Source organism: Microbispora sp. CA-102843 (assembly GCF_050936215.1).
Taxonomy (GTDB): Bacteria; Actinomycetota; Actinomycetes; order Streptosporangiales; family Streptosporangiaceae; genus Microbispora.
On record NZ_JBNJNF010000001.1, the window covers coordinates 3,663,096 to 3,777,638 of the forward strand.

Consider the following 114,543-nt stretch of genomic DNA (forward strand, 5'->3'; position numbering starts at 1 on the left):
TCGCCCAGCGTGAGGCCCTGCAGGAGCTCTGTCACGATCCAGAGCCGGCCCTTGTCCTCCAGCAGGTCGTGCACGGTGACGACGGCCGGGTGGCTGAGCCGGGCCGCGGAACGGGCCTCCCGCAGCGCCTGCCGGCGGGCGGCCGGCAGGTCGGCCACGTCCACCCGGTACGGCGGCTGCACTTCCTTGATCGCGACGTCGCGCTTGAGGCGGAGATCGTGGGCCTGCCACATGATCCCGCCGCCGTCGCGTCGGAAGGGCGTCAGCAGCTTGTACCGATCCGCCAGCAGTTGCCGTGCGTGCGATGCCATCGACCACCCGTGCGCTAGGTCGTGCCGTGATCCATCAATTGTCGTCCCGGACGCGGTCGCTCTGCGCCGAAAGGCGGCCACGGGGAGTGTGAGGTCGATAACGATCCGGTCTAATGAAGGCGGTTTCCGCGGGCCGGCGTGCCCGCAGCCGGGCCGGATGCCGCGCGTTTGCCTCCCCGGCGCTCACCGGGTTGTCTGGCCACAGGGGCCGGGCCGAAGATCGCACGCTCTTTCGCGCGCATTGTCGGTCGGTTCGGGGAAGATATGGGGAGAGGCGTCCCCCCGAGCAGCGGAGGTGTCAGGGATGGCGACCAAGGAGAGCGGCGGCCAGAAGCAGACCGGGCGCCAGGAGCACGAAGTCGAAGAGACCGAGGCGCAGGCGTCCCCGGACGTCCAGGAGCGTCACGAGAAGCTCACCGACGACGTGGACGCGATCCTGGACGAGATCGACGAGGTCCTCGAGGAGAACGCGGAGGAGTTCGTCCGTTCCTACGTGCAGAAGGGCGGGCAGTAGCCCAGGCGGGAGGCGTCCGGGCCGGTGGTGGCCGCGCCGGGGGGGACCACCCTCCGGCAGGGCCGCCACCGGACCCGGAGACTTCCGTCGAACGACCCGTCTTCGCCGTCGCGCCCCGCACCGGAGGCCGATGGGGGAGTGGGGAAGCCGCCGCGCCGCGATGACCGGCGCATAAAGCCGCCCTCGGCGGCGATGCGGTAAGCGACGATGCGGTAGGCGACGCCGGCAGACCATCCCGGTTCCACCGGCCCCGTGAACGCCGGGCGTCAGGCTCTGCCGAGATGTCCGCCGAGATGAACGGTCGCGATCTCGAAGGGCTTCAGCGGGACGCGCACCGTCCGCCACGGCGCCGCGGGCCCCTGCCCGTCCGCACCATCGTCTGAGAACACGTCTGGGAACACCTCGTCGCGGGACACCTCCAGAGGGCTCAGGGGAGAGCCCAGCACGCCGGCCGTCCAGGCCGCGGTGAAATCTCCCCGGACGACCGCCTCGGTGGCCGTGGGATGCTCGGCCACCAGGCGGACCTCCAGCCGTCCGTCCCGCTCGCGTAGCGCGGCCATCACGACGCCGTCCCCGCTGATCGCGAGGTGACCGCCCCCGCCCGGGCCGTAGGCCCCGGCGGCGCCGGTGCCCGGTAGGGCCAGCAGGTCGTGGCGGAACTCCTCGGCGAGCCTCGGCAGCCCGGCGTCGTGCCACTCGCCCGCGTACGGCAGGACGGCGAAGCGCACGGTCAGCGGCCCCTGGCACTGGGCGGCGGGGGTGGGCACCTCGGGCCCGGCGGGCTCGTCGCGGTAGGGGTTGCGGTTCCTGGACAGGTAGCCGACGGACCGCACGAGCGTCAGCGCCATCTCGGTCCCGTCCCCGCCGGCCTCGTCCCTGACGATCTCGTACTCGGTGACGTGGTCGAGCAGCACGGCCAGGCCGCCGGCGGCGGCGAAGGACTCGGCGGGGAAGGTCGGGATCGGCCGCTCGCCGCCTCCGCCCTCGGCCGTCAGGCCGCGCCGCACCACGGCGAACTGTCCTTCGGCGTGCGACCCGGCCGCCGCGCGGGGCAGCGGCGCGTGCCAGCGGACGCGGTGGTCGCGGCAGCGCACGTCCATGGTGATCTCGCACCGCGCGAACGGCTCGCCCGCCCTGAGCTCCACCCGGGTAGTGACGGCCGTCGGCACGGTCTCGTCGTCGCCGGCGCCGGCCGGCCAGTCGTACACCCGAGTGATCTCGTACGCGCCGGTCAGCGGGCCCGAGTAGATCTCGTCGACGACGACGCGGGAGGGCCGGTCGAGGAGGCGGTCGTCCGGCGGGGGCGCGTGGTTGTAGGTGTCCCCGGCGTCCCCGCCGTGGACGATCCGCCCGACGCCGTGGACCTCGGCTCCGTCCGCGCCGCGCAGCGAGAGCGTCCCGTCCTCCGCCACGCGCACCCGCAGCAGCCCGTTGTCCAGCACCGGCTCGAACCCGTAGGCGTCGGTCCTCAAAGCACCGGCGACGGATGCGGGCCGGCCGGGTCCGGGCGGCCGGGCGGTGAGGACGGCCCGGCCGAGCGGCGGGACGGTGACCAGCGCGGCCACGGTGACCACGGGCTCGGCCACCGTGCGGACGATCCACGGCCCGGGGCCGGCCTCCAGGACGGCCCGGCGCAGGTCCTCGTAGGCGTACGCGCCGGAGGCATGCCTGCTCACGGTGACGGTGAACACGCCGTCACCGGCGTGCCAGGAGACGATCTCGTGGCCGTACAGCTCCCGCTCGTGGACGCGCCCGAGGAGCCGGGAGAGGTCGTCCATGACGGTCTCGTCGAGCAGCGTGGGAGCGTGTTCGAGCCGCTGCACCGGGACAGACCGGCCCGAGGCGTCCGCCAGGGACGCGCGGTCCTCCGGCAGGTCGGCGAGCACCAGGCCGGTCCGCTCGAACGGGGACGGGTTGACGACCACGAGCGCGCCCTTCGGCGCGGCCTCGGAGAGGGACGCCGCGACCAGGTCCACGACCGCCTGGGCCGTCTGCCCGGCCTCGGCGATCCTCGCGGCCACCTGCTGGGCGGTCTCGTCGGAGCCGCACCCGGTGACCGAGTCGTGCCCGCTGCAGGCGATCACCGACCGCCAGGCAAAGTCGAGCAGGCGCTCGCAGGCAGACCGGTCGAGCAGGCGCTCGCAGGCAGATCGGTCGAGCAGGCGCTCGCAGGCGGACCGGTCGGCGAGCCACAGCGCGGACAGCGGTTCCGCGTAGCGGGTCAGGACGCGCTCGGCCCGCGCCATGGCCTGCTTCATCGGCACCCGGGCCGAGATCACGCCGGGCAGGATGTTGGCCCGCGCGTGCGAGCGCAGCTCGCCCACCACCCGAGGCAGCCCGTCGCCAGGCCCTGTGCCGCCAGGCCGCGTGTCGCCAGGCCCTGTGTCGCCGGGTCGGGGGAGGCCGGTCAGGGCCTCGGCGAGGGTGGCGACGCGGAGCCCCGACGCGGTGATCTCGCGGGCCGGCGCCGAGTGGTCCGCGCCGTACATCGCCAGCAGTGTCCCGCCCGTCGCCCAGCCCTCCGCCGTGGAGACGAAGGCCGTCACGCGGTCGGGCATCCCCTCGGCCGGGCCGGTGAACAGGCCGAACGCGTTGCCATAGCCGCCGGGCAGGTATCCGGTCCTGATCGTGGTGCCGTCGGCGCCGGTCCAGTCGAAGGCGTCGCGGTCCACGTGGGCGGGCACGCCGCGCCACAGGCACGCCAGGCGCAGCCCCGCCAGCGCCAGCATCTGCGGCATCTGCGCGCAGTGGCCGAACTGGTCGGGCAGGTAGCCGACGGGCATGGCGCCGCCGAGCGCGGCGGCGCCCCGCATGCCGTACTCCAGGTTGCGCAGCAGGGTCTCGCCCGAGCACAGGAACTCGTCGGCGAGGATCAGCCAGGGTCCGACGGCCAGCCGTCCCTCGGCGACGAAGCGGGCGACGTCGCCGCGCCGCGCGGGCCGGAGCTCCAGGTAGTCCTCGATCGCCGCGAGCTGGCCGTCCATCGTGAAGCGGTAGGCGGGGTCGGCGGCCATGGCGTCCAGGACCTCGTCGAGCACCCGCACCAGCCCGACCCGGAACCGCTGGAAGGGCAGATACCACTCCCGGTCCCAGTGCGTGTGCGGGACCACCACGATCCTGTCGCTATCTGCTGAGGCTCTCCTCGGTGTGACCGCTGGCTCCACTCCCGCCCTCCTCGGCGTAGCTGCTGACGTCGGCCCCGGCGGTCGCCTCCCGCGGGGCGCCGGTGACCTCCTGGGCGCACTCCCCGCCGATGGGGATGCCCGCCCACCGCGCGTACCGGTGCACGATCCGCTGCGCCGTGACGATATCTTCCAGGGCCCCGTCGAGTCCGGTGAGCGGCGGTTCTTCCTGGGTGACGAAGCGGTGGAAGGCGCGGAGCTGACGTTCGAACGCCTCGGCGACGTCCTCGTTGACGACCGTCCGCTCGGTGGTGCCGACCCGGCAGGTGACCGTCAGCCGGGTGGGCGCGTTCAGCAGATAGGGGGACGGGAAGCGCAGCTCCAGCGAGCCGTGCTCGTGGTGCAGGGTCATGACCTCGTGGTAGGCCGGGTAGCTCGGCAGGTAGTGCCAGCGGATGCCGTACCTGCCGGAGCACTCGCCTCCGAGCGTCCCGCTCACCTCCAGGGACGGCGGGAACGCCTCCACCGGCCACACGGCCACCTGGTCCACTGTGTCGGGAGACCCGGTGAACAGCCGCATCAGCGACAGCTCGTGGCACAGGCTGCTCAGCAGCACCTCCGCGTACAGGCGCCGCAGCCGTTCCGACGACGTGCCGAGGGCGGCCGTGAGCGCCCGCTCGTCGGCCTCCGCGTAGGGGGCCACCCGCTCGGGCGGGGGATGTCCGGGCCGCGCCCGGGCGAACAGCAGCTGCGACTCCTCCGACGGGTGCAGCACGGTGGCGTCCAGGTGGCGGACGACGCCAGGACCGCCGGCCTCGTGCAGCGCCTCCAGCAGCCGCTGGGCGGCCGGGTCGTACTGCTTCATGTAGCCGGCCATCAGCCGCTCGCCGGAAAAGCCGCTCAGCTCGGCCCGGCTGTAGGCGAGGGGCTTCTCGCACAGCACCCACAGGCCGCGTTCGAGGGCGGCCCGCACCAGAGGCCCGTGGGACCCCGGCGTGAGCACGATAAGGGCGTCGAACCCGCCCCTGTCCAGCATCGTCAGCGGGTCGTCGTACGCCGGGACGCCCGCCTCCCGGCCGACCGTCTCCGCGTGCCCGCGGTCGAGGTCGCACACGGCGGCGACCCGGAACAGATCGCGCCGCCGCGCCAGCAGGGGCAGGTAGACGACCTGCGCGACCACGCCCAGCCCGGCGATCCCCACCTTCACCGTCTCCACGTTCTCACCCTCCTCCGCTCGGCGACCGGCGTCCGTGCCCCCTGACCTCCCCACCGGCGGCGGCCCACAACCCCGTCAGCCGCTCAGGGTCAGCCGCTCAGGGTCAGCCGCTCAGGGTCAGCCGCTCAGGGTCAGCCGCACAGGGTCAGCTACACACTGCTACCACCTCGTTGGCGGGCGTCTCCAGCCGGTGCACCCCGGGCCGGGCGGGCAGGAGGGCGAGGTCTCCCCGGACCACCCGCCGGGTCTGCGGCCCCCACAGCACCAGCCCGTCGGCATCCACGGCGAGGAACTCGTCCTCCAGCCGCAGCAGCAGCGGGGCGCCGGGGGAGGCCGACACCGCCGTCCGCCCCTCCGCCACGGCCCGTACGATCGCCCCGGCCGCCTCGGGCCCGCGGCCGTCGCCCTCGACGAGCACCCACGTCGTCGGCGCGCCGGGCAGGTGACCCTCCTCGGGCCGGTGGTAGTCGCCGCCGCCCACCACCACGAGGCCGGCCGCCGGGTCGCCGATCCACGCGTGCGCCCAGGCCAGCGGCGCGCCCCAGCTGCGGTCCCACCAGCTCCAGTGCCACAGCTCGACGACCCGCGGCCGGTCGGTCATCGAGTGCCGCCAGGCGCAGTCGGCCGCCACCGGGTGGTTGACCGACAGCACCCCGCCCCGGTCGCGTACGGCCTTCGCCCACTCGTCGGGGGGCCGCCGGAAGTCGATCCAGCCGACGTCCCCGAGCGCGCCGGCGTGCCCGAGGTCGGTGGTCACCTCCTGGCCTGGCACGAGCACGACACCGGCCAGCGCAGAGGCCGCCGCCAGCTCCAAGTGATGGCTGACGGTGTTGTGGTCGGTCACCGCGAGGAAGTCCAGCCCGGCCGCGGCCGCCACGCAGGCCAGTTCGTAGACGCTCAGCGTCCCGTCCGAGTGGTCGGTGTGCGCGTGCAGGTCCCCGGCGAGCCAGCGGTATCCGGGCGGCGACGGCAGGCGGCGCCGTACGGCGGCGGGCTCACGCGGGACGGGCCCCGGCACGCGGGAGAAACGGGTGCGGCGCCGGCGCGGCCGGGCGGGCGGCCGCACGTGCCTGATCACCCGGATCTCGTACGGCAGGCCGCCGAGGGGCACCCGGTGCAGCCCGACCAGCACCCGCCACACCCCCGGCTCGATCTCACCGGGAAGGTAGCCCGGGGTGGCCCAGGAAGGGGCGATGGTGTACTCGGAGCGCGCGCCGCCCGACCAGCCGCGAAACCCGGACGGCCCGGCGCAGCCGAGGTCGAGCACGCCGGCCGACCGGTCGTAGGACAGGCGCACCGTGAGGGCGGCCGTGCCGGGCCGCACCTCCACCGGCACCTCCGCCACCGGCCCGGCCAGGCGGTCGTCCAGCGTCCACGTCCCGCTGATCGCGGCCCTGGTCGTCACGCGCCACCCACCAGGGTGTCGTCGCGGTACAGCAGCGCCCTGCCGGGGCGGGGCACCGCCCAGGCGGCCGCGCCCGGCGGGGGCTCCGCGCCCTCGGGGACTACCACCTGCAGCAGGTGGTCCGCGCACTCCAGCGTGACGAGATGGGCCGTGCCGAGGTTCTCCACCACCGCCACCTTCCCGAGGAACGCCCCCTTCTCCCCAGGCGCCCGGGTGGTCAGGTCGGCGTACTCGGGCCGCAGGCCGTACAGGACCTCCCCCTCGGGGACGCCGTCCGGCAGGGGGAGCTCGGCCCCGGCGACCCGGAGCACGCCCTCCTTCGCGACGCCCGGCAGCAGGTTCATCGGCGTGGACCCGATGAAGGAGGCCACGAACGTGGTGGCCGGGCGCCGGAACACCTCGGACGGCGTGCCGAGCTGTGTGATCCGCCCGGCCGACATGACCGCGATGCGGTCGGCCAGCGCGAGCGCCTCGCTCTGGTCGTGCGTGACGAAGACCGTGGTCACCCCCAGCTCGCGCTGCAGGCGCTTGAGGAACGTGCGGGCCTCCAGGCGCAGCCGCGCGTCCAGGTTCGACAGCGGCTCGTCGAACAGGAACGCCTTCGGATGGCAGGCGACCGCCCGGGCGAGCGCCACGCGCTGCTGCTGCCCGCCGGACAGCTGCCCGGGCCTGCGGTCCAGCAGCTCCGACAGGCTGAGCCGGGACGCGGTCTCGGCGGCCTTCGCCTCGCGCTCGGCCCGCGGCACCTTCCTGATCCGCAGCGGATAGGCGATGTTGGCGGTCACGTCCATGTGCGGGAACAACGCGTAGTCCTGGAAGACCATCGCGACGTCCCGCCGTCCCGGAGGCGTCCCGGTCACGTCCGCGCCGCCGATCTCGATCCGCCCCGAGGTGGGCGTCTCCAGGCCGGCGATCGTCCGCAGCAGCGTCGTCTTGCCGCAGCCCGACGGGCCGAGCAGTGCGAAGAACTCGCCGTCGCCGATCTCCAGGTCGAGCGAGTCGACCGCCCGCACCCCGCCGGGGAACTCCTTGGTCAGGCCGCGCAACGCGATCACCGCTTGATCCCCCCGTGGAAGCGGAAGCCGTATCTCCGGCTGACGAACACGTACATCACCACCACCGGCAGCGAGTAGAGCAGCGAGAACGCCGAGATCACGTCGAGGCGCGGCGCGCCGCCCTCGGTGTAGAGCGTGTAGAGGATGACCGCGCCCGGGGCCTTGTCCGGGTCGCGCAGCAGGATGAACGGCTGCAGGAAGCTGCCCCACACGTTCGCCACCGCCCACACCGCGATCGTCGCCAGGCCGGGCCGCACCAGCGGGATCACGACGTGCCGCAGCACCTGCCCCGATGACGCGCCGAACACCCGCGCCGACTCCTCATAGGACGTCGGCGTGGCGTCCATGAAGTCCTTCAGTATGAAGATCGCGGCGGGCAGCAGGCCGCCCGACAGCGTGAGCACGACGCCGAGGTGGGTGTCGATCAGGTTCAGCCGGGTCGCCAGCTCGAACAGCGGCACCATCGCCGCCGTCCCCGTCACCACCGACGACAGGAGCAGCAGCACGTACAGCAGCGCGTCCCGGCCGGGCACCCGCGCCCGCGACAGCGCGTACGCCGCCAGCGCGGCCAGCGTCACGACCAGGGCCGCGCTGCCGCCCGCCTGGAGCAGCGAGTTGCGCAGCGAGCCCAGCGCGTACGGGTTGTCCAGCAGCGCCCGGAAGTTCGCCAGCGTGAACTCCGGCACCGAGGTCGTGATCGACGGGTGGGCGTCGAACGGCGCCGAGGCGAGCCACAGCAGCGGCAGCGCGAAGAACCCCAGCACCAGGGCCAGGAACGTGGCCCGCCCGACGGTCCCCAGCACGTGGCGCACCTGCGCGGTCACGGCGTCCTCACCCCGCCCCCGGAGACGCCCCCGGAGACCTTGCCCCGGGACCGCAGGAGGCGCAGGTAGGCGAACGCCAGGACCAGGTTCACCACGAGCACGAGGAAGGAGACCGCCGCGCCGAAACCGAGCCTGCCGCCGCTCATCGCCACGTTGTAGATGTAGACGGGCAGGATCTCCGACCGCCCCTCCGGGCCTCCGGCGGTGAGCTGGAAGGCCGTGAAGTCGTTGAACGTCCACAGCGTGATCAGCAGCAGGTTCGTCAGCACGTGCCCCTTGATGTGCGGGAAGACCACGTCCCTGAGCTGCTGGACCGTCGACGCCCCGGCGAGCCGTGCGGTCTCCAGCTGCGATGGCGGCACGTTCTCCAGCGCGGCGCCGTACAGCATCATCGAGAACGCCGTGCCGCGCCAGACGTTGAACACGATGATCGACGCCATGGGGTGGTCGAGCAGCCAGGCGAAGCCGGGCGTGTGCAGGATCGCGTTCAGCGTCCCGCCGTCGCGGTCGAGCAGCGCGATCCACAGGAACGCGACGACCGACGACGGCAGGATCCACGCGAGCAGCACCAGTCCCTCGGTGACGCTCTTCAGCGGCCCCCGCCGGTCGCGCAGCGCCCACGCGATCGCGAACCCGAGCACCGCCTGCCCGAGCACGGCCGAGCCGAGCACGAACTGCACGGTGAGCCACAGCGAGGTGCGGAACCGCTCGTCGCCCAGCGCCTCGGCGTAGTTGGCCGCCCCGACCACCCGGGGATCGGCCGCCGCCAGCCCCGTGAGCCGGTAGTCCGTCAGGCCCAGATAGATGGTCCACAGCGCCGGGAAGACCAGGAACACCCCGATCAGCACCAGCGCGGGCAGCACGAATCCCGCAGCAGGACGGCGGCCCAGCGCGCCGGGCTCAGCTCGCGACATGGGTGGGGCCGCCGACGAGGGACTCGACCTTGCGCTGGTAGGCGGCGGCCGCCTCGTCCACGCCCGTGCCCGACACGACCGCGGCCGTGGCCTCCTGCAGGGCGACCGACACCTGCGGGTAGACGGCCAGCGGCGGCCGGTACGCCGTGAGGGGCAGGACCTCGTCGGAGACGAACTTCAGCATCGGGTCGGCCCCCAGCACCTTGTCGTTCACGTCCTTGCGCGCCGTGATCCTGGCGGCCCCGGCGAGCTGCGACGTGGTGGCCTCGGCCGAGTGCATGAACGACAGCAGCTCCCAGGCCAGCTTCGGGTTCTTGGAGTTGGGGTTGAGCACCCGTACGGCGCCGCCGGACATGCTGACGAAGTCCTGGCCCCGGATGCCCGCGCCGGGACGCTGGGCGGGGATCAGGGCGTAGCCGGCGACGGAGTCGCGGTCCTTCATCGGGGCGACCCCGGCCTTCGGCTCGATCACCGACCGCCAGAAGTAGTCGCCCTCGGCCAGGATGCCGATCTTCCCCTCGGCGAACTGGGCGAACGACTTGTCCCGGCCCCGCGCCTCCTGCTGGAGCCTGGGGTCGCCGAGGCCGCCGGTGTAGACCTGCCGGTAGAAGTCCAGCACGTCCCTGAGCGCCCGGGAGGCGCCGGTCCACTTGCCGTCGGCGTAGATCTGCGCCCCCGCGCCCGCCAGCAGCGGCAGCGCGCCCTGCATGGTCGTCGCCTCGCCCATGGCGGTGCCGGCGTCGATCTGGATCGGGACCGGGACCCCGGCCCGTTTGAGCGCCGCGCCGGCGTCGAGGATCTCCTGCCAGCTCCGCGGCTGCCAGCGGTCCGGCAGGGCGGCCTTGCGGAACAGGTCCCTGTTGTAGAACAGCACCCGCCCGTCGGTGCCCTGGGGCAGGCCGTACCTCTTGCCCTCGAACGTGCCGAGGCCCTGCACGGCCTGCGGGATCTGGCTCCAGCCCTCCCAGGAGTCCGCCTCGGGACCGGCGACCTCGGCGAGCGGCTTGATGTACCCGGCCTGGGCGAACTCGCCTACCCAGATGCCGTCGAGGTCGATGACGTCGGCGCCCGCCCGCGACTTGAGGTCGAGGGCGACCTTCGTCTTGTACTGCTCGTCGTCCACGCCGCTCGGCTGGAACACCACGTGGACGTCGCGGCCCTTGGCCTTCTGGTCGGCCTCGAACCGGGGGATGACCCATTTGGCCGTCCAGTCGGCGGTCTCGGCGTTCTTGCCGCCGGAGATCGCGTTGGCCGTGATGGTCAGGGTGACGCCCTCGTCGCCGGAGCCGCCGGTGCCGCAGGCGCCCAGAGTCAACAGGGCCACCGCCGCCACCGCGAGCGCAGGTCTCATGATCGACCTCCCCGTAAGTCCTGACGTACGGACAAATCGACCCTCGCACGTGATTACCAACACGTAAAGAAACGGTTTGGTGAACGAGTAAGGGACGCGTGCCCGGCCTCTTGCGGGATGTCTGGTTCGCGCTGAGCTGATCGGGAAGAGTGCAACCAGCGCTGAGACCTGAGTATGGTCGGGCGTAACAACGCATGCTTGGAGGGAGTCGCGTGGCATCTCAGCCAGCCTGGATGAACAGCCTCTTCACATATACGGGATCGTCGTCGTTCTCGGAGTTCCTAGGCGTGCACGCGCCGAACCTGCTGCCCGCCCGCAACGAGTCGCTGGCGGCGCCGGTGGGCGACGAGATCCCGCACGCGACCACCATCGTCGCGGCGACCTGCGCCGGCGGCGTGGTGATGGCGGGCGACAGGCGTGCGACCTCCGGGAACATCATCTCGCAGCGGGACATCGAGAAGGTGTTCCGCACCGACGACTACTCCTGCATGGGCATCGCGGGCACCGCGAGCACCGGCCTGGAGCTGGCCCGGCTCTACCGGGTGGAGCTGGAGCACTACGAGAAGACCGAAGGCCGCTCCCTGTCGACCGAGGGCAAGGCGCACCGCCTGGCCACCATGATCCGCGGGAACCTGCCCATGGCCATGCAGGGCCTCGTGGTCGTGCCGCTCTTCGCGGCCTACGACCCGTCCCACGACGCCGGGCGGATCTTCAGCTACGACGTGGGCGGCGGGCCGTACGAGCAGAAGGAGTTCCACTCGATCGGCTCGGGCTCGATCTTCGCCCGGGGCTCGCTCAAGAAGCTGTACCGGGAGAACGCCAGCCCGCAGGACACGGTTCTGGCCTGCCTGCACGCCCTGTACGACGCCGCCGACGACGACTCGGCGACCGGTGGCCCCGACGTGATGCGGAAGATCTGGCCGGTCGTGGCCGTCATCACCGCCGACGGCTTCCGCCGCCTCCCGGACGACGAGATCGCCGAGTTCGTGGAGTCCATGCTGGAGAGGCGGATGACCGCCCCCGAAGGCCCGACCGCGCCGCTGCGCTAACCCAAGAGAGGATCACCCCCGGTGTCCATCCCCTTCGGAGGATATGCCTCGCCCGAGCAGATCATGCGGGACAGGGCGGAGTATGCCCGCAAGGGCATCGCTCGCGGTCGCAGCGTGGTCGTGATGCAGTACGCCGACGGCATCCTGTTCGTGGCGCCCAACCCGTCCAAGGCGCTGCACAAGATCAGCGAGATCTATGACCGCATCGGTTTCGCCGCGGTGGGGCGCTACAACGAGTTCGAGTCGCTCCGTCTGGCGGGCATCCGCTACGCGGACATCAACGGCTACACCTTCAACCGCAGCGACGTGACCGGCCGCGGCCTGGCGAACCTGTACGCCCAGCAGCTCGGCATGATCTTCACCGAATCGATCAAGTCGTTCGAGGTGGAGATCGTCGTCGCGGAGGTCGGCGACGCCCCCGAGGACGACCAGATCTATCGGATCACCTTCGACGGCTCCGTCTTCGACGAGCAGGGCGTGGCCGTGATCGGCGGCCAGGCCGAGGCGGTCGGAGGACGCCTGAAGGAGCGCTACAGCGAGGGACTGCCGCTGCCGCAGGCCCTCGACGCCGCGCTCGCGGCCCTGACCGAGCCGGGCGGCGAGCGCCCCCCGGTCACCCAGATCGAGGTCGCCGTCCTCGACCGGGGCAGGGAGCACCGCAAGTTCCTGCGCCTGACCGGGCCCCGTCTGGAGAAGCTCCTGGAGGCCGCCAAGGAGGGCCAGAAGGGCGCGCGGCGGCCGGCCGCGGAGGAGGCAGAGGCCCCCGCCGAGCAGGACCAGGCCGGGCAGGCCCAGGCAGAGCAGGCTCCCGACACCGCCCCGCCGATCGCCCCCGAGGGCGACATCGACACGGGCTCCGGCGAGTAGCTCCTCCTCCTGTCCGTACGGCCGCGGCGTCGCGCCCCTCAGCGGGGGCGCGGCGCCGCCGTGTCACGGTGCCGGCTCGGCGTTTCGGCTCAGCAAACCCTCGATTTCGCTACTCTCATCCGGTTATGACGACTTTTGATCTCTTTCGACGAGCGGGCGTTCCGGCCGCCGCCGTCGCTCTCCTGTCGCTGACCGCATGCTCCGGATCCTCCGGCACCTCGGCCTCGCCCACAGTGACCGCCACCGTGACGGTGACGGCCCCGGCGTCGCCCGCGGAGCCGTCCGCCGACCCGGCGGCCTCCGAAACCCCGGCGGCGGACACGCCCACCGACTCGGGCACCACCGCGCCCACGCGGAAGCCGGGCAAGGTCGGTCCGCCGATCACGGACAAGGCACCGGCCCCCTTCGGCGGGACCCTCCAGTCGGACCCCGGGCACGACTTCACCAAGGGGCTCAGCCCCAGCAGGGACGGTGTCGTACGCGGCCAGCTGGTCGCCATGCACGACGAGAACGTGGCGGAGTACCGGCCCGTCAAGTTCGTCAAGGAGTACGGCGGCAGCACCAGCGGCCGCTTCGAGGGGCCGCCGGAGGGAGACGTGACGGCCTTCGCCGCCCCGATCGCGGGCAACGTCGTGTTCCTCAGCGCGGTCGGCTGCGACGGCAAGGACCAGACCATCGACAGCCACTACCTCGGCACCCAGCGCTGCTCGCGGGACAAGCTGGTCCTGCGGGCCGACGCGGGCGACCTGCGGGCGCTCATCACCGTTCAAGGCGGGCAGATCGTCAAGGTGACGGAGATTTACGCCGCCTGACCGCTCCTTCTCGGCATTCCATCGTCTGATCACTGTTCGGCCGCCGGTTTATGGGAATAGTGTGAGGTGATGGATCGACGCATATTCGGGCTGGAGAACGAGTACGGCGTCACCTGCACGTTCCGCGGGCAGCGGAGGCTGTCACCGGACGAGGTGGCGCGGTACCTGTTCCGGCGAGTGGTGTCCTGGGGCCGATCGAGCAACGTCTTCCTGCGCAACGGCGCACGTCTCTACCTGGACGTGGGCAGCCATCCCGAGTACGCCACCCCTGAGTGCGACAACGTCGTGGAGCTTGTCACCCACGACAAGGCGGGGGAGCGGATCCTGGAGGGCCTCCTCGTGGACGCCGAGAAGCGGCTCCGCGAGGAGGGCATCGCGGGAGACATCTACCTGTTCAAGAACAACACCGACTCGGCCGGCAACTCCTACGGCTGCCACGAGAACTACCTCGTGGGCCGGCACGGGGAGTTCGGGCGGCTGGCCGATGTCCTGATCCCTTACCTGGTGACGCGCCAGATCATCTGCGGCGCGGGCAAGGTGTTGCAGACCCCGCGCGGAGCCGTCTACTGCGTCTCCCAGCGGGCCGAGCACATCTGGGAGGGCGTCTCCTCGGCGACCACGCGGTCCCGGCCGATCATCAACACCCGTGACGAGCCGCACGCGGACGCCGAGCGGTTCCGCCGGCTGCACGTCATCGTGGGCGACTCGAACATGAGCGAGACCACCATGCTGCTCAAGGTCGGCGCCACCGACCTGGTGCTGCGCATGATCGAGGCCGGTGTGGTGATGCGCGACCTGTCCCTGGAGAACCCGATCAGGGCGATCCGGGAGGTGTCCCACGACATGACGGGCCGGCGCAGGGTGCGCCTTGCCAACGGCCGTGAGGCCTCGTCGCTGGAGATCCAGCAGGAGTACCTGACCAAGGCGCAGGACTTCGTCGAACGGCGCGGCGGGGACGCCATCGCCAAGCGGGTGCTGGAGCTGTGGGAGCGCACGCTCAGGGCGGTCGAGACAGGCGACCTCGACCTCGTCTCGCGGGAGATCGACTGGGTCACCAAGTACCAGATGATTGAACGTTACAGACAGAAGTACGACCTGCCGCTGTCGTCGCCGCGCGTCGCGCAGCTCGACCTGGCCTACCACGACGTCCACCGCAAGCGCGGGCTGTTCTACCTCCTGCAGAAGCGGGGGGCCGTCGAGAGGGTGGCCGACGACGTCCGCATCTTCGAGGCCAAGTCGGTTCCGCCGCAGACCACACGGGCCAAGCTGCGCGGGGAGTTCATCCGCAAGGCCCAGGAGAAGCGGCGCGACTTCACCGTCGACTGGGTCCACCTGAAGCTCAACGACCAGGCCCAGCGGACGGTGCTGTGCAAGGACCCGTTCCGCAGCGTCGACGAGAGGGTCGACAAGCTCATCGCCGGCATGTGATCTCTTACGCCTCTCTGACGGCGGGTTCGGGTAGCCTGGCCCGGACCCGCTGTCTGTTTGAGGATTCCTATATGCGCCGTCGTACGGCACTCGTCGCCGCCCTACCCCTTGTGCTCGCCGCCGCCTGCGGAACCGCGCAGAAGAGCGCGTCCAGCGCGAGCCCCACCTCCAGTGGCCAGGCCGCCGCCTCGGCCATCAAGGTGACGGGAGAGGCCGGCAAGAAGCCCACCCTGACCTTCCCGGCGGGCAAGCCCTCGCTCACCTCCGCCTCCATCAAGGTCATCGAGGGCCAGGGCACTCCGGCCAAGGACGGCGACGTCCTCACCGCCAACGTCACCGTCTACAACTGGGACGGCAAGGAGAACAAGGCGGCCGGCTCCGACTACGACCAGGGCAAGTCGGAGTTCGTCTCGGTCAGCCCGCAGCTGCCCAAGGCGCTGCACGAGGCGCTGATCGGCGCCAAGCCGGGCGGCCGGGTGATGGCCGTGGTCGCCAAGGACAACCTGTCCGCGGAGCAGGTCGACCAGGCCAAGCAGCAGGGCCAGGACTTCAACGCCGCGTCCCAGGTGCTGGTCATCGACGTGGTGTCGGCCGCGCTGAAGTCCGTCCAGGGCTCCGCCGTCGACCCCGGCGTCGCCGGCGTGAAGGTCGACAACCCCAGCGGCGACAAGGCCCCGACGCTGACCACCAAGACCAGCGAGAAGGCGCCCAAGAAGCTGGTCGTCAAGACCGTGATCAAGGGCGGCGGCCCGGAGGTGAAGACCGGTCAGACGGTCCTCGCCCACTACGTCGGCAAGATCTGGGGCACCGACAAGCAGTTCGACTCCAGCTGGGAGCGCGGCCAGCCCGCGACGTTCGCCCTCGACCAGGTCGTCAAGGGCTGGGCGCAGGGCCTGACCGGGGTCCCGGTCGGCAGCCGCGTCCTGCTGACGATCCCGCCGGACCTCGGCTACGGCAAGGAGGGCAACGCGCAGGGCGGCATCAAGGGGACCGACACGCTCGTCTTCGTCGTGGACGTCCTCGGCGCGGCCTGAACCGCGTCGCCCGAACAGAACGCGTACGACACGGGCCCCTCCCGCCGTCCGGCGGGAGGGGCCCGTGTCGTACGGGCGTCAGCTGAGGATCTGGTAGCTGTCGCCGTAGACCTTCCAGCGCAGCGGCGGGTCGAGGTCGAGGTTGCCGTTCTTGAGGAACACCCGCTGGGCGGTGTCGACCCGGCTGGTGTCGCTGTGCGCCTCCTCGGTCTTCATCGCCGCCTTGCGGGCGTCGAGGAACGCGTTGAGGTAGGCGACCTCGTCGCCGCCCTGCGCAGGGGTCTTCGCCTTCTTCATGGCCGTCTTGCGGATGCCGCCGAAGCTGACCGGGTCGCTGCCGGGGCCGTGCATGACGATGGCGTCGTAGTAGACGAACTGCCCGAGGGCGCGCAGCCCGTCGGCCTTGGCCTGGGTCACGGCGGGGTTGAAGTAGACCCGGTCGCGCTCGTCGTTCTGCGCCTGCTGGAACACGGGATCGGCGGCTGCGGCCCGCCAGTCCTTGGGGAAGCCGGGGTCGAGCCCCTGGTGCGAGTCGGTGCCGTTCACCTTCCGCAGCGCGGGCAGATACTTGGCCAGCACGTTGCCGGGCTTGCGCTTGGTGTAGAGCTCGACCAGGTCGAGCATGTCGCCGGTGCCCGAGCAGAAGCCGATGATCCCGGCGGTGTAGCCGCGCCCGTCGTCGATGTCCTCGATGTACTTGTACTGGGCCTTCCAGTCGAGCGAGGAGTTCTCCGCGCTGGAGACGAGCTCCATCGCGATCTCCTTCTTCTTCGGGTCGGTGAGGTCGACCGGCGCCTTGACCGTGACCTTCAGGGCCTCCCTGGCGGAGGCGGCCGGAGAGGCCGGGCCGCCGGTGGTCGCTCCCGCCGCGTACGCGGGGAGTACGGCCGCGGCGGCGGCCACGAGCAGCAGAGCCGCGCGCCGGGGAGTGCGCCTGATCAGCGGGTCTTTCACGTGCGTCGCTCCGTTCTCCGCCCGCGGCCATGCGCAGTGGCGGGAAGGGGGCGCGGGGCGGGGGGTGAGCCCTCCGTGAGGGGGTTAGTTAAGAAGGTTTCCTAATGAAAGCAGCACTCCGGCGCGGTGTCAACGGCGTCCTTGACCGAGCGCGCCGACCGGTGTCCGGCCGCCCCGGCCGGCCCGGGCGCACCGCCTAGACTCCGGCTGTGACGAGGGACGACCTGGAGTCGATGAGCGTGCTCGGCGATCCCGTACGGCGGGCGCTGTACCGGTTCGTGGCCGAGCAGGGGCGGGACGTGGGCCGCAACGAGGCGGCCGAGGCGACCGGCGTCCAGCGCACGCTGGCGGCCCACCACCTGGACAAACTCGTGGAAGCGGGCCTGCTGGAGGCGGGATTCCGCCGGCTCAGCGGCAGGGCGGGCCCCGGCGGCGGCCGCCCGGCCAAGGTCTACCGGCGGGTGCGCGAGGAGCGGACCGTGAGCCTGCCGCCCCGCGACTACCGCACGCTCGCGCTCGTGCTGGCGGAGACCGTCGACCTGCTGGGCGGCGAGGAGAAGGCCGAGGAGGCCGCCCGGCGGGCGGGGGAGCGGCTCACCGCCTCCGATGCCGGCTCCGGCGATCTCATGGAGGTGCTGCGTGCGCGTGGCTACGAGCCGTACGAGGAGGACGGGCGGGTGCGGCTGCGCAACTGCCCCTTCCATGTGCTGGCCGACAGTCACCCGCTGCTCGTGTGCTCGATGAACCTCGCGCTGTGCGAGGGGTTGCTGGCCGGTATGGGCGAGACCGGGGTCGCCGCGACGCTCGACCCGAGACCGGAGGAGTGCTGTGTGACATTCACGGCTTCTAAAAACAACGTAGATTGACATAGAATCGGAGCATGCATCTCGCTCAGCTCAACGTCGCCCATCTCAGGGAACCCCTCGACTCGCCCGCGCTGACCGACTTCCTCGCCGCCCTCGCGCCGATCTACCAGGTGTCGGACGCCGCGCCCGGCTTCGTCTGGCGCATGAAGGAGGGCGATGAGCCGACGGACCTGATCCAGCACGACTACGGACAGATGCTGGTCGTGAACCTCTCGGTCTGGGAGTCCCGCGAGACGTTGTGGAACTTCGTCTACCGCAGCGCCCACCTGGAGGTGATGCGGCGCCGCCGGGAGTGGTTCCACCGGATCGCCGAGGCGTACACGGTGATGTGGTGGGTGCCCGAGGGCCACCTGCCGCCGCTCGACGAGGCCATGGCGCGCCTGGACCTGCTCCGGGCGCAGGGGCCGGGCCCGGAGGCGTTCACGTTCAAGGATTTCTACGACAGCAGTGACGCCGCGTGCCGCCCGGCGGCGGCGGAGGTCACGAAGTAGGCCAGGTCCTCCTCCAAGCCGCGGCCCATGGTCGACAGCCGCACGGGTGACGCCTTGAGCGCCTCGTGGAGGCCGTCCACCGGCACGGTCACGATCTCGTGGCGCGTGGCCAGGGCCGCGGCCTGCTCGCGCACCGTCGCCCCGAACGCGCCGGGCAGGTCCGGCACGACGACCTGGGCCGGGGCCAGCGCGACCCGGCCGTACGCCGTGAGCGAGTGATGCGACACCCCGACGTGCCGCTCGCGGCGGTCGCCCTCGCTGACCCGCAGCGCGGCCACGGGCCGCCCGGCCAGCACGGCGGCGGCGTTCACCGCCTCGCCCGCGGCGACGCCGGAGAATCCCCAGCGGGTGCCGGTGCCGAGGTTGCCCGGCCCCTGCGCGACCACGGCGACGTCCGCGCCGAGCACGTGGCGGGCGGCCAGCAGGCCGGTGTGGAGCGTGACCGCCTCGACGTCCCCGCCGAAGGACTGGCCGGTCGTCACCACCCCGCACAGCCAGTCGCGCTCCCGCAGGGTCGCGCACGACATCGAGAACCAGGCCGGCAGCGCCCCGCCGTCCTGCATCACGTACGCCACCCTGATCCCCGGGGAGTCCGCGTACAGTCCGCACAGGATCGCGGGCAGGGCGGAGTGCAGGTCGGCGACCACCACGGGCATCCCGTCGACCGAGTCGGCCTCCCGCAGCGCCTCGTGGTGCGGGGCCCCCTGCTCGTCCGCGCCGAGCACGGTGGCCTGCAACGGGGTGTAGCGTGCTTTCACCAGGTGACCGGGGCCGGAAGGATCTTGCGGCAAACGGTCCGGGACGGCCACCACCATGGCGTACCCTCCCGTACCGAGACCCATGGCGAGGGCGGTCGTGTTGAGCAGCACGGTGTCGCCCACTTCAGGGCGTCCCACCAGCGGGGGATAGGCGAGTGCCCGGCACTCGCCCTCGGCGACGGCGACGTCGAGTTCCACCGCCCCCGGCCACTCGCGCCGGACCCGCACCACCTCGCCCTTGCGCCATCTGATCACGCCGAAAAGGGTAGCGTTCTCCACGGGAAGGGAGGCCCGGATGTCGCGGCGGAAGACCGAGCGGCTGCTCAACCTGGTTATCTGCCTGCTCGCGACGCGGCGGCCGTTGAGCGCGGAGCAGATCCGGCAGGCCGTCCCCGGGTACGACCCGGACAACGACGAGGCCTTCCAGCGCATGTTCGAGCGCGACAAGAACGAGCTGCGCGAGATCGGCATCCCCATCGAGGTCCACAAGGACCCCTGGGAGGACGACCCCGGCTACCGGATCGTGCGTGAGGCGTACGAGCTGCCCGAGATCACCCTGGAGCCCGACGAGGCCGCCGTCATCGGCCTGGCCGCACAGGTGTGGCAGCGGGCGAGCCTCGCCGAGGCGGCCGGCGGGGCGCTGCTCAAGCTGACCGCCGGCGGCGTGCACGCCGACCTCGCGGAGAGCCCGCTGGAGCTGCGGGTGGACACCCGCGACCCCGCGTTCCCCGCGCTGTGGGAGGCCGTTCGGGACCGGCGCGTGGTCGCCTTCGACTACCGGTCGGCCGGCAGCGAGTCGGTGCTGCGGCGGACGGTCGAGCCGTGGGGGGTCGTCAGCAGGCGCGGCCGGTGGTACCTGGTGGGGCACGACCGCGACCGCGGCGCCGCCCGGGTCTTCCGGCTGAGCCGGATCACCGGGGCCGTGTCCACGCTCGGGCGGCCGGGGGTGTTCACCGTGCCGGAGGGGCTGGACCTGCGGGCCATGGTGGGCTACCAGGAACTGCCGAACGAGCGGGTCGCCCTGGTGCGCGTGCGCAAGGGCACCTGCCTCGGCCTGCGGCACGCCGCCCAGGCCGTGCGTACCGGTCCGGGGGAGTGGGACGAGGCCGAGGTGACCTTCGCCGACCCGGAACGGCTGGCCGGCTGGCTGGCCAGCCTCGGCCCGGACGCCGTCGTGCTTGACCCGCCGGACGCGCGAGAGGCCGTGATCCGCCGTCTGAAGGGGGCGTTGCAGTGAGCTCGGACCGGCTGCCGCGGCTGCTCGCGCTCGTGCCGTACCTCATGTCGCACCCGGGCGCGCAGGTGCCCGAGGTGGCGCGGCTGTTCGGCCTGTCGGAGAAGCAGCTGATCGACGACCTCCAGCTCGTCTGGATGTGCGGCCTGCCCGGGCACACGCCCGGCGACCTGATCGACGTCTCGTGGGACGGCGGCGAGATCCTCATCGACAACGCCGAGGCGATCGCCCGGCCGCTCAAACTCGGCGTGGACGAGGCGAGCGCGCTGCTCGTCGCGCTGCGCATGCTCGACGAGCTGCCCGAGTTCCAGGGCCGCGACGTGCTCGGCCGGGTCATCGCCAAGCTGGAGCAGGCGGCGGGCGAGGGCGCGGCCACGGTGAGCAGCCAGGTCCAGGTGGAGATCGGCGCGGCCCCGGACGCCCACGCCGTCATCACCGACGCCGCCCGCAGGGGCCGCAGGCTCTCGCTGCGCTACTACGTGCCGGGGCGCGACGAGGTCACGCCCAGGGAGGTCGACCCGCTGCGGGTCGTGCTGGTGGACGGACGGCACTACCTGGAGGGCTGGTGCTACCGCGCCGAGGCGATGCGGATGTTCCGCGTCGACCGGATCCTGGACGTCGAGATCCTCGACGTGCCCGTGGACCCGCCGGCCGAGGCCGAGCCGATGGACGTCACCCGGGGCGTGTTCCGGCCGTCGGACAGCGACGAGCTGGTGGAGCTGGAGCTGACCCCGGCGGGCCGCTGGGTGGCCGAGTACTACCCCTGCGAGGAGGTCGCCGAGCTCGGTGAGGGCCGTCTGCGCGTCTCCCTGCGGGCCCGCGACCAGTCCTGGCTGGTACGGCTCGCGCTCCGGCTGGGCGACAGCGGCCGGGTGCTGTCCCCGGCGTCCCTCGCCGAGCGGGTGACGGCCACCGCCAAGCAGGCGCTGGCCAACTACGAGACCGTGTGACCCGTGTCCGAACGTCTGACCTGGGGGAAGTGACATGACTTTGCTCTTCGCCCTGTCCGCGGTGGCCGTGGCCGGGCTCGCCGTCCTCGCGTGGCCGGCCGCCCGGGTGCTCGCCGCGGCGCGGGACCTGCATGCCGAGGTCAAGCGGGCCAAGGGGCGTTTCGAAGTGCCCGAATAGGGGATTTTGACCACGATTGATGTGATTTTGAAGCCCGAGGACAGGTGAACTTTGGCGTGTGGTGCGCGTACGATCGGGGGGTAGTACCCACGGCCCTCGCGGTAAGGACATGACATGCCCAACCTCGGACCCATGGAATGGATTCTGATCCTCCTGGTTCTGATCCTTCTCTTCGGCGCCAAGAAGCTCCCGGACACCGCGAAGGCCTTGGGGCAGTCGCTGCGCATGTTCAAGAAGGAAACCAGCAAGATGAGCGACGAGGACGAGGCGCGGCAGACGGTGAAGGCGCAGGCCGAGCCCGTCGCTCCGCCGGCGGCGCAGATCCCGCCGGCCACCCCGTCGGTCGAGGAGCGGCTGCGTGCGCTGGAGGAGGAGAACCGGAGGCTGCGTGAGAGCCAGCAGCCGGTGAGCTCGCAGAACGAGCAGCGCTCCAACTAGGTGCCGCACCCCCCACTGATCTCAGGACGAGCTAGATGGCCTTGCTGAAACGGTCGACTCCCGCCACGTCGGGCGACGGGCGGATGACGCTCATGGAGCACATCCGCGAACTGCGCAACCGGCTGATCAAGGCCATCCTGGCGGTGGTCGCCGGGACCGCCGTCGGGTTCATCTACTTCGAGCCCATCTGGAACTTCCTGAAGCAGCCGTACTGCCGGCTGCCGCAGGCCCACCAGCTCAACAAGGACCAGTGCCTGCTGGTGGTGAACGGGGTCTTCGACTCGTTCTTCGTGAACCTCAAGGTCGCGGTGATGTTCGGCCTGGTGGTCTCGGCCGTGTTCTGGATCTACCAGGTCTGGGCGTTCGTGACCCCGGGCCTCTACCAGAACGAGCGCCGCTACACCATGGCGTTCCTCGGGCTCTCGGTCCCGCTGTTCACGGCCGGAGCGGCCCTGGCCTACGTCACGATGGACAAGGGCCTGGCGCTGCTGCTCGGGTTCGCCCCCGAGGGCACGCTGACGCTGGTGAGCATCAACGATTACCTCAGCTTCGCGCTGGCGATGCTGATCATCTTCGGCGTCTCCTTCCTGATGCCGTTGCTGCTGGTATTCATGAACGTCATCGGGGTGCTCCGGTTCAAGACGGTCGCCAAGCACACCCGCATGGTCGTGTTCCTGATGTTCGTCTTCGCGGCCGTCGCGACGCCGAGCCAGGACCCCATCACCATGCTGGCCCTGGCGCTCCCGATGGTCGGCCTGTTCTTCGTCGCGGAGGCGTTCATGTACTTCCACGACAAGAAGCGCGACGCCGCCGAGGCGGAGCACGCGCGGGCCATCGAGGAGGATCTCGACGGGCCGTCCGCCGAGGGCACGGCGGACTCGGTCGACGTGAGGGATTGATAGAACATCCCTCTGGTGTCGCCTGGTGGGCGGCGGTAGGTTCCGCGTATGGCCGATGAGATCGTCGTCCTGGTGAACCCCGCCGCCCGCGGCGGCCGTACGCTGCGCCTGCTCGACCCGGTGCTGCGGCGGCTGCGTGCGAGCGGCCGCCCGGTCTCGGTGATCGTCGGGACCTCGGCGGCGGACGCCCTCGCCCGGGCCGGCGAGGCCGTCGCCGCCGGGCCGGCCGCGCTCGTCGCCTTCGGCGGCGACGGCCTGGTCCACCTGGCCGTGCAGGCCGTGGCCGGGACGGCCGTGCCGCTCGGGATCGTGCCCGCCGGGACCGGCAACGACATCGCCGACGCCCTCGGCATCCCGCGCAAGGATCCGCTCGCCGCCGCGGATATCGTGACCGCGGGCGACTGCCGAATGATCGACGCGGCCAGGCTGGGCACGGGCGGGGACAGACCGGATGAATGGTTCGCCGGCGTCGTCGCCTGCGGGTTCGACTCCCGCGTCAACGAGCGGGCCAACGCCATGACCAGGCCGCCCGGAATGGCGAAGTACCTGGTCGCGCTCGTGCGCGAGTTGCGGTCGTTCACGCCGATCCCGTTCCGGATCACCCTCGACGGGGAGGCCGTCGAGCGTGAGGCGATGCTGGTGGCGGTGGCCAACACCCGGTCGTACGGCGCCGGGATGCGGGTGTGCCCGGACGCCCGGCCCGACGACGGCCTGCTCGACGTGCTCGTGCTCGGGGCGGTGCCCAAGGGCGAGTTCCTGCGGACATTCCCCCGCGTCTACCGGGGCAGCCACACCGGGCACCCCGCCGTGACCCTGCGGCGGGCCCGGCGGGTGGAGATCGAGGCCCTGGACGGGGACGTCGTCGCGTACGCCGACGGCGAGCGGGCCGGCCCGGCGCCCTTGACCTGCGCCGTCGAGCCGGGAGCGCTGCGGGTCCTGGCCCCCTGATCGACGACGCTGATCTACGGCGTAAAGGCGGCCGGGTAAAAGGATCACCGATGACGGACGCCCGGAATCCCGTTATCGGTAGGGTTGACGGTATGAGTACGCCAGCGGAACGCTATGCCGCCTTCCGTGAAGGGCAGTCCGGAGCCGGACCCGCTCTCGCCTCGTTCCGCGAACTTTACGACTTCGAGCTCGACGAGTTCCAGATCGACGCCTGTCAGGCGCTGGAGGCCGGGGACGGCGTGCTGGTGGCCGCGCCGACCGGGTCGGGCAAGACGGTGGTGGGGGAGTTCGCCGTCCACCTGGCGCTGGAGCAGGGCCGCAAGTGCTTCTACACGACGCCGATCAAGGCGTTGTCCAACCAGAAGTACAACGACCTGGTCAGGCGGTACGGCGCGCGCAAGGTCGGCCTGCTCACCGGCGACAACAGCGTCAACGGCGAGGCCCCGATCGTGGTCATGACCACCGAGGTCCTGCGCAACATGCTGTACGCGGGCTCGAACACGCTGACCGGCCTCGCGTACGTGGTGATGGACGAGGTCCACTACCTGGCCGACCGGTTCCGTGGCGCGGTCTGGGAAGAGGTCATCATCCACCTGCCGGAGTCGGTGCGGGTGGCGGCCCTGTCGGCCACGGTCAGCAACGCCGAGGAGTTCGGCGAGTGGCTGGGCGAGGTGCGCGGCGACACCACGGTCATCGTCGACGAGCACCGGCCGGTCCCGCTGTGGCAGCACATGCTGGTCGGCAACAGGATGTACGACCTGTTCGTCGACGAGGGCGACGGCACCCTGCGGGTCAACCCGTCCCTCATGCGGATCGCCCGCGACGAGATGCGGTTTGCCCAGGCCAGGGGCAGGCGGGGCTACTCGCGGCCGGGCCGGGGCACGACCCCGAGCCGGTCGGATGTGATCGAGAAGCTCGACACCGAGGGCCTGCTGCCGGCGATCACCTTCATCTTCTCCAGGAACGGCTGCGACGCCGCCGTCATGCAGTGCCTCTACTCGGGGCTGCGCCTCACCACGGAGGCCGAGAGCCACGAGATCCGCCAGATCGTGGACGAGCGCACCGCGCACCTGCCCGACGAGGACCTCGCGGTGCTCGGCTACCTCGAATGGCGCGACTGCCTGGAGCGCGGCCTGGCCGCCCACCACGCGGGCATGCTCCCGGCGTTCAAGGAGGTCGTGGAGGAGCTGTTCACCAAGGGACTGGTGAAGGCGGTCTTCGCGACCGAGACGCTGGCGCTCGGCATCAACATGCCGGCCAGGTCCGTGGTGATCGAGAAGCTCGACAAGTGGAACGGCGAGACCCACGCCGACCTGACCCCGGGGGAGTACACCCAGCTCACCGGGCGGGCCGGGCGGCGCGGCATCGACATCGAGGGCCACGCGGTGGTGGTCTGGCAGCCGGGGATGGACCCCCTCTCGGTCGCCGGGCTCGCCAGCACCCGCACCTATCCGCTGCGCTCCAGCTTCCAGCCGTCGTACAACATGGCGGTCAACCTCGTCGGGCAGGTCGGCCGGGAGCGGGCGCGGACCCTGCTGGAGGACTCCTTCGCCCAGTTCCAGGCCGACCGCGCCGTGGTCGGGCTGGCCCGCCAGCTCCGCAAGGCGGAGCAGGCCCTCGAGGGCTACGCCGAGGCCATGACCTGCCACCTCGGCGACTTCGAGGAGTACGCCGCGATGCGCAGGCGGCTGTCGGACCGCGAGGCCGAGCTGTCGCGCCAGCGAGGGGCGGCCCGCCGCGCCCAGGCCGTGCAGTCCCTGGAGGTGCTCAAGCCCGGCGACGTCATCCGGGTGCCGGGCGGGCGCCGGGCGGGCATCGCGGTCGTGCTCGACCCGGGCACCAACGGCCGCGGGCACGAGGGCCCCTCGCCGCTCGTGCTGACGATCGGCAAGCAGGTCAAGCGCCTGTCGGCGGCCGACTTCCCGGTGCCGGTCGAGCCGGTAGAAAAGATCAGGATCCCGAAGGGCTTCAATCCGCGCTCGCCGAAGGAACGGGCCAACCTCGTCTCGACCGTGCACGCGAAGCTGGGCGACCGCGACCTCGGCAAGCCGCCGCGGGCACGCGACCACGCCGCGGAGGACGAGGAGGTCACGCGCCTGCGGCGGGAGCTGCGCCAGCACCCCTGCCACGGCTGCGACGAGCGTGAGGACCACGCCCGCTGGGCCGAGCGCTACTACAAGCTGCTCAAGGAGACCGAGGGGCTGCGCCGCCGGGTCGAGGGGCGCTCCCACGTCATCGCCCGGACCTTCGACCGGGTATGCGGAGTGCTGGACCAGCTCGGCTACCTGGAGGGGGAGACCGTCACGGAACAGGGCCGCAGGCTCGCCTCGCTCTACACGGAGCTGGACCTGCTCACGGCCGAGTGTCTGCGCGCGGGCGTGTGGAACCGCCTCGACCCCGCCGAGCTTGCCGCGTGCGTGTCGTCGCTGGTGTACGAATCGCGGCAGGCCGACGACGTCCGCAGCCCCAAGATCCCGGCCGGGGCCACGCGCGAGGCGCTCGGGGAGATGGTGCGCCTGTGGGGCGAGCTGGAGGGCATCGAGGAGGACCACGGCCTGTCGTTCGTCCGCGAGCCCGACGTGGGCTTCGCCTGGGCGGCCTTCCGCTGGGCCAAGGGCCACAGCCTCGACGCCGTGCTGACCGACTGCGACCTCGCGGCGGGCGACTTCGTCCGCTGGGTGAAGCAGCTGCTCGACCTGCTCGGCCAGCTCAGGGACGCCGCGCCCAAGGGGAGCAAGGTCGCGGAGAACGCCGCCAAGGCCATCGACGCCATGCGCCGCGGGGTCGTCGCCTACTCGTCGGTGAGCTGAGCCCCGCTCAGGCGGCGGTGAAGCGGACCTCGCGGGTCGCGGGGTCGGCGCGCGTGAGCCGTACGGGGACGCGCTCGCCGAGCGGCAGGCGGTCGCCGTCGCAGCGGGCGATGACGGCGGGCTCGGTGACCTGCACCTGCCCGCCCGGTTTTCCGTCGGTGACGTCGATGACGACCGCCTCGAAGACCTCGCCGATCCTGAACCGCAGCACGGCAGCCTCGACCAGGTCCACGCAGGCCCGCTCCACCGCGCCGGCCCGCCTGCCGCCCGCGGCCATCTGCTCCGGCAGGCCGGGCAGCGCCCGGGCGACCTCCTCGGGGACCGGGCGGCCCGCGGCCACGGCCAGGCAGACCTCGGTGCCGAACCGGTCGACCAGCCGCCGCAGCGGCGCGGTGACGTGCGCGTACGGCGCTCCCACGGCGGCGTGCAGCGTCTGGGCCGGCACCCTGTTGTCAGCAGTGCCGTCGAACGCGACGTAGGCCGCGCCGCGCAGCAGCACCGTCGACTCGTGCAGGAAGGCGGCATGGCCGGGGATCCTCGGGTCGAGCCCGTGCACGACCTCGGCGTACGACGCGCCGCCGGGCCAGGGCACCCCGAGCGCGGCGGCGACCCTGCGGACCTTGCCGACGTCCTGCGGGCCCGCCTGGGGGAGGACCCGGAGCACGCCGATGCCCGCGTCCAGCATCATCCGGGCCGCCGCCATGCCGGTGAGCAGCGAGATCTGGGCGTTCCACGCCTCGCAGGGGTGGTTCGTGCGGAACTCGACCCGGTAGCCGCCGTTCCCGTCGGGGACCACCTGCTGCTCAGGGGTCGGCAGCGACAGCCCACCCCTGGCCCGCTCCCGTTCCAGGCGCAGCGGCCCCACCTCGGCCAGCAGCGCGATCGTCCCCTCCGCCCGGCCGGTGTCCACGGCGGCCTGGACCGTCTCGTAGTCGAGCCGTTCCCGGCTGCGCACCAGCGCGCGGCGCAGGTCAACCGCCTCGATCTCCCCGTCGGAGCCGAGGTCGAGCCGCCACAGGGCCGCGGGGCGTACCTGCCCGGGCAGCAGGCTGGCCGCGCCCTCCGACAGGACCGGCGGATGCAGCGGCACGCGCCCGTCGGCCATGTAGACGGTCTCGGCGCGGACTCTCGCCTCGGCGTCGATCGCTCCGCCGGGCCGGACGAACGCCGCGACGTCGGCGATCGCGTACCAGACGCGGTAGCCCGTTCCACGCCGCTCGATGCACAACGCCTGGTCGAGATCCATCGAGCCGGGCGGGTCGATGGTCACCAGCGGCAGGCCGGTCCGGTCCTCCCGGGGCGCGTCGACGGGTGCGGCCGGTGCGGCGGCGGCCCGCTCGGCCTCCTCCTGCACGGGGGCGGGGAAGTCGTCCGGCAGGTCGAAGTCGCTGCGGATTCGGGCGAATCCCGTTTGCAACTCCGAGGCTTCCAACTCCGGTGCTTCGAACCCCGGGGCCGTCAACCCCGGGCGGAGGCCGTCCGCGGTGTCCCGGAGGCGGATCGTCGTGTACGGCACGCGATCAACCTACCCGAGTGCGGACATACCAGGTCGTAAACGGCCCCAGCGGACTCAGGTCAGCGCGGAGAGCAGGCGGTTGAGCGGGCTGTCGAGGCCGTACTTCTCCGACAGCGCGACCAGCCGCTCGGGGTCGCGCGGTGCGGCGGGCAGGGTGATGTCGACGTCCGGGACCGGGACGTCGTGGGCCACCCGGACCACGGTGGGGGCGACCTCCAGGTAGTCGCGGGCGGCGGCGAGCTTGGTCCTGGCGCCCGCGGGGAAGCCGTCGGCGCCGCCGTCGTCCAGCGCGGCGAGCAGCGCGGACAGCGACCCGAAGCGTGTGATGAGGGCCGCCGCCGTCTTCTCGCCGATGCCGGCGACGCCGGGCAGGCCGTCGCTCGGGTCGCCGCGCAGCGTCGCGAAGTCGGCGTACGCCCGGCCCGGGATGCCGTACTTCTCCCGGACGAACGCCTCATCGATGACCTGGAGGTTGCGGATTCCCCTTACTGTGTAAAGGGCACGGCAGGGCTTCTCGTCGTCGACGAGCTGGAACAGGTCGCGGTCGCCCGTGACGATGTCCACGGCCGCGGTCGCGGCGGTCGCGTAGGTGCCGATCACGTCGTCGGCCTCGTAGCCGGCGACGCCGACGCGGGCGATGCCGAGTGCGTCCAGGACCTCCTCGATGACCGGGACCTGCGGGGCCAGCGTGTCCGGCACCTCCTCCTCGTCGCCGCTCGCCACCCGGTGTGCCTTGTACGACGGGATCGCGGCCACCCGGAACGCCGGCCGCCAGTCGGCGTCCATGCAGGCCACGATCTGGGCGGGGGAGTGCTGCCGGACCAGGGTGGCGATCATGTCGAGGAGCCCGCGCACCGCGTTGACCGGCATGCCGTCCGGCGAGGTCACCGACTCCGGGATTCCGTAGAAGGCGCGGAAGTACAGCGACGGGGTGTCGAGAAGCATCAGCACCCTGCCATTGTCACGCCTGTCAGGGGTGCCGCGGACCCTCTTCGGTCACCGCCACGGCCAGCAGGCAGGTGTCGTCCTCGGGGTTGGGGCCGCCGATCGCCTCGAGCAGGCGGTCGAGGCCCGCGTCGAGGTCCGGCCCGGCCGCGCCGAGGCCGGTCGCCACGGCCGCCTCCACGATGAGGGACACCCCCAAGCCGATGTCGCGCGAGCGGCGCTCGACCAGGCCGTCGGTGAACATCAGCAGGAGGTCGCCGGGCTCGAGGCGGACGTCGGCCACCCCGTACGGCAGGCTCGACGTCGCCCCGAGCACGACCCCCCGGGGCGCCCCGAGCTGGCGCGCGCCCCCGCGACGCACCAGGATCGGGGCGGGGTGACCCGCCTGTGCCCACGTGAAAAGGCGGGTCGCCGGGTCGAAGTGGCCGCACACGGCGGTCGCGGTGGTGTCGTCCAACCGGGTCAGGACGAGGGTGTTCAGCCACGTCAGCAGCATGCCGGGGCAGGCCCCCGTCATGCTCAGGCCGAGCAGCGCGTGACGCAGCTGCGCCATCTCGGCGATCGCGGGCAGGCCGTGTCCCGACACGTCGCCCACCGCGAGGAACATGCGTCCGTCGGGCAGCGGCGCGGCGTCGTACCAGTCGCCGCCGAGGCTCGATGCCCGGCCCGCCGGGACATACCGGACCGCGATCCGGGCGTAGGGCAGGTCGATCGACGCGCCGGGCTCGGGCAGGATCGCCTCCCGCAGCGCCAGCGTGACGCGGCGCTCCTCGGAGGCCCGCTCGCGAACCTCCGCCGACTGCCGTCTGGACTCGGTCACGATCCGCTCCGCCCACCGCCGTCCGCCGATGTCCTGAACCGTGAGGGTGCCGACGGGGGCGGCGCCGGGCATCATGTCCGGGTCGCGGTCGTCCGCGGGGGGAAGGGCGGGCATCGCGCCGCCCACTACGCCGACCATTTGTCTCGCTCTCGATGCCGCTCTTGCACTGCCGTACGGACGTTCTGTGATCGCCCTGACGCGGAGCGTAGCAGTCCTGCATTCCACAGGGGTTGGTTTTCTTCTATGGCGTGGAATAAGCCAGAGCCCCGCGAAGCTCGCCCGCGTGGCGCCTGTGGTATGCGCACCTGAGTGGGTCGCCGGGGCCGATGCTCGTTAGATTAGGTCGCGTGACAACGATGTCCCTGGAGCCCTCCGACCTGTATCCGACGACCCGTCCGGCCGCCGTACGCGAGGCCGCCGGCCGCGCCGGTCTCGACGCGCTGCTGCTGACGCCCGGCCCGGACCTGCGCTACGTGACCGGCTACGACGCCCTGCCGCTGGAACGGCTGACGTGCCTCGTCGTGCCGGCGTCCGGCGAGCCGTTCCTGATGGTGCCGCGCCTGGAGCTGCCGGCCGCCGAGCACTCGCCCGCCTCCCGGCTCGGCATCGAGTTCGTCGCGTGGGACGAGACCGACGACCCGTTCGCCGAGGTGGCCCGCCGTCTGGGCCCGGTCGCCCGGGTCGGGCTCGCCGACCGCATGTGGGCGTTGCAGTCGCTGCGGTTCCGCGCGGCCATGCCCGGGGCCGAGCAGGTGCTGGCCGGGAGCGTCCTGCGCGAGCTGCGCATGCGCAAGTCGCCCGCGGAGAAGGCGGCGCTCGCGGAGGCGGGGGCGGCCATCGACGCCGTGCACAACCTGGTGCCCCAGTTGCTCAAGGCCGGTCGCACCGAGCGCGAGGTCGGCAAGGACATCGCGGAGGCGATCATCGACGCGGGGCACGCCCGGGTCGACTTCGTGATCGTGGGCTCGGGGCCGAACGGCGCCAGCCCGCACGCCGAGCTGAGCGACCGCGTCATCCGGTCAGGCGAGCCCGTCGTCGTGGACATCGGCGGCGTCATGCAGAGCGGCTACTGCTCCGACTCCACGCGGACCTACTGCGTGGGCGAGCCCCCGGCCGACTTCGCGGCGTACTACGAGGTGCTCAAGCGCGCCCAGGAGGCCGCCTGCGCCCACGTCAGGCCCGGCGTGAGCTGCGAGTCGGTGGACGCCGCCGCCCGCGAGGTGATCGCGGAGGCGGGGTACGGCGAGTACTTCGTCCACCGCACCGGGCACGGCATCGGCCTGGAGACGCACGAGGAGCCGTACATCGTCGCGGGCAACACCGAGGAGATGCGGTCAGGGTTCGCGTTCTCCGTCGAGCCGGGCATTTACCTGCCCGGACGGCACGGCGCCCGGATCGAGGACATCGTCGTCTGCGGTGAGACCGCCGGCGAGCGGATGAACAACACGACCAGGGATCTGGTCGTCGTGGGCTGATCCCCGCAGCCGCGCTCTCCGCCGCTCTGGCAGAGTGATGATCACGACTGCCGGATCGGAGGACGGATGACGCACGAGGGCATGGACGATCCCCGCGCCCAGGCCGAGGGCGAGGTCAGCATGGCGCGGCTGGCGCTGGAGGACGGGGAGACCGGGCAGGCCGCCGCGCACGTCGCGGCGGCGCTGGCCCACGATCCCGCCCTGCCCGAGGCACACGAGATGCTGGCGCGGCTGCTGGCCGGGCCGGGCGGCGGGCCGGACCTGTTCCCCGTGGAGGAGCCGGTCTTCCTCGGCACGGCGCTGGCCCGCGCGCACGCGCTGGCCGCCCGCGGCGAGCACGTGCCCGCGCTGCGCCTGCTGATCTCGGTGCAGCGGCACGAGCCGGGGGGACACTGGGCGCACGTGCCGTGGGTGCTCGACCCCGAGCTGCCCGGGCGGATTCCGCCGGACGAACTGTCCTCGCTCGTCTCACTGCTGGTCTCCGGGCTGCCCGGCACCGTGCAGGAGGACGGCCGCGAGGCGCTGCTGCCGTACGTCGCGCTGGTGCGGGGCGCGCTGCGTGCCCACCCGGACGACGCGTCGCTGCTCTGGCTGGCCTCGCTGCTCGTACGCCGAGTGGGGGAGGCCGAGGAGGCGGTGGAGCTGGCCGTCCGCTCCTACGCGCTGGCGCCGTCCTTCCAGGCCGCCCTCGCCGAGGGGTACGCGTGCCGCGACCTGAAGCGGTGGCCCGAGGCCGAGCGGGCGATGGTGCGGGCGCTCGAGCACGACCCCGCCAACCTCGCGTTGTACACCGACATCGGCGAGATGCTGCACAGCAGCGGTCGCCCGGAGGAGGGCCTCGAGTGGGTGGAGCGCGCGCTGCGGCGCGAGCCCCGGCACCCGAACGCCTATCCGACGGCCTGCGGGATGCGCTTCGAACGGGACGGGGACGTCCGGCACCTGGTGGAGCTCGCCGACCACCTGCGCGACGACCCCGGCAACGAGCACGGCGACGCGGTCCTCGGCGAGCAGTGCGCGCTGCGCCTCTGGCTGGGACGCGTCCCGGGCCCGACGGAGTCGGTGATCGACGTGCTCTACCAGATGGTGGAGCAGGAGGAGGTCCCGGCGAGCGGCGAGCTCACGGTCTCCGCCCCCGAGCCGCCCAGCGCGCTGCTCGCCTTCTCCCTTGTCGTGCCCGGCTTCGAGGTGACCGTCGCCGACGCGCCCGCCCCCGACGCGCGGCTGACCGTGCCGGAGGTGTACGCCCACGGCCCGGTGCGGAGCGTGACCCGCCGGGTGTGGCGTTACGAGGGCATGACGGCCGTGCCCGCCGTGCCGCCGCCGTCCCGGGAGGCGCTGGAGGCCGTCGCCGCCGTCGCGGAGCTGCGCTGGCCGCACCTGCCGGCCGCCTACGACCACGCCGTACGCCTGTCGGGCCTGTCCCTCGGCGACCTGCTCGGCGTGCTCGTCCACCCGCCGCTGTCGCCGTACGACGAGCCCGCGGCCGTGCCGCTGTGGATCAGGCAGGTCCAGGCGTGGGCCTGCCTCGGCATCGCCCACCACCAGGCCGGCCGGCCGTGGGCGGAGTCCGAGCGCAGGAGCGTGCTGGCCGACCTGGCGTACGGGCCGGAGGACTGGGTGACAGAGGCGGCGCTGCTGGCAATGATCGCCACGGCCTGGGTGGACCCGGACGCCCGCGGCGACGTGGCCGAACTGGTGGCCTGGCGCTACCTGGCCGCCGTGGAGGCGTCGGGGACGCGGCCCGTGACGATCCTCGGCTCGCTCGCCGCCCTCGTGCTGGCGACCCCCGGCATGCACCCCGACGTACGGGCGCTGGCCTCGGAGGCGTGATCGCGGAATTGTCGCCCGGGTCTGGTAGGACGGTCCCGCCGGTTCCCCCAGCCAAGGACATTTCATGATCCCCTACGACACCTACTTCGGCTACAAGCACCGCTACAACAAGACCTACGCCGGGCTGCCGGTGGTCGAGGTCGCTCCGAACCAGGCCGAGGACATTCCCGACCCGGGCGCGGTGGCGGTGCGGATCAGCTCCGGGTGGGGGGAGGACTACCCCATCGCGGAGGCGTTCGGCGCGTTGCTGACACAGGTGGACACGGCGGCCGTGCCGGCGATCGTGATCGGCGGGTGGAACGACTGCTACGGCAAGTCGTCGGAGCAGATCGTCGGCCTGCTCGCGGAGAACGCCGCGCGGTTTCCCGGGCTCCGTTCGCTTTTCGTCGGCGCGATCAGCTCGGACGAGGCGGAGATCTCCTGGATCCAGCAGTCCGACGTCACGCCGCTGCTGGAGGCGTTCCCATGGCTGGAGCGGCTGGAGGTGCGCGGCGGCTCGGGGCTGAGACTCCGGCCCGTCACGCACGGGTCGCTGCGGATGCTGCGGTTCGAGACCGGCGGGCTGCCCGCCGAGGTGGTGCGGGCGATCGGCGCCTGCGACCTGCCCGCGTTGGAGCACCTGGACCTGTGGCTCGGCGAGGAGAATTACGGCGGGAACGCCACCGTCGCCGATCTGGCGCCGATCCTGTCCGGGGAGCGGATGCCGGCGCTGCGTCACCTCGGGCTTCAGGACAGCGAGATCCAGGACGAGATCGCGGCGGCAGTGGCCTCCGCGCCGGTCGTCGCCCGGCTGGAGTCCCTCGCCCTGTCGATGGGCATGCTCACCGACACCGGTGCCGAGGCCCTGCTCGGCGGGCAGCCGCTGACCCACCTGAACAGGCTCGACCTGCACCACCACTTCCTCACCGACGCGATGGTCGCTCGGGTGACCGAGGCGCTGCCGGGCGTCGAGGTCGACCTGTCGGAACAGGAGGAGGCCGAGGAGGACGAGGGTGAGATCTGGCGCTACGTGGCGGTGAGCGAGTGACGGCCGTGCCCGACCCCGGCGAGACCTTCGTCCACGAGGACCTCTACCTGTACGGCCTGGAGTGGGAGACCGGGCAGTTCTTCGCCGGCAGGCCGGTGGCGGAGCCGGGAGAGACGGTCGCCGATCCCTCGGCGGTCGCGTGGGCACTCACCAACGGGCTGTCCGGCAATGGGGGAGAGCCGGGACTCGAGCAGGAACTTCGGCGCCTGCTCGACTCGGTGGGCGGGGACGCGATCGAGTCGATCGTACTGGTTCATGAAGGGCGCGACGTGGCCGCGTTCCTGGCCGCCAACGCGGCCCGGCTGCCCCGTCTCCGGTCGGTCTTCCTGGGGTTCGTCAGCGCGGAGCTGTCCGAGATCTCCTGGATCGAGCAGGGGGATGTCACCCCGCTGATCGAGGCGTTCCCGCACCTGGAGCGGCTCGACGTCCGCGGTTCGGACGGCCTGGCCCTGCGGCCCGTACGGCACGAGCGGCTGCGGGCGCTGCGGTTCGAATGCGGCGGGCTGCCCGCCGAGGTGGTGCGGGCGGTCGGGGCCAGTGACCTTCCGGCGCTGGAGCACCTGGAGCTGTGGCTCGGGGTCGAGAACTACGGAGGGGACTACACCGTCGCCGATCTGGCACCGATCCTGTCGGGGGAGCGGCTGCCCGCGCTGCGGCGGCTCGGCCTCTGCGACAGCCCGGTGCAGGACGAGATCGCGGCGGCCGTGGCCGCCGCCCCCGTGGTGGCCCGGCTGGAGGAGCTCAGCCTGTCGATGGGCGAGCTCACCGACGCCGGTGCGGAGGCGCTGCTCGCCGGGCAGCCGCTGACCCACCTGAGCCGGCTCGACCTGCACCACCACTACCTCAGCGGGCCGATGGCGGCCCGGATCGCCGCGTCCCTGCCCGATGTCGACGTGGACCTGTCCGAGCCGCAGCCGGACTACGAGCGCTACGTGGCGGTGAGCGAGTGACGCCGCACCTGGCGGTGGTCGGGGTGCCGGGCGACCGGCGGGTGACGATGTTCCGCGACGCCGTCGTCGCCCGGGGGCTGCCCGAGCCGCGGGTGGTTCCCTGGGGCGACGTGCTGACCGGACGCGAGATCGGCCTGCCGCCGGGGACGCTCGTGCGGATCGACTCGCCGGGCGAGGACGCGGGGGCCGACGCGCTGCTGCGCGGACCGGGGGATCCCACCAGGGTCGGCGGGGGCGCGGCCTGGTACGCCGCCTTCACGGCGGGGCTGCGGAGGATCGCCGCGCTTCCCGGCGTCCGCCTGCTGGGGGACGTCGAGGAGATCGCGGTGATGTTCGACAAACGCCGCTGCCACGCCCGGCTGTCCGCGGCCGGGGTGCCGGTGCCGCCCGCCTTCGAGGCCGGCTCGTACGGCGAACTGCGCGAGCAAATGGCCGAGCGGGGTTGGGCCCGGGTGTTCGTCAAGCCCGCCCACGGCTCGTCGGCCTCCGGGGTGGTCGCCTTCCAGGCCCACGGGGGCCGGGTCAAGGCGCTCACGTCGGCGGCGTGGATCGGCGGCACGCTGTGCAACTCGCTGCGGGTCCGCTCCTACGAGGACGAGGCCGACGTGAAGGCGCTGGTCGAGACGCTCGCCCCCGACGGGCTCCATGTGGAGCGGTGGTTCCCGAAGGCGTCGGCGGGCGGCAGGACATTCGACCTGCGCGTCGTGACCGTGGCCGGGAACCCGACCCACGCGGTGATGCGCACGAGCAGGACACCGATCACCAACCTGCATCTCGGCGGCGTGCGGGGCGATCTCGGCGTGGTCCGGGCGCGGACCGGCCTGTGGGAGCGGGTGCTCGACGCGGCCGCCCGGACCTCCGCGTGCTTCCCGGGAAGCCTGAGCGCCGGTGTCGACCTCATGGTCGGAGCCGACTGGCGGTCGGTGGCCGTGGCGGAGGTCAACGCGTTCGGCGACCTCCTGCCCGGCCTGGGCGACCTGGCGGGCAAGGGCAGGGACACCTACGCCGAGCAGGTCGAGGCGATCCTGGATCGGCCATGGACATGAACGAGATCGTGGGGACCCACGACATCCTCCTGGTCACCCTCGACACGCTCCGCTACGACGTCGCGGCCGAGCTGGCCGACGCGGGGCGGCTGCCCAACCTACTGCCCGGCGGCCGGAGGTGGGAGCGGCGGCACAGCCCCGGCAGCTTCACCTACGCCGCGCACGCCGCGATCTTCGCGGGGTTCCTGCCCACGCCGGTCACGCCGGGGCCGCACCCGCGCCTGTTCGCCGCGACCTTCCCCGGCAGCGAGACGACCGGGGCGGGCACCTGGGTGTTCGACGCGCCCGACCTGCCCGCCGGGCTCACCCGCGCCGGCTACCACACGGTCTGCGTCGGCGGGGTCGGGTTCTTCAACAAGCTGACCCCGCTGGGCTCGGCCCTGCCGGGGCTGTTCGCGGAGAGCCACTGGGAGCCGGCTTTCGGGGTCACGAACCCCCACTCGCTGGAACGGCAGATCGACCGCGCCGAGGAGGTGCTGGCCCGGCGGGACCGGCCGGTCTTCCTGTTCGTCAACGTGTCGGCGCTGCACCAGCCCAACCACTTCTACCTTCCCGGCGCGACCCGGGACGGCCTGGACACCCACGCGGCCGCGCTCGAATACGTCGACCGGCACATCGGCAGGCTGTACGCGCTGATGCGCCGGCCCTGCCTCGTCATCGTCTGCTCCGACCACGGGACGGCGTACGGCGAGGACGGGCACGTCGGGCACCGCGTCGGCCACGAGGTCGTCTGGACGGTGCCCTACGCCGAGTTCATCCTGGTTCATCCCGATGGGGAGCACGATTGACGCCTTACGAGGGATACGTCTACGCCTATCCGCACAAGACCGCCTACCGGCCGCTCGACCCGCGCCCGGCCCTGAGCGAGGTCTGGGCGGGGGAACGCGCGGGCGCGCTGTACGTCCACATCCCGTTCTGTGAGATGCGGTGCGGGTTCTGCAACCTGTTCACCCGCACCGGCGCTCCGGAGGGCCTGACCGGGGCCTACCTGGACGCCCTGGAACGGCAGGCGAGAGCCGTACGGGCCGCCCTGGACGAGCCGGGCTTCACGACGGCGGCCTTCGGCGGCGGCACGCCCACCTACCTGAACGCCCGGGAGCTGACCCGCCTGTTCGACCTCACCGAGCACGCGATGGGCGTCGACCTGCGGGAGATCCCGCTGTCGGTGGAGACCTCCCCGGCCACCGCCACGCCGGAGCGTCTCGCCGTGCTGGCCGAGCGGGGCGCGAGCCGGATCTCGATCGGCGTGCAGAGCTTCGTGGACGCCGAGGCCCGCGCGGCCGTGCGTCCGCAGAAGCGCGCGGAGGTGGACGCGGCGCTCGACGCGATCCGCACGTCGGGCATCGCGACCCTCAACATCGACCTGATCTACGGCATCGACGGGCAGACCCCGGACTCGTGGCGCTACTCGCTGGACACCGCGCTGACGTGGAAACCGGAGGAGCTGTACCTCTACCCGCTGTACGTCCGGCCGCTCACCGGGCTCGGCAGGCAGGGCCGCGCCTGGGACGACCAGCGGATGGAGCTGTACCGCGTCGGCCGCGACCACCTGCTCGACGCGGGGTACGAACAGGTGTCCATGCGGATGTTCCGGCTACCTGACACAACGGCGTCCACGGACTACTGCTGCCAGACCGACGGCATGGTCGGCCTCGGCTGCGGGGCCCGGTCGTACACGAGCGCCCTGCACCACTCCTTCGAGTACGCGGTCGGGGCCCGCCACGTGCGGGCGATCATCGACGACTACGTGCGGCGCGACGACTTCGGCGCGGCCAACGTGGGGTTCGCCCTGGACGAGGAGGAGCGCAGGCGGCGGCACCTCATCCAGTCGCTGCCGCGGACCGAGGGGCTGTCGCGGGACCTCTACCGGTCCAGGTTCGGCACCGACGTGCTCGACGACTTCCCCCTGCTGGACCGGTTCCCCGGCTGGCTGACGGCGGACGCGTCCACCGTGCGCCCGACCCCCGACGGGCTCGCCCACTCCGACGCCATCGGCCCCGCGCTGTTCTCGCCGCGCGTCAGGGCGCTCATGGAGGGATACGCTGCGTGCTGACCATCCTCTACCGGGGTCCGCTGGCGAGCTGCGACTACGACTGCGGCTACTGCCCGTTCGCCAAGCGCAGGGACACCCCGGAACAACTGCGCGCCGACCGGGCCGCCCTGGAGCGGTTCACGGCATGGGTGGCGGCCCAGGACGCCGAGATCTCGGTGCTGTTCACCCCGTGGGGTGAGGGGCTGGTGCGGTCCTGGTATCGCGAGGCGCTGGTGCGGCTGTCCTGGCTCGGCAACGTGCGGAGGGTGGCCATCCAGACGAACCTGAGCTGCCGCACCGGCTGGCTCACCGAGGCGTCGGACCGGGCGGCGCTGTGGGTGACCTACCACCCCACCCAGGTGCCCTACGAGCGGTTCCTGCCCAAGGTCCGCTCCCTGCCCGTGCGGCACAGCGTCGGCATCGTCGGCGACCCCGCGCATCTGGCGGACGCCCGCAGGCTCAGGGCCGACCTGCCGCCCGAGACCTACCTGTGGGTCAACGCGCAGGAGGGCCGGGTCTACAGCGACGCGGAGGCCGCGGACTGGACGGCCGTCGACCCGCTGTTCGGCTACAGCCGGCACGCGCACCGCAGCCTGGGCCTGCCGTGCCGGACCGGGGACAGCGTGATCTCGGTGGACGGCGACGGGACGGTCAGGCGCTGCCACTTCGTGCCGGAGGTCCTCGGCAACCTCTACGACGGCTCCTACCGGCCCGCCCTGCGGCCCCGCGCCTGCCCGCTGCCCGTCTGCGACTGCCACATCGGGTACGTCCACCTGGAGCCCCTCGGCCTCTACGACGTCTTCGCGGGAGGCGTGCTGGAACGCGTCCCCGCCGCCTGGGATGCCGCCTGGGATGCGGCCTGGGATCAGGTCTCGCGCTCGGGGTGGTAGTCCTCCTCGCCTACGCCGAAGGTCCAGGCCACCCCCTCGCGTGCCCTGGTCACCCACGGCGGGACCCGCAGGAAGTAGGTGCGCCGGGTGCCGTCCGGCTCGGGCGTCGAGTTGATTACCTCGACCATCACCACCGGCTCGTCCCCCGGCAGGTCGATCCGCCACAGGACGCCGGTCTCGTCGGAGTGCCGGGGTGTGGCGCCCGACTCGGCGAGGTATCGGTCGAGGCCGAAGTGCTCCAGCATGACCCGGCGCAGCTCCGCGTTCTCCTCCGCGCGGATGCGCTCAGAGGTCAGCGCGGCCATGGTCGCGCCGAACCCCGCAGGGACGGGCATCCCGTGCCAGGCGTGCAGCGCGAAGCCGTCGGCGTACGACAGGGCAGGGCCCTCAGCCCGGTGCAGCCGCCCCATGTCGTCCAGGTGCAGCTCCGCCGGACGGTCGGTGACGATCGCGACCCGCTCGTACGGCCACCACCAGCCCGCGTGCCGCGCGACCCGCTTGAGCCCCTCCAGGCCCTCGAAGGCCGACAGCCAGGGCGCGTCGTGCTGGCCGAGCACCGCGTCGAGCGTCGCCTGCCGCAGCACGTCGCCGCCGAGGTCGCCGATGGCCCTGCGGATCTCGGTGACCAGACGGTCGACCCGCGGCCACAGCCGGCCGCCCGTCTCCTCCCACAACCCGGCCCAGCCGGCGGGGCCGAGTGCGGCGCTCGCCTCCGCCCTGGCGCTCTCCCAGGGCACGGTGCGGACCTCGTATCGCACCGAGACCCCGGGGTCGACGCCGTCGAGGGCCCGCAGCCGCCCGAAGCCGATCTCCTCCATCGCCGCCCGGACCTCCTCGGTGCCGAGCAGCCACACCGCCGCGATCGCCCCGGCGGCGGGGGAAGCCAGCCGTACGATCACCTCCGGCTCGGGCAGGCCCGCCTCGCGGTAGGCCAGCCGCACCCCCGCCGACGCCTCGTCGTGGTCTCCCTCGCCGGTGGCGAAGGCCACCCGCTCCCAGGTCAGGGTCTCCATCAGTCGGCCCATCAGTCGGCAACCGTCCGGAACGAGCCGGGCACGTACTCTCGCTGGCGGATCACCCGGAACCACCCCTTCGGCAGCGAGATCGGGTCATGCTCCTCGTGGACGAGGCGTCCGCCGCCGGGCAGGTGCAGGAACCCGGGGTACAGCGTTCCCGGGCCGGGGATCGCGTGGCAGTGCCCGGTCGCCTCGCCCTCCGCGAGCACCAGCCTCCCGCGCGGGTCGCGCGGCACCGGGCGCAGCCCGCGCGGCACCGACTCCTCCGCCACGGGCACGATCAACACGTCTCCCTGTCGGTACATCAGTAGACCTCCGGTCTCGGCAGTGATCGCAAGCTAGCCGTGCCCACTGACATTTCTGGGAACGTGGCATTTCGGTGGCTTCGGGACGAGACAGTCTGGGGCGGCGCTACCGTTGCTGGGGTGGAGGAGATCGATCGCCGAATCGTCACCCTGCTGGCGACTGACGGCCGGATGAGCTTCACCGATCTGGCCAAGGAGACCGGGCTGTCGGTCTCCGCAGTGCACCAGCGGGTACGCAGGCTGGAAAAGCGTGGCGTCATCCGCGGATACGCCGCCCTCGTGGACTACGACGAGATCGGTCTTCCGATGACCGCGTTCGTCTCGATCAAGCCGATCGACCCCTCCGCGCCGGACGACGCGCCGGAACGGCTGAGCCATCTGACCGCCATCGAGGCGTGCCACAGCGTCGCGGGCGATGAAAGTTACATTCTCAAGGTCCGCGTCGCCTCCCCCCTGGCACTGGAGGAGCTCCTTCAGCAGATCCGCGCCTCGGCCAACGTCAGCACGCGCACGACCGTCGTCCTCAGCACGCCGTACGACTACCGCTCCCCGGTGATCGAGAAGGAACCGGAAGAGGACGCCGCCGAGGGCTGAGCGCCGTCCCCCTCCTGGAGGAAGTGCGCGCGCACCCGGGCGTACGCCTCGGGGGGCGCGCCGAGGCGGTCGAGGCCGAGCAGGGCGGCGCCCACGATCGGCGGCACGTCGGCGACGACGAGCCGGGCGAGCGGCGCGCGTTCGGCATAGTGCCGCTCGACCAGCGACGTCAGCAGGGGGTGCCGGGCGGTCAGCACGCCGCCGCCGAGCACGACCTCGCAGGGCGTGGAGAGCAGGCCGAGCCGCCGCATGGCGACGACGCCGAGCAGCGCGATCTCCTCGGCCTGCCGTTCCACCAGCGACCCGGCGATGGCGTCGCCGTCCGCGGCCGCGGCCAGCAGGGGCGGCACGAGGGCGTGCAGCCGGTCGGCGGACAGGTCGCCGAAGTGCAGCCCGACGACGGCCTCCTCGACCGTCCCGGTGCCGAAGCAGGCGCGTACGACGTCGGTCAGCGCGGTCGCGGGGCCGCGGCCGTCCTCGGCGCGCACGGCGTGCCAGAGGGCCTCCTCGCCCAGGTGGTGCCCGCCGCCCCAGTCGCCGCTGAGGCGGCCGAGCGCGGGGAATCGGGCGACCTGCCCGGCGGGGGAGACGCCCACCGCGTTGATGCCGGCGCCGCAGACGACGGCCACGCCCCATCCCGTGCCCGACCCGGCCCGCAGCAGGGCGAAGGTGTCGTTGCCCACGGCGACCTCGGCGCCGTAACCGCGGGCCAGCAGTTCGGCCCGCAGCAGCTCCTCCTCGACCGGCAGGTCCGCACCCGCGACGTACGCCGCGACGTGGTCGGCGTACGGCGGCGCCGCGGTCTCGTCGGCGAGGGCCCGCAGTACGGTGCGGCCGATCACGTCGACGGCGGCGGCGGCCCCGGCGCTCTGCGGCAGGAACGCGGGCCCGCGCGCGGTGGCGAGCACCGTGCCGTCCTCGCGGACGAGGGCGACGTCGGTCTTGCTGTTGCCGCCGTCCACCGCCAGAACCGTGCGATTCAGAACCGTGCGCCCCAGAACCGTGCGGGAGTGGGTCACCGCGCCACCGCCCACGGCAGGAAGGCGCGGTTGGCCTCCACGAGGCGCGCGGCGAGGTCGTCCGCGAGGGACGCCTGGCCGACCAGCGGATGGGCCAGCAGGGCGTCCCTGACGCGGTCCTCGCCGCCGTGCAGGGCCGCCTCCAGGGCGAGCGACTCGTACGCCGACACGTGGGCGATCAGGCCCCGATACAGCGGCTCCACGGGATCGACGGGCAGCGGGACGGCCCCGGCGGCCCCCACGGCGGCCGGGACCTCGATCACCGCGTCGTCGTCCAGGAACGGCAGCGTGCCGTTGTTGCGGGTGTTGACGACCTGCACGTCCCCGCGGTCGCCCATGAGCGAGGCGACCAGGGCGACGGCGGCCTCCGAGTAGAAGGCGCCGCCGCGCCTGTTCAGCAGGTCGGGCTTGGTGTCCACGGCCGGGTCGGCGTACATCTCCAGCAGCGCCGACTCCATCGCCGCCACCTCGGCCGCCCGCGACGGCGAGGTCCGCTGCTCGGCCACCGCGCGGTCGTGCTCGTAGAAGTACCGCAGGTAGTACGACGGGACGGCGCGCAGGTGGCGGACCAGGCCGGCCGGCAGGCCGACGGCCTCGGCGATGCCCTCGCCGTGCTCGTCGAGCAGGCGGGGCAGCACGTCGACGCCGTCGAGCAGGACGGACCGCTCCCAGGTGAGGTGGTTGAGCCCGACGTGGCCGAGCGTGATCCGCTCGGGGACCACGCCGAGGAGGGCGGCGAAGCGGCGCTGGAACCCGATCGCCACGTTGCACAGCCCGATGGTCCGGTGCCCGGCGTCGAGCAGCGCCCGGGTGACGATGCCGACGGGGTTGGTGAAGTCCACGATCCACGCGCCGGGCGCGTGCGTGCGCACCTTCTCGGCGATGTCGAGCACCACCGGCACGGTCCGCAGGGCCTTGGCGAGGCCCCCGGCGCCCGTGGTCTCCTGCCCGACGCAACCGCACTCCAGCGGCAGGGTCTCGTCGACGTTCCTGGCGGCCTGGCCGCCGACGCGCAGTTGCAGCAGCACCGCCGCGGCCCCGGCCACGCCGTCCTCCACACGGGTGGCGGTGGTCAGCGCGGCCGGGTGCCCGGCGCGGGCGAGCATCCGCCGGGCCATCCCGGCGACCGTGGCGAGCCTTCGCTTGTCGGGGTCGACGAGCGCGATCTCCGACAGCGGCAGTTCCCCGCGCAGGCGGGCGAAACCGTCGATCAGCTCCGGCGTGTACGTGGAACCGCCCCCGACAACGGCCAGCTTCATTTGACTCCCGTCAGCTTGACGCCCTCGATGAAGACCTTCTGGGCGAAGAAGAACACGATGATCACCGGGGCCATGGCCAGCAGCGTGGCGGCCATCGTGAGGTTCCACTGCACGCGGTGCACCGACCGGAACGCCGCCAGCCCCAGCGACAGCGTCCAGTTGTCCAGGTCGGTCCCCGCGTACAGCAGGGGTCCGTAGTAGTCGTTCCAGCAGTAGAAGAACTGGAAGAGCGCGACGGCGGCGATGGCCGGCCGGGCCATCGGCAGGATCACCCGGATGAGCGTGCGGAACTCGCCGCATCCGTCGACCCTCGCCGCGTCGGAGTACTCGCGCGGGATCGTCACGAGGAACTGGCGGAGCAGGAAGATCGAGAAGGCGTCGCCGAGCAGCATCGGCAGGATCAGCGGCCACAGCGTGCCGGTCAGGTGGAAGCGGGCCCAGATCAGGTAGATCGGCACCGCCACGACCTGCGGCGGCAGCATCATCATGGTGATCACGAGCAGAAGCGCCAGCCGGCGGCCGGGGAAGCGGAACCGCGCCAGCGCGTACGCCACGGGGATCGACGACACCAGCATGAACGCGGTGGCGAGCACCGAGTAGAGCAGCGTGTTGCGGATCCAGGTCAGCAGCGGCGCCTTCTCGAAGATCTCGGCGAAGTTGCCCCAGTTCCAGGTGTGCGGCCATAGCTCGGAGGTGAGCGCCTGCCGGTCGCTCATCAGGGCCGTGAGCGTGATGAACACCAGGGGGCCGAGGAACATCAGCGCGAGCGCGATGGCCAGCGCGTGCTGCGCGATCCACAGCAGCACTGTGGCTCTCGTAAGCACCGTGCGTCTCATAAGCACTGTGCGCCTCGTCATGCGTCCTCCTCACCGAGGCCGCGGAACTGCCGCAACAGGACCACCGTGAACACCATCGAGACGGCGAACAGCACCAGCGCGAGCACGCAGGCGTAGCCCATCGCGAAGTCGCGGAAGCCCTGTTGGAACAGCCACTGGGGGAACATCAGCGTGGACTGGTCGGGGTAGCCGGGGGTGAAGACCGACCCGGCCGAGTCGGTCGCTCCCGAGGCGACCCGCGCGGCGACCTCGGCCTGGGTGAAGTACTGCAGCGTCTGGATCACCCCGGTGACGAGGGCGAACATCAGCACCGGCCGGATCACCGGCAACGTGATCGACGTGAACTGCCGCCAGCCGTTCGCGCCGTCGATCGCGGCGGCCTCGTAGAGCTGTTTCGGCACGTCGAGCAGGGCGGCCATGAAGATGACCATCAGGTCGCCGACCGACCACAGGCCGAGGAGGGTCAGCCCCCACTTCGACCACGCCGGGTCGCCGAACCAGTCCGGCGCGGGCAGCCCGACGGCCGACAGGATCGCCTGCACGGGTCCGGTGCCGGGGTTGAGCAGGAACACGAACCCCAGCGTCCCGGCCACCAGCGGCACCAGGGCCGGCAGGTAGAAGATCGTGCGGTAGACCCCGGCGCCGGCCTTCAGCCGGGTCACCAACTGGGCGACGCCGAGGCCGAACAGCACCCGCAGCGGGACCATCACCACGACGAGCCACAGCGTGTTGCGGATCGCCGTCCACGCCGCCTGGTCCTTGAGGAAGTACTCCCAGTTGAGCAGTCCTACCGGCTCCAGGGTGAACAGGTCGTACCGCTGGAAGGAGAAGTAGACCGTGGACACCAGCGGGTAGACGAAGAAGATCGCGAACCCGGCGAGCCAGGGGGACAGGTAGAGCAGGGCCCTCAGGTTTCCCCGGCTGAGCCGATTCCCACGGCGGAGATTCGCGTGGCGCAGCGCCGTCGTGGCCATCGGCTCAGCCGCCCGCCGTCAGCTTGAGCTTCTCGTCGATCTTCTTGTCGACCTCGGCGAGCAGCGCGTCCAGGTCGGACGCGCGGCCCGACTCCCACTTGATCTGCGCCTCCTGCAGCGTCTGCTGGTTGAAGACGGAGTTGATGTGGGCCGGCAGCGTCGTGCTGTTGGGGTTGGCGAACACGTCGAGGAAGGTCTGGAAGTTCGGGTCCTTCTTGAGGTCCGGCGACTGGAGCGCGGGCAGCGTGCTCGGCACGTTCCTGATCGCGTTCGACAGCGTCACCAGCGTGCCGGTGTCGGTGGTGAGGTATTTCACCAGCTCCCAGGCGGCCTCCGGGTGCTTGGCGCCGCGCGGGATGCCGATGACGGTGCCGGTGATGAAGCCCGCGCCGTACCGCTGCGGCTGGTCGTCGGCCACAGGCAGCGGCGCGGTGCCGTAGTCGAGGTCCGGGGCGTCTGCGGCGAGCATGGCCGTGCGCCACTCGCCGTCGACGGCCATGGCGACCTTGCCCGTGTTGAACGGGTTCTCGGCCGACCACTCGTCGCCGAAGCTCTTGCGGAACTTCTCGAGCTTGTCGTAGCCGTACCAGTCGCTGAGGTCCTTCTGCCAGGTCATCAGCTTCTTCCACTGCGGGTCGGAGCCGATGGCCGAGGTGCCGTCGGGGTTGGTCCACTTTCCGCCGACCATCACGCCGGTGTGGATCGGGGCGTTCTCGTACATCTGGCTGATCGGGACGAACCCGGCGACCTTGATGTCGCCCTTGTCGTCCTTGACCGTCAGCTTCTTGGCGAGGTCGGCCAGCTCGCTCATCGTCTTCGGGGGCTGGTGGCCCTTCATGAGCGTCTTGTTGTAGTAGAGGCCGTACACGTCGGCGAGCATGGGCATCACGCAGCGCTTGCCCTGATACTGCGTGTATTCGGCGATCACCTTCGGGAACAGCGACGCCGGGTCGATGCCGCTCGCCTTCAGGTAGGGGTTGAGGTCCTGGAAGATCCCGGCCTTGCAGAACTCGGCGACGCTGTCGGTGGTGAACGACAGGGCCACGTCGGGCGGGTTGCCGCCGCGCACGGACTGGAGGATCTGGTCGTCCTGGATGGCCTTGGTCGGCTTGACCGTGATCCAGGGGAACTTCTTCTGGAAGCCGGCGAGGGTCTCGTCGAAGGCCTTGAGCTCGTTGTCGGCGCTGAAGCCGTGCCAGAACTCGATGGTGACCGGGTCGTGGCTCGCCCCGCTCTGGGCCACCTTGGGCGGCCCGCTCTCGGTGCCGGCCGTACAGGCGGTGAGCGCGGCCAGCCCGGCCGTGGCGGACAGTGTGGCGGACAGGACCAGAAGGCGTTTCATGGGGGGTGCCTCCCTAGTGCGTGAACCTAGTGGAAGGGGGTCAGGAGGAGGGGTCGCGGCGGTTCACCGCGCCGAACAGCTCCTCGCGTACGGCGCCGAGCGCGAGGTCGAGGGCCCCGGCGAGGACGGGATTGCCCTCCAGGGTGGACAGCAGCACGCGGGGCCTGGGGATGGTCAGCGCGTGCAGCTCCCGCTCGACCGCCTCCCGCAGGACCTCGCCGCCGGCGAGCAGCACGCCGCCGGACAGCACGACGATCTGGGGATCGACCACTGCCGTGATCGCGGCCAGCCCAAGCGCGAGGCGGCCGGCGAGGTCGCGGAGGGCGTCGCGCGCGCTCTCGCCGTCCGGGCCGCCGCGTCCTGCCACGGCGACCGCGTTGCGGACGGCGCCGGCCGGCGTGGAGCCGCGCACGCCGTGCGCCCGTAGGAGGGCGAGCACCGCCGGGCCGCCCGACAGCGCCTGGAACCCGTGGTTGGCCCGCCTGCCGACGTCACGGGCGGTTGGAGCGCCGACCACGGGCATGTAGCCCACCTCGCCCGCGCCGCCGGTCGCCCCGCGATGGAGGCGGCCGCCGATGACGAGGGCCGCGCCGATGCCCTCGTCGGCCCACAGCAGCACGTAGTCCTGGTGGCCCCGGGCGCTGCCCCTGGAGCGTTCGGCCTGGGCGACGAGGTTGACGTCGTTCTCCACGTCGATCGGCACGCCGAGCCCGTCGCGGAGAGTCCCGATCAGGTCGGGGATGTGCCAGCCCGGGATGTGCGCGGCGTAGCCGAGCCTGCCCGTCGAGGGATCGACGGCGCCGCCGATGCCGACGACCACCCGGCTCAGCTCCGCCGGGTCGAGCTCGGCCGGGCCGCACGCCCCCGCGAGCGCGGCCCGGACCCGCTCCACCACGTCGCCGCCGGTACGCCCGGGGGTGGCCAGGCGGTGCTCGGCGACGACCGCCCCGGTGACGTCCGCGACCTCCACGACGATGCGTGCCGGCCTGACGTCCAGCGCCGCGACGTGCGCCGCACGGGGGTTGATCCGGTACAGCTCGGCCGTACGGCCCGGCAGGCCCTCGCGGATGCCGTCCAGGACGACCAGGCCGGCCTCCTGGAGACGGGCCAGCAGCTGGGAGGCGGTCGGCTTGGACAGGCCGGTGAGCGCCCCCAGCTCGGGCCGGGTCAGCGGGCCGCGTTCGAGCAGGACCATCAGCGCGGCGCGGTCGTTGATCGCGCGCAGCAGGCTCGGCGTACCCGCGATCGGCCTGGTCATCGGTCCTCCGGCAGAGCACATTCAAGAACTGGGCGCGTTAGGAAAGTTTCCTAACTATGGCTGCGACCGTACGAACGGGCGCGAGCGCCGTCAAGAGCGTGGTCCGCGCCGAGATCCATCTGTGACCGCGCCTGTTACCGGACGCGGCCGATGCGGGAGAAGAGCAGAACGGCACGTAGAATCTGGCGGCCTATGCCAGAGTCTTCGACGGGCGAGCTGGCCCGGGAGCAGAAGTACGTCGCCGCGCTGTACGAGCGCCTCGACGTGCTGCGGGAGCGCACGCGCGGGCAGCTCGACGCCGTGCTGGCCCAGGGGGCCTTCGGCACCCACCAGAACCGCTCGGAGCGCGACAACTTCGCCGTCATGTACACCCAGCGCCTGGCCCGCCTGTGGGCGGTGGAGAACGGCCTGTGCTTCGGGCGGCTCGACCTTGCGGAAGAGAGCCGGGCGGAAGAGAGCCGGGCGGAAGAGAGCCGGGCCGACGCCGGCCGGCTGTACATCGGCCGCATCGGCCTGTCGGACGACGACCAGCACCGGCTGCTGATCGACTGGCGGGCCCCGGTGGCTCAGCCGTTCTACCGGGCCACCCCGGCCGCCCCGATGGGCGTCACCCGGCGGCGCCACCTGCACACGCGGGGCCGCAGGGTCACCGCGATCGACGACGACCTGCTCGACCTCGACAGCCTCACCGACGCCGACCGGGCCTCGCTCAACGGCGAGGCGGCGCTGCTGGCCGCGCTCGGCGAGAAGCGCACCGGCCGCATGCGCGACATCGTGGCCACCATCCAGGCCGAGCAGGACAAGATCATCCGAAGCGACCTGAACGGCGTGCTCGTCGTCCAGGGCGGCCCGGGCACCGGCAAGACCGTGGTGGCCCTGCACCGCGCGGCCTACCTTCTCTACACCTACCGCGAGCGGCTGGAACGCCGGGGCGTGCTGATCCTCGGGCCCAACCCGACCTTCATGCGCTACATCGAGCAGGTGCTGCCGTCCCTCGGCGAGACCGACGTGGTGCTGTCCACTGTGGGCGAGCTCTACCCGGGCGTCACCGCGACCCGGGAGGAGTCTCCCGAGGCCGCCGCGGTCAAGGGCCGGATCGCGATGGCCGACGTGATCACGCGAGCCGTACGGGAGCGCCAGCGGACGCCGCGCACGGCCGTGGAGATCAAGCTCGACAAGTTCACGCTGAAGCTCGACCGGCAGACGCTGGAGGCGGCCCGGTCGAAGGCCGGTCGCTCCCGCCGTCCGCACAACCAGGCCAGGGCGGTCTTCGTACGGCACCTGCTGACCGCGCTGACCCGGCAGGCGGCCCGGCACCTGGGCCGCGGCACGCTCGACGACGCCGACTTCGCCGACCTGCGCGAAGACCTGCGCACCGAGGAGCCGGTGCGGGTGGCGCTCAACCGGCTGTGGCCCTACCTGACGCCGCAGCAGCTGCTGATCGGCCTGTTCACCGACCGCGGCCGGATGGCGGCGGCAGGGCTGGGCGCGCCGGAGCGCGACCTGCTGCTGCGCGAGCCGCCGAAGCAGGGGGAGAACTGGTGGAGCGCGGCCGACGTGCCGCTGCTCGACGAGGCCGCCGAGCTGCTGGGGGACATCGACGAGGGGGTGCTGCGGGCGGCGCGCCGCGCCGAGCAGGAGCGCGAGGAGCGCATCGCCTACGCCCGCGAGGTGCTGGAGCTGACCGGCCTGGCCGACATCATGGACGCCGAGCGCTTCGCCGAACGGCACCAGGCCGAGGAGGTCTATCTCACCACGGCCGAGCGGGCCGCCAGGGATCGCACGTGGGCCTTCGGCCACGTGATCGTGGACGAGGCCCAGGAGCTGTCCGAGATGGCCTGGCGGATGGTCATGCGGCGCATCCCCGGCCGGTCGATGACGATCGTCGGCGACATCGCGCAGACCGGGTCGGCCGCGGGCGCGGCGAGCTGGGCCCGGGTCCTCGACCCGTACGTCGCGGGCCGCTGGCGCGAGGAGCACCTCAGCGTCAACTACCGGACCCCCGCCGAGCTGATGGAGGTCGCCGCCCGCGTGCTCGAACTGGTCGGCTCCGGCCTGAAGGCGCCGGAGTCGGTGCGGGAGACGGGCGAGCGGCCATGGGCGTTGCGGGTCGCCACCCTGGCGGAGGCGGGCCCGGTGGTCGCGGCCGAGGTCGTCGGCGAGGGCCGCCTCGTGGTCATCGCCCCGGCGGGAATGACCGAGGAGATCGGGACGATCGTCCGGGCCGCCGTGCCCGGCGCGGCCACCGGGCCCGGCCCGGCCGCGCTGGACGCACCCGTGGCGGTGCTGTCGGTGGCCGAGGCCAAGGGGCTGGAGTTCGACTCGGTGATCGTGGTCGAGCCCGGCCGGATCCTGCGGGAGTCCCCGCGCGGCCCCAGCGACCTCTACGTCGCCCTCACCAGGGCCACCAGCCGCCTCGGCGTCGTCCACATGGAGGAACTCCCCGAGGTCCTGAACGGTCTGGAACGGCACTGAACGGGCACCGCTCCTACCTGCGGAAATGTGGTATTTCCGCTGATCGGGACGCGGTTGACATCTGCGCTGAGGTCGGTAGTTTGCTGCGCAGTCCAGCACGGGACTGACCGGTTGGCCGCTCTATGGCGCCGCTGACCTCTGCGTCGATGACGGAGCGTGACTCCGTCAGCACACCAGGCGCAGGGCGGCGTCCCGCCGAGGCGGGGCACCCCATCCGGCCGGGGGGTTGGACCCAGGAGGGGCCCGGGCACCCAGTAGACAACGGAGCTCCGCGCCCGCCGCCGACGGGACGGAACCGGTCCGAAGGGCCGCCCGGGCCTTCTTCCCTTCCTTTCTCCTCCTCGCCGCCCTCACCGCCGCCGTACAGTGGCTGAGGCCGGTTTGGCGGCCTGCGCCGCCGTCTGCGACCCTGACCTGGAATGATTTTTTGAGTCGGGACCCATCGACACGCGAGGAGAGACTGTCCCGTGGCACTAGAGACGGCTCAGGACGCGGCCCCGCCCGCCGCCGCGGCGCCCAAGCCGCGCGTGCCGGGCGGGCTGATCCGCCTCGCCGCCTCTGTCGCGGGCGGCCTGGTGCTCTACCTCGCCTTCCCGCCCATCGGGTGGTGGTTCTGCGCGCCGGTGGGCGTGGCGCTGCTCGCCCTCGCGTTGTACGGCACCCGGCCGCGCCGGGCCGCGTGGATCGGGTACGCCGGGGGGCTGGCGTTCCTCCTGCCGACGCTGGCCTGGGTCCGCCCGATCGGGGACGACGCCTGGCTGGCCCTGTCGGGCATCGAGAGCCTGTTCTGGGCGGCGCTGGCCTGTCTGGCCGTCCTCGTCATGCGGCTGCGCCTGTGGCCGCTGTGGGTGGCCTGCCTGTGGGTCGTGCAGGAGTGCGCCCGGGGGCTGTTCCCCGTCGGGGGCTTCCCCTGGGCGCGGCTGGCCTTCAGCCAGGGCGAGTCGCCGTACACCGGCTTCGCCGCGCTGGGCGGCGCCCCGCTTGTAAGTTTCACGGTCGCCCTCACGGGGGTCCTGCTCGCCGCGCTGGTCACACGGCGTCCGCCGAGGTGGCGGCCCGACCGGGTGGTTGCCGGGACGCTCCTCGCCGCGATAGCCGTACCGGTGCTGGGGCTGGTCGTGCCCCGGCCCGGCGACGAGGGCAGGACAGTGCGGATCGGTGTCATCCAGGGCAACGTCCCTGGGCGGGGGATGTACTTTCTCGGCGACGAGCCCGCCGTCGTGCTGCGCAACCACGCGGACGAGACGCACCGGATGGCCGAGGCCGTTCGCGCGGGGAAGCTCCAGCGGCCCGACATCGTGGTGTGGCCGGAGAACTCCACCGACATCGATCCCTACTCCAGCGCGTACGCCCGGGAGCTGATCGACTCCGCCGCGAAGGACATCGGCGTGCCGATCCTCGTCGGCGCGGTGGTCAAGATCGGCGCCGAGAACCGAGCCACCCGCGGCGTGGTCTGGGACCCGGTCACCGGCCCCGGCGCGTACTACGACAAGCGGCGGCTGGTGCCGTTCGGCGAGTACACCCCGTTCAAGGAGCTGTTCCTGGCGCTGTCGTCGCGGGCCCAGCTCGTCGGCCGGCAGTCGGTCCCCGGGGACAAGCCGGGAGCGCTGCGGATGGGGCCGGTGACGATCGGCACCGTGGAGTGCTACGAGGTGGCGTTCGACAGCACGGTGCGTGACACGGTGCTGGCCGGCGGCACGCCGCTGGTGGTGCAGACGAACAACGCCAGCTACGCGCTCACGAACCTGCCGCCTCAGCAGCTCGCGATGTCGCAGTTGCGCGCGGTGGAGTTCAACCGGGCCGTGGTCACCGCGGCGACCACGGGCATCTCCGCGTACGTCGGCCCCGACGGCCGGGTCGGATGGCGTACCGGCGAGCTGGTGGCGGGGATGAACGTCCTGGACGTCCCCGTCAGGACGAAGAACACGGTGGCGGCGGAGCTAGGTGCGCTGCCGGAGTGGATCATGGTACTCATGGGAGCCGGAGCGACGGTGGCGGCCATCTCTGGGCGGAGGAGAACCTGATGGAGCGGACCCCAGGGCGGGTGCTCGTGATCGTCCCCACGTACAACGAGCGGGAGAACCTCCCGTTGATCACGCGGCGGCTGCGTGAGGCGCTGCCCGACGTGCACCTGCTCGTGGCCGACGACAACAGCCCCGACGGCACCGGCCGGATCGCCGACGAACTGGCGGAGGCGGACGACCACGTCCACGTCCTGCACAGGACGAGCAAGCAGGGGCTGGGCGCCGCCTACATCGCCGGATTCCGGTGGGGCCTGGCCGAGGGCTACGACGTGCTGGTGGAGATGGACGCCGACGGCTCCCACCAGCCCGAGGAGCTGCACAAGCTGCTCGACGCGGTGACCGACGGCGCCGACCTGGCGATCGGCTCCCGGTGGGTGCCCGGCGGCAAGACCGTCAACTGGCCGTTCTCACGCGAGCTGCTGTCCCGGGGGGCCAACACCTACGTCCGGCTGGTGCTCGGCATCCCGGTGCGCGACGCCACGGCGGGCTTCCGGGCCTACCGCGCGGCCACCCTGGAGAAGATCGGGCTGGACGACGTCGAGTCGCAGGGCTACTGCTTCCAGGTGGACCTCACGCTCCGCACCGTACGACAGGGCCTGCGGGTGACCGAGATCCCGATCACGTTCGTCGAGCGCACCGTGGGCAGCAGCAAGATGAGCCGGAAGATCATCTTTGAGGCCTTCTGGCGCATCGCCGTCTGGGGGGTCACCGGGTTCGCTGATCGGTTTCGCCCGAGGCGATAGGCACGATCCACAGGAACCCCAGCGGCCGCGAGGACGTTGACGCAGACGTACGAGTGCCGGGGTGAGTGGGGCAAGACATGGTACGGATCGGGCTGTTCCTCGGGTTCCTTCTGGTTCCCGTCCTGGAGATCTGGTTTCTGATCCGGGTGGGGTCCGTCATCGGCGGGTGGGAGACGGTCGCCCTGCTCATCGCCGACAGCATCCTCGGCGCCTGGCTGGTGCGCCGTGAAGGGCGGCGGGCGTGGGCGGCGCTGCGCACGGCCATCGAGTCGGGGCGCATGCCCGACCGGGAACTCACCGACGGGGCACTGATCGTCGCCGGCGGCGCCCTCCTGGTGGCCCCCGGCTTCCTGAGCGACGTGTTCGGATTTTTCATGATCCTGCCGTTCACCCGGCCGATCGCCCGGCGCTGGCTGTCGTGGTTCCTCGGCCGCCGCGTGCGCTCGCTCGCCGCCCGCTCGCCGTACGCGCCGCTCTTCGACGGGACTGCGGGATTCGATGGGGCGGCGGGCTTCGGCGGCGCGGGTGGTTCCGGCGGGCCCGCCGGAGCGCGCCGCGGCCGCGTGGTGCACGGTGAGGTCATCGACGACGCCTGAAAGCGGCCGGGCATGCCGTTGCCCCGGCGGCGGAGGCACACCGGGGCAACGGGACTGGGGGTTCCTGGTTACAGGCGCGGCTCGTCCGGGTCGTGGATGTCCCGGCGACGGATGTCCTGATCACGGGCGTCCGGGTCGATCACGAACCGGTCACCGGCCCGCGTCGCCGGATCACCGGTGCCGAACCGCTCCTGTGACCGGGCCGCCGGGTCCTCGGTGCCGTACCGCTCGCTCGACGTGCGCGAGGGATCGCCGCCGCCGAACAGTTCCTCGGACCGCGTCTCGGGGCCCCGGGGCGCCAGCGGCTCACCCGGGCGCGTACCGGGGATTTCGGCGTCCAGTCGGTCCCTGGAGCCGAGCGAGGGGTCGTCGGTGCCGTACCGCTCCCCGCCGCGGGTCACGGCGTAGTCCGCGGGGTCGCCGAGGCCCGTCCCCAGGCGTTCGCGTTCGCGCCGCCCGCCGCTGTCGGCCCAGCCGGTCAGGTTGTCCGGCTGGTTGGCGCGTTCCCAGGCGGCTTCCCAGTCCATGTCGTAGTGGCGGTAGAGCTCACGCTCCTGCGCGCCCGACAGGTGTCCGTCGGCGTCCAGGTCCACGTCGGGCGCGTTCTTGACATGCTCCTTGTCGTACGGGACCTCGACATGACCGGCCGTCAGGCTCGCGTCGTGCAGCGGGACGAAAGTCTCCTTGGTGTGGAGGAGTCCCGTCTTGACGCAGAGCCACTTCGGCCGTCCCGTCGCGTCGTCCAGGAAGACCTGTCCGACATCGCCGATCTTGTCGCCGTTGAGGTCGTAGACCGGGTTGTCGAGCATCATGGGGATCTGCTCGTGAGTGATCACGTGCTTCTCCTTGTCTCTCGCTTGGTCGGTCCCTTACTGCGCTACCGCCGATGGGAGAACGGAAACCACCTTTTCCGGAATTCGCCCCTGCCATGCCACTGCAGCTACGCCGGGGCATCGGGCATCGTCGCAGGTGAAGACCTGCAACGCGGTGCCCACTGCTACCGCGGAAATCATCGGCGTGGTCCAGCCGGGGCAGGAGCCTCTTCGGCCTGCCGCGGCGGGACAGCGGCCCCTGCCGCCCCTACCGGCTCGGCGCCCGCAGGCCGCGCGAGGCGCTCGCCGGGTTGCCACGAGTCCACCGCCTTCCGGGCCGAGGGTCTGCTGCCGCACGAGCATGCCGAGGAGGCCCGGCTATGCCCGGCGATGCGGGGCCCGCTTTGTATTTCGCGTGGGCGGGTGAAAGGTGGCTTATGCCCAGAATTTGAGTTCTTCCTGTGGCTCCATTTAATTCGGCTCCGCGCTTGAGCCGGGTGAGCAGCGCGTGAAAGAATTCATACAGGTTTTCGAATGAGTGTGAGGGGGTGTCATGGAGTCGCCGCTCATCGATCCTGACCGCCTCAGCCGTTCGAACATGCCTGGTGAGAACGGTTGGGAGCGGCTGACTGCCCGCTCGCCCCTTTGGCCGTCTGGAAGCGCGCCCTCCGGCGGCGAGTACGCTCGGGGACTTTTCGGCGAGCCGGGTCGGGATCCACGTGTCGCGCGAAGATGGAAATGCCTCCTCAGGCAAGTGCGACTGCGTCAAAAGGCCGCTGCCGAAAACCGCATATCTGCGACCTCACGTGCTGGTGCGTCCACCGGTGCCGACAGCGCTGGTGCCACAGGTGCCGCAGGTGCCGCCGCTGGCGGTACTGGCGGCACTGGCGGTGGTGCCCGGAGCGCCGACGGCGCGGGTGCGGGTGATCGCCGGGCCCGGTCGTCGTGGGTGCTGGTGCCGTCGTTGCGGGAGTCGGCGCAGGCGTGGGCGCTGACGCCGCTTCCGGAGGATGTGGACGTCTGCTTGGCCGAGGCCGAGGATTTGATGTTCGCGCGGGATCGGATCACGTGCGCGTTGGCGGATCGCGTCGGGCGGGTGCATCGTGCGGGGCAGGGCAGGCAGCATGGGCATGCCTCCACCCGCAGCTGGTTGCGTACCGCCGGGGGGATGAGTGTCCCCGGCGCCGGTCGCCTGCTGACCTTGGCCGTGGAGTTGGGCCGCCTGCCGCGGGTGCGGGAGAGGTTCGCCGCCGGGCAGTTGGCGGCGGGGGTGGTGGAGGCGATCTGTACCGCCACCGCGCAGTTGAGCGACGAGCAGGCCGGGCTGGCTGAGCCGATTTTGCTGGAGCTGGCGGGCAAGGCGGGCCCGGCGGAGGTGGCCAAGGCCGGCCGCTACCTGCGCGCAGTGCTCGACCCCGACGGGGAAGAGCGTGATGAGCAGGCCGACTACGGGCGGCGTTTCCTGAGGGTCCGGCCCACCGGGGGCGGTGGGCTGGAAGGGGAGTTCTACCTGCCGCGTGAGGCCGCCGCCCGGCTGCGCACGTTGTTGGACGCCTACGCCAAGCCTCTTGCGGAGGGGGATGACCGGCCGCTGCGGGTGCGTAACGCGGATGCGTTCATCGCGTTCCTGGAGCAGAAGATCGCCACCGAACTCCTGGTCCTGGTCAACGCCGAATCCCTCCCCGCCGACCCCGTCACCGACCACCCCGACCACCCGGAAGACACCGGCCCCAGCGACACCGACCCCAACGACGCCGACATCACCGGCGACTACGCCCCCAACGACACCGGAAGCGCCGACGACACCAGCGACGCGGGCACCGCCGACACCGCCACTGGCCCCGGCGATGCCGAGGCCGAGGCAGATGCCGGGGCCGATGTAGCCGCGGACGCCGCTGCCGAGAGCGCCGACCATGCCACCACCGGTCTCCGCGATGAGGAGGCCAGCGGCTCCGAGGCCGGTAAACAGCGGGCCAGTGGGCGCGGGTCGCGCGATACCGCGAGCACGACCTCTACCGAGGGCGACGACACCGCGCTCACAGAAAGTGAGGACTGCGCCGCTGCGGCGGGGGAGGACAACGCCCCTGCTGAGGATGAGGGCAGTGCCCCTGGTGAGGGGAAGGTCACCGGCCCTGAGCGGACTGACCAGGCGGCCGACTTTCGGTCTCCTGGCGGCGGTAGTGCGCGTCCGCACACAGCGCAGCCGGATCCCCCTCCCGAGGATCCACTTGGACATCACGCCCACGCCGGGCATCGGCCCGCGGGGGAGTGCCGGCATGGGCAGGACGCGGCAAGTGGCCGGGGCGCGTGCGGGCGTGGCGGCGGGGCGCGGTGGTGGCCGGGCGGGATACCTGGGACGCCGCCGGGAACAGCGCCGGGGACGGCTCCAGGGCCGTTGCTGGGGGCGGCGCCGGGGTTGTTGCTGGCGACCGGGCAGATGCTGCCGGTCTCCGGCGTGCACCGGCTGGCCCGCACCTCCGCGCTGGTGCGTCTGGTGATGGACGCCGAGGGGCAGGTGCTGGACATGGGCCGCAAGGTCCGCCTGGCCACCCCCGCCCAGCGGCGGGCCGTCTTCGCCCGCTACGCCACCTGCTGGATCGACGGCTGCCCCCTGCCCGCCACCATGTGCCAGATCGACCACGCCGACAACTGGAGCACCGGCGGCCTGACCGACCTGAAGCTGCTCGGCCCCGCCTGCCAGTTCCACAACCGCGACCGCTACCGCCACCCCGACCGCTACATCCGCCACAAGACCGGCACCGACCGCTGGGCCTTCACCTACCACAACCCCATCAGAGCCCGGCGACCCCGACATGAATCCAGGCATGAACCCAGATGTGAACCCGGACATGAACCGGGGACATGAGCCGCGCCACAGGTGGGGCGGGCGGCACCGGCAGGCACTGGCAGCACTGGCAGGCACCGCCCCGCTGGCGCATGCCGGTGCTCGCGCGGGCCGCTCCGGTCGCTCCGGTCGCTCCGGCCGTTCTCCGGGATCAGGCCCCTTCCCAGGGGCCGACGTCGTCCTCCTTCCACTCCAGGCGGTCGACGACCCCGATCACGCCGTTGGTCCGTTCGACCATCCGCGTGAGCACCCGCGCCTGCGAGCGGCGCTCCATGGCGCCGGTGAGCGTCACGACGCCTTCCGACACCGACACCTCGACGCCCGACAGGTCGGCCCACAGGCAGTTGCCGATGATGTCCTCGCGTACCTCGCGGGCGATGTCGGCGTCCGCGCGGGCGAGAACCTTGAGCAGGTCGTGGCGGCTGATGATGCCCACGAGCACGCCCTCGTCGTCCACGACGGGCAGGCGCTTGACACCGTGCTGGCTCATCTGCCGCGCGGCGCTGACCACGCTGGTGTAGGGCCGGGTGGTGACCGCGGGGGTGGACATGAGTTCGGCGGCGGTCACCCCGCGGGCCCGCTCCTGGCTCCTGGCGGCCCCGTGTCCCACGGCCTCGCGCAGGCGGGCGCGTAGCGGCGGCCGATAGCCCTCGCGGTAGAACTGCTCGCGGAACTCCTCCTTGCGCAGCAGGTCGGCCTCGGAGACCACACCGACGACGTGGCCTTCGCCGTCGACGACGGGTACCGCGCTGACCTCGTGCGCGATGAGCACCTCGGCCACGTCCCTGAACGGCGTGCTGCCGTTGACGGAGGCGACCTCGCTCGTCATGACGTCCCGCACCTTCATGTGCATGATCGGCTCCTTTCCAGGCGGTCTGCCGTTCCCATTCCCATTCCCATCGCATCGCCGTACGGGCCGGATGCGAAGGGACGGACGACCCTGCCGGCGGGGCCCTTCGCCATGCTCTCCGCCATGCCCTTCGCCATGCCTCGCTCTGGACGCGCGACGGGTGGCCGAAAGTCCCGGGCGGTCAGGACCTTCACCGCTGACCTCGGAAGACACGGCGAGGCACGCTGGCACTGAGAGATGGGAGGCGTCGTCATGACGGCGAAGGTGAAGGATGTCATGGGCAAGGTCGCCATCGCGGTGCCGATGGACGCGTCGTTCGCAGACCTTGTCGGCACCATGCAGCGGTTCAAGGTGGGCGCGGTCACGGTGATCGACGCCGACCGGCGCCCGGTCGGGGTGGTGTCGGAGGACGACATCCTGCTGAAGGAGATCGACCCGGGCGAGAGCGTGCTCGACGGTCCCCGCAGGCGCGAGGAGCACCGGAAGGCGATGGGCACGAAGGCCGGCCAGATCATGACACGCCCCGCGATCACGGTCACCGGCGGCACGTCCGTGCGGGACGCGGCCCGGCTGATGCACCGCAACCGCATCAAGCAGTTGCCGGTGATCGACGCCATGACCGGCCGCATCGTCGGGACGGTCCACCAGGGCGACCTGCTGCGCGTGTTCGTCCGGCCGTCGGAGGACATCCTGGCCGACGTCGAAGAGATCGCCGCCCGGCTGAACCTCGGCCCCGACGACCTCCAGATCACCGTCTCCGGCGGCGTGGTCGCGATCAACGGACAGGTGCCCCGCAGGTCGGACATCAAGCCGCTGCTGCACGCCGTACGCCGGGTCGAGGGCGTCGTCGAGGTGGACGCCGACCTCGCCTTCCTCGTGGACGACCTGCTCATCGCCCCGCCGCTGCTGTGACCGAGCCCCAGGGGAGGAGATCGTGAACACTCGGACGTCTGAAGGGATCGCGGAGGCGGCGAAGGCCGCGGTGGAGGCGGCCCTGTGGGCGCCCTCGATCCACAACACCCAGCCCTGGTCGTTCGGCGTCTCGGGCGACGAGATCTGCCTGCGCGCCGACCCCGACAGGAAGCTGCGGGTCTCCGACCCCACCGGCCGGCAGATGACGATCAGTTGCGGCGCCGCGCTGTTCAACGTGCGGATCACGCTGCTGGCGCTCGGCTACGAGCCCCAGGTGCGGCGCTTCCCCGACCCGGAGCGCCCGCTGCTGCTGGCCACCATACGTGTGCGGCCGGGGCGGGAGCCGGGCGAGCACACCCGCCTGCTGCACGCGGAGATCGAGCGCCGCCGTACTCACCGGTCCGGGTTCACCGCTCTGCCGGTGCCCGACCCTCTGGTCGACGCGCTCGTGGCGGAGGCGGCGGCCGAGGACGGCCACCTGATACCGATCGGGTCGGAGGCCGCCGCACGGGTGCTCGCCGCGCTCACCGGCGCGGCCCAGGACGTGCAGTCGCAGAACCGGTCGTTCGTCCTGGAACTCATGCGCTGGGCCCGGCCGCCCGGCAGCTCACGCCGCGACGGGGTGCCCGCGGCGGGCTATCCGACCGACGCCCGGCGTACGCACCCCCAGCACTTCGCGCAGCGGGACTACGCCCGGGGCCATGAGTGGGGGATGGCGCAGGACGAGCGGGTGTCCGCCTCGACGGGCCTCGTGGCGCTGCTCACCACCGAGGGCGACTGCCGGGAGGACTGGCTGCGCGCGGGCGAGGCGCTGCAGCGGATGCTGCTGCACGCCTCCGCGTACGGTGTGAGCGTCGCCTTCCACACCCAGGCACTGGAGATGCCGGAGTTGCGGGAGTTCATCCGCAGGCACCTCTGTTCGGAAGAGCCGCCACAGATGATCATGCGGCTGGGGTTCGTCATCGACGAGAGCGAGAGCGTCCGCCGCGCCGCCTCCGACGTGTTGCAGTGAGCCGTACTCGCACGTCCACACTCCATGGCGGCTCGCGCCGCTCGCCCATCACCGCCACCAGCGCGTTGCCCCCGGTAGCCGGGCCGGACAGGTAGGCGGAGCAGACGGTCATCGCCGCACGGCTCTTGACGCGACGGTGTGAGATCGTTAACACTGCCGGAACATGAGCGGTGAGCGGCATGGCGCGGTCGGCCGGTGTGTGAACCCGGCCGGCCGGATGCCGTCGCCCGGCTCGCCTTGATCATCCTCTGACCAGCGACGACCCTCACCCATCGGCCGGCTCGCGCCTCTGCGGCGGCGGGCCTGCCCGGACCCCCCGGCCATACCGCCGCGAGTGATCGCCTCCTCTCTCAAGGTGATTTTGTGTTAACGCTAACAATCACCGCCCGTGGTCCGCCGTCGGACGACCCAGCTGAGACTCGCGAGAAATCGCACCACCAGACGCCGAGTCAACGACGAGGAGCCCCCCGAAATGACCACCCCCATCCACCGACGTGATCTGCTGCGCTGGGCCGCCCTGGCCGCCGCCACCCCACCCGCGCTCGCCCTGGCCTCCGCCGCAGGCCCGGGGACGGCCCAGGCCGCCGTCGCCCGCACCACGACGACGGCGAGCGCGGCCGGCGGCGACTTCCCCATTCCCTCCGGATGGCGCGTGCAGCCCTTCGCGAACGACAGGGTCAGATTGGGTGACTCCCTGTTCGCCACCAACCGCGACCGCATCCTGAACTTCCTGCGGGCCTATCCGGCCGACCGCATGCTGGCCAACTTCCGGGCCAACGCGGGGCTGGACACTCTCGGCGCGCAGCCGCCAGGCGGCTGGGAGGACGCCACCGGCAACCTGAGGGGCCACTACGCCGGGCACTTCGTCAGCGCCCTGGCCCTGGCGTACGCGGGCACCGGCGACGAGTTCTACAAGAACAAGGTCGACTACATGGTCACCGCGCTGGGCCAGTGTCAGGACGCCCTGGCCGCCAAGGTCGGGCAGCCCGCTCCGCCCTCGGCTCCGGTCGCCCGGGTGAACGGGAAGTTCGGGACCGCGATCAAGCTGAGCGGGCCCCAGTACGTGGCGCTGCCCTCGGGCGTCCTGAGCGGTCTCGGCGACTTCACCGTCGCCCTGTGGGTGAACCCCACGGCGATCAGCACCTGGTCGAGGATCTTCGACTTCGGCACCGGTACCACCCGCAACATGTTCCTGGCCCTGAGCGCGGGGTCGGCGCCGCGTTTCGCCATCACCACCAGCGGCAGCGGCGGTGAGCAGCGGATCAACGGCACCAAGCAGCTGTCCGCCAACGCGTGGAGCCATGTCGCGGTCACCCTGTCGGGCGGCACGGGAACGCTCTACGTCAACGGCGAGGCGGTCGGCACGAACACGGGCATGACCCTCAAGCCCTCCGACCTCGGCACGACCGGCAACAACTGGATCGGCAAGTCGCAGTACGGCGACCCGCTCCTGAGCGGGGCCGTCGACGAGTTCCAGATCTACGATCGCGCGCTGAGCGCGTCGGAGGTCCGGGCCCTGAACACCGCCGCGGACGGCGGCCTGGGCGGCGGGAACGTGGCCTGGTATCGGTTCGAGGAGGCCTCCGGGGAGACCGCGGCCGACTCCTCGGGCAAGGGGCGGGACGCCCGCCTGATCTCCGAGGCCACCGGAGCCCCCGGCCCGAGCCACCCCGGGTTCCTCGCCGCCTACCCGGAGACGCAGTTCATCCTGCTCGAGCAGGGTGCCACCTACCCCACGATCTGGGCGCCTTACTACACCTGCCACATGATCATGCGCGGGCTGCTCGACGCGTACCAGCACGCCGGCAACCAGCAGGCCCGCGAGATCGTCCTGAAGATGGGCGACTGGGTCCACAGCCGGCTGTCCAAGCTCTCCCGGGAGCAACTGGACAAGATGTGGACCACGTACATCGCGGGCGAGTACAACGCCATGAACGCCGTGATGGCCGACCTGCACGCGCTGACCGGCAAGCAGGAGTACCTCGAAACGGCCAAGTGCTTCGACAACACCGCGCTCAAGAACGCGACGATCGCGAACCAGGACACGCTGAACAGGAAGCACGCCAACCAGCACATCCCGCAGTTCATCGGGTATCTCTCGGTGTACGAGCAGACCGGTGATCGCGACTACCTGACCGCCGCCGTCAACTTCTGGGACATGGTCGTCCCGCACCGCACCTTCACCGACGGCGGCCTTTCGGGCCCGAGCGACAACGGCGAGCTCTTCGGGGCGCGCGACGTCATCGTGGGCGCGCTGGGCGCCAGCAACGCCGAGACGTGCGCGGTCTACAACATGCTCAAGCTGAGCAGGAGCCTGTTCTTCCACACCGGCGACCCGAAGTACATGCAGTACTACGAGCGGGGCCTCTACGGTCAGATCCTCGCCTCCCGGCGGAACGTCGACAGCACCACCGACCCGCTGGTGACCTACTTCATCCCGATGAGCCCGGGCTCGGTCAGGGGCTACGGCAACCTCGGCACCTGCTGCGGAGGCACCGGGCTGGAGAGCCTGACCAAGTTCCAGGACTCGGTGTACTTCAAGGCGGAGGACGGCTCGGCGCTCTTCGTAAACCTTTACATGGCCTCCGAGCTGAACTGGCCGGAGAAGGGTTTCAGGATCGCGCAGTCGACGAACTACCCGGCCGACCCTTCCGGCACGGTGACGCTCAGGGTCGACGGGTCGGGCCCGTTGGACCTGAAGCTCCGCGTGCCCTACTGGGTGGAGAAGGGCTTCACCGTGCGGGTCAACGGGGTCGTGCAGCGCCTCGGCGACGAACCGGACGGGTACGTCACAGTCAGCCGGACCTGGAAGCCCGGCGACGAAGTCAAGATCGCGATGCCGTTCAGCCTGCGGGTGGAGAAGGCGCTGGACGCCCCGTCGATCCAGAGCCTCGCCTACGGCCCGGTGCCGATGGTCGCTCTGAGCGACGAGACGAGCTACCGCGACTTCTCCTTCTACAAGGACCTCGGGCTCGACGGCGACCTGGCCAAGGCCATGACGCCCGCGGCGCCGATGACCTTCACGACTCACGGGCTGTCGCTGGTGCCCTTCTACATCGGGGACACCAAGCGCTACCACGCCTACTTCCAGAGGCAGGAGCCCGAGATCGTCTTCGGGAAGGTGGACTCCGGCGTGCCGAACCGGGCCAAGGACGACGGCACCACGTTCCTCGACGCCGTCTGGGAGCAGGCTCCGTTCGGCAACCGGGGCCGGTTCCAGTCGACGGTCGCCCACGCAGCCGAGGAGTGGGTCGCCGCCGGCCTGCTGTCGCCCGCGGAGAAGGACAGGGTCGTGTCCGCCGCCGCCCGGTCGAAGCTGAGCTAACGCCATCCGGGCGGGCGTGGACGCGCCCGCCCGGGGAAGTGGGACCTCCTGTGGCCCGACAGGAGGGGTGCCATGAGGTCGATCGCCCGCTGGATCGTGTCGCGGTTACGCCGCTACCGGCCCGATAGCAACCCGCTGCGCCGCCGTTCCGACATGATCGAGGCGGCGCTCGCGGTGGCGGCCCTGGCCGCCGTCCTGCTCGCCGCGTGGCCCGCGGCGCTGGCCGCTCGTACGGTGTACGACGGCGGCGTCGCGGCCGAGCGGGTCGGGCCGGGGGCACGACAGCTGGTCGAGGCGACCCTGATCGAGGCCACTTCGATCGAAGTCAATGTGATCGAGCACAGCTACGCCGTCCCGGCCAACGGCCGCGGGTTGCTCGCGGCGAGCCCGGCGCGGTGGACGCTGCCGTCCGGCGAGGTCCGGGAGGGCATGGTCCCGGCGGCGCTCCTCCTGCTCGACGGCCCGGGGAACGCGCGGCTGTGGGTGGACGCCGCGGGCCGGCCGGCCGCGCCGCCGCCGCAGCGGGCCGAGACGGTGACGAGGGCGGGACTGGCCGCCTTCGGCGTCGTGGCGGGCGCCGCCGCTCTGGCCTGGACCTGCTTCGCGCTCGCGCGTCACCGGCTGGACCGCAGGCGCTACCGCGAATGGGAGGCCGCCTGGGCGGCGGCCGACCAGAGGTGGCGCCGTCACCACATCTGAGCGCGCACAGGACCCCTGTGCCCACCGGGCCCCCGTGCTGCCAGACTTTTGCACCATGACGGAGAACGAGCCGCGGTCGCTGATTCCCAGCATGCGATTGGACGATCTGCTGGCGGAGTTGCAGTCGCGCCTGGAGGCGGTGCTGGCCACCCGGGACCGGGTGCACGCGTTGCTGGAGGCGGTCGTCTCGATCGGCAGCGACCTCGATCTGGAGGTGGTGCTGCGGCGCATCGTCGAGACCGCCACGACGCTGGTTGACGCGACGTACGGCGCGATGGGCGTGATCGGGGAGGAGAACACGCTCGTCCAGTTCGTTCCGGTGGGGCTGAGCGAGGAGGAGATCGCCAGGATCGAGCACTGGCCGCACGGGCTGGGCCTGCTCGGCCTGCTGATCAAGGAACCGCAGACGCTGCGGCTGTCGGACATCTCCCAGCACCCCGAGTCGTACGGCTTCCCGCCCGGGCACCCGCCCATGGGCAGCTTCCTCGGCGTGCCGGTCCGCGTCCGCGACGAGGTGTTCGGCAACCTCTACCTCACCGAGAAGCGCGGCGGCGGGAACTTCGACGAGGACGACGAGGCCATCGTGGTCGCCCTGGCCACCGCCGCCGGAGTGGCGGTCGAGAACGCCCGCCTGTACGAGGAGAGCCGCCGTCGCGAGACCTGGCTGCAGGCCTCGGCCGACATCACCACCCGTCTGCTGTCCGGCGCCGAACCGCAGGAGGTCCTCACGCTGATCGCCCGGCGCGCCCGCGAGATGGCCGACGCCGACGCCGTGGCGATCCTGCTGCCGCGCAAGGGCGGCGACACCCTTTACGCGGCCCTGGAGGACGGCGCCCTGGAGGACGGCGAGCCGGCGACGCGCCTGGCCGGCGACGACGTGCCGATCGAGGGCTCGCTGCCGGGCCGGGCGTTCCTGAGCGGCGAGCCCCTCATGCTGGACGACCCCGCCGGTGGGGACGTCCACCTCGCCCACGCCGGCGACCTGGAGGCGGGGCCGGTGGCGGCCGTGCCGCTGGGCGCGGCCGCCGGGGCGGTGCGCGGGGTGCTGGCCCTGGTCAAACGCTCGGGACGGATGCCGTTCAGCCACTCGGCGCTGCGCATGCTGCACGCCTTCGCCGGGCATGCGGCCGTCGCGCTGGAGCTGGCCGAGACCCGCAGGGACGCCGAGCGGCTCGGGCTGCTGGAGGACCGCGACCGGATCGCCAAGGACCTGCACGACGTGGTCATCCAGCGGCTGTTCGCGGTGGCCATGACGCTGATGAGTGCCGTGCGGCTGGTCGAGCGGCCGGAGGCGTCCTCCCGCCTGCAGAGCGCGATCGACGAGCTGGACATCACCATCCGGCAGATCCGCTCGACCATCTTCGCCCTGCAGACCCCGCGCGAGGACGCCTCGCCCAGCCTGCGCGCCCAGGTCGTCGATCTGGTCGAGAGCGCCCGCGGGCACCTGGGCTTCATGCCGGGCCTGAGCCTGGAGGGCCGGCTCGACAACGACGTGCCCGCCGAGGTCGCCGAGCATCTGCTCGCCGTCCTGCGCGAGGCGCTGTCGAACATCGTCCGCCACGCCAAGGCCGCACGCGCCGACGTCGCCGTCCAGGCCGGGGACGGGCGGCTGACCCTCGTGGTGGAGGACGACGGCGTCGGCATCCCGTCCGAGGGCCGCCGCAGCGGTCTGCGCAACCTCGCCGACCGGGCCGAACGGCTCGGCGGCGCCTTCACCCTCACGACCCCCGGCGCCGGCGGCACCCGCCTGGAGTGGAGCGTCCCGCTGGGCTGATCACCTCATGTTCTGCGAGATGTTGCAGGAGTTGCTGCCGGGGGCGCAGTACACACCCTGGCTCTTGATCTTCCCTGCGGACGTGACGCTGGACGACTGCGGGCCGCTCAGGAGCGAGGGCGTGTTGACGCCGTTGAGGTTCTGGATGTTCCTGCCGCGTCCCGACCTGTACTGCCTGGCGCTGGTCCGCGAGCCCCGGACCACCTGGTAACCGCGCGGGCCGGGCCTGGGCTTGGCCTTCGCCTTGGCTTTCGCCTTCCCAGCGGCCGCAGCCGCGGCGTGCGGTTTGCGGCGCAGCGGGGCGGAGGCCGCGTCCGCCGATTCCGGGACGGCGAGGCCGGCCAGCGAGACGACGAGCGCGGCCACCGCAAGCCGCCGCACCGCCGAGACGAGGTCGGTTCGGAGAACGTCCGCGCAGTGACGAGACACCTGGCAACCACCTGCCCGTTCTGGCGCCCATGCGCCCATGGACATAAGCGACATAGGGCATATGCCCGTGTCGCTGGGGCGCCGCCGGCGTCCTGGGGGATTCCGGCACGGATGATTACCCTGCCGGTGCGTCGCCCGCTCAGTCGTGGCGGCCGGCCTTGAGGCGGGCGGCGAGCGCGGCGGCCTGGGTGCGGCGCTGCATGTCGAGCTTGCTCAGCAGGTTGGACACGTAGTTCTTGACCGTCTTCTCGGCCAGGAACATCCGCTCGCCGATCTGCCGGTTGGTCAGGCCCTCGCCGATCAGCTCCAGGATCTGCCGCTCCTGGTCCGACAGCGCGGCCAGCGGGTCCTTCTTCGTGGCCTGGTCGCGCAGCCGGTGCAGCATGGCGGCGGTGGTCTGCGGGTCCAGCAGCGACTGGCCGCCGGCCACCGTGCGCACCGCGCCGACCAGGTCCGAGCCGTGGATCTGCTTGAGCACGTATCCGGCCGCCCCGGCCATGACCGCGTTGAACAACGCCTCGTCGTCGGCGTAGGAGGTCAGCATCAGGCAGGCCAGGCCGGGCACCTTCGAGCGGACCTCACGGCAGACGTCCACCCCGTCGCCGTCGGGCAGGCGCACGTCGAGCACCGCCACGTCGGGCCGCAGCGCGGGGATGCGGGCCACGGCCGACTCCGCCGTCCCCGCCTCGCCGACGACCTCGATGTCGTCCTCGGCGTCCAGCAACGCCGCCACCCCACGCCGTACGACCTCGTGATCGTCCACCAGGAACACCCGAATCATGTCTCTACGCTAAGGCGCGGGCGGGCCGAAGGTCCCGCGGGCCGGTGGCTTTCGCCCGGCGCCGCCGCCGGGGCCCGGGTGATCTGCTGGTGACATGGAGTGCGCTCCGCGCACGCGCCGCGGGCTGCGTGAGTGAGATGAAGCAGGAGATCGTGGTCGCCTACGACGGCACACGGCAGAGCCGGGCCGCGATCGAGTGGGCCGCGGCGGAGTGCCGGGTCCGCCACCGTGCGGGCGTCACGGTGTGCCAGGTGTGGGACGGCCCCTACCCGGAGCGCGCCGGGGCCGTCGCCGCCGAGGAGCGCCGCCTGGCGGGGCTGCGGCTGTTCGAGGGCGTACGGCTGGCCGAACGCCTGCTGCCGGGCCGCGAGGTCCGCCCTGTGCTCGTGCGGGGAGATCCCAAGGACACGCTGGTCAGCCTCAGCAGGAACGCGGCGATGCTGGTCCTGGGACACCGGAGCTTGAGCGGGCTGGCCGGGTTGCTGCGCGGCTCGGTCAGCGCGTACGCGGCGGCGCACGCCGCCTGCCCGGTCGTCGTGGTCGGCGCGCCGGCGTCCGCGCCGCCCGCCGGCGGGGTGGTGGTGGGGCTAGACGCGGCGCGGCAGGCCGATCCCGAGGCGGACTCCGCTCTGCGCTTCGCCGTGGAGGTCGCCCGCGGCAGGTCGCTGCCGCTGACCGCGGTGTACGCCACGAGAGGGCGTGAGCCGGAGGGCGAGCGGGCGCTGGCGCGGATCGTCGAGCCGTGGCGGCTGCGCTGCCGGGGCCGGCCCCCGATCGGGACCAGGGTCGTCGAGGCGCCGCCGCTGCCCGCCCTGGCGGCGTGCGCCCGGGAGGCGTGGCTGCTGGTGGTGGGCGCCCACGGAGCGGGAAGCCACGGAGCGGGAAGTCACGGAGCGGGGACTCACGGAGCGGGGACTCACGGGGCGGCGGCCCGGCTGCTCGGTTCGGTCGGGCAGGGTCTGCTGCGGCACGCCCACTGCCCGGTCGCGATCGTCCACCCGGCCCTCGTCTGGCCGATACCATGCGATATCCCGACAATCTGATCTGGAGTGATAATGTCCCGACCCGGTCTGGTGATCGGCGGATACACCCCCGACACGGAGGGGTCGGGTCCCGGCCTGACGAAGGCCCGGGCGCACGCGGACGGGCGGCTGGAGGCGGTGGCCGAGACGAGCGTGTCCGGGCCGTCGTTCGTCGTCGCCCACCCCCGGCTGCCGCTGCTGTACGCCGTGCTCGAACGCGCGGGGGACGGCGGTCTCGCGGTCTTCGCCGACGACCCGGCTCCCCGGCTGCTGGCCGAGCACTCCAGCGGCGGCTCACTGCCGTGCCACCTGGCGCTCGACCCGGAGGGCCGGTGGCTGGCGATCGCCAACTACGGCGACGGGACCGTGACGGCCTATCGGCTGGGCGAGGACGGGATGCCCGAGCCCGGCCCGCTGACGTTCCCGCACGAGGGCCACGGCCCCCACCCGGACCGGCAGGAGGGCCCGCACGCGCACCAGGCGGTCTTCGGGCCCGGCGGCGTGCTGCACGTGACCGACCTCGGCACCGACGAGGTGCGTCGCTTCCTGCCCGGCATGCGCCCGCACCCCGACGGTCCCGTACGGCTGGCGTCCGGCAGCGGCCCCCGGCACTTCCTGCACCACGAGGGCTACTGGTACGTCACCGGCGAGCTCGACGGCACCGTGCGCGTCTACGACGGCGAGTGGCGGGAGGCGGGCGCGGTGCGGACGAGCGGCGCCGAGGGGGAGAACCTGCCCTCCCACATCGCGTTGTCCGCCGACGGCCGCCACCTGTACGTCGCCAACCGGGGGCCGGACACCCTGGCCGTCTTCGAGGTGGACGGGCCCCGGCTCACGATGGCGGCCGAGGTGTCGTCGGGCGGAAGCTGGCCGCGCCACTTCGCGATCGACGGCGACCGCCTCTACGTCGCCAACCAGCGGTCGGACTCGGTCGCCGTGCTGGCGCTCAAGGACGGGCTGCCCGAGCTGGCCGGTCAGGCGCTGGCCGTCGGCACCCCCTCGTGCGTACTCGTCCGGTAGATCAGGGCACGCGGCCGGCGCCGCCGACGATCCACACCCGCTGGGCCTGCCCGGTGCTCTGCGGGACCTCCGGCCGCCACTGGCGGATGTAGACCAGGCCGGGGTCGACGAGTTCGGTGCCGTCGAAGAAGCGCAGCACCTTCTCCCGGTCCCGCGGCGCGTCGTCGGCCTGCGGCACGATCTGCCGGAACAGCTTGACGATCGGCCCGGCCAGCTCGGGACGGCTGTCGAAGACGGCGTGACCGATGGCCAGGTAGCTGTCCGGCGCGAGGTGGTCGCGCACGTGGGCCACGCACTTGTACGGCTCGGCGGCGTCGGGGAGGTACTGCAGCCGGGCCGGGATCAGCACCCCGACCGGCTGCTCGAAGTCGATGAGCCGGAGCATCTCGGGGTCGGCCAGCATCTCCGCCGGACGCAGGATGGAGCCGTCGACCACCCCGGTGCCGGGGTTGCGGGCGAGCATGGCCCGCGCGTGGTTGAGCACCACCGGGTCGTCGTCGACGTACACCACGCGGGCGTCGGGCGCGAGCTCCTGGGCGACCTCGTGGGTGTTGCGCCGGGTCGGCAGCCCGGACGCCACGTTGAGGAACTGCCGCACGCCCTGCTCGACGAGGAAGCGCACCACCCGCTCCAGGAACTCGCGGGTGTCCACGGCCATCGTCTTGACCTCGGGTGCTATGGACATCAGCCGCTCGGCGAACTCCCGGTCGGCGGCGAAGTTGTCCTTGCCTCCGAGCAGGTAGTCGCTCATCCGGGCGATGTTCGCGGTGCCGGTGTCGAGACCCGCCACCTTGGCGGGCCGCTCGCCCCCGCCCGGCTCCGTGCCGCCCAAACCGCCTCCCTCACTCACGATCGTCCGCCGGTCATTATCGTCTGCCGGTAAGTATCGCCTTAATCCCACCAGAACGACCAGGCATTCTGGCCCACGATCTGCTCGGCGTAGTCGGCCAGCGTGCCCGGGCCCTGCAGCACGCTGTCGGGGCAGAACGTCCAGTGCTCGGCCGCCACGTGCAGCGCGTGCGCGGGGGTGGCGGGCGGCGCGGCGACGCTGAGGTCCAGCGTGTTGAACCCCATGCCGACCACCCGGGCCCCGAACCGCTCCTCCCAGCTGCGCACGACGGCCGCCAGCGGCACGGTCCACTCGTTGTGGTGCAGCGCCCCCTGCCAGCCCATGGCGACCATCGCGTCGGCGCCGCGGTGCACCGCGGCGAGCCCGAGCGGCGTCATCCGCTCGGCCACCACGTCCGCGTACCAGTCGGCGACCACGTCGGGGTCGGCCACGAGCGCGGCGGGCGGCGCGATCCCCGGGCACTCGGCCCCGAACGGCGCGAGGTACGCCTCGTGGCCCAGCAGCAGGTCCTGCCACGCCTCGGCCATGAACCCGGCCGCGCTGTAGAGGTCGACATGGTGGGGCGAGTCCGGCGCGATCTGCCCGGCCGACCAGGGCTGCACGCCGTCCTCGAGCAGCACCGGCCACAGGCCCGACCGGGGGTGCTCGGCGCGCAGCCGGGCCCACAGCCCGGCCGGCACCGGCTCGTCGCTCAGCCAGAACGAGGGACGGTGATGGGTGCGCAGCTTGTCGTAGTCGGGGTCCGGCCACACGAGGGACCCGGACGGCAGGTCGACGGACAGCACCCGCCCCTCGCCGCCGTCGCCGAACAGCAGCTCCAGGCCCGTTGGGAGCCGCCGACGCTCGTGAACCGACATGCGCCAATAATGTCGGACCCGGCCTCGGCGCGTCCCGCGAGGGCGATCATTACGGGATGTCGAGCCGGCACAGTCCCTCGGCGAGAACCTTCGTGGTCAGGCGCGTCCTGCTGTCGCAGCCCAGCTTGGCGAAGATGTGCTCCAGATGGGTGGTCACGGTGCGCACGCTCAGGACGAGCGCGGCGGCGATCTGCGGGTTGGAGTCGCCCTGCGCGACCCGGGTGAGCACCTCGATCTCCCGCGAGGTCAGGTCGTACGGCAGGGCGCACGGGCGCTCGGCGATGACGGCCCCCTGGATGGAGCCGTGGAAGCCCACGCCGGCCCGGTGGAGGCGCAGCTCGCGCCACTGGCCCTTGCCGTCCAGCCACAGCCCCCGGCGCGACAGCTCGCGGGAGTCGATGAACGACCTGGCCAGCTCCGCCATCGCCGGCTCGGCCGCGAGCGTCTCCGACTGGGGCCACCCGGCCACGTCCCTGCGCCGCCCGCCCCGTTCGTACGCCACCGCGTGGAAGCCGGGCGGCAGGCCGAGCGGGTCGATGACGCAGCGGGTCATGTCGGTGAGGTGGGCCAGGGCGGGGGAGACCGCGCTGATCACCGCGGGCGCCTCGGGCGGCAGGTCCTCGCGGGAGCTGACGTGCAGCAGCCCGGTGTAGCGCCCGCCGGTCAGGAACAGCGGCGTCGTGATCCCCGCCCGCCAGCCGTACGGCTCCAGGTGGCGGCGGAAGTAACGCTCGGTGCCGGGGGAGCCCATGACGACCGGCGTGCGCAGCGACATGGCCCGGCGGTAGGCGTCGAGCCGGGCGTACTCCTCCGCGGCGTCGTCGTCCACCCGCGTGTACCCCGACGACACCAGCGACCGGTGCCGGCCGGTCGCCGGGTCGAACGCGACGAACTCATAGGCCTCCACGGGGATGACCTCGCCCAGCGCGGTCATCGCCCCATGCGCCCCCTGCCGGGCCACCTGGAAGCCCAGTTCGGCGACGGCGTGCAGGCTCCGCGCGCTGAGGCTGATTGCATCCATGGATCCTCCATGCTCAGCGTGCCGGGTAAAGGTTGCGCAAGGAATACGTAAAGTCTCCGATGCAGTCGGCGGCCCCGTTTCCTACCCTCACCCGCAATACGACGGAGAGGCGGAGGACCAGTGAGGGTCACGAGAAGCCGGGGGGCCGCCCTCGCTGTGGCGGCCATCATGCTGAGCGGCGGGTGCGGAGGAGGATCGTCGTCCGAGGGTGAGGGTGGCGGCAAGGGGGCGAACGCGTTCTCCGTCGCGCTGACGGAACCCGACCATCTCACCCCGGGCAACACCTCCAGCGACTACTCGATCTCGGTGCTGGACACGCTCTTCGAGACTCCGGTCTCGATCGACACCGCCAGCGGCAAGCCCGTGATGCGGGCGGCCGAGTCGGTGACCAGCACCGACCAGAAGGTCTGGACGATCAAGTTCAAGGCGGGGCAGAAGTTCAGCAACGGCGAGCCGGTCACCGCGCAGAGCTTCGCGGACTCCTGGAACGCCAGCGCGTACGGCCCCAACGGATGGACCAACAACTACTACTTCGCCAACATCGAGGGCTACGACAAGCTCAACCCCGAGAAGGGCGACCCGTCCACGGACAAGTTGAGCGGCCTCAAGGTGGTGGACGACACCACGCTTGAGGTGACCCTCACCGCGCCGTTCAGCCAGTTCCCGATCACGCTCGCCTACATCGCGTTCGCGCCGATGCCGAAGGCGGCGTTCACCGACCTCAAGGCGTTCGACCAGGCGCCGGTCGGCAACGGGCCGTTCGTGCTCGACGGCGCCTGGGAGCACAACAAGCAGATCAAGATCAAGCGGTCCCCGTCGTACGCGGGCGAGCGCAAGCCCAAGGCGGACGGCGTCACCTTCAAGATCTACGCCAGCCGCGACACGGCGTGGACCGACCTGCGGGCCGGCCAGGTCGACCTGATGACGACGGTCCCGCCGGCCAGCACGTCCGAGGCGAAGCGGCTGCTCGGCGACCGCTTCGTGCAGACCCCCGACGGCACGATGGACTACCTGGGCTTCCCGACCTTCGACAAGCGGTTCGCCAACGCCGACCTGCGCAAGGCGTTCTCCATGGCCATCGACCGGCAGGCCATCGTGGACGCGGTCTACGACGGCGCGTTCAAGCCGATGGCGTCACTGCTGGCGCCGCTGGTGCCCGGCTACCGGGAGAACGCCTGCGGCGAGGCGTGCACGTACGATCCCGCCAAGGCCAAGGCGCTGTTCGACAAGGCCGGCGGCTTCAGCGGCACGCTGAACCTGTGGTTCTCGAACGCCGACCCGAGCTACGAGCAGTGGATGACCGCCGTCGCCAACCAGCTGAAGCAGAACCTCGGCATCTCGGACATCAAGTTCCGCAAGATCCCGGCCGCCGACTACCTGTCGACCCTGCGCCAGCGCAAGGAGGACGGTCCGTACCGCAACAACTGGGTCATGGACTACCCCAGCCCCCAGGACTACCTCGAGTACATGTGGGGCGCGGGCAACCGGATGGGCTGGGAGAACAAGGAGTTCGACGACCTGATCAAGCAGGCGAACTCGGCGCCCAGCCTGGACGCCAGCCTGCCGCTCTACCAGAAGGCCGAGGACGTCGCGCTCGCCGACATGCCGATGATCCCGCTGTGGAACTGGCAGAGCCAGATCGGCTTCACCAGCCGGCTCAGCGGCGTCGACGTGAGCCCGTACGGCAAGAACCTGTACACGATCAGCGTGAAGCAGGGGTGACACAGGGGTGAGGTACGCCGCGCAGCGCCTGGCCCAGGCGATCCCGGTGTTCTTCGCGACCACCTTCCTGATCTACACGATGGTGTTCGCGCTGCCGGGCGACCCGATCCTGGCGCTCGCGGGCGACAAGCCGGTGCCCGCGCAGGTGCTCGCGGTCATGCGGGCGCGCTACCACCTGGACGACCCCCTGCTCGTCCAGTACGGCCGCTACATGCTCGGGGTGTTCCAGGGAGACCTGGGGGAGACCTTCACCGGCCAGCCGGTGAGCGAGCTCCTCCAGGACCGGTGGGCGGTCACCGCGCAGCTCGCGCTGACCGCCTGGGTCTTCGAGCTCGTCGTGGGCATCGGCCTCGGCGTCCTGGCCGGGCTGCGCCGCGGCGGGGCCGCCGACACGGCGGTCCTCGCCGGCACCACGTTCGTCATCGCGGTCCCGGTGTTCGTCGTCGGGTACACGGCCCAGATCGTGCTGGGCCTCAATCTGGGGTTGTTCCCGACCGCGGGAACCGACGAGGGCTGGCCGGGCAGCTACCTGCTGCCCGGCATGGTCCTCGGCTCGTTCGGCCTTGCGTACGTGGCCAGGCTCACCCGCACCTCCCTCGTGGAGAACCTGCGCGCCGACTACGTCCGCACGGCGACCGCGAAGGGCCTGTCCCGGCGGCGGGTGATGGGGCTGCACGCGCTGCGCAACTCGCTCATCCCGGTCGTGACCTACCTCGGCGTCGACTTCGGCAACCTCATGGCCGGGGCGGTCGTCACCGAGGGCATCTTCAACCTGCCCGGCATCGGCCAGCAGGTGTTCCAGTCCATCCAGCTCCAGGAGGGTCCCGTCGTCGTCGGCGTCGTCACCCTGCTCGTCATGATCTTCATCCTCGCCAACCTGGCCGTCGACCTGCTGTACGGCGTGCTCGACCCGAGGATCCGCCGTGCTCGCGCGTGACGCCTGGCTGGAACTGCGCGGCCGGGTGGTCTTCTGGTTCTCCGCGGTCGTCCTGCTGGTGGCCGTGGCGATGGCGGCCTTCCCCGGGCTGTTCGCCCGCCTCGGCCCCAATGAGGCCTGCGACCTGCGCATGTCCAAGCACGGCCCGGCGAGCGGCGCGCTGTTCGGGTACGACCTGCAGGGCTGCGACTACTGGTCGCAGGTCGTGCACGGCACCCGGGCGTCCATCGTGGTCGGCGTCTCGGTCACCGTCTTCGCCATGCTGATCTCCATCGCGCTGGGGCTGGTGGGCGGCTACTACGGGGGCGTCGCCGACGCGATCATCTCCCGGCTCACCGACGTGTTCTTCGGCATCCCGTTCGTGCTGGGCGCGACCGTCGTGCTGGTCGCCTTCCCCGACCACGGGATATGGGCGATGACGCTGGTCCTCGTGCTGCTCGGCTGGACGACCATGACCCGCCTGATGCGCGGCCAGGTCATCGCCGTCAAGGACATGGACTTCGTCGCCGCGGCCCGCATGCTGGGCGCGAGCGACCGCAGGCTCATGGTCCGGCACATCCTGCCCAACTCCATCGCGCCGGTCATCGTGGTGGCCATGTTGAACGTCGGGAACGTCATCGCGGGGGAGGCGACGCTCGACTACCTCGGCGTCGGCCTGCAGTACCCCGACGTGTCGTGGGGCCTGCAGCTGAACATCGCCCAGACGTTCTTCGCCGAGCACCCCCACCTGCTGGTCTTCCCCGCGCTGTTCCTCACCGCGACCGTGCTGAGCTTCCTCATGCTCGGCGACGTGGTGCGCGACGCCCTCGACCCCCGCCTGCGCTGAAACGTCAGGGATCCCAACTTGGACACGTAACGCGCACGCTTGATGACTCTCTGTCGGTTAGCGTACGCGGGTGACCTCCGAAACCCCCGTGGCCCGGCACGATCCGGGCGCCTTCGACCTCGCCAGGGACGCGGCCCCGGGCCTGCCGCTGACGCTGGTGGAGCAGTGGCGGGCGAGCGGCCGCACCGCCGCCGACGCCCGGCGCCTGCTCGGCTCGCACGTCACGACCGGATTCAGCGTGGTGTCCGACTCGGCCGGGCTGACGAAGCTGAGCAGGAGCCTCGGCCTGCTGGAGGTGCTCGCGCTCATCGACGGCCCGAAACGCGTCCTGCACGCGTACGGGACCGGCGCGGGCGGCCGGGCCGTGGGCGTCTGGGCGGCCGACAACGCACAGCTCTTCCATCCCGCCTCGACCGACGCGGGGACGCTGCTGTCGGCGCTGCTGCGGGCGCAGGACGAGATCGGGCGCACCTGCCGGATCCGCGTCGGCATCGGCGTCCACCACGGCGACTACTACGACCTGGACGGCGGTCTGTACGGCGCAGAGGCCGACGCGATCGAGCACCTCGCGGAGAACGACACCGAGGGCGGCGAGATCGCGATCACGGAGGCGGTGGCCGAGCGCCTGCCCGCTGACCACGGCTTCGTCCTGCGCCGCAAGGACGGACAGGACGGTCCTCTGGGCGCCGTCTACCGGGTGCTCGACGGCCCGCGCGCCGGCGACGCGGCGCCCCCCGCCGACGGGTGGTACCCCATCCCCTATCCGGAGGCCTTCTACGAGGACCTGCTGCGCCTCGACCCGCAGGACGCCGGGCTCGCCGCGACGCTCGCGGAAAAGCACCTGCGTGAGCGGACGGTGGTCCTGGTCGAGCGCGGCGAGGCCGGAGGAGAAGACGGGGCCGATGTTCCGGAGGTCACGCTCCTGCGCGGGCTGGACCTGTCGGCCCGCATGCGGGAGACCGGGCTGCGCCTCCTGCCCGGGGAGGGTGCCGTCGAGGTCAAGGTCGCCGGTCCGCTGGCCATCTATCTGTTCGACGACCCAGGCCCCGCCGTGCCCTTCGCCCTGGGGCTGCGCGCCGCCCTGGCCGAAGCCGGGATGACCTGCCGCGTAGGGCTGGACAGCGGGCCGGTGCTGTCCGGGCGGACGCCGGACGGGGGCCGCGACCTGGCCGGCGCGCCGGTGAACCAGGCCTCCAAGATGGCCCAGGACCTCGCCCCGCCGGGGGCCGTCTGCCTCAGCGAGGCGGTCGCCGCGCATGCCGACCTGGGTGGGTTCACCCTCGTCCGCCACACCGTCTCCGGCGTGGACATGACCTTCTACCAGGGCTGACCGTTTCTACGACGGTGCGACTTCTACGACGGCGCGACGAGCAGCCGGTCGAGGACGCGGACGCCGAACTCCAGGCCCTCGACCGGCACGCGCTCGTCGAGGCCGTGGAACATGCCGAAGTAGTCGAGGTCCGGCGGCAGCATCAGCGGCGCGAAGCCGTACCCCCTGATGCCGATCCTGGCGAACCACTTGGCGTCGGTGCCGCCGGTCATGACGTACGGCACCGGCCTGCCGGCGGGATCCTCGGCGCGCAGGGCGGCGGTGAGCTCGTCGAACAGGCCCTCGGCCGGGGAGGAGACGGCCTCCTCGAAGCTGACGAACTCGCGGATGACCTTCGGGCCGAGCAGCCGGTCGACGGTCTCCAGGAACTCGTCGCGCTGCCCCGGCAGGAAACGGCCGTCCACGTGGGCCTCGGCCGTGCCGGGGATGACGTTGACCTTGTATCCCGCGTCGAGCATGGTCGGGTTGGCGGAGTTGCGCAGCACGCCCTTGAACAGGGCGGCCGCGCGGGGGATGCGCTCGATCTCCTCCTCCAGCCGGTCGACGTCGATCGCCCGGCCGAGCGCCCGCGACAGCTCCTCGATCAGCCTGGCGACCTCGGGCGTCAGCCGTACCGGCCAGGTGTGGTCGGCGAGGCGCGCGAGGGCCCGGGCGAGCTCCGCGACGGGGTTGTCCACGGCGGGCTTGGACCCGTGACCCGGCACGCCGCGGGCGGTCAGGCGCATCCAGGCGGTGCCGCGCTCCCCGACGGCCACCGGGTAGATGCGGACGTCGCCCTCATACCAGGAGAAGCCGCCGGACTCGCTGATCGCCTCCGTGCAGCCGTCGAACAGGTCGCGGTGCCGCTCGACCGCGTGGCCCGCGCCGTACTCGCCGGTGGACTCCTCGTCGGCGAGGAACGCCAGCACGAGGTCGCGCCTGGGGCGCACGCCCCTGCGCGCGTTCTCGCGGGCCCAGGCGAGGGTCATGGCGAGCGTGCCCTTCATGTCGACCGCGCCCCGGCCGTGCACGCAGCCGTCCTCGATCTCTCCCGAGAACGGGTGCGTACGCCATTCGGCGGGGTCGGCGGGCACGACGTCGAGGTGCCCGTGCAGGAGCAACGCGTCGGGGCTGTCGCCGGGGATGCGGGCCACCACGCTGGTGCGGCGCGGCGCCGACTCGAACACCAACGGCTCGATGCCGACCTCGGCGAGCAGGGACGCCACGTATTCGGCGGCCCGCCGCTCGCCCGGCCCGTCGCCGGACCCGTCGTTGGTGGTGTCGATCCGCAGCAGTTCCGAGCAGATCGTCGCGACCTCGCTCATGCCACCTCCTCGCCCTGACGCAGGGTCAGCGGTGGAACCTCGGGCGTCGGAAAGCCGAAGACGATCCCGTAGAACGCCAGCTCGGCCTCCAGGGCCCGGACGATGGTCTCCTCACGCCGCCATCCGTGCTGTTCCCCCTCGAACGTGAGGTACGCCCACCGGTGTCCATGACGGGCCAGCGCGGCGGCGAAGCGCTCCGACTGCGCCGGATCGACCACCTTGTCCTCCAGGCCGTGCAGGAGCAGGGCCGGGCCGGACGCCCGTTCGGCGTGCAGTTCGGGCGACCTGTCCGCGTAGCGCTGCCGGGTCTCGGGCAGCGGGCCGATCAGCCCGTCGAGATAGCGCGACTCGAAGTCGTGCGTCTCCGCCGCCCAGTGCTCGGGGTCGGAGATGCCGTAGTGGGACACCGCGCCGCAGAAGACGTCGCTGTGGACGAGCGCGGCCATCGACGTCCAGCCGCCCGCGCTGCCGCCCCTGATCGCCACCTTCCGCGCCCGCCCGCTGTCCAGCAGCCACCGCGCCACCGTCTCGCAGTCGCGCACGTCCACCACGCCCCAGCTGTGGCGCAGCCGCTCGCGGTAGGCCCGGCCGTAGCCGGTGGAGCCGCCGTAGTTGACCTCGGCGACGCCGATCCCCCTGCTGGTGAAGTACGCGATCTCCAGGTCGAGCACCGGCGGGGCCGAACTCGTCGGCCCGCCGTGCACGAACACCACGTACGGCGCGGGCCCGTCGCCCGCCGGGGTGTACAGGTGCGCGTGGACCCCCTCGACGGTCACCGCCTCGGGCGTGGGCAGCTCGGCGTCCTCGGGCACGGGCTTGCCAGGGGACAGCACCTCGTGCGCCCCCGTGTCCAGGTCGACCCGCACCACCTCGTACGGCCGGTGGGGCGAGGCCGCGACGCCCACGACGTGGGAGCCGCGGGCCGACAGGGCGGGCGCCCAATAGGTGTAGCCGCCGCCGGCGTCGCGGATGGAACCGGCCGCCGCACCGGCAGGCACAGGGGTGTCGACGATCCCGAGCCGCCGCTCGTCGGCCGTTCCGTACACGGTCGCGATCCGCCCGTCCGCGACGGCGAAGAACGTTCCGCCGATCTTCCAGGTGGCGTCGCCGAACTCCAGCGGCACCGGAGTCAGGTCGCGCGTCGTGCCGTCCAGGCCGACCAGGTGGATGTTCCACCAGCCGGTGGGGTCGCTGACGGCGTACAGGCTCTGGTCGTCGCGCCACTCGGCCTGGCAGGTGGACGCGCCGGACAGCAGGACGCGGTGGGGACCGCCGTCCACAGAGCCGACGCAGAGCTCGGTGGCGTCCCAGGGCATGTCCGGGTGGTTCCAGCCGATCCAGGCGAGCGACCGCCCGTCCGGAGAGACGCGCGGGTTCATCAGGAAATGATGGGTTCTCGCCACGCTGCGCAGGGGAGAGCCGTCGAGCGGCACCGCGACGATGTCGCGCTCCCCGCTGCGGGCGTCGCCGCGCTCGCGCACGCACCACACCTCGCCGCCGTGGACGACGAGGTCGGCGTAGCGGGCGGGGCCCTCGGGGGTGAGCGGGACCGGCTCCTCGCCGGGGGAGCACAGGTAGATGCGGCCGTCCGCCCAGTTGGTGAACACCAGACGGCCCTCGTGCGCCCGCCAGGACCGCCCGCCGTACTCCATGACCCGGTTCCTGGCGTTCCAGCCCTGCGGGAGCACGTCCTCGATCACGCCGTCGGCCCTGCGCCGGACCACGCAGCGCCGGCCGCCCTCCCGCGGGCGCGGCTCGTCCCACCAGACCTCGTCTCCCGAGATCTCCAGCCACAGCGGACGGTCGTCCACCCGCGCGACGTCGACGGCCCGAATGGTCACCAGTTCCCCCCGGAGTCTGGAAGCGGAGTGCCGGAGGGATGCACGATGTGCGCGATCCCCCCGCTGCTCGTGGCGCGCAGCCAGACGCTCTCGAACGCCGCGCGCGGGTACACCCGCCGCACGTCGTCGTCGTCCGGCGCGGCCGGATCGTTCGCGATCACGTCGCCCTCCGCCGTGAACCCGGTGACGACCATGATGTGCCCGCCGGTGGAGTATCCGGCACCGGGAAGCTCGTGATCGCGGAACGCCTGTGAGGTGATCACCGGGATCCCGGCGGCGATGAACCGCTCCAGCTCGGCCAGCGAGCGCAGTCGCGTGACGAAGCCGTCCAGCCCGTACCGCCCGGCGTACGCGACGCCGAAGGGCCAGTTGCCGGTGCCCTGGTAGCTGTGGTCGTACATGTCGCGCGCGGCGTGGTCGACCGCCGGGCACGGGTCGCCGGGGGAGACCCAGGCGAGGTCGGCCGGGGCGGGCCCCAGCCCCCAGTAGCCCAGCACCATCGTGAACGACGCGGGACTGCACCAGGACTCCCCGCCGCCGTCCCACTGCGGATAGTGCCCCACATGGACCTTCTGCGAACGGCGCGGCACGTCGAGCTCGACCGGCCGCAGCCCCGGCGGGCCGCCTCTGCCCGCCTGCCCCACGGCCGAGGCCATCACGGTGAGCGAACGCACGCCGCCGCCGCTGCCGTACAGGGTGGCGCGTACGCGGTAGGACGTGACGGGGCGGGCGGCGACGAAGGTGTCCACGGCGACGTCCCCGTCGGCGTCTCCCTGGCCGGGCAGCGACGTGCGGTGGATGTCGGCGTCGGTCTCGGCCCACCGGCCCATGACGTACCACTTGGTGAGGGCGCCGGTGACGGTCCGCGCCTGAACCTCGATCTCCAGCCAGGCGCCGGGCGGCGCGACGGCCGTCCACGACGGCACCAGTTCGGTGGCCGCGAAGCCGATCTCCCGCTCCGGGGACGTCCAGCGGATGTAGGGCCACTCCCGCTCGCCGCCGGGCGCGAACGGATCCAGATATTTCGCCGTCCCCGTCTCCCGGGCCTCGACGGACCACCGGTGGAGGACGACGGGGCTCACCTCGGGGCTCGGTTCGGCCGACAGCAGGGTGACCACCTCGCCGATTGTTGTTACCGCCCCGACCTGGCACATCGGATGGTTTACGTATCCGACACATGGGACGCTACGCCATCGGCGACCGTGCTCGATCCGTCCGCAGGGCCTGTGGTAGATCGGTAGGCGTGCCCACGCGCCGCCTCGTCGGAAGGGGAACCGCCGTGCATGTCGTGTTCGTCCACGGAGCCTGCGTAGAGGCCGTCGCGGGGGCGCACGACCGCCTGGTGCGGCAGAGCGCCGCCGTCACCGTGCGTCCGGTCGGCGCCGCCGCCCGCCGACCTGGTCCTCGGCCTCGCCCTGCCCCAGGAGTAGGGCCAGAAGTAGGGACCTCAGAGATAGAGGCCGGTGTCGGCGGGCGGCTCCGGAGCGGCGGCCGGGCGGCCGTCCCGCAGGGCGAACAACTCGGCCAGCGTGGCGCCGCCCGCGCCGGCACCCGCGCCGCCCAGCCACTCGGCCGCCTGCCCGGCGTCGAACCGGCCGACCTCGATCTGCGCCAGGCACCGTCCGGGCCGTACGACGGCCGGATGGAGCCTGCTGAGGTCCTCGTTGGTCGTGATGGCCACGAGCACATCCCTGCCCTGGCCGAGCAGCCCGTCGGTCAGGTTGAGCAGGCGTGACAGGCCCTGGCCCGTCGACTGCTTGGCCTCGGCGCGGATCAGTTCGTCGCAGTCCTCCAGGACGAGCAGCCGCCAGCGCGGCTCCTCGTCCTCGCCCGGGCCGTCCCAGCCGACGGCGACGTCCATCAGGTAGCCCGGGTCGTTGAACAGCAACTCGGGGTCGAGCACGCAGTCGACCTGGCACCAGGACGCCCACTCGCGCGCGAGCGTGCGCAGCAGCGTCGTCTTGCCGGTGCCGGGCGGACCGTGCAGCAGGACCAGCCGGCCCGTCACATCGGCCGCGGTCGTCGCCATGAGGGCGTCCAGGCGGCCGACGGTGGCCGTGGGGTAGTTCCTCCTGATCTCCCGCCAGGAGGAGGTCGTGATGGGCTTGGCGGAGCGGTGCGGCCCGTGGCTCGACCTCCACCAGAAGCCCATCCGCACGTGGTCGGCGTCGGGGGCCGCCTCCTCCGCGTTCCTGGTCGCCTGCTCCAGGACAGACCCGGCCAGTTCCTCGCTCACCGCCGTGGCGGTGAGCGTCGCCGACCGGTTCGAACTGCGGACCACCCGAAGCGTCCATCCCTCGCCCGCGATCAGCCGGGTCTCGTATCCGTCGGTGTGCTGGGCGACGCGCAGCAGCCGGCCGCCCTCGGCGGTCAGCGGGGCGTCGGCGCGCACCCGGCCGAGGCTGGTGGTGCGGGACCAGGGCTGCTCGCCGGTCGCGAACGGCGACAACGCCATGGCGTCGATGACGTCGGCCGGGCTGTCGGTGTCGTCGAGCCAGATCCGCATCGGCACCGGCGGCGGGGGCGTGGAGTGAGGAGAGAAGTCGACCTCCTTGACAACGGACATACAGTGATGATCTCGGCGTACGACCGGCTCTGTCGAATGGATTTATGGGCCCATTCAGTTTGCTTGCCGTTTAAGCAGTTTCATATGGGCAAAAGGCAGTATCTGCTGGGGCGTTACCGCTACGCTCGGTGTCCAGTCGTACGGTTTTCAACGGAGAGCACTGTGGCCATCGATCTCGTGTCCCGCGCTGAATGGGGCGCGCGTCCTCCCAGGGGCTCGTACTCGTCGCTGGCCTCCACGCGGGGAGTGAAGGTCCACTACACCGGCGGCCGGGTGGACCCGGGCATCGTCACCGATCACGCCAAGTGCGTGGCGATGGTGAAGTCGATCCAGAACTTCCACATCGACGGCAACGGCTGGATCGACATCGGCTATTCGATGGTGGCCTGTCCGCATCGCAAGGTCTTCGTCGGGCGCGGGCCGGGACACCTGCCGGCCGCCAACGGCCCCGGCCTGAACTCCGGCCACTACGCCGTACTCGGTCTCGTCGGCAACGCCGGCCTGATCCAGCCGACCGACGGCATCCTGCACGCGATCCTGGACGCGGTCGAGTACCTGCGCGCCAAGGGCGGCGCGGGCAAGGAGATCAAGGGCCACCGCGACGGCTACTCCACCGACTGCCCCGGCGACCCGCTGTACGCCTGGATCAGGAAGGGCGCGCCGCGTCCCGGCACCACCCAGCCGCAGCCGGATCCCGAACCGGAGCCCACGCAGAAGTGGCCCGGCCGCCTGCTCAGGTATCCGCCCGTGATGCGCGGCGACGACGTGCGCACCTGGCAGGCCCGGATGAAGGCGCTCGGCTACGACATCGTCGTGGACGGCGCGTACGGGCCGGACTCCCAGGACGTGTGCCGCAGGTTCCAGAAGGACAGGCACCTCGACGTGGACGGCGTCGTCGGCCCCGAGACCTGGAACGCCGCGTTCGCCGCCAAGTCCTAGCCGCCAGGTGCTGGGGAACCGGGGTCACCAGGTGACGCCTGGGCTCTCCACGCCGCCGAAGGCCGGCGCGCCCGTCTTCCTCCATCGTCCCAGCCCTCCCGCCCATGACCGAGATCACAATGCTGAGGAAGATCACGGCCGTGCTCCGGTCGGCGTTGTCCACAGACCGGGACCCCGGGGCCCCGCGGTCAGGCCGGTGCATTTAGCATCCGGTTCATGACGGTGCCGCCTGTTGAACTCGACGATCTCGGGGATCCCGCAGCGGAATTCCCGCAGGCCACGCGCGAGCAGTGGAGGACTCTCGCGGCCGAGGTGCTGCGCAAATCCGGCTGGGACGGTTCGCCGGGCGAGGCCGAGGCCGCCCTGACCAGCACGACCTACGACGGGGTGGCGGTCGCCCCGCTGTACGACGCCGCCGACTTGCCGGCCGCGCCGCGGACGGCGCGCGCGCCGGGCGCGTGGGACGTGCGCCAGCGGCACGCCGACCCCGATCCGGCCGCGAGCCGGGAGGCGATCCACGCCGACCTGGAGAACGGCGTCACGTCCCTGTGGCTCGACCTGAACGCGATCGACCCGGCCGCGCTGCCGGCCGTGCTCGACGGCGTCCTGCTCGACCTCGCCCCGGTCGTCCTCGACGCCGGCCCGCGTACGGCGGAGGCGGCGGAGCATTTCCTACGCCTGGCCGGCGGGGTGGCGCTGCCCGGCGGCAACCTCGGCGCCGACCCCATCGGGCTGGCCGCGCGCACCGGCGAGGCCACCGGTTCGGACAGCGCCGGCCTGGACGGGGCCGTCGCCCTCGCCCGCCGCTGCGCCGCGGACCACCCCGGCCTGCGGGCGATCACCGTCGACGCCCTGCCGTACCACGACGCGGGCGGCGCCGACGCCGAGGAGCTGGGCTGCTCGATCGCGACCGGCGTCGCCTACCTGCGGGCGCTGACCGGCGCGGGCCTGACGGCCGAGCAGGCGTTCGGGCAGCTCGAGTTCCGCTACGCCGCGACCGCCGACCAGTTCCTCACCATCGCCAAGCTCCGGGCCGCCCGGCGGCTGTGGGCGCGGGTCGCCGAGGTCACCGGGGTCGCCGGGGCACCGGGCCGGCAGCTTCAGCACGCGGTCACCTCCTCGGCGATGATGACGGTCAGGGACCCCTGGGTGAACATGCTGCGCACGACCGTGGCCTGCTTCGCGGCCGGAGTGGGCGGGGCGGACGCGGTGACCGTCCAGCCGTTCGACGCCTGCCTCGGGCTGCCCGACGCGTTCGCCCGGCGCATCGCCCGCAACACCCAGTCGCTGCTGGTGGAGGAGGCGAACGTCGCCCGGGTGGCCGACCCGGCCGGCGGCTCGTGGTACGTGGAACGGCTCAGCGACGACCTCGCCTCCCGGGCCTGGGAGTGGTTCCGGGAGATCGAGCGGACCGGTGGCATGGCCGCCGCGCTGGAGCGGCTGGTCCCCGAGCGGCTGGCGGCGACCAGGGCCAGGCGCGCGGACAACCTCGCCCACCGCCGCGACCCGCTCACCGGGGTCAGCGAGTTCCCCGACCTGAAGGAGAGGCCGGTGTCCCGGCGGCCCGGCCCCGGGCTCGCCGGGACGTCGGGCAGTGTGTCCGGCGGGGGCCTGCCGGTGGTGCGCTACGCCGAGGAGTTCGAGGCGCTGCGCGACCTCGCCGACGCGCAGCCGAGCAGGCCCACGGTGTTCCTCGCCACGATCGGGCCGGTCGCCGCGCACACCGCGCGGGCGACGTTCGCCGCCAACCTGTTCGCGGCGGGCGGCGTCGCGACCGTCACCAGCGGCCCGGGCACCGACCCGGCCGCGATCGCCGCGGCCTTCCGCGACTGCGGCACCCCCGTGGCCTGCCTGTGCTCCAGCGACCGGCTGTACGGCGAGCACGCCGCGGCGGTCGCCGCGGCGCTGCGGGAGGCCGGGGCGCACAAGGTCTGGCTGGCCGGGAAGGGGGAGTATGAGGGGGTGGACGCCACCCTGTACGCCGGGTGCGACGCGCTCGGGGTGCTCCGCGCGACGTTCGACGATCTGGGAGTGAGCCGATGATTCCGGATTTCTCGGAGATTGACCTGGGGTCGGGCGCCGCGGCGGCGGACATCCCCGACGGCCAGGCCGGGGAGACCCCGATGTGGGAGACGCCGGAGGGCATCGCGGTCAAGCCGTTCTACACGGCGGCCGACCTGGAGGACGGTCCGTCTCTCGAGACCTACCCGGGCATCGCGCCCTTCCTGCGCGGCCCGTACCCGACGATGTACGCAACCCAGCCGTGGACCGTCCGGCAGTATGCCGGGTTCTCCACGGCGGAGGAGTCCAACGCGTTCTACCGGCGCAACCTGGCGGCCGGACAGAAGGGCCTGTCGGTCGCCTTCGACCTCGCGACCCACCGGGGCTACGACTCCGACCACCCCCGCGTCGCCGGCGACGTCGGCATGGCGGGCGTGGCGATCGACTCGATCTACGACATGCGGCAGCTGTTCGACGGGATCCCGCTCGACCGGATGAGCGTGTCGATGACGATGAACGGCGCGGTGCTGCCGATCCTGGCGCTCTACATCGTCGCGGCCGAGGAGCAGGGCGTCACGCCCGACAAGCTGGCGGGGACCATCCAGAACGACATCCTCAAGGAGTTCATGGTCCGCAACACCTACATCTACCCGCCGGACCCGTCGATGCGGATCATCTCCGACATCTTCGCGTACACCTCCGAGAAGATGCCGAAGTTCAACTCCATCTCGATCTCCGGCTACCACATCCAGGAGGCCGGGGCGACCTGCGACCTGGAGCTCGCCTACACGCTGGCCGACGGGCTGGAGTACCTGCGCGCCGGGGTCCAGGCAGGGCTGGGCATCGACCAGTTCGCGCCGCGCCTGTCGTTCTTCTGGTGCATCGGCATGAACTTCTTCATGGAGGTCGCCAAGCTCCGCGCCGCGCGGCTGCTGTGGGCCCGCCTGGTCAAGGGCTTCGGCCCGCGCAACCCCAAGTCGCTGTCGCTGCGCACGCACAGCCAGACCTCCGGATGGTCGCTGACCGCGCAGGACGTGTTCAACAACGTCGTACGGACCTGCGTCGAGGCGATGGCGGCCACCCAGGGGCACACCCAGTCGCTGCACACCAACGCCCTGGACGAGGCGCTGGCCCTGCCGACCGACTTCTCGGCGCGGATCGCCCGCAACACCCAGCTTCTGCTCCAGCAGGAGTCGGGCACCTGCCGGGTGATCGACCCGTGGGGCGGCTCCTACTACGTCGAGCGGCTGACCCGCGAGCTGGCGCGGGCGGCCTGGGGCCACATCCAGGAGGTCGAGCGGGCCGGCGGCATGGCACGGGCCATCGACCAGGGGCTGCCCAAGATGCGCATTGAGGAGGCGGCGGCCCGCACCCAGGCCCGCATCGACTCCGGCAGGCAGCCGGTGATCGGCGTCAACAAGTACCGCCCCGAGGCCGACGAGCCGATCGAGGTGCTCAAGGTCGACAACACGGCCGTGCGCAACCAGCAGATCGACAAGCTTCGCAGGCTGCGCGAGGAGCGCTCGGCCGACGCCGTCAACGAGGCGCTTGAGGCGCTGACGAAGGGCGCGGCGGGCGGGGAGAACCTGCTGGAGCTCGCGGTGAGCGCCGCCAGGGCCAAGGCCACGGTCGGGGAGATCTCCGACGCGCTGGAGAGGGTCTTCGGACGGCACGCCGCGCAGATCCGTACGATATCGGGCGTGTACCGCGCGGAGGTGGGCGGCGCCGCGGACCGGGTCCGTGAGGCGTGCGCGCAGTTCGACAAGGCGGAGGGCCGCCGGCCCAGGATCCTCGTCGCGAAGATGGGCCAGGACGGCCACGACCGGGGCCAGAAGGTGATCGCGAGCGGCTTCGCCGACCTCGGCTTCGACGTCGACGTCGGCCCGCTGTTCCAGACGCCCGAGGAGGTCGCCCGGCAGGCCGTCGAGGCCGACGTGCACGTGGTCGGGGTCTCCTCGCTGGCGGCCGGGCACCTGACGCTGGTGCCCGCGCTGCGGCAGGCGCTCGCCGACCTCGGCGCGGAGGACATCATGATCGTGGTCGGCGGCGTGATCCCGCCGGGCGACGTGGAGGAGCTGCGGGCCGCGGGTGCCTCGGCGATCTTCCTGCCCGGCACGGTGATCGCCGACGCGGCCCTGGAACTGCTGGGCGAGCTGTCCGCCCGGCTGGGCCACCGGTGATCGAGGACGCCATCGGTGATTGAGGACTACGTCAAGGGCGTGCTGTCGGGCGACCGGCGGTGGACCGCCCGGGCGATCACGCTGGTGGAGTCGACCAGGGCCGACCACCGGGAGATGGCGCAGCGGCTGCTGGTCGAGCTCACCCCGCATGCCGGCAAGGCCCGCAGGGTGGGCGTGTCCGGGGTGCCCGGGGTCGGCAAGTCGACCTTCATCGAGGCGCTCGGCACCCATCTCACCGGGCAGGGCCACCGGGTGGCCGTGCTGGCCGTGGACCCCTCGTCGCGGCGCTCGGGCGGCAGCATCCTGGGGGACAAGACCCGGATGGCCAGGCTGTCGGCCGAGCCGAACGCCTTCATCCGGCCGTCCCCCACGGCCGGGACGCTCGGCGGCGTGGCGAAGGCCACCCGGGAGGCCATCGTCGTCGTGGAGGCGGCGGGCTACGACACCGTGCTCGTCGAGACGGTCGGGGTCGGCCAGTCGGAGACCGCGGTCGCCGACATGGTCGACACCTTCCTCCTGCTCACCCTCGCCCGCACGGGGGACCAGCTCCAGGGCATCAAGAAGGGCGTGCTGGAGCTGGCCGACGTCATCGCGGTCAACAAGGCCGACGGCGAGTACGAGATGGCCGCGCGGAAGGCGGCGCGGGAGCTGTCCGGGGCGCTGCGGCTGCTGCGCTCGGCCACGCCCGTGCTGACCTGCAGCGGCCTCACCGGCGCCGGGCTGGAGGAGCTGTGGCGGCACGTCGTGCGCCACCAGGAGGGCGCCGACCTCGCCGCCAGGCGCAGCCGCCAGCAGGTCGAGTGGACGTGGGCGCTGGTCAGGGAGCGGCTGCTGGCCATGCTCCGCGACGCCACAGGGGAGATCGCGCCGGAGGTCGAACGGCAGGTCCTCGACGGCACTCTCACCCCGGCGCTGGCCGCCGACCGCATCCTGGCGGCCTTCCTGCCCGCGGGCGACAGGCCGGGCTGAGGCGCCCACGGGCATGTCGCATGGCACTCGGGAGATCACCTTTCCTCCCGGGTGAGAAAGATCGCTACCCGTGTGACCGGGAATGCACTGTTGCACATTTTCCCGGTCCGAAACCGTGCCACCATGTGGCCGCTTTCGATTACGGGGAGGTGCGATGAACCACGATCCGATGATGCCGCCGCAGGTGGAGCGCGCTCTGCGGGAGTATCGCGCGTTACTGTCCGCACACGGGATCACCTGGGGAGAGCCGCCGCTGGGATATGTCCGGATGATGCCGTTCCTCCGGTTTCCCGAGGAGGCCGACCGGATGAGCATCACGCCGGACCTCGACGCGGAGTTCCGCGACACGCTGGACGGCGAGGTCCCCCGGGGCCTCGTGGCGCTGCGGCTGACCACGGGCGGCCACCGCCTGGAGCACGGCCCGGCCCGGCCGTTGCTGTCGCCGGGGCCGGTGCCCGTCATCCTGCTGGTCGACTCCGCGCTTCCGCACCCGGTGGAGGTGACGGCCGACGGCGTGCCGTACGGGATCGCGGCGGGCGGGGCCAAGCTCCTCGACGTGACGACCGCGACCGTGCTCACGGTGGACGGGGAGGGGGTGGACCTGTCGAGGCTGGCGCGGCCCGCGCCGGCCGCGCGGCTGCGGTTGCGCGCGGGCTTCCCGTGCAGGTGGAGCGTCACGTCGGAAGACGGCCAGGGGTGGTATCCGGAGGGAGTGCCGGAACGGCGCGACAACGACGACAGGCCGTTCTTCCACGGCGACGACGTCGTGCTCGGCGTGCCCTGCGAGCCGGTCACGATCCGGGTCACGCGCGGCATGGAGTACGGCACCGCCGAGACGACGGTCGTCCCGAGGACGGGGGAGGAGACGCTGGTCGGGCTCGCGCCGCAGCGGCTGTACGACGCCGCCGCCCACGGCTGGTATGGCGCCGACCTGCACGTCCACATGAACTGGGCGGGAGACCTGGTCGCCGACCCGGCGGAGGCCGCCGTCGCGCAGCTCGGCGAGGACCTGCACGTGCTCAACCTCGTCGCGGGGAACGTCGCGGGGGACCGGGTCTACGACCGGGAGGCGCTCCAGCACTGGGCCGGACGCGACCTGCCGTGGTCGGACGCCGGGCACGTGGCCCGGATGGGCGTGGAGTATCGCAACGACCTGTTCGGGCACGTCCATGTCTTCGGGGTGGCCGCGCCGCCCGCCGTCTACCACACGGGCTTCGGCGCCGACGCCGACTGGCCGCCCAACGCGGCGGTCTGCGGCGACCTGCGGGAGCCGCGCGCGGTGCTCGGGTACGCCCACCCCTTCCACGGCCCGGTCTCCTCCCCGGAGGACGTGGCCGCGAACGGGACCAGGAACTGCAGCGGACGCGCCCTGGTGGTGGACGCCGCGCTCGGCCTGGTCGACGGAGTGGAGGTGCTGCACTTCGGCGACCTGTCGCCCGCGCCGGGGACCGCCGAGGTCTACCGGAGGCTGGTCGGCGCGGGCAACCGGCTCGCCGTGCTCGCCGGGACCGACACCATGCTGTCGTTCACCCGCCAGGACACGGTCTCCAGCCCGCCGGGCTGGGAGCGCGTCTACGCCCGCGTGGACGGGCCGCTCAGCGCCGAGTCGTTCGCCGAGGCCGTACGCCGGGGCCGCACGTTCGCCACCACCGGCCCCTGGCTGGAGCTCACGGTGAACGGACGGGGGCCGGGGGAGACGCTCGCCCTGGAGGGCGGCGAGACGGTCGCGATCCGGGCCAGGGCCGTCGGGCCGGAGGTGGAGCACATCGAGATCAGGACCGCGGCGGGCGTGCTCGCCGAGGGGCCGGGCCACGAGCTCACCGCGCCGCTGTCCGTGGCCGACGCCACCTACGTGGTCGCTGTGGTCCGCGGCGGCCCCCATCCGCGCTCCCCGCGCGGGCGCGCGTACGCCCACACCAGCCCGGTCTACCTGGACGTGCGGGGGCGGCATGTGGCCAGGGAGGAGGACGTCCGCTGGTGCCTGCGGTGGCTCGACCTGCTCGACGAGCTGGTCAGGGTCAGGGCCCGCCTGCGGACCCGTGCCCAGTTGCGCGACCACCTCGACCTGATCGAGAAGGCCAGGGCGGTGTACGAGTCGCGCCTGTGACTACAGATCTGTGACTACAGATCGAGGGACGAGCCGCCGAAGCGGTCCCGCAGGAACCGGCCCTGGTCCCTGAGCGCCTGCTCGTCCCCCTGGTAGACGGCCTCCGCGATCGCCGACAACCCCGACTCCAGCAGGCCGAGCTGCGCCATCAGCTCCTCGTGCGCGCTGCGCTCGCGCGACCCCCGGCGGGTCAGCGCGTACGACCTCGGCAGGTTGGCGTACGCCTCCAGGCTGGTGGGCAGGTAGTCGCGGACGGCCTGGGAGACGACGTGCAGGTGGTCGGGGGCGGAGGTGAGCGCCTCCGCCCTGGCCAGTACGTCGCGCAGGATCGCGGCGAGGTCGGCGACCTTGGCCACGACGTCCTCGGGGAAGCGGGGCGCCGCCACCTTGGACACGAGGGCGTCGAGGTCGTTCCGCAGCGCCCGCGTCTCGACCTCGGCGTGTGAGATCGTCAGCCGCACCCGGTCGGGCGGGGTGAGCAGGGCGCCCACGCCGTAGAGCCCGGCGACGACCACCGGCCACAGCGAGCCGGCGAGGCCGAGGAAGTGCAGCCCGAGGCCGCCGAGTGCGAGGGCGGAGCCGACGATGTTCCGCGTCGAGCCGAGGTAGGCCAGGATCCGGTCACTGGTAGCCACGGATCTCCTTGAACGCCGAGGCGAGCGACGCCTGCCGGGCGTCGAACACCGCGCCGCCGGTGAGCGTGGCGACCTGGCGCATCTCGGTCACGTCGCTGTCGCCGAACAGCACCACGAACGTGGGGATCCGGGTGCCCAGGGTCCGGTAGAAGCCTGCGAAGTCCTCGTAGGAGGAGCCGTCGGTGTTCTCGCCGTCCGTCATGAGCACGATCGAGGTGAAGTCCTCGCCGCCCTGTCCACCACCCTGGCCGCGCCGGACCGTCTCGTACGCGTCGCGGAGGCCGTCGTAGATCGCGGTGCCGCCCTTCGCCGCCAGGCCGTCGCCGTACGCGCGAATCTGACGCAGGACCGTGGCGGGATCGCGTTCCGGCACCGTGAACGTGCTCGCCGGGCCGGCCACGCCGCTGAACGGCAGCAGCGTGACCGTCTCCCTGTTGCGGAACCGGGAGAACTGGCCGGAGGCCGACGCGTCGGCGCCGGTCAGCGCGGCGAGCGCCTGCTTGAGCGCGTCGATGCGGTCGCCCTCCATCGACCCGGAGGTGTCCAGCACGAACACCGTGCGTGACGGGCGGCGCACCTGGTTGAGGTACGCGTTGATCAGCGCGTCGGCGGCGCTGCGCCGGTTGGGGAAGGGCAGCTCCAGCAGCGGAGCGGTGCCGAACCTGGCGTCGGGCCGCACCTCGGGCACGATGGGCCGCCGGGCCGTGGTCGTCATGATCTCGCGCTGCACCCCGGGCGTGCGCAGCCAGGCCGCCAGCTTGCCGTACAGCTCCTTCTTGGGAGAGGAGGCGAGCAGCGTGAGCGGGTAGTCGGCGGTGACGACGCCGTCGCCGGGATAGACCAGCGTGAGTGGCTCGCCGGAGGCGGTGCGCAGGCCGAGTAGCACGGACTCGTAGTTGATCAGCCCGTCCACGTCCGTGTGCCGCCGGAACGCGTCGGCGAGCCAGCCGGAGGAGCCCGCGGTGAGGGTCTGCGCGGAGAAGAACCCGACGAGCCGGGGGGTGACGGCCGTGATCTGGGCCTGGTCGAGCGCCTCGCCGGCGTCCGACAGCGCCGCCGCCACACCGACCAGGGCGGAAAAGCCCGAGTTCGACGACGCGGGGTTCGTCATGCCGAAGGTGAAGCGGTGTTTCCGGGCGGCCTCGGCGATGTCCGTCCAGGTCGCCTGGCCGGTGTCCCAGCCGAGCTCGCGGGCCTTGGCGCGGCTGAGGCCGAGCACCACGGGCGAGAGCATGATCTTGGTCTGGGTGGACAGGCGCGCGCTCGCCCCGTCGATCAGAGACAGGTAGCGGTTGGAGGAGAACCAGACCGCGTCGTAGCGGCCGTCCGCTCCGCCGTTCGCCACCTGTTCGGCGCCGTCCAGCGTGCCGGTGTAGGAGAGCGACACCTTCACGCCCGCCGCGCCGGCCGCCTTGGCGAGCAGCGGCTCCAGGTCCTTGATCTCGCTGCCCGCGAGGACGCGCAGCACGTCCGGGCCGTCTTCCGGAGGGGCGTCCCCGCCCGCGCCCGAGCAGGCGGCCGTGACGGTCAGCAGCAGGGCCAGGGCGGTGGCCGTGATCGCTCTCCTCACGACCCGGCCTCGTCGGCGCGGCGCGCCCGCTCCAGGTAGGTGCGGGCGTGGTCGAGCTCCGCGGTGAGGCTGTCGACGGTGACGGCCATGCTCTCCACGGCCTTGGCCTTGAAGCCGTCGATCATGTCCATCGTCGAGTAGATGTTGTCGAACGCCTTGCTCAGCGACTCCATGCTCACGGTCGTGGCGGCGGCCTGGGTCTGGATGTCTCCCGCCTGCGTGCGCAGCATCTCGCTGGTCGCGAGGATCAGATCGGAGGTGGTGGTGTTCAGCGCCGTGATCTGGTCGAGCACCAGCTTCTGGTTGGCGAGGGCCTGGGCCACCGTGACGGCCGTGCGCAGCGCCGCGATCGTCGTGGTGGTGGCCCGCTCCACCCCCTTGATCAGCTCCAGGTTGTTCTTGCGCACCAGGTCGAGCGCGAGGTAGCCCTGGGCCGAAACGGCGAGCTGGGTCAGCAGGTCCTGGTGCTTCTGGCGCACGCCGAACAGCGCGTCCGACCGCAGGGCGTTCGCCTTCTCGGGGTCGGTGAGCTCGATCTGGTCGATCCGTCCCTGCAGCTCCGCGTCGAGCGCCGCCGCCAGCACGGCGTACTCCTGGAGCTTCGTCATCGACTCCCAGAGGTTCGCCTTCTCCCCCTCGATGGCGGCGTTGTCCTTGCGCAGCTCGTCCTGCCCGGACTTGAGCGCCCGGATGATGTCGTCGATGTGCTTTTGCGCGCTGCGGTACTTGGCGAAGTAGTCGCGCAGCCGGTCGCCGAACGGGATGATCCCGAGCAGCCGCCGGGTGCCCGCGGTCGCCTGCTTGGGGTCGAGGTCGACGATCGTACGGCGCAGCGCCACGAGCTGACCGGCGACCCGCGCCTGGCCGTCGGCGCCCTCGCCCTTGGCCGAGGCCAGCGCCGCGACCGGACGCTTGAGCATCCGGTTGGCCACCTGGGAGGAGGCGCGGATCTCCGAGTCGCCCATCGAGGTGATGTCGTGCACCTTCCTGGCGAACTCCGGCGACCGGGGGTCGAGTGTGGTGAGCTCCTCGGCGAAGCCGGACGCCTTGCGGGCGAGTTCGGCGCCGCGCTCGCCGGGGAGCGGCAGCATGCCGGCCGCCTTCTCGACCGGCACCGCCGCCACCGGGGCGGGCGGAGTCAGCACCAGATCTTCGGACACGGGTGTCCTCTCTTCCTGTCTTTCTGTCTTCCTGAAAAAAGGGGGTCAGGACGACGGCTTCGCGCCGGCCAGGTAGCTCCGCTCGATGGCCGAGATGAGGTCTTCCAGTCGGTCGTAGGCGGGCGGTTCGACCACGTCGACCAGGCTTCCGGCGATCGGGGCCTTCGCCTTGGTCACCAGGTCCGCGAAGACCTTGGGGTCGGCGGTGCGGAAGCCGTACCTCGCGGCGAGACGGGCGAACTCGGGATCCTCCTGCAGCAGTCGCCCGACCTCCGCGGCCCGGTCCGTGAGCGGGACGAGCGTGTGCTTGCTGAGCACGGTCGGCGCGGGGTAGATCAGCCGCATGCCGGGCCGGATCGCCTCGCCGCCCGCGAACAGTCGCGCGGCGTACTGCGCCTCGTAGATCACCACCATCGGCGTCTTCCCGATGCCCAGCGCGAGGTAGTCCTCGAAGGGCGCCTCCGTGGAGGACTCCGAGTAGCCCTGGTCGAGGAACAGCGGGGCGACCGTCCGCGCCGCCCCGGCGACCTGCTCCCGCGAGCTCACGACGTCGTCGCCGTTGGCCACGTAGCTGGTCGCCGCGAGGTACATGGCGGCCGAGTTCGACGTACGGACGTCGGTGGTGGTGAGCAGGACCCGTTTGCGGGCGCGATAGGAGGTGTTGCCCGGTAGCGCGTCCCAGCGGGTGCCCTTCGCGACGAGGTCGAGGAACCTGCGCAGGTCGAGGACCTCGTAGCCCGCACCCGAGTCGTGGACCACGCCCGCCTTCGCGAGCACGTCCACGATCGGCTGGAACGTCGCGATCGCCATCGGTGAGTAGAACGGCGAGTACGTCCGCGTGATCTTGCGTGCCTGCCTGATCTTCTCTGCGGCCGGGACGCTGGAGGGGAAGGCGAAGTCGTACGCGCGCAGGTCCACCGTGGTCGCGATTTCGCGGGACCCCGCGGTGTCGACCTCGACCCGGAGCCCGTGCCTGGCGAACGCCGCCCTGACCGCGGGGTCGTCGAAGAAGGGCTTCTTCTCCGAACCGATCACACCGCGGACCGTGGTGAGCGCTTGCTGTTCACCTCCGCTGCCGCCCCCGCCGTTGCCCAGCACGAGGGCGAGGACGACGGCGGCGCCCAGCACCAGCGCCAGTCCGACCCCGATCCAACGCTTCATTCATGCTTTCCTTCGCCCCGTGTCCCTGATCCCCGTATTCCGGATTATGGGAGATAGGGGGAATGAGCGAGCGGGAGGAGAAGGATAAGCCTAAGAATTCAGGAAATGTTCATCGTGAAGTAATGAATGAGGTTAGAGGCGATTTGATGCCGAGAATACCGCTATATCACCTATTGCCGATCGAACGGCGTCAGCGGTACCGGCGGGTGGCGCCCAGGTAGGGCAGGCACATCAGGGCCAGTCCCGCGCAGACGGCGAGCGCCACGGGCGGGCCGACCGGAAGCAGGGCGCCGGCCAGCGCCGTGCCGAGGCCGATCCCGGCGTACAGGGCCGAGGAGTTCAGTCCGACGACCACGGCGGTCTCCCGGGGCGCGGCGTTGATCAGCCGGACCTGCTGCGCCGGGGTCTGGAACCAGGTCGCCGCGCCCCAGGCCGCCATCAGCGTGGCGGTCAGCGGCAGCCAGTGCGTGCCCGCCCCGGCCGCCCAGGCGGAGACGGCCAGCGTCACGGTGAGCACGGCGAACCCGGCCGCCTGCACGGGAATGGGCCCGTGCCGGTCCACCATGGCGCCCGCCACCAGGTTGCCCGCGACCGCGCCGGCGCCGTACAGGAACAGCAGCCAGGTCTCCGCCTGCGCTCCGGCCCCGAGCGCACGCATCACGGGAACGGCGAAGGCGTAGAGCCCATAACTGGCGGCCAGGCCGAGCACGGTCAGCGGCAGCACCGCGACCACCCCGGGCCGCCGCAGCGCCGCCAGTCGTTCCCCCAGCGGGATGCGCGGGTTGCCGGGCATCGCGGGCATCGCGGCGAACACGCCGAGCGCGCAGACCGCGCACAGCGCCGCGACCAGGCCGAGTGCCGCGCGCCAGTCGAGGATCTTCCCGGCCAGGTTGCCCAGGGGCACGCCGAGGGCGGTGGCGACGGTCAGGCCGCCGACCACCACGGCCAGCGCCCGGGCCCGCTGCGCGGGCGCGACCAGCGACGCGGCCACCGCGCCCGCGTTCGGGGTGAACGCCGCGGCGCCGGACGCGGCCAGCACCCGCGTGACCATCAGCGCGGCGAAGTTCGGCGCCAGCGCCGAGGCGAGATTGGCCAGGGCGAGCACGACCAGGGCGCCGACCAGCAGGGCGCGGCGCGGCATCCGGGCCAGCGCGGTGGCCAGGACGGGTGACAACACGGCGTAGGCGATGGCGAAGGCCGTCGCCGACTGCCCGGCGGTGCCCTCCGTCACCCGCAGCGAGTGCGCCATAGCGGGCAGGAACCCGGCCACCACGTACGCGTCGGTCCCGACGGCGAACGTCCCGAGGGCCAGGACGAGGGTCGAGCCGAGCCCTCGCGGTGCGGCCTCGCGCCGGCCAACCGGGACATCCAACATCCCTGTTTCTTTCATGAGAATGCTCCGTGCCAGGTGGGGGGATCAGTCCGTCATGCGGCTGTAGTTGCGGCGGGTGCGCGCCGCGCCCGCGGGGGCCTGCTCCATCAGGTCGGCGATCGTACGGCCGGCCAGCTCGCGCCGCCACGCCAGCTCGGCCCGGCGCATGAGGCTGGAGATGCCGCAGGGCCGGTCGAACTCGGGGCCGGCGTCACGCCCGCTCACTCCGCGCTTGCGGATCTCCGCGCAGCGGAACGCCTCGAGCGGCCCCTCCACGGCGGTGACGACGTCCATCACCGTGATCCGCTCGGGCGGGCGGGCGAGCGCCCAGCCACCCCGTACGCCGGGGCTGGAGGTGAGGATCCCGGCGCGGGCGAGCGGCTGCAGCCGCTTCTTCAGGTACTCCTGCGGCAGGTCGAACCAGGCGGCCAGCCGGCGGATCGACACGGGGGCCTGCTCGTCGAGCCAGCCCAGCGTCACGCAGCAGTGCAGTCCCCACTCGACACCCTCGCCCATCCGCATAACCGGGACTATACACATCCCGGTTGTCATGGGGGCGGCGGAGGTGTCAGGCGAACAGCGTGCGGCCCCAGTAGTCGCCGCCGTCGACCACTCCGGGCGGGCAGGCGAACAGGCCGCTGGAGACGTGCTTGATGTACTCGTTCAGAGCGTCCTTCTGGGACAGCATCCGCTGGATGGGGACGAACTGCTTGCGGGGATCGCGCTGGTAGGCCATGAAGAACAGGCCGGCGTCGAGCCGCCCGAGGCCGTCGGAGCCGTCCACGAAGTTGTAGCCGCGCCGCAGCAGTCGCGCGCCGCCGTGGGCGTCGGGGTGCGCGAGCCGTACGTGCGCGTTGCCGGCGATCACCGGGCCGCCGTCCTGGCCCTTCTTGGCGAAGTCCGGCGCGTCGAACTCCCCCTGCCCGGTGAGCGGCGCGCCCTTGCCCTTGTCGCGGCCGAAGATGGCCTCCTGCTCGGCCAGCGGGGCGCGGTCCCAGGTCTCGATGTGCATCCGGATCTTGCGGGTGACCAGGTAGGTGCCGCCGTCCATCCAGGCCGGGCCGTCGCCGGGCGCGGCCCACAGGTGGTCGCGCAGCATCGCGGTGTCTTCGAGCTTGAGGTTGTTGGTGCCGTCCTTGAAACCCATGAGGTTGCGCGGCGTCGCCTGCGCCCGCGAGGTGGACGAGGTGCGCCCGAAACCGAGCTGGGAGTAGCGGACGGAGACCTTGCCGAAGCCGATCCTGGCGAGGTTGCGGATGGCGTGCACCGCCACCTGCGGGTCGTGCGCGCACGCCTGCACGCAGATGTCCCCGCCGGAGATCTCGGACTGCAGGTCCTCGCCGGGGAAGGCGGGCAGGTCGGCCAGCGCGGGCGGCCTGCGGTCGGCGAGGCCGAACCGCTCGTCGAACAGCGACGGGCCGAAGCCGACGGTCAGCGTCAGGCCGGAGGCGGGCAGGCCGAGGGCCTCGCCGGTGTCGTCCGGCGGCGCCTCGGGCGACCCGCCCACGGCGCCGAACGTGCCGGCGTCCTTGCCCTGGGTCATCCGGGCCGCGGCGGCGGTCCACTCCTGGAGCAGCTCCACCAGTTCGGCCTTGTTCTTCGTGGTCACGTCGAACGCCACGAAGTGCAGCCGGTCCTGGGCGGGAGTGGTGACGCCCGCCTGGTGGGGGCCGTAGAAGGCCACGGGGTCGGAGGTGGAGGCCGCGTGGGCGACCGGCTCCTCCGCGAACGACCGGGTGACGACGGCGCCGGCCCCGACGGCGGCCACGCTCGCCGCGCCGAGGCCGAACAGCCGCCTGCGGCTGATGCCCGCACTCATCCGGCCACCACCGAGGCCACCTTGCTGATCGGCTCGGCCAGGGCGTTGATCGCGTCGGACAGGGCCTTGAGGTCGTCCTTGGACAGGTCCGTGTGCAGCTTCCAGCCGTCGCCGCTGCGGTGGGCGGCGAGCGCGTTCTCGGCGTCGGCGAACTTCGCGTCGAGCGTCTTCACCAGCTCGGCGTCGCGCTCCTCGAGCACCGGGCGCAGCGCCTGGACGGCGGCCTTCGAGCCCTGCAGGTTGGCGTCGAAGTCCCACAGGTCCGTGTGGGAGTAGCGGTCCTCCTCGCCGGTGATCTTGCCGGTGGCGACCTCGTCGAGCAGTCCCTTGGCGCCGTTGGCGAGCTGCACGGGGGACAGGTCGACCGTCGCGGACTTCGTCACGATCGTGTTCACGTCGGTCATCAGCTTCTCGGCGATCGGGCCGTCGCCGCCGATGTCCTTCTTGACCCACAGATCCTTCTCGATGCGGTGGAAGCCGGTCCACTCCTCACCGTCGGCCACGTCGTTCTCCCGCGCGTCGATGGCCGGGTCGAGGTCGCCGAAGACCTCGGCGACCGGCTCGATCCGCTCCCAGTAGGTGCGGGCGACCGGGTAGAGCTCCTTGGACTTGGCCACGTCGCCGGCCTTGACCGCCTCGGTGAACTCCTTGGTCTTGTCGAGCAGCGTGTCGGACTGGCTCTTGATGTAGCGCTTGTAGCTGGCCACGGCCTCGGCGAGCTTGGCGTCGTCGGTCAGCGGCTTGTGCTCGCCGCTGACCTTGAGGGGGCCGCGGATGCCCTTGCCGGTCATCCCCGGCTTGCAGGCGGTCTCGTACACGCCCGCGGGAAGTTCCACCACGACCTCGCGGGTCAGGCCGGGCACGATGTTCTCGACCTCGCCCATGACCCGGTCGCCCGCCGCGTACACGTAGAACTCGGTCACCTTCGAGCCGCTGTTGGTGATGGCGAAGGTCGAGGTGCCGGCGGCCAGATCGGACTTCGCCACCTTGCACTCGGTGTCGGTGGCGGCCACGGTGATCTTCCCGTCGCCGGTCGCGGTCGCCTTGGTCGTGCTGCCGGAGTCCGTGGACGAGCAGGCGGTGAGACCGGCGAGGGCCAGCACGGTGGCGGCCAGGACGGTGGGGGTGCGCATTTCGGTGGACTCCGGTCAGGAAGCGGGCTGGGGAGACTTGGAGGCGGGGCTCGCCGGCGTCTTGGCCGCGGGCCGCAGGAACAGGATGAGGACGGGAACCAGGTAGACGACCCAGGCGACGGCCTCCAGCACGCTGGGCTGCGGGGTGATGTTGAACATCCCGCTCAGCAGCGTCGAGTACCAGGCGCTGGGGTCGAGCACGCCGCTGATGTCGAAGGCGTAGGTGCTCAGGCCGGGCACCAGTCCCGACTCCTGCAGGTCGTGCACGCCGTACTTGAAGATCCCGGCGGCGACCAGGACCAGCAGCAGGCCCGTCCAGGTGAAGAACTTCGTGAGGTTGATCCGCAGGGCGCTGCGGTACAGCCCCCAGCCCAGCGCGACCGAGGTGAGCAACCCGAGCGTGATGCCGATCAACGGGCTCGCGCTGCTGGTCGCGCCCTGGACGGCGGCGAACCACAGCAGCGCGGTCTCCAGTCCCTCGCGCGCGACCGACAGGAACGCCACCACGACCACGGCGGTGGCTCCGAGTTCCAGGGCCGCGCCCATCTTCTCCCGCAACTCGCCCGACATCTTGCGGGCCGCCGTGCGCATCCAGAAGATCATGAAGGTGACGAAGACGGTCGCGGCCAGGGACGTGACGGCGTCGAACATCTCCTGCTGCTGCGTCGCGAGGTGGGCCGCGGTGAAGGTCAGCAGCGCGCCGAACGCGACGGAGAGCGCGACGGCGGCGCCGACGCCGGCCCAGACCATGGGCAGCCGCTCGCGGCGGTCGCCCTTGACGAGGAAGGCCACCAGGATGGAGACCACAAGAGTGGCCTCAAGGCCCTCGCGGAGGCCGATGAGGTAACTCGCGAACACATCGTCCTCCGGACGCTCGGTAAGCCTTACCTAAGTTAGGGCAGGTTCACCTTACCGACAAGGTCCCGAACCTGTGGAGCGGGGTAGGTCTTTTGTCACCTTCAGGGACGGCTGAGGCGACGCCCCGGGCGGCCCGCGGATTAATTCGGTGGCATCCCATCCCCGCTCGCGATTATCGTGACGGACGTCCTGCCGCCGCACCCTGGAGGGTCACTTGGAGCTCTGAGGTCCCGACACCGCGCCCACGGCCGCCATCGGTGGTCCGGCGCAGCGACCTCAGGCAGACCCTCGCCTCGCGGCCCGTGCCCGCGGTGTCTCCATGCGTTTGTTCACCATTTCGCCCTTGGGGATATCCGGAGCCGCCTCATGTCTCATTCCATTGTCTGTACGGATCTGTCGTTCTCCTGGCCCGACGGGACGCCCGTCTTCGAGGTGCTCGACTTCGCGTTCGGCACCGGCAGGACCGGGCTCATCGGCGTCAACGGCAGCGGCAAGTCCACCCTGCTCAAGCTGATCGCCGGAGAGCTGACCCCGACGAGCGGCTCGGTGCTGGTCACCGGGCGGCTGGGCTATCTGCCGCAGAACCTCCCGCTCGGCGCGAGCCGTACGGTGGCCGACCTGCTGGGGATCACACCCGCGCGGGAGGCGCTGCACGCGATCGAGCGGGGCGACCTGAGCGAGGCGAACTACGACGCGGTGGTCTGGGACGTCGAGGAGCGCGCCCGGGCCGAGCTCGACCGCCTCGGGCTCGCGAGCGTGGACCTCGACCGGACGGTCGCGACGCTCTCGGGCGGCGAGACCGTCATGGTCGGGCTCGCCGCGCGCTTCCTCGCCGAGCCCGACGTGCTGCTGCTCGACGAGCCGACCAACAACCTCGACCTCGACGCGCGGCGGCGCCTGTACGACGCCGTCTCGTCGTGGACGAGGACGCTGGTCGTCGTCAGCCACGACCGCACGCTGCTCGACCTGGTGGACCAGATCGCCGACCTGCCCGCCCGACGTACGTTCGGCGGCACGCTCGGCGAGTACGAGGAGGTGCTCGCGGTCGAGCGGCAGGCCGCAGAGCGGACGGTCCGCGCGGCCGAGGGCGACCTGCGCCGTCAGAGGCGCGAGCTGGCCGAGGCGCAGACCAAGCTGGCCCGGCGGGTGCGCTACGGCAACAAGATGTACGAGCAGAAGCGCGAACCGAAGATCATCATGCAGGAGCGCAAGCGGCAGGCCCAGGTCTCGGCGGGCAAGCACCGCACGATGCACGAGGAGAAGGTGGCGGCCGCCCGTGAGCGGCTGACCGAGGCGGAGGAGGCGGTGCGCGACGACGCCGAGATCCGGGTGGAGCTGCCCGCCACCGAGGTGCCGGCCGGGCGCACCGTGCTCGAACTGGACGGCCTGCGCACGGCCGCCGGGCCGATCGGCGACCTGGTCGTCCGCGGCCCGGAGCGGGTCGCCCTGCTGGGGCCGAACGGCTCGGGCAAGACGACGCTGCTGCGCACGATCCTGGGGGAGATCCCGGCGGGTGAGGGCTCGGTCCGGCTCAACGTGCCGGTGCGCTACCTGCCGCAGCGGCTCGACGTGCTCGACGACGCGCTCAGCCTGGTCGACAACGTGCGGGCGGTCGCGCCCGCGGCGTCGGTCAACGCCGTCAGGGCCGGGCTCGCCCGGTTCCTGTTCCGGGGCGCACGGGCCGAACGACCGGCGGGCACGCTGTCGGGAGGCGAGAGGTTCCGCGCCGTGCTGGCCTCGCTGCTGCTGGCCGAGCCCGCGCCGCGGCTCCTGCTGCTGGACGAGCCGACCAACAACCTCGACCTGGCCAGCGTGCGCCAGCTCGCGCAGGCGCTGTCGGCCTACCGGGGAGCGCTCGTGGTGGTCTCCCACGACCTGCCGTTCCTCGAGTCGATCGGCATCACCCGGTGGCTCACCCTGGACGCGGAGGGGGTGACGTCGTCGGCGTGAATACGTGTTGACAGCGTCCGCTCACCGGCTGACAGTGTTGCGGGTGATCTCCCCCCGGACCTTCTCACGCCCTGTCCCGGCCGGCGCCGTCGCCGTGCTGGCCGCGTCCGTCACGCTCGCGGCCTGCACGGGATCGCCCAGCGGATCGGGAAAGGCCGCCTCCGGCGAGGAGGCGGCGCCGTCCGCCGCCTCCTCCGGCGCGCCGGCGCTGACTCCAGAGGCGTACCGGAGCGCACTCGATGCCGCCGGACGCCCCGCCCGCACGACGCTCGCCGCCATCGCCAAGGCGCGGACATTCCGGTCGCTCCACCAGCGCATCGGCCGGGCGGAAAGCGCCCTGGACTCCGCGCTGGGGCGGCTCGGCGGCCTGCGGCCTCCCGCGGACGTCAGCCCCGAGCACACCGACTACGTCGCGGCGCTGCGCGGCCTGAACGGCAGGCTCGGCGCGCTGGACGAGGACGTGACGTCGCACGCCCTGTGCAGCGGGACGGCCGTGCTGGCCAGGCTCGGCCTGTCGGGCGAGTTCAAGACGCTCAGGGCTGCCGCGGGCGACCTCGCGAAGGCCGGAGACTACCCGGTGGTCCAGATCAAGCCGCCGGCCCAGCGCGCCCGCCGCCTCGGCAACGGCACGATGCTCCTCTCGGCGATCCGCGGCGGACGGGGCAGCCTGAGCGTGAAGAACGGCGGCACGCAGGACGGCGTCGTGACCCTCGTACGCGGAGGGCGCAAGGCGGTCAGCTTCTACGTGCGCAAGCGGTCGACCGCGAAGGTCGCGAACATCAAGGACGGCACCTACCGCATCTACTTCACCACGGGGGTGGACTACGACAGGGGCAGCCGTGCCTTCACCAGGAACTGCGGCTTCTCCAAGTTCGACGACTCCCTGACGTTCCGGACCGTCTACACGGGCGGCGGCGTGAGCTGGAAGGACTGGACGCTCACCCTCGACGCCGTGTTCGGCGGGAACGCCAGCACGAGCGAAGTGGACCCGGACGCCTTCCCGGCGTGACCGGGCACGCCGGAGGCTCTGTGCGGGGTTCGGCTGGAGAGGGGCTCAGCTGGAGAACAGCATGCCGACCCAGCTGTTTCCCCGATGGTGGTGGCCGTGGTGGCCGCCGTGGTGGCCGCCCCAGGCGGGCCCTCCGTGCGCCGGCGGCGGGGGAGCGTAGTGCTGCTGAGCCCACTGGGTCTCCATCCGGGTCAGCGTCTCCAGCTCGCCGTAGTCGAGGAAGATCCCCCGACAGTTGTCACACTGCTCGATGTGAACCCCGTTGCGGTCGAACGTCCGCATCCGGCCACGGCACTTGGGGCACTCCATGTGACGAACTCTCCCTCGGTCAGGTCTCGGCCTCCGTGGCCGCGACGATCCTCCCGCAGGCGGACACCAGGGCCTCTGCGGCGTCGTCGGGCGGTTCCCCCGCCCGCGCCGCCGTGGCCACCGCCGTCGCGGCCAGTTGGACGGTCAACGCCCGGGCCGGCGCGTCGAGTTCCCGCCACGGATCGTCCGCGGAGACGGCGGTCCCGCCCGCCGCGAGGTAGGCGGTGAGGAGGCGCTCCCAGTCCCGGGGGTCGAGCAGGCCGGCGGCGTACCACGCGGCCGGGCGGGCCAGGTCCCACGCGGGGTCGCCCGCGCCCAGGTCGTCGGGGTCGATCAGCAGCCACGCGCCGTCGTGCCGGACGATCTGGCCGAGGTGCCAGTCGCCGTGCGTCAGCGCGCCGCCCTCCCCGGCCGGCGGCAGCGTCGCGTACGCCGCCCGGATGGGCGCGGCGACGGCGTCCGGGACGCCGGCCGCCGCCAGGTCGGCCATGGCCCTGGGCAGCCGTGACGGTCCCCCGGCGGGCGGCAGCCCCGCGGGCGCCGGCCGGGCGTGCAGCAGGGCGAGCAGCCTGCCGCCTTCCTCCCACGGGGTCGTCCCCGCGTCCACGTCGGCGATGGTGAGGGCCTCGCCGGCGGGCCAGATCGTGACGAGCCTGCCGTCCAGCCGTTCGAGGCCGAGAGGGGCCAGCAAGACGCCGGGCAGGTTCCCGGCGGCGTCGAGGCGGGCACGCAGGGCGCGTTCGTCGGTGCCCGGGGGGTGGGCCTTGACGACGACGTCTCCGACTCGGACCACGAGCACCCGGGTCTGCTTGAGCACCGTCACCGGCCCGTCGCGGCGCGCCAGCCGCGCCAGTTCCTCGATCACGGGGGACACCCTAGGGTGCGGTTATGAGGATTGGGTTTTCTGTGCCGGTGTCGGGCTCGTGGGCGACGCCGGAGAACATGAAGCGGATCGCGCGCCGCGCGGACGAGCTCGGCTACCACGGGGTGTGGACGTTCCAGCGCCTGCTCTACCCCGTCGGCAACCCGATGGGGCCGGTCTACCGGAGCGTGCACGACCCCGTCGTCGCGCTCGCGTACCTGGCGGGCGTCACCGAGCGGGTACGGCTCGGGGTGGCCGTGCTCAACCTGCCCTTCGTCTCCCCGGTCCTGATGGCCAAGCAGCTCACCTCCCTCCAGGAGGTGTCCGGCGGCAGGCTCGACGTGGGCCTGGGGCTCGGCTGGCTGCCCGAGGAGTTCGCGGCGTCGGGCGTGCCGATGGAGCGGCGCGGCAGGCGTGGCGAGGAGTACGTCGGCCTGCTGCGGCGGCTGTGGACCGAGGACGTCGTCGAGCACAAGGGCGAGTTCTACGAGGTGCCGCGCTCGCACCAGGACCCCAAACCGGCCACGCCGCCGCCGGTGATGCTCGGCGGCACGGCCCGGGTGGCGCTGGAGCGGGCCGGGCGGATCGCCGATGGCTGGATCAGCTCCAGCCGCGCCGACCTGGACGCGATCGACCAGCAGATCGCCATCGTGAAGGAGGCGGCCCGGCAGGCGGGCCGCGACCCGGACGCGCTGCGGTTCGTCGTCCGCGGCGTCACCCGCGTCCGCCCGGAGGACGAGGGCCCGCTGACCGGGTCGTACGACAAGATCCGGCGGGACGTCGAGGCGCTCGAGGCCAAGGGCGTGACCGAGGTCTTCCACGACCTCAACTTCGACCCGGAGATCGGCAACCCCGAGGCCGACCCCCGCGACTCCATGCGCCGCGCGGAGGAGGCCCTGGAGGCCCTCGCCCCCCGGTGAGCCTCACGGATGAGCCTCACGGATGAGCCTCACGGACGAGGTGCCGCGACTGCACTGGACGACTACATGGGCGGACGCCCGCTCAGGCGGGCGTCCGCGAAGCGAGGCTCAGGAGCAGTTCCACCTGATGCCCTGGTAGTTCAGCCCGTTGCCCCACTTGTACGTCCGGTAGTGACCAGGGCGGACGATGTAGCAGGGGCTGTCGGGCCCCACGCGCCGGACGGAGAAGGAGACGGTGTAGCCGCAGTTGTTGGTCACCTTCACGGTCTGGGTGACGTAGCCGGACGAGTGGTTGACGCGCGCGCAGCTCGCGGCGCTCACGGACGCCGGGGCGGCGGACGCGGCGCCGGCCTGAGCGGCGGCGGCGACGGTCAGCAGCGCCGTCGCGGACAGGGTCAGGACGCCGTTGCGGATCCCCCGTTGGATCATGGTCCTTCCTTTCGCCGGAAACCCCGGAGAGGCCCCTCCCCTCCGGTCTCCGATGTTTGGATGACCGGCGGGCCGCCGATGTTCGCGGCCTCCGCGATTTTCCTGGAACCCTGGGTGTACGGGGTGCGGTGCTAGATCATCCCGTACGCGCGGGCGATCAGCTCGTAGGAGCGCAGGCGCGCGGCGCCGCCGTGGACCTGCGTGGTGATCATCAGTTCGTCGGCCCCGGTGCGCTTGCGCAGCTCCTCCAGCCCGTCCCGCACGGTCTGAGGGTCGCCGTGGACCACCGTCGACAGCCGTTCGCGGACGAACTCCCGCTCCATCGGGGTGTACGGGTACGCCTCCGCCTCCTCCGGAGTGGGCGTGCGGCCGGGACGCCCATGCCGCAGGCGCAGCCACGACAGCGCGCCCGGCATGGTCTGGCGCAGCGCCTCCTCGTCGGTGTCGGCCGCGACGGCCGCCACCCCGATCAGCGCGTACGGCCGGTCGAGCACCTCCGAGGGCCGGAACGAGGAGCGGTAGAGGTCGAGCGCGGGCTCGGTGTTGGCGGCGCTGAAGTGGTGGGCGAAGGCGAACGGCAGCCCGAGCAGCCCGGCCAGCCTGGCGCTGAACCCGCTGGAGCCGAGCAGCCAGATCGGCGGCCGGCCCGTGGCCGCCGAGTCGGCACCGCCCGGCACGGCCCGGATCTTCTCGTACGGATGGCCGGGCGGGAAGGAGGCGTCGAGGAAGCCGGTCAGCTCGGCCACCTGCTGGGGGAACTCGTCGGGGTCCACGTCGGCCGAGCGGCGCAGGGCGTTCGCCGTGGCCATGTCGGTGCCGGGGGCGCGGCCGAGGCCGAGGTCGATGCGGCCGGGGTGCAGCGCGTGCAGCGTGCCGAACTGCTCGGCGATCACCAGCGGGGCGTGGTTGGGCAGCATCACGCCGCCGGAGCCGATCCGGATCGACCGGGTCGCCGCCGCGAGGTGCGCGATGAGCACGGCCGGAGAGGAGCTGGCCACTCCGGGCATTCCGTGGTGTTCGGCGACCCAGATGCGGTGGTAGCCCCACTCCTCGGCCCGCCGGGCCAGTTCTGTGGCGTCGCGCAGCGCCTCGGTGGGTGTCGAGCCCTCGCCGACGGTCGCGAGCTCCAGGATCGACAGCGGCACCTCGGCCGTCCCATGCGGCACCCCGCGGATGTTGTCCATGCTCATGCTGGGCCCAACCTGAGGTCGCATCCGGATATTTCCGGACGGGGTGAGGGATGTGCTTCGCCGCCCCCTCACCTGCCATGCTTGGACACATGAGCGAGCGAAAGCCCATCGAGTCGTGGCTGTCCGACATGGACGGGGTGCTGGTCCACGAGGGGCAGCCGGTGCCGGGTGCCGACGAGTTCATCAGGCGGCTGAAGGAGTCGGGGAAGCGGTTCCTCGTCCTGACGAACAACTCGATCTACACCCCCCGCGACCTGTCCGTACGGTTGCGCGCGGCCGGGCTGGAGGTGCCGCCCGAGGCGATCTGGACCTCCGCGCTGGCCACCGCCAAGTTCCTCGCCGACCAGCGGCCCGAGGGCTCGGCGTACGTCATCGGCGAGGCGGGGCTGACCACGGCCCTGCACGAGGTCGGCTATGTGCTGACCGACCTCGACCCCGATTACGTGGTGCTGGGCGAGACCCGCACCTACAGCTTCACGGCGATAACGCGGGCGATCCGGCTGATCGACAACGGCGCCCGCTTCATCGCGACCAACCCCGACCCCATCGGCCCCTCGACCGAGGGCTCGCTGCCGGCCTGCGGTGCGGTGGCCGCGATGATCACCAAGGCGACCGGAGTGGAGCCCTACTTCGTCGGCAAGCCGAACCCGATGATGATGCGCAGCGCGCTCAACCAGATCGACGCGCACAGCGAGACCACCGCGATGATCGGCGACCGCATGGACACCGACGTCGTCTGCGGCATCGAGGCCGGCCTGCACACGATCCTGGTGCTCACCGGCGTCACCCAGAAGGACCAGATCGACCGGTATCCGTTCCGGCCCACGCAGGTGGTCAACTCCGTGGCCGACCTCATCGACCTGGTTGGAACCTGACGGAGCCTGACAGGTACGGCTGTCAGGCTGACCGGTATGAACCACCGCGTCTATCTGGAGATCGGCCCCAAGAAGGTCTTCGCCTGCTCGATCGACTGGCCGGGCTGGTGCCGCATCGGCAGGACGGAGGAGGCCGCGCTCGACACGCTCGTGGACTACACCCCGCGCTTCCAGGTGATCGCCGAGCGGGCCGGGCTGGCGTTCGCGCCGGGGGACCCGGCGGTCGTCGAGCGGGTCAAGGGCGACAGCACGACGGACTTCGGCGCGATCTCCGCCATCCCGGACTTCGACCGGGAGCCGGTGGACGCGCCGGAGGCCGCGCGTACGGCCGCCCTCGCCCGCGCGGCCTGGGCGGTGCTCGCCGAGGTGGCCGCGGCGTCCCCGGAGGAGCTGCGCAAGGGCCCCAGGGGTGGTGGCAGGGACAGGGACAAGATGGTCGCCCACGTCGTGGAGGCCGAGCGCTCGTACGCCAGGAAGATCGGCGTTCGGCACAGGCCCTTCAAGGACGAGGCCGGCCTGACCGCCATGCGCGAGGACATCGGGCGCGTGCTCGCGCAGCCGGCGCAGGCCTTTCCTCCCGACGGCACGGGCTGGCCCGTCCGTTACGCCGCCCGCCGCATCATCTGGCACGTCGTCGACCACATCTGGGAGATGGAAGACCGGCGAATCTAAGCGAGCGTTTCGGCGGCTCGCAGCGCGAGGGCGACGACGGCCGCGTCCTCGGGGACGCGCACGTCCCGGCCGGTGAGCTCGCGGAAGCGCGCGAAGCGGTGCTGCACGGTGTTGCGGTGGCAGTACAGGGCCGTGGCCGTGTCGGCGACGGAGCCCGAGCCGGCCAGATGGATCCGCACGGTCTCCAGCAGCCGCTCGCCCTCCGCCTCGCCCAGGGCGGACAGGGGGCCGAGCACCTGGTGCGCGAGCTCGGCCGCCAGCTCCCGGCTGCCGCCCACGAAGACGTCCAGCCAGGCGTCATCCAGCCGCCGCGGTCCCGCACCGTCCCGGGACGCCCCCGCGGCCGCCGAGGCCAGCCGTACGGCACGGGGCACCTGCGACAGGCCCGCGACGACGGGGGAGACACCGCAGCGCACCCCCGCGAGCGCGGCGAGGATCGACCGCGGCGGATCGGCGGTCCGGACCGGCGGCTGCACGATCAGCACGTCGCCGGTCGGCGACTCGTGCCGGTAGCAGTGCATTGTGCTCCCGGCCGTGCTCCCGGCCATGCTCGCGGCCATTCCCGCCGCCGCCGCGCGCAGTGCGGCCCCGTCCCCGGGGTGGGCGACCACGGCGAGGAGCGGCTGCGACGGGTCGAACCCGAGGACCCGTCCGGCGTCGCGCACCACGTCGGGGTTGCGGCCCTGGTTGTCCATGAGCCGGGTGAACCAGGCCCTGCGCTGGTCCTCCCGCTGCCGTCCCATCTCCAGCACCGCCCGCTGGTAGCCCGTCATCAGTCCGGTCACGTGCTGCTCCACCGCCTCCCAGACCAGGTGGGCCCCGGAGATCAGGCCGGGCAGCGCCTCCGGTGTCGCCCGCGCGTTCATGGCCTGCCAGAGCACCCGGGCGTCGAGCCGCGCGGCGGCCAGCAGCGACTTCAGCGGCACGCCCTGGGCGGCCCTGCGCTCGCCGACGCGCTCGGAGAGGCCGGCCATGCCGGGGGCGACCGATCCCGTGGCGATGTGCCGCAGCAGCATGTCCAGCCCGGTCAGCGCGGTGCCCCGCAGTTCGTCCCGGGAGACGGGCGGGTCGGGTGAACCGTACGGATCGATGAGCTCGACCTGGGCCAGCCACCCGTCGACGATGGCGCCGATGTCGTCGAGGCAGCGCAGCGCGAGCTCGGTCACCGAGGCGGGAGGGGGAGTGTTCACCTGCACAATGTAGCCGCCGATTTCCGCGACGGAATGCCGTTGGGTAAGCCCCTGGCCTGCGCCTACGGTTGACTCGCCCGTAAGGACGGGCCATGGAGCGGAGATGAAAGCGAGGGCGGACTGTGCACCTGACGCCTCGCGAGCAGGAGCGGCTCACCCTCTTCACGGTCGCGGAACTGGCGCGGCGGCGCCGTGCCCGGGGCCGGCGGCTCAACGCCCCCGAGGCGATCGCCCTGCTCTGCGACGAGATCCTCGAACACGCCTGGGACGGCGCGTCCCTGGAGGAGGTCGTGGCGGCGGCGCGGTCGCTGCTCACCGCGGACGACGTGATGGAGGGCGTGCCCGACCTGGTGCCGCAGGTGCAGGTCGAGGCGCTGTTCCCCAACGGCACGGCCCTGGTCTGCGTCGACACCCCCTTCGGCGCGGGGAACGGGCGCGGCCCCGGTGCGGTGGAGGCCGCCGACGGCGAGCTGCGCCTCAACGCGGGACGCGACCGGGGGCGGATCGCCGTGCGCAACGAGGGCGAGCAGACGGTCTACGTCTCCTCGCACTTCCCGCTCGACCAGGTCAACCCCGCCCTGTCCTTCGACCGGGCGCAGGCAGAGGGCATGCGCCTGGACATCCCGGCGGGCACGGCGCTCGCCTTCCCCCCGGGAGTGGAGCGGCTCGTGGAGGTGGTGAAGGCGTGACGACCGTCCCAAGGGAGACCTACGCGAAGATCTACGGCCCGACCACGGGCGATCGCGTACGGCTCGGCGACACCTGCCTGTGGATCGAGGTCGAGCGCGACGACACGCCGTACGGCGACGAGTTGCTCGGCGGCTGCGGCAAGACGCTGCGGGACGGGCTGCTGGCCTCCCCGCGCGCCGACCGGGAGTCGGCGCTCGACCTGGTCGTCACCAACGTCGTGCTGCTCGACCCGGTGCTCGGCGTGCGCAAGACGGCCATCGGCGTCAAGGACGGGCGGGTCGTCAGCGTCGGGGTCGGGGACTTCGCGATCGACTCCCACACGGCGATCGTCACCGGCGAGGGCCTCATCGCCACGCCGGGCGCCGTCGACTCGCACGTGCACCTGTCCTCACCCGAGATCGCGCCTGCGGCGCTCGCCTCCGGTGTGACGACCGTCGTGGGCATGGGCCTCGGCGGCGTCTGGGACGTGGGCTGCAACCCCGCGCACAACCTGCACACGCTGATGAGCGCGTGGCGGGGCACCCCGATGAACGTCGCCTTCCTCGCCCGCGGCTCCTCCAGCTCGCCCAGGCTGCTGGAGGAGGCCGTGCTCGCCGGCGCCGGGGGTTTCAAGATCCACGAGGACTTCGGCGCGACGCCCCGGATCGTGGACACCTGCCTCGGGGTCGCCGAGCAGGCGGACCTGCCGGTCGCGCTGCACACCGACTCGATGAACGAGTCGGGCTACCTGGCCGACACGATCGCCGCCACCCGGGGCCGCACGGTCCACGCCTACCACGTGGAGGGCGGCGGCGGCCATCCCGACCTGCTCCAGATCCTCTCCGAGCCGAACATCCTGCCGTCGTCCACGACGCCGACCATCCCCTACACCACCAACACGGTCGGCGAGCTGTTCCCGATGACGATGACCGTCCACCGGCAGAACCACCACATCGACAGCGATGTCGAGGTGACACGCAGCCGGATCAGGGCGCACGCCATCGCGGCCGAGAACGCGCTGCACGACCTCGGCGCCATCAGCATCGTCAACTCCGACTCGATGGGCATGGGACGGGTCGCCGAGACGATCCGCAGGACCTGGCAGCTCGCCCACCTGCAGGCGCTGCGCGCGGGGGCCGGGCAACCGGAAACTGTGCAGCCCGACAACCTGCGGGTGCTGCGTTATCTGGCCAAACTCACGCTGAACCCCGCCATCGCCCACGGGATCGCGCACGAGGTCGGCACACTCCAGCCGGGGCGCCTGGCCGACATCGTGCTGTGGAACCCGGCCTGGTTCGGCACCAAGCCCGAACTCGTGATCAAAGCCGGCTTCGTCGCCTGGGGCGTGTCCGGCAGCGGCTCGGGCTCGACCCGGCTGACCCAGCCCCGGGTCTACCGCCCGTACTTCGGCGGGCTCGGCGACGCGCCGGCCCGCCTGTCGCGGATCTTCGTCGCCCACGAGGCGCTGGACTCCGCGGACGCCCGTGAGGCGCTGCCCGCGGGCCTGCGTTACGCGGCCATCCGCCGCGCGCGCGGCCTGACCAGGGCCGACATGTGCCGCAACACGGCGACCCCGCGGGTCGAGCTGTCCCGGGAGCCCGGCCCCGTCCTGGTGGACGGGGCCGAGGTCCACGTGGACCCGGCCACCGAGGTGCCCCTGTCCCGACTGCATCACTTCGCCTAGTCCCCCTGGTGATACGCAATTGAGTACGAGCAAGGCCCGCGGCGCGGGCATCGCCTCCTTCGTCGGCACGTCCATCGAGTGGTACGACTTCTACATCTACGGCACGGCCTCGGCGCTGGTGTTCGGCAAGCTGTTCTTCCCGGAGGCCAGCCCCACGGCGGGCGTCATGGCGTCCTTCGCCACGTTCTGGGTCGGGTTCCTGGCCCGCCCGCTCGGCGGTGTGGTCTTCGGCCACCTCGGTGACCGCATCGGCCGCAAGGGCACGCTGATCACCACGCTGCTCCTCATGGGCGGCGCGACGACCCTGGTGGGCGTGCTGCCCACGTACGGGTCCGTCGGCATGGCGGCGCCCGCGCTGCTGGCCGCGCTGCGCCTGGTGCAGGGCATCGCGGTGGGCGGCGAGTGGGGCGGCGCCGTGCTGATCGCCGCCGAGCACGCCGGGCCCAAGCGCATCCTCTACGCGGCGTTCGCCCAGCAGGGCTCGCCCGCGGGCTCGATCCTCGCCACCGGCATGTTCGCGCTGGTCAGCCTGCTGCCCGACGACGCGTTCCTGTCGTACGGCTGGCGCATCCCGTTCCTCGCCTCCGCGATCCTGCTCGTGATCGGGCTCGTCATCCGGCTGCGGGTGGAGGAGTCGCCGGAGTTCGTCCGGTTGCGCGAGCAGCGGGAGGTCGCCAAACTCCCCGTCGCCGAGGTCTTCCGCACGGCGTGGCCGCTGGTGCTGCTCGGCATCGGGGCGAGCGGCGTCGGCATCGCGTCGGCGTACTTCACCAACACCTTCATCCTGTCGTGGGCCACCACCGACCTCGGCATCACGAAGGGCACGATGCTGAACGTGCTGCTCGTCGTGTCGGTCGTGCAGTTCGTCACGCAGCCCGTGGGAGCCGTGCTCGGCCAGCGCTGGGGAGCCGCGAAGTTCATGCTGGCGGCGTTCACGGTGCTGATCGTCATGACGCCGGTGACGTTCCTGCTGGTCGGCACCGGTTCCGCGCCGCTGGCCACGCTGGGCCTCGCCCTGAGCGTCGTGTTCGGAGGCTCGTCGTACGCGGCGCTGGCGGGCTTCCTCGCCGAGGCGTTCCCGGCCAGGGTGCGCTATACGGGCATCTCGCTGTCCTACCAGCTGTGCGGCGCGCTGATCGGCGGCACCACCCCGCTCATCGCGCAGGCGCTCCTGACCTGGTCGGGATCGATCTGGCTCGTGGTGGTGCAGTACATCGTGATCATCCTGCTGACGATGGCGTGCGTCGCCGGCCTGCGGTACCGCTCCGCCGTCGTCGCGGCGAAGGCCGGGCCCGTCACCTCGGCCGCCTGAGGCAATCTCGAAGGGAAGCACCATGCGTCTGGACGTCCTGTTCGTCAACGGCCGGTTCACCACCCTGGACCCCGATCGGCCCGCCGCGACCCGGCTCGGCGTGTTCGGCGGCCGGATCGCCGGGCTGGACGAGGACCTGGACGGGCTCACCGCCGACGTCGTCGTCGACCTCGGCGGGGCGCCGGTGGTGCCGGGGTTCAACGACGCCCACCATCACCTGAGCATGCGGGGCCAGCGGCTGAGTGAGCTCGACCTGCGCGACGGCCGGGTGCGGACGCTCGACGAGCTGTACGCGAAGGTCGCCGAGCGCGCCGCGGGTCTGCCGCGGGACGCGTGGGTCAAGGGAGCGGGCTACGACCAGAACAAGCTGGGCGGGCTGCACCCGAGCCGCGAGGCGCTCGACCGGGCGGCCGGCGGCCGGCCCGTCTGGCTCCAGCACGTCTCCGGCCACATGGGCGTCGCGAACACGGCGGCGTTCGCCCGCATGGGCTTCGAACGCGTCGAGGACGTGCCCGACGTCCCCGGCGGCACGGTCGGGCGGGACGCCGGTGGGCGGCCCGACGGCCTGCTGGCGGAGCAGGCCCAGGGCCTGGCGGACGCCGTGCTGCGCCCGGTGCCGTTCGAGGACTTCGTCGAGGGCATCGCGCTGGCCGGCCGGGTGGCGGCCGGCGAGGGCCTGACCAGCTTCACCGAGCCGGGCGTCGGGCGCGGGCTGGCCGGCAACGGCCCCTGGGACCTCGCGGCCTTCCAGGAGGCGGTCCGGCGGGGGGTGCTGCCGCAGCGGGCCACGCTGATGCCCGGCTCGCCCAACCTGCACGACATCGGCGACGGCTGGTTCGGGCTCGACCTCGGGTTCCGCACTGGCATCGGCGACGAGCGGCTGCGGATCGGGCCGGTGAAGCTGTTCTCCGACGGCTCGCTCATCGGCCGCACCGCCGCCATGTGCTGCGACTACGAGGGGGAGCCGGGCAACCGGGGACTGCTGCAGGAGGACGCGGAGGCGCTGCGCGCCTTCATCCTGCGGGCGCACGCCGCGGGCTGGCAGATCGCCACCCACGCCATCGGCGACCACGCGATCGACGTGGTCCTCGACGCCTACGAGGAGGCGCAGGCGCGCGATCCCCGGCCCGGCGCCCGCCACCGGATCGAGCACTGCGCGGTGACCAGCGACACCCAGGTGGCGAGGATCGCCAGGCTCGGCGTCATCCCGGTGCCCCAGGGCCGGTTCGTCTCCGAGCTCGGCGACGGCATGCTCGCCGCCCTCGGCCCCGAGCGCTCGCTCGGCTGCTACCGGCAGAGGTCGTTCCTGGAGGCCGGGATCGTGGTCCCGGGCAGCTCCGACTGCCCGGTGGCCGACGGCGCCCCGCTGCTCGGCATCCACGACCTGGTCAACCGCCGTACGGCGAGCGGCGTGCCGTTCACCCCGGGCGAGG

The 114,543-nt window shown here is 72.1% G+C and carries 100 protein-coding genes (2 of these 100 running past the window's edge); 54 read left to right on the forward strand and 46 right to left on the reverse strand.

The annotated features are described in order from the left end of the window. Positions 1-311, reverse strand: partial view of a serine/threonine-protein kinase gene (locus tag ACQEVJ_RS17160; RefSeq protein ID WP_433102057.1) — the start only. It extends 757 nt beyond the left edge of the window; the window shows 311 of its 1,068 coding nt (coding positions 1-311); it begins with the start codon at positions 309-311; the stop codon falls past the left edge of the window. A 304-nt stretch (positions 312-615) separates the two neighbouring features. On the opposite strand from ACQEVJ_RS17160, the gene ACQEVJ_RS17165 reads away from it, so the two are divergent. After that, positions 616-825 carry a ubiquitin-like protein Pup gene (locus ACQEVJ_RS17165; RefSeq protein ID WP_183531277.1) on the forward strand — a complete coding sequence of 70 codons (210 nt, stop codon included), beginning with the start codon at positions 616-618 and terminating at the stop codon, positions 823-825. A gap of 266 nt (positions 826-1,091) precedes the next feature. Here ACQEVJ_RS17165 and ACQEVJ_RS17170 read toward each other — a convergent pair whose 3' ends face one another. The 7 genes from ACQEVJ_RS17170 to ACQEVJ_RS17200 form a co-directional block, all read right to left on the reverse strand. Beyond that, positions 1,092-3,938, reverse strand: a complete 2,847-nt coding sequence (locus ACQEVJ_RS17170) for an alpha-mannosidase (RefSeq protein ID WP_433102059.1) — start codon at positions 3,936-3,938, stop codon at positions 1,092-1,094. Between the two features lie 10 nt (positions 3,939-3,948). Next, complete coding sequence (locus ACQEVJ_RS17175) at positions 3,949-5,163, reverse strand: Gfo/Idh/MocA family protein (protein WP_433102061.1); 1,215 nt, start codon at positions 5,161-5,163, stop codon at positions 3,949-3,951. 145 nt (positions 5,164-5,308) lie between these two features. Further along, positions 5,309-6,568 carry a CehA/McbA family metallohydrolase gene (locus ACQEVJ_RS17180; protein WP_433102063.1) on the reverse strand — a complete coding sequence of 420 codons (1,260 nt, stop codon included), beginning with the start codon at positions 6,566-6,568 and terminating at the stop codon, positions 5,309-5,311. Then, positions 6,565-7,623 carry an ABC transporter ATP-binding protein gene (locus ACQEVJ_RS17185; RefSeq protein ID WP_433102065.1) on the reverse strand — a complete coding sequence of 353 codons (1,059 nt, stop codon included), beginning with the start codon at positions 7,621-7,623 and terminating at the stop codon, positions 6,565-6,567. Before ACQEVJ_RS17185 ends, ACQEVJ_RS17180 begins: the two co-directional genes overlap by 4 nt. Continuing rightward, on the reverse strand, positions 7,620-8,447 hold the full coding sequence (locus ACQEVJ_RS17190) for a carbohydrate ABC transporter permease (RefSeq protein WP_433102067.1): 828 nt from the start codon (positions 8,445-8,447) through the stop codon (positions 7,620-7,622). Before ACQEVJ_RS17190 ends, ACQEVJ_RS17185 begins: the two co-directional genes overlap by 4 nt. Then, on the reverse strand, positions 8,444-9,361 hold the full coding sequence (locus ACQEVJ_RS17195; protein WP_433102069.1) for a carbohydrate ABC transporter permease: 918 nt from the start codon (positions 9,359-9,361) through the stop codon (positions 8,444-8,446). Before ACQEVJ_RS17195 ends, ACQEVJ_RS17190 begins: the two co-directional genes overlap by 4 nt. After that, on the reverse strand, positions 9,348-10,712 hold the full coding sequence (locus tag ACQEVJ_RS17200) for an extracellular solute-binding protein (protein WP_433102072.1): 1,365 nt from the start codon (positions 10,710-10,712) through the stop codon (positions 9,348-9,350). Before ACQEVJ_RS17200 ends, ACQEVJ_RS17195 begins: the two co-directional genes overlap by 14 nt. 233 nt (positions 10,713-10,945) lie before the next feature. On the opposite strand from ACQEVJ_RS17200, the gene prcB reads away from it, so the two are divergent. The 5 genes from prcB (at position 10,946) to ACQEVJ_RS17225 (ending at position 15,902) form a co-directional block, all read left to right on the forward strand. Continuing rightward, a complete protein-coding gene (prcB, locus tag ACQEVJ_RS17205; protein ID WP_433112793.1) occupies positions 10,946-11,761 on the forward strand; it encodes a proteasome subunit beta in 816 nt (271 codons plus the stop codon). 21 nt (positions 11,762-11,782) lie between these two features. Further along, positions 11,783-12,628: a proteasome subunit alpha gene (prcA, locus tag ACQEVJ_RS17210; protein WP_433102074.1), complete on the forward strand. Its 846-nt coding sequence runs from the start codon at positions 11,783-11,785 to the stop codon at positions 12,626-12,628. A gap of 125 nt (positions 12,629-12,753) precedes the next feature. Beyond that, the gene (locus ACQEVJ_RS17215; RefSeq protein WP_433102076.1) at positions 12,754-13,440 is read left to right on the forward strand and encodes a hypothetical protein; all 687 of its coding nucleotides are present in this window, start codon (positions 12,754-12,756) and stop codon (positions 13,438-13,440) included. A 69-nt stretch (positions 13,441-13,509) separates the two neighbouring features. Next, positions 13,510-14,868 carry a Pup--protein ligase gene (gene pafA / locus ACQEVJ_RS17220; protein ID WP_433102078.1) on the forward strand — a complete coding sequence of 453 codons (1,359 nt, stop codon included), beginning with the start codon at positions 13,510-13,512 and terminating at the stop codon, positions 14,866-14,868. A gap of 71 nt (positions 14,869-14,939) precedes the next feature. Continuing rightward, positions 14,940-15,902 carry an FKBP-type peptidyl-prolyl cis-trans isomerase gene (locus ACQEVJ_RS17225; RefSeq protein ID WP_433102080.1) on the forward strand — a complete coding sequence of 321 codons (963 nt, stop codon included), beginning with the start codon at positions 14,940-14,942 and terminating at the stop codon, positions 15,900-15,902. 78 nt (positions 15,903-15,980) lie between these two features. Here ACQEVJ_RS17225 and ACQEVJ_RS17230 read toward each other — a convergent pair whose 3' ends face one another. After that, positions 15,981-16,856: a chitosanase gene (locus ACQEVJ_RS17230; protein ID WP_433102082.1), complete on the reverse strand. Its 876-nt coding sequence runs from the start codon at positions 16,854-16,856 to the stop codon at positions 15,981-15,983. A gap of 209 nt (positions 16,857-17,065) precedes the next feature. Between ACQEVJ_RS17230 and ACQEVJ_RS17235 the strand changes: the two genes are divergently transcribed. Both ACQEVJ_RS17235 and ACQEVJ_RS17240 read left to right on the forward strand, forming a co-directional pair. Next, positions 17,066-17,722, forward strand: a complete 657-nt coding sequence (locus ACQEVJ_RS17235) for a helix-turn-helix transcriptional regulator (RefSeq protein WP_433102084.1) — start codon at positions 17,066-17,068, stop codon at positions 17,720-17,722. A 14-nt stretch (positions 17,723-17,736) separates the two neighbouring features. Next, positions 17,737-18,213 carry a DUF3291 domain-containing protein gene (locus ACQEVJ_RS17240; protein ID WP_433102086.1) on the forward strand — a complete coding sequence of 159 codons (477 nt, stop codon included), beginning with the start codon at positions 17,737-17,739 and terminating at the stop codon, positions 18,211-18,213. Here ACQEVJ_RS17240 and ACQEVJ_RS17245 read toward each other — a convergent pair. Next, complete coding sequence (locus tag ACQEVJ_RS17245; RefSeq protein ID WP_433102088.1) at positions 18,159-19,226, reverse strand: DUF3866 family protein; 1,068 nt, start codon at positions 19,224-19,226, stop codon at positions 18,159-18,161. The two genes, ACQEVJ_RS17240 and ACQEVJ_RS17245, sit on opposite strands and share 55 nt — an antisense overlap. Before the next feature lie 40 nt (positions 19,227-19,266). Here ACQEVJ_RS17245 and ACQEVJ_RS17250 point away from each other — a divergent pair, with 40 nt between their 5' ends. The 7 genes from ACQEVJ_RS17250 (at position 19,267) to ACQEVJ_RS17280 (ending at position 26,428) form a co-directional block, all read left to right on the forward strand. Next, entirely contained in the window at positions 19,267-20,208 is a 942-nt protein-coding gene (locus tag ACQEVJ_RS17250) for a helix-turn-helix transcriptional regulator (protein WP_433102090.1), read from the forward strand. Further along, positions 20,205-21,155, forward strand: a complete 951-nt coding sequence (locus tag ACQEVJ_RS17255; RefSeq protein ID WP_433102092.1) for a helix-turn-helix transcriptional regulator — start codon at positions 20,205-20,207, stop codon at positions 21,153-21,155. The genes ACQEVJ_RS17250 and ACQEVJ_RS17255 overlap by 4 nt, the downstream gene beginning before the upstream one ends. A 34-nt stretch (positions 21,156-21,189) precedes the next feature. Further along, entirely contained in the window at positions 21,190-21,333 is a 144-nt protein-coding gene (locus ACQEVJ_RS17260) for a hypothetical protein (protein ID WP_433102094.1), read from the forward strand. Between the two features lie 114 nt (positions 21,334-21,447). After that, positions 21,448-21,771 carry a Sec-independent protein translocase subunit TatA gene (gene tatA, locus ACQEVJ_RS17265; protein ID WP_433102096.1) on the forward strand — a complete coding sequence of 108 codons (324 nt, stop codon included), beginning with the start codon at positions 21,448-21,450 and terminating at the stop codon, positions 21,769-21,771. A 35-nt stretch (positions 21,772-21,806) separates the two neighbouring features. Then, entirely contained in the window at positions 21,807-22,670 is an 864-nt protein-coding gene (gene tatC / locus ACQEVJ_RS17270) for a twin-arginine translocase subunit TatC (protein ID WP_433102098.1), read from the forward strand. 48 nt (positions 22,671-22,718) lie between these two features. Next, positions 22,719-23,618, forward strand: a complete 900-nt coding sequence (locus ACQEVJ_RS17275) for a diacylglycerol/lipid kinase family protein (RefSeq protein WP_433102100.1) — start codon at positions 22,719-22,721, stop codon at positions 23,616-23,618. Between the two features lie 92 nt (positions 23,619-23,710). After that, the gene (locus ACQEVJ_RS17280; protein ID WP_433102102.1) at positions 23,711-26,428 is read left to right on the forward strand and encodes a DEAD/DEAH box helicase; all 2,718 of its coding nucleotides are present in this window, start codon (positions 23,711-23,713) and stop codon (positions 26,426-26,428) included. 7 nt (positions 26,429-26,435) lie between these two features. Here ACQEVJ_RS17280 and ACQEVJ_RS17285 read toward each other — a convergent pair whose 3' ends face one another. From ACQEVJ_RS17285 to ACQEVJ_RS17295, 3 genes are read right to left on the reverse strand one after another with little or no spacing between them, the layout of a single operon-like run. Then, positions 26,436-27,944, reverse strand: coding sequence for an RNB domain-containing ribonuclease (locus ACQEVJ_RS17285; protein WP_433102104.1), 1,509 nt, complete (start codon positions 27,942-27,944; stop codon positions 26,436-26,438). Positions 27,945-27,998: 54 nt separating this feature from the next. Beyond that, on the reverse strand, positions 27,999-28,889 hold the full coding sequence (locus ACQEVJ_RS17290) for a 5'-3' exonuclease (protein WP_433112796.1): 891 nt from the start codon (positions 28,887-28,889) through the stop codon (positions 27,999-28,001). Positions 28,890-28,914: 25 nt separating this feature from the next. Next, positions 28,915-29,847 (reverse strand): PP2C family protein-serine/threonine phosphatase, encoded by a 933-nt coding sequence (locus tag ACQEVJ_RS17295; protein ID WP_433102106.1) that lies wholly within the window; start codon positions 29,845-29,847, stop codon positions 28,915-28,917. Positions 29,848-30,065: 218 nt separating this feature from the next. Between ACQEVJ_RS17295 and ACQEVJ_RS17300 the strand changes: the two genes are divergently transcribed. The 8 genes from ACQEVJ_RS17300 (at position 30,066) to ACQEVJ_RS17335 (ending at position 38,959) form a co-directional block, all read left to right on the forward strand. Beyond that, positions 30,066-31,184 carry a M24 family metallopeptidase gene (locus ACQEVJ_RS17300; RefSeq protein WP_433112799.1) on the forward strand — a complete coding sequence of 373 codons (1,119 nt, stop codon included), beginning with the start codon at positions 30,066-30,068 and terminating at the stop codon, positions 31,182-31,184. Between the two features lie 66 nt (positions 31,185-31,250). Then, a complete protein-coding gene (locus ACQEVJ_RS17305; protein ID WP_433102108.1) occupies positions 31,251-33,014 on the forward strand; it encodes a hypothetical protein in 1,764 nt (587 codons plus the stop codon). 64 nt (positions 33,015-33,078) lie between these two features. Next, a complete protein-coding gene (locus tag ACQEVJ_RS17310) occupies positions 33,079-34,041 on the forward strand; it encodes an STM4015 family protein (protein WP_433102110.1) in 963 nt (320 codons plus the stop codon). Then, entirely contained in the window at positions 34,038-34,991 is a 954-nt protein-coding gene (locus ACQEVJ_RS17315; protein ID WP_433102112.1) for an STM4015 family protein, read from the forward strand. Before ACQEVJ_RS17310 ends, ACQEVJ_RS17315 begins: the two co-directional genes overlap by 4 nt. Beyond that, positions 34,988-36,037: an STM4014 family protein gene (locus ACQEVJ_RS17320; protein ID WP_433102114.1), complete on the forward strand. Its 1,050-nt coding sequence runs from the start codon at positions 34,988-34,990 to the stop codon at positions 36,035-36,037. The genes ACQEVJ_RS17315 and ACQEVJ_RS17320 overlap by 4 nt, the downstream gene beginning before the upstream one ends. Continuing rightward, complete coding sequence (locus ACQEVJ_RS17325) at positions 36,034-36,825, forward strand: STM4013/SEN3800 family hydrolase (RefSeq protein ID WP_433112801.1); 792 nt, start codon at positions 36,034-36,036, stop codon at positions 36,823-36,825. Before ACQEVJ_RS17320 ends, ACQEVJ_RS17325 begins: the two co-directional genes overlap by 4 nt. Beyond that, positions 36,822-38,090, forward strand: a complete 1,269-nt coding sequence (locus ACQEVJ_RS17330; RefSeq protein ID WP_433102116.1) for an STM4012 family radical SAM protein — start codon at positions 36,822-36,824, stop codon at positions 38,088-38,090. Before ACQEVJ_RS17325 ends, ACQEVJ_RS17330 begins: the two co-directional genes overlap by 4 nt. Continuing rightward, positions 38,084-38,959 carry an STM4011 family radical SAM protein gene (locus tag ACQEVJ_RS17335; protein WP_433102118.1) on the forward strand — a complete coding sequence of 292 codons (876 nt, stop codon included), beginning with the start codon at positions 38,084-38,086 and terminating at the stop codon, positions 38,957-38,959. Before ACQEVJ_RS17330 ends, ACQEVJ_RS17335 begins: the two co-directional genes overlap by 7 nt. On the opposite strand, the gene ACQEVJ_RS17340 is transcribed toward ACQEVJ_RS17335, so the two are convergent. Together ACQEVJ_RS17340 and ACQEVJ_RS17345 are read right to left on the reverse strand one after the other, a co-directional pair. Further along, on the reverse strand, positions 38,935-39,984 hold the full coding sequence (locus ACQEVJ_RS17340; RefSeq protein ID WP_433102120.1) for a DUF6745 domain-containing protein: 1,050 nt from the start codon (positions 39,982-39,984) through the stop codon (positions 38,935-38,937). The two genes, ACQEVJ_RS17335 and ACQEVJ_RS17340, sit on opposite strands and share 25 nt — an antisense overlap. Further along, complete coding sequence (locus tag ACQEVJ_RS17345; protein ID WP_433102122.1) at positions 39,984-40,262, reverse strand: hypothetical protein; 279 nt, start codon at positions 40,260-40,262, stop codon at positions 39,984-39,986. The genes ACQEVJ_RS17340 and ACQEVJ_RS17345 overlap by 1 nt, the downstream gene beginning before the upstream one ends. Positions 40,263-40,400: 138 nt before the next feature. Here ACQEVJ_RS17345 and ACQEVJ_RS17350 point away from each other — a divergent pair, with 138 nt between their 5' ends. Continuing rightward, positions 40,401-40,874 (forward strand): Lrp/AsnC family transcriptional regulator, encoded by a 474-nt coding sequence (locus tag ACQEVJ_RS17350; protein ID WP_030507112.1) that lies wholly within the window; start codon positions 40,401-40,403, stop codon positions 40,872-40,874. Here the strand turns inward: ACQEVJ_RS17350 and ACQEVJ_RS17355 are convergent. The 6 genes from ACQEVJ_RS17355 to ACQEVJ_RS17380 are packed head-to-tail and all read right to left on the reverse strand — an operon-like array spanning position 40,820 to position 47,562. Beyond that, a complete protein-coding gene (locus ACQEVJ_RS17355; RefSeq protein ID WP_433102124.1) occupies positions 40,820-41,836 on the reverse strand; it encodes an N-acetylglucosamine kinase in 1,017 nt (338 codons plus the stop codon). The genes ACQEVJ_RS17350 and ACQEVJ_RS17355 overlap by 55 nt on opposite strands. A gap of 53 nt (positions 41,837-41,889) precedes the next feature. Continuing rightward, positions 41,890-43,152, reverse strand: a complete 1,263-nt coding sequence (locus tag ACQEVJ_RS17360) for a 6-phospho-beta-glucosidase (RefSeq protein WP_433102126.1) — start codon at positions 43,150-43,152, stop codon at positions 41,890-41,892. Then, the gene (locus ACQEVJ_RS17365; protein ID WP_433102128.1) at positions 43,149-43,976 is read right to left on the reverse strand and encodes a carbohydrate ABC transporter permease; all 828 of its coding nucleotides are present in this window, start codon (positions 43,974-43,976) and stop codon (positions 43,149-43,151) included. Before ACQEVJ_RS17365 ends, ACQEVJ_RS17360 begins: the two co-directional genes overlap by 4 nt. A gap of 29 nt (positions 43,977-44,005) precedes the next feature. Further along, positions 44,006-44,962 (reverse strand): carbohydrate ABC transporter permease, encoded by a 957-nt coding sequence (locus ACQEVJ_RS17370; RefSeq protein WP_433102130.1) that lies wholly within the window; start codon positions 44,960-44,962, stop codon positions 44,006-44,008. Positions 44,963-44,966: 4 nt separating this feature from the next. After that, positions 44,967-46,304, reverse strand: coding sequence for an ABC transporter substrate-binding protein (locus tag ACQEVJ_RS17375; protein WP_433102132.1), 1,338 nt, complete (start codon positions 46,302-46,304; stop codon positions 44,967-44,969). A 40-nt stretch (positions 46,305-46,344) separates the two neighbouring features. Continuing rightward, positions 46,345-47,562: an ROK family protein gene (locus ACQEVJ_RS17380; RefSeq protein ID WP_433102134.1), complete on the reverse strand. Its 1,218-nt coding sequence runs from the start codon at positions 47,560-47,562 to the stop codon at positions 46,345-46,347. Positions 47,563-47,754: 192 nt separating this feature from the next. Between ACQEVJ_RS17380 and ACQEVJ_RS17385 the strand changes: the two genes are divergently transcribed. The 4 genes from ACQEVJ_RS17385 to ACQEVJ_RS17400 all read left to right on the forward strand — a co-directional run bounded on the left by ACQEVJ_RS17385 (position 47,755) and on the right by ACQEVJ_RS17400 (position 53,400). After that, on the forward strand, positions 47,755-50,037 hold the full coding sequence (locus ACQEVJ_RS17385) for a HelD family protein (protein ID WP_433102136.1): 2,283 nt from the start codon (positions 47,755-47,757) through the stop codon (positions 50,035-50,037). A gap of 467 nt (positions 50,038-50,504) precedes the next feature. Then, positions 50,505-52,061, forward strand: a complete 1,557-nt coding sequence (gene lnt / locus ACQEVJ_RS17390) for an apolipoprotein N-acyltransferase (RefSeq protein WP_433102138.1) — start codon at positions 50,505-50,507, stop codon at positions 52,059-52,061. Beyond that, the gene (locus ACQEVJ_RS17395) at positions 52,061-52,804 is read left to right on the forward strand and encodes a polyprenol monophosphomannose synthase (RefSeq protein WP_433102140.1); all 744 of its coding nucleotides are present in this window, start codon (positions 52,061-52,063) and stop codon (positions 52,802-52,804) included. The genes lnt and ACQEVJ_RS17395 overlap by 1 nt, the downstream gene beginning before the upstream one ends. 77 nt (positions 52,805-52,881) lie before the next feature. Further along, positions 52,882-53,400: an FxsA family protein gene (locus tag ACQEVJ_RS17400; RefSeq protein ID WP_433102142.1), complete on the forward strand. Its 519-nt coding sequence runs from the start codon at positions 52,882-52,884 to the stop codon at positions 53,398-53,400. A gap of 68 nt (positions 53,401-53,468) precedes the next feature. On the opposite strand, the gene ACQEVJ_RS17405 is transcribed toward ACQEVJ_RS17400, so the two are convergent. Next, complete coding sequence (locus tag ACQEVJ_RS17405) at positions 53,469-54,236, reverse strand: PRC-barrel domain-containing protein (protein ID WP_433102144.1); 768 nt, start codon at positions 54,234-54,236, stop codon at positions 53,469-53,471. Positions 54,237-54,810: 574 nt separating this feature from the next. Here ACQEVJ_RS17405 and ACQEVJ_RS17410 point away from each other — a divergent pair. Then, entirely contained in the window at positions 54,811-57,078 is a 2,268-nt protein-coding gene (locus tag ACQEVJ_RS17410; protein ID WP_433112804.1) for a DUF222 domain-containing protein, read from the forward strand. A gap of 130 nt (positions 57,079-57,208) precedes the next feature. Here ACQEVJ_RS17410 and ACQEVJ_RS17415 read toward each other — a convergent pair whose 3' ends face one another. Continuing rightward, positions 57,209-57,910 carry a CBS domain-containing protein gene (locus ACQEVJ_RS17415; protein ID WP_433102146.1) on the reverse strand — a complete coding sequence of 234 codons (702 nt, stop codon included), beginning with the start codon at positions 57,908-57,910 and terminating at the stop codon, positions 57,209-57,211. A 249-nt stretch (positions 57,911-58,159) separates the two neighbouring features. On the opposite strand from ACQEVJ_RS17415, the gene ACQEVJ_RS17420 reads away from it, so the two are divergent. From ACQEVJ_RS17420 to ACQEVJ_RS17440, 5 genes are all read left to right on the forward strand, one after another. Then, positions 58,160-58,819, forward strand: coding sequence for a CBS domain-containing protein (locus ACQEVJ_RS17420; RefSeq protein WP_433102148.1), 660 nt, complete (start codon positions 58,160-58,162; stop codon positions 58,817-58,819). 22 nt (positions 58,820-58,841) lie between these two features. Continuing rightward, positions 58,842-59,831, forward strand: a complete 990-nt coding sequence (locus ACQEVJ_RS17425) for an Acg family FMN-binding oxidoreductase (protein ID WP_433102150.1) — start codon at positions 58,842-58,844, stop codon at positions 59,829-59,831. A gap of 472 nt (positions 59,832-60,303) precedes the next feature. Then, positions 60,304-63,156 carry a beta-L-arabinofuranosidase domain-containing protein gene (locus ACQEVJ_RS17430; RefSeq protein ID WP_433102152.1) on the forward strand — a complete coding sequence of 951 codons (2,853 nt, stop codon included), beginning with the start codon at positions 60,304-60,306 and terminating at the stop codon, positions 63,154-63,156. A gap of 72 nt (positions 63,157-63,228) precedes the next feature. Further along, the gene (locus tag ACQEVJ_RS17435; protein ID WP_433102154.1) at positions 63,229-63,855 is read left to right on the forward strand and encodes an Rv1733c family protein; all 627 of its coding nucleotides are present in this window, start codon (positions 63,229-63,231) and stop codon (positions 63,853-63,855) included. A gap of 55 nt (positions 63,856-63,910) precedes the next feature. Then, the gene (locus tag ACQEVJ_RS17440) at positions 63,911-65,629 is read left to right on the forward strand and encodes a GAF domain-containing protein (RefSeq protein ID WP_433102156.1); all 1,719 of its coding nucleotides are present in this window, start codon (positions 63,911-63,913) and stop codon (positions 65,627-65,629) included. On the opposite strand, the gene ACQEVJ_RS17445 is transcribed toward ACQEVJ_RS17440, so the two are convergent. Then, positions 65,630-66,058 (reverse strand): hypothetical protein, encoded by a 429-nt coding sequence (locus ACQEVJ_RS17445; protein ID WP_433102158.1) that lies wholly within the window; start codon positions 66,056-66,058, stop codon positions 65,630-65,632. 139 nt (positions 66,059-66,197) lie between these two features. Further along, on the reverse strand, positions 66,198-66,839 hold the full coding sequence (locus ACQEVJ_RS17450; RefSeq protein WP_433102160.1) for a response regulator transcription factor: 642 nt from the start codon (positions 66,837-66,839) through the stop codon (positions 66,198-66,200). 137 nt (positions 66,840-66,976) lie between these two features. On the opposite strand from ACQEVJ_RS17450, the gene ACQEVJ_RS17455 reads away from it, so the two are divergent. Both ACQEVJ_RS17455 and ACQEVJ_RS17460 read left to right on the forward strand, forming a co-directional pair. Next, positions 66,977-67,882 (forward strand): universal stress protein, encoded by a 906-nt coding sequence (locus ACQEVJ_RS17455; protein ID WP_433102162.1) that lies wholly within the window; start codon positions 66,977-66,979, stop codon positions 67,880-67,882. A gap of 12 nt (positions 67,883-67,894) precedes the next feature. After that, positions 67,895-68,881 carry a lactonase family protein gene (locus tag ACQEVJ_RS17460; RefSeq protein WP_433102164.1) on the forward strand — a complete coding sequence of 329 codons (987 nt, stop codon included), beginning with the start codon at positions 67,895-67,897 and terminating at the stop codon, positions 68,879-68,881. 1 nt (position 68,882) lies between these two features. Here ACQEVJ_RS17460 and ACQEVJ_RS17465 read toward each other — a convergent pair whose 3' ends face one another. From ACQEVJ_RS17465 to ACQEVJ_RS17475, 3 genes are read right to left on the reverse strand one after another with little or no spacing between them, the layout of a single operon-like run. Next, positions 68,883-69,713: an SAM-dependent methyltransferase gene (locus ACQEVJ_RS17465; RefSeq protein ID WP_433102166.1), complete on the reverse strand. Its 831-nt coding sequence runs from the start codon at positions 69,711-69,713 to the stop codon at positions 68,883-68,885. Positions 69,714-69,772: 59 nt separating this feature from the next. After that, complete coding sequence (locus ACQEVJ_RS17470; RefSeq protein ID WP_433102168.1) at positions 69,773-70,588, reverse strand: DUF4253 domain-containing protein; 816 nt, start codon at positions 70,586-70,588, stop codon at positions 69,773-69,775. Positions 70,589-70,637: 49 nt separating this feature from the next. After that, a complete protein-coding gene (locus tag ACQEVJ_RS17475) occupies positions 70,638-71,609 on the reverse strand; it encodes a response regulator transcription factor (RefSeq protein WP_433102170.1) in 972 nt (323 codons plus the stop codon). Positions 71,610-71,729: 120 nt separating this feature from the next. Between ACQEVJ_RS17475 and ACQEVJ_RS17480 the strand changes: the two genes are divergently transcribed. The 4 genes from ACQEVJ_RS17480 to ACQEVJ_RS17495 all read left to right on the forward strand — a co-directional run bounded on the left by ACQEVJ_RS17480 (position 71,730) and on the right by ACQEVJ_RS17495 (position 76,424). Next, entirely contained in the window at positions 71,730-73,331 is a 1,602-nt protein-coding gene (locus ACQEVJ_RS17480) for a peptide ABC transporter substrate-binding protein (protein ID WP_433102172.1), read from the forward strand. 7 nt (positions 73,332-73,338) lie between these two features. Then, complete coding sequence (locus ACQEVJ_RS17485; RefSeq protein ID WP_433102174.1) at positions 73,339-74,268, forward strand: ABC transporter permease; 930 nt, start codon at positions 73,339-73,341, stop codon at positions 74,266-74,268. Continuing rightward, positions 74,255-75,094 carry an ABC transporter permease gene (locus tag ACQEVJ_RS17490; protein ID WP_433102176.1) on the forward strand — a complete coding sequence of 280 codons (840 nt, stop codon included), beginning with the start codon at positions 74,255-74,257 and terminating at the stop codon, positions 75,092-75,094. Before ACQEVJ_RS17485 ends, ACQEVJ_RS17490 begins: the two co-directional genes overlap by 14 nt. 70 nt (positions 75,095-75,164) lie before the next feature. Then, a complete protein-coding gene (locus ACQEVJ_RS17495) occupies positions 75,165-76,424 on the forward strand; it encodes a hypothetical protein (RefSeq protein ID WP_433102178.1) in 1,260 nt (419 codons plus the stop codon). A 23-nt stretch (positions 76,425-76,447) separates the two neighbouring features. Here the strand turns inward: ACQEVJ_RS17495 and ACQEVJ_RS17500 are convergent, their stop codons facing one another. The 4 genes from ACQEVJ_RS17500 to ACQEVJ_RS17515 form a co-directional block, all read right to left on the reverse strand. Then, a complete protein-coding gene (locus ACQEVJ_RS17500) occupies positions 76,448-77,728 on the reverse strand; it encodes a M20/M25/M40 family metallo-hydrolase (RefSeq protein WP_433102180.1) in 1,281 nt (426 codons plus the stop codon). Further along, entirely contained in the window at positions 77,725-79,569 is a 1,845-nt protein-coding gene (locus ACQEVJ_RS17505) for a S9 family peptidase (RefSeq protein ID WP_433102182.1), read from the reverse strand. Before ACQEVJ_RS17505 ends, ACQEVJ_RS17500 begins: the two co-directional genes overlap by 4 nt. Then, positions 79,566-80,687, reverse strand: a complete 1,122-nt coding sequence (locus tag ACQEVJ_RS17510; RefSeq protein WP_433102184.1) for a C39 family peptidase — start codon at positions 80,685-80,687, stop codon at positions 79,566-79,568. The genes ACQEVJ_RS17505 and ACQEVJ_RS17510 overlap by 4 nt, the downstream gene beginning before the upstream one ends. A 329-nt stretch (positions 80,688-81,016) precedes the next feature. After that, positions 81,017-82,135 (reverse strand): DUF5925 domain-containing protein, encoded by a 1,119-nt coding sequence (locus tag ACQEVJ_RS17515; protein WP_433102186.1) that lies wholly within the window; start codon positions 82,133-82,135, stop codon positions 81,017-81,019. A gap of 162 nt (positions 82,136-82,297) precedes the next feature. On the opposite strand from ACQEVJ_RS17515, the gene ACQEVJ_RS17520 reads away from it, so the two are divergent. The 5 genes from ACQEVJ_RS17520 to ACQEVJ_RS17540 all read left to right on the forward strand — a co-directional run bounded on the left by ACQEVJ_RS17520 (position 82,298) and on the right by ACQEVJ_RS17540 (position 90,331). After that, complete coding sequence (locus ACQEVJ_RS17520; protein WP_433102188.1) at positions 82,298-83,074, forward strand: peptidoglycan recognition protein family protein; 777 nt, start codon at positions 82,298-82,300, stop codon at positions 83,072-83,074. A gap of 216 nt (positions 83,075-83,290) precedes the next feature. After that, a complete protein-coding gene (locus ACQEVJ_RS17525; protein ID WP_433102190.1) occupies positions 83,291-85,117 on the forward strand; it encodes a methylmalonyl-CoA mutase family protein in 1,827 nt (608 codons plus the stop codon). Then, on the forward strand, positions 85,114-87,255 hold the full coding sequence (gene scpA / locus ACQEVJ_RS17530; protein WP_433102192.1) for a methylmalonyl-CoA mutase: 2,142 nt from the start codon (positions 85,114-85,116) through the stop codon (positions 87,253-87,255). The genes ACQEVJ_RS17525 and scpA overlap by 4 nt, the downstream gene beginning before the upstream one ends. 18 nt (positions 87,256-87,273) lie before the next feature. After that, positions 87,274-88,224, forward strand: a complete 951-nt coding sequence (gene meaB / locus ACQEVJ_RS17535) for a methylmalonyl Co-A mutase-associated GTPase MeaB (protein WP_433112807.1) — start codon at positions 87,274-87,276, stop codon at positions 88,222-88,224. A gap of 154 nt (positions 88,225-88,378) precedes the next feature. Further along, on the forward strand, positions 88,379-90,331 hold the full coding sequence (locus ACQEVJ_RS17540; protein ID WP_433102194.1) for a CehA/McbA family metallohydrolase: 1,953 nt from the start codon (positions 88,379-88,381) through the stop codon (positions 90,329-90,331). Positions 90,332-90,345: 14 nt separating this feature from the next. Here the strand turns inward: ACQEVJ_RS17540 and ACQEVJ_RS17545 are convergent, their stop codons facing one another. From ACQEVJ_RS17545 to efeU, 9 genes are all read right to left on the reverse strand, one after another. Beyond that, a complete protein-coding gene (locus tag ACQEVJ_RS17545; RefSeq protein ID WP_433102196.1) occupies positions 90,346-90,966 on the reverse strand; it encodes a hypothetical protein in 621 nt (206 codons plus the stop codon). After that, positions 90,953-92,536, reverse strand: coding sequence for an extracellular solute-binding protein (locus ACQEVJ_RS17550; protein WP_433102198.1), 1,584 nt, complete (start codon positions 92,534-92,536; stop codon positions 90,953-90,955). The genes ACQEVJ_RS17545 and ACQEVJ_RS17550 overlap by 14 nt, the downstream gene beginning before the upstream one ends. After that, positions 92,533-93,696: a toxic anion resistance protein gene (locus ACQEVJ_RS17555; RefSeq protein ID WP_433102200.1), complete on the reverse strand. Its 1,164-nt coding sequence runs from the start codon at positions 93,694-93,696 to the stop codon at positions 92,533-92,535. Before ACQEVJ_RS17555 ends, ACQEVJ_RS17550 begins: the two co-directional genes overlap by 4 nt. Before the next feature lie 45 nt (positions 93,697-93,741). Next, positions 93,742-94,857 carry a hypothetical protein gene (locus ACQEVJ_RS17560; protein WP_433102202.1) on the reverse strand — a complete coding sequence of 372 codons (1,116 nt, stop codon included), beginning with the start codon at positions 94,855-94,857 and terminating at the stop codon, positions 93,742-93,744. Positions 94,858-95,047: 190 nt separating this feature from the next. Further along, a complete protein-coding gene (locus ACQEVJ_RS17565) occupies positions 95,048-96,232 on the reverse strand; it encodes an MFS transporter (RefSeq protein WP_433102204.1) in 1,185 nt (394 codons plus the stop codon). 42 nt (positions 96,233-96,274) lie between these two features. Beyond that, positions 96,275-96,751, reverse strand: coding sequence for an RrF2 family transcriptional regulator (locus ACQEVJ_RS17570; protein ID WP_433102206.1), 477 nt, complete (start codon positions 96,749-96,751; stop codon positions 96,275-96,277). Between the two features lie 46 nt (positions 96,752-96,797). Then, a complete protein-coding gene (efeB, locus tag ACQEVJ_RS17575) occupies positions 96,798-98,048 on the reverse strand; it encodes an iron uptake transporter deferrochelatase/peroxidase subunit (RefSeq protein ID WP_433102208.1) in 1,251 nt (416 codons plus the stop codon). After that, positions 98,045-99,181, reverse strand: coding sequence for an iron uptake system protein EfeO (efeO, locus tag ACQEVJ_RS17580; protein ID WP_433102210.1), 1,137 nt, complete (start codon positions 99,179-99,181; stop codon positions 98,045-98,047). Before efeO ends, efeB begins: the two co-directional genes overlap by 4 nt. Before the next feature lie 15 nt (positions 99,182-99,196). Continuing rightward, on the reverse strand, positions 99,197-100,039 hold the full coding sequence (efeU, locus tag ACQEVJ_RS17585) for an iron uptake transporter permease EfeU (protein WP_433102212.1): 843 nt from the start codon (positions 100,037-100,039) through the stop codon (positions 99,197-99,199). Positions 100,040-100,405: 366 nt separating this feature from the next. Here efeU and ACQEVJ_RS17590 point away from each other — a divergent pair, with 366 nt between their 5' ends. Together ACQEVJ_RS17590 and ACQEVJ_RS17595 are read left to right on the forward strand one after the other, a co-directional pair. Beyond that, on the forward strand, positions 100,406-101,989 hold the full coding sequence (locus tag ACQEVJ_RS17590; protein WP_433102214.1) for an ABC-F family ATP-binding cassette domain-containing protein: 1,584 nt from the start codon (positions 100,406-100,408) through the stop codon (positions 101,987-101,989). A 43-nt stretch (positions 101,990-102,032) separates the two neighbouring features. Next, positions 102,033-102,998, forward strand: a complete 966-nt coding sequence (locus tag ACQEVJ_RS17595) for a hypothetical protein (RefSeq protein ID WP_433102216.1) — start codon at positions 102,033-102,035, stop codon at positions 102,996-102,998. 45 nt (positions 102,999-103,043) lie between these two features. On the opposite strand, the gene ACQEVJ_RS17600 is transcribed toward ACQEVJ_RS17595, so the two are convergent. Continuing rightward, positions 103,044-103,307 (reverse strand): zf-TFIIB domain-containing protein, encoded by a 264-nt coding sequence (locus tag ACQEVJ_RS17600; RefSeq protein ID WP_433102218.1) that lies wholly within the window; start codon positions 103,305-103,307, stop codon positions 103,044-103,046. 19 nt (positions 103,308-103,326) lie between these two features. Next, entirely contained in the window at positions 103,327-104,172 is an 846-nt protein-coding gene (locus ACQEVJ_RS17605; protein ID WP_433102220.1) for a phosphotransferase family protein, read from the reverse strand. Positions 104,173-104,195: 23 nt separating this feature from the next. Here ACQEVJ_RS17605 and ACQEVJ_RS17610 point away from each other — a divergent pair, with 23 nt between their 5' ends. Beyond that, on the forward strand, positions 104,196-105,089 hold the full coding sequence (locus tag ACQEVJ_RS17610; RefSeq protein WP_433102222.1) for a TIGR03619 family F420-dependent LLM class oxidoreductase: 894 nt from the start codon (positions 104,196-104,198) through the stop codon (positions 105,087-105,089). Between the two features lie 108 nt (positions 105,090-105,197). Here the strand turns inward: ACQEVJ_RS17610 and ACQEVJ_RS17615 are convergent, their stop codons facing one another. After that, a complete protein-coding gene (locus tag ACQEVJ_RS17615) occupies positions 105,198-105,518 on the reverse strand; it encodes a hypothetical protein (RefSeq protein WP_433102224.1) in 321 nt (106 codons plus the stop codon). 131 nt (positions 105,519-105,649) lie between these two features. Beyond that, positions 105,650-106,708 carry an LLM class flavin-dependent oxidoreductase gene (locus ACQEVJ_RS17620; RefSeq protein ID WP_433102226.1) on the reverse strand — a complete coding sequence of 353 codons (1,059 nt, stop codon included), beginning with the start codon at positions 106,706-106,708 and terminating at the stop codon, positions 105,650-105,652. Positions 106,709-106,797: 89 nt separating this feature from the next. On the opposite strand from ACQEVJ_RS17620, the gene ACQEVJ_RS17625 reads away from it, so the two are divergent. After that, positions 106,798-107,583 (forward strand): HAD-IIA family hydrolase, encoded by a 786-nt coding sequence (locus tag ACQEVJ_RS17625; RefSeq protein WP_433102228.1) that lies wholly within the window; start codon positions 106,798-106,800, stop codon positions 107,581-107,583. A gap of 36 nt (positions 107,584-107,619) precedes the next feature. Beyond that, positions 107,620-108,255, forward strand: a complete 636-nt coding sequence (locus tag ACQEVJ_RS17630) for a hypothetical protein (RefSeq protein ID WP_433102230.1) — start codon at positions 107,620-107,622, stop codon at positions 108,253-108,255. On the opposite strand, the gene ACQEVJ_RS17635 is transcribed toward ACQEVJ_RS17630, so the two are convergent. Beyond that, the gene (locus tag ACQEVJ_RS17635; RefSeq protein ID WP_433102232.1) at positions 108,252-109,445 is read right to left on the reverse strand and encodes a PucR family transcriptional regulator; all 1,194 of its coding nucleotides are present in this window, start codon (positions 109,443-109,445) and stop codon (positions 108,252-108,254) included. The genes ACQEVJ_RS17630 and ACQEVJ_RS17635 overlap by 4 nt on opposite strands. Positions 109,446-109,567: 122 nt before the next feature. Between ACQEVJ_RS17635 and ACQEVJ_RS17640 the strand changes: the two genes are divergently transcribed. The 4 genes in view from ACQEVJ_RS17640 to ACQEVJ_RS17655 are tightly spaced (at most 22 nt apart) and all read left to right on the forward strand, a layout consistent with a single transcriptional unit that may run on beyond the window. Further along, on the forward strand, positions 109,568-110,134 hold the full coding sequence (locus tag ACQEVJ_RS17640; RefSeq protein ID WP_433102234.1) for an urease subunit gamma: 567 nt from the start codon (positions 109,568-109,570) through the stop codon (positions 110,132-110,134). Beyond that, positions 110,131-111,798: an urease subunit alpha gene (locus ACQEVJ_RS17645; protein WP_433102236.1), complete on the forward strand. Its 1,668-nt coding sequence runs from the start codon at positions 110,131-110,133 to the stop codon at positions 111,796-111,798. Before ACQEVJ_RS17640 ends, ACQEVJ_RS17645 begins: the two co-directional genes overlap by 4 nt. A 19-nt stretch (positions 111,799-111,817) precedes the next feature. Next, the gene (locus tag ACQEVJ_RS17650; protein ID WP_433102238.1) at positions 111,818-113,110 is read left to right on the forward strand and encodes an MFS transporter; all 1,293 of its coding nucleotides are present in this window, start codon (positions 111,818-111,820) and stop codon (positions 113,108-113,110) included. A 22-nt stretch (positions 113,111-113,132) separates the two neighbouring features. Continuing rightward, positions 113,133-114,543, forward strand: partial view of an amidohydrolase gene (locus ACQEVJ_RS17655; RefSeq protein ID WP_433102240.1) — the 5' portion only. 224 nt of this gene lie beyond the right edge of the window; the window shows 1,411 of its 1,635 coding nt (coding positions 1-1,411); it begins with the start codon at positions 113,133-113,135; its stop codon lies beyond the right edge, outside the window.

What these genes read in the sequence shown, in the direction of transcription:
- ACQEVJ_RS17165 (WP_183531277.1), top strand. Translation starts at nt 616, where the DNA reads ATGGCGACCAAGGAGAGCGGCGGCCAGAAGCAGACCGGGCGCCAGGAG.
- ACQEVJ_RS17195 (WP_433102069.1), bottom strand. Translation starts at nt 9,361, where the DNA reads ATGTCGCGAGCTGAGCCCGGCGCGCTGGGCCGCCGTCCTGCTGCGGGA.
- ACQEVJ_RS17200 (WP_433102072.1), bottom strand. Translation starts at nt 10,712, where the DNA reads ATGAGACCTGCGCTCGCGGTGGCGGCGGTGGCCCTGTTGACTCTGGGC.
- prcB (WP_433112793.1), top strand. Translation starts at nt 10,946, where the DNA reads ATGAACAGCCTCTTCACATATACGGGATCGTCGTCGTTCTCGGAGTTC.
- ACQEVJ_RS17215 (WP_433102076.1), top strand. Translation starts at nt 12,754, where the DNA reads ATGACGACTTTTGATCTCTTTCGACGAGCGGGCGTTCCGGCCGCCGCC.
- pafA (WP_433102078.1), top strand. Translation starts at nt 13,510, where the DNA reads ATGGATCGACGCATATTCGGGCTGGAGAACGAGTACGGCGTCACCTGC.
- ACQEVJ_RS17225 (WP_433102080.1), top strand. Translation starts at nt 14,940, where the DNA reads ATGCGCCGTCGTACGGCACTCGTCGCCGCCCTACCCCTTGTGCTCGCC.
- ACQEVJ_RS17240 (WP_433102086.1), top strand. Translation starts at nt 17,737, where the DNA reads ATGCATCTCGCTCAGCTCAACGTCGCCCATCTCAGGGAACCCCTCGAC.
- ACQEVJ_RS17250 (WP_433102090.1), top strand. Translation starts at nt 19,267, where the DNA reads ATGTCGCGGCGGAAGACCGAGCGGCTGCTCAACCTGGTTATCTGCCTG.
- ACQEVJ_RS17260 (WP_433102094.1), top strand. Translation starts at nt 21,190, where the DNA reads ATGACTTTGCTCTTCGCCCTGTCCGCGGTGGCCGTGGCCGGGCTCGCC.
- tatA (WP_433102096.1), top strand. Translation starts at nt 21,448, where the DNA reads ATGCCCAACCTCGGACCCATGGAATGGATTCTGATCCTCCTGGTTCTG.
- tatC (WP_433102098.1), top strand. Translation starts at nt 21,807, where the DNA reads ATGGCCTTGCTGAAACGGTCGACTCCCGCCACGTCGGGCGACGGGCGG.
- ACQEVJ_RS17275 (WP_433102100.1), top strand. Translation starts at nt 22,719, where the DNA reads ATGGCCGATGAGATCGTCGTCCTGGTGAACCCCGCCGCCCGCGGCGGC.
- ACQEVJ_RS17280 (WP_433102102.1), top strand. Translation starts at nt 23,711, where the DNA reads ATGAGTACGCCAGCGGAACGCTATGCCGCCTTCCGTGAAGGGCAGTCC.
- ACQEVJ_RS17290 (WP_433112796.1), bottom strand. Translation starts at nt 28,889, where the DNA reads ATGCTTCTCGACACCCCGTCGCTGTACTTCCGCGCCTTCTACGGAATC.
- ACQEVJ_RS17295 (WP_433102106.1), bottom strand. Translation starts at nt 29,847, where the DNA reads ATGGTCGGCGTAGTGGGCGGCGCGATGCCCGCCCTTCCCCCCGCGGAC.
- ACQEVJ_RS17300 (WP_433112799.1), top strand. Translation starts at nt 30,066, where the DNA reads ATGTCCCTGGAGCCCTCCGACCTGTATCCGACGACCCGTCCGGCCGCC.
- ACQEVJ_RS17305 (WP_433102108.1), top strand. Translation starts at nt 31,251, where the DNA reads ATGACGCACGAGGGCATGGACGATCCCCGCGCCCAGGCCGAGGGCGAG.
- ACQEVJ_RS17310 (WP_433102110.1), top strand. Translation starts at nt 33,079, where the DNA reads ATGATCCCCTACGACACCTACTTCGGCTACAAGCACCGCTACAACAAG.
- ACQEVJ_RS17325 (WP_433112801.1), top strand. Translation starts at nt 36,034, where the DNA reads ATGAACGAGATCGTGGGGACCCACGACATCCTCCTGGTCACCCTCGAC.
- ACQEVJ_RS17340 (WP_433102120.1), bottom strand. Translation starts at nt 39,984, where the DNA reads ATGGGCCGACTGATGGAGACCCTGACCTGGGAGCGGGTGGCCTTCGCC.
- ACQEVJ_RS17360 (WP_433102126.1), bottom strand. Translation starts at nt 43,152, where the DNA reads ATGAAGCTGGCCGTTGTCGGGGGCGGTTCCACGTACACGCCGGAGCTG.
- ACQEVJ_RS17370 (WP_433102130.1), bottom strand. Translation starts at nt 44,962, where the DNA reads ATGGCCACGACGGCGCTGCGCCACGCGAATCTCCGCCGTGGGAATCGG.
- ACQEVJ_RS17375 (WP_433102132.1), bottom strand. Translation starts at nt 46,304, where the DNA reads ATGAAACGCCTTCTGGTCCTGTCCGCCACACTGTCCGCCACGGCCGGG.
- ACQEVJ_RS17380 (WP_433102134.1), bottom strand. Translation starts at nt 47,562, where the DNA reads ATGACCAGGCCGATCGCGGGTACGCCGAGCCTGCTGCGCGCGATCAAC.
- ACQEVJ_RS17385 (WP_433102136.1), top strand. Translation starts at nt 47,755, where the DNA reads ATGCCAGAGTCTTCGACGGGCGAGCTGGCCCGGGAGCAGAAGTACGTC.
- ACQEVJ_RS17395 (WP_433102140.1), top strand. Translation starts at nt 52,061, where the DNA reads ATGGAGCGGACCCCAGGGCGGGTGCTCGTGATCGTCCCCACGTACAAC.
- ACQEVJ_RS17400 (WP_433102142.1), top strand. Translation starts at nt 52,882, where the DNA reads ATGGTACGGATCGGGCTGTTCCTCGGGTTCCTTCTGGTTCCCGTCCTG.
- ACQEVJ_RS17410 (WP_433112804.1), top strand. Translation starts at nt 54,811, where the DNA reads ATGCCTGGTGAGAACGGTTGGGAGCGGCTGACTGCCCGCTCGCCCCTT.
- ACQEVJ_RS17415 (WP_433102146.1), bottom strand. Translation starts at nt 57,910, where the DNA reads ATGCACATGAAGGTGCGGGACGTCATGACGAGCGAGGTCGCCTCCGTC.
- ACQEVJ_RS17420 (WP_433102148.1), top strand. Translation starts at nt 58,160, where the DNA reads ATGACGGCGAAGGTGAAGGATGTCATGGGCAAGGTCGCCATCGCGGTG.
- ACQEVJ_RS17430 (WP_433102152.1), top strand. Translation starts at nt 60,304, where the DNA reads ATGACCACCCCCATCCACCGACGTGATCTGCTGCGCTGGGCCGCCCTG.
- ACQEVJ_RS17435 (WP_433102154.1), top strand. Translation starts at nt 63,229, where the DNA reads ATGAGGTCGATCGCCCGCTGGATCGTGTCGCGGTTACGCCGCTACCGG.
- ACQEVJ_RS17440 (WP_433102156.1), top strand. Translation starts at nt 63,911, where the DNA reads ATGACGGAGAACGAGCCGCGGTCGCTGATTCCCAGCATGCGATTGGAC.
- ACQEVJ_RS17450 (WP_433102160.1), bottom strand. Translation starts at nt 66,839, where the DNA reads ATGATTCGGGTGTTCCTGGTGGACGATCACGAGGTCGTACGGCGTGGG.
- ACQEVJ_RS17455 (WP_433102162.1), top strand. Translation starts at nt 66,977, where the DNA reads ATGAAGCAGGAGATCGTGGTCGCCTACGACGGCACACGGCAGAGCCGG.
- ACQEVJ_RS17460 (WP_433102164.1), top strand. Translation starts at nt 67,895, where the DNA reads ATGTCCCGACCCGGTCTGGTGATCGGCGGATACACCCCCGACACGGAG.
- ACQEVJ_RS17470 (WP_433102168.1), bottom strand. Translation starts at nt 70,588, where the DNA reads ATGTCGGTTCACGAGCGTCGGCGGCTCCCAACGGGCCTGGAGCTGCTG.
- ACQEVJ_RS17475 (WP_433102170.1), bottom strand. Translation starts at nt 71,609, where the DNA reads ATGGATGCAATCAGCCTCAGCGCGCGGAGCCTGCACGCCGTCGCCGAA.
- ACQEVJ_RS17500 (WP_433102180.1), bottom strand. Translation starts at nt 77,728, where the DNA reads ATGAGCGAGGTCGCGACGATCTGCTCGGAACTGCTGCGGATCGACACC.
- ACQEVJ_RS17515 (WP_433102186.1), bottom strand. Translation starts at nt 82,135, where the DNA reads ATGTCCGTTGTCAAGGAGGTCGACTTCTCTCCTCACTCCACGCCCCCG.
- ACQEVJ_RS17525 (WP_433102190.1), top strand. Translation starts at nt 83,291, where the DNA reads ATGACGGTGCCGCCTGTTGAACTCGACGATCTCGGGGATCCCGCAGCG.
- scpA (WP_433102192.1), top strand. Translation starts at nt 85,114, where the DNA reads ATGATTCCGGATTTCTCGGAGATTGACCTGGGGTCGGGCGCCGCGGCG.
- ACQEVJ_RS17540 (WP_433102194.1), top strand. Translation starts at nt 88,379, where the DNA reads ATGAACCACGATCCGATGATGCCGCCGCAGGTGGAGCGCGCTCTGCGG.
- ACQEVJ_RS17560 (WP_433102202.1), bottom strand. Translation starts at nt 94,857, where the DNA reads ATGAAGCGTTGGATCGGGGTCGGACTGGCGCTGGTGCTGGGCGCCGCC.
- ACQEVJ_RS17565 (WP_433102204.1), bottom strand. Translation starts at nt 96,232, where the DNA reads ATGTTGGATGTCCCGGTTGGCCGGCGCGAGGCCGCACCGCGAGGGCTC.
- ACQEVJ_RS17570 (WP_433102206.1), bottom strand. Translation starts at nt 96,751, where the DNA reads ATGCGGATGGGCGAGGGTGTCGAGTGGGGACTGCACTGCTGCGTGACG.
- efeB (WP_433102208.1), bottom strand. Translation starts at nt 98,048, where the DNA reads ATGAGTGCGGGCATCAGCCGCAGGCGGCTGTTCGGCCTCGGCGCGGCG.
- efeO (WP_433102210.1), bottom strand. Translation starts at nt 99,181, where the DNA reads ATGCGCACCCCCACCGTCCTGGCCGCCACCGTGCTGGCCCTCGCCGGT.
- ACQEVJ_RS17590 (WP_433102214.1), top strand. Translation starts at nt 100,406, where the DNA reads ATGTCTCATTCCATTGTCTGTACGGATCTGTCGTTCTCCTGGCCCGAC.
- ACQEVJ_RS17600 (WP_433102218.1), bottom strand. Translation starts at nt 103,307, where the DNA reads ATGGAGTGCCCCAAGTGCCGTGGCCGGATGCGGACGTTCGACCGCAAC.
- ACQEVJ_RS17610 (WP_433102222.1), top strand. Translation starts at nt 104,196, where the DNA reads ATGAGGATTGGGTTTTCTGTGCCGGTGTCGGGCTCGTGGGCGACGCCG.
- ACQEVJ_RS17615 (WP_433102224.1), bottom strand. Translation starts at nt 105,518, where the DNA reads ATGATCCAACGGGGGATCCGCAACGGCGTCCTGACCCTGTCCGCGACG.
- ACQEVJ_RS17620 (WP_433102226.1), bottom strand. Translation starts at nt 106,708, where the DNA reads ATGAGCATGGACAACATCCGCGGGGTGCCGCATGGGACGGCCGAGGTG.
- ACQEVJ_RS17625 (WP_433102228.1), top strand. Translation starts at nt 106,798, where the DNA reads ATGAGCGAGCGAAAGCCCATCGAGTCGTGGCTGTCCGACATGGACGGG.
- ACQEVJ_RS17630 (WP_433102230.1), top strand. Translation starts at nt 107,620, where the DNA reads ATGAACCACCGCGTCTATCTGGAGATCGGCCCCAAGAAGGTCTTCGCC.